Below are 115,343 nucleotides of genomic sequence, written 5' to 3'. Positions count from 1 at the left end.
TAATAAATTCACGGACAGTACGGCCTTTAGAAACACGTGCGATAAACATACCTACGAATGGGGACCATGAGATCCACCAAGCCCAGTAGAATACAGTCCAACCGTGCATCCAAGCTTCGTCTTCGCGACCGTGTGGGTTACTTAATGGAATGATGTTCTTTAGGTAAGCAAACAGGGTGTCTGGAATAGAGGCGAATGTCACCGCATAGCCAATGAGCGCCACCAAAATCAGCAGCAAGAACGCCACGATCATATTGATGTTACTGATAACTTTCACGCCACCGTCAATGCCACGAAGCACCGATACAACTGCCAGCAGTGTCACAACCGCAATAACGATGACCTGTAGCGTCATGCCCGCTTCAATACCGAATACGTGCTGAATACCACTCGCCGCTTGCTGTGCGCCCAAACCCAGTGACGTTGCAAGGCCGAAGAGTGTTGCAAGTACCGCTAGGATATCAACTACGTGCCCTGCCCAGCCCCAAGCTCTATCACCTAAAATTGGATAGAAGATTGAACGCATCGAAAGAGGCAAGCCTTTGTTGTACGCAAAAAACGCCAGTGATAGCGCTACCACGCCGTAAATCGCCCAAGGGTGTAGACCCCAGTGGAACATCACTGCTCCCAGCGCAAGCTCTTTCGCTTGCTCTGTATTCGCCTCTACGCCAAGCGGAGTCTCGTACCATCCTGTGAAGTAAGCGACTGGCTCAGCCACACTCCAAAACATCAGGCCAATACCCATACCTGCGGCAAACAGCATCGCAAGCCAGGACATGAATGAATAATCGGCGACAGCATCAGTACCGCCTAGGCGGATTTTTCCGAAAGGCGTCACAATCAACACTAAACAGAAAACGACGAAAATATTGCCAGACCACATGAATAGCCAGTCAAATTTGTTGATGATGCTCCACTTAATTCCATCAAGTGCGCTCTTTGCCGTCTCAGCATCAACAATCACGGTCATTACTAGGAGAAGCGCAATAAAACCTGCACTGATCCCAAATACTGGGTTGTGAACATCAAACCCCCACTTTTGGACATTATCCTGTCCTATTGTGTAGTCAGTACTATCAATACTGTACTTATCAATACCCTTTGTCATGAATCCTCTCTATGACCAAATTGCTTTCAACTCAAAGCATTTAACGTTCTATATAACGGCGACATTGGCATACAAAAATCGCTGAGAACATGCATTAATCTACTTTTCAGCGCAGTACTCTACCAAATTATAAGTGTAATTTCACAATATGTGATTTTTATGGCGATATTTTAAGCAAACAGCTTGGAGATAAAAAAGATTAGTACTCAAAAGAGTATGGCGTTTCTAAATACAGAGTAGAGAAATAAAAAACGATATGACGGTGTGAGGAATGAGAAAGCCGGGCTTGATAAGCGAACAAAAAATCATCAGACCCGGATAGTATTTTAGTTTTTCGATATATTACTATCGAGCTGCAGAACGGGGGCTGCATCAAGATCGTCAGCGTTCATCATCAATGAAATACGCTGGATAGACGAGAGAAGCAGCGTCTGCTCCCAGCTCTCCAACGCTTGAAACTTGTTCACGAAATTATCTTGCAGTGGCGGCGGCGAATTTTTCAGCACTTCTTGGCCTTTTTCAGTCAATACCGCGTGGACTTTGCGTTTGTCTTGTTGGCTACGCACACGCTGGACGTATTCCTGCGCTTCTAGACGATCAATAATCGTCGTCGCGGTAGCTTGGCTAATATTAGTGGAATTCGACAACTCACGAATGGTCACATCCCCCATATCTCGAATGGTATTCATGAGGATCAATTGCGGGCCAGTCAAACCACACTCTTTCTTGAGCTTCTTCGAATGTAGATCGATAGCTCGAATGATCTGACGTAACGCTACTAAGACTTCTTCGTGTTTTTCCAAAACTAATTCCAAACGTTCACTGATATTGCGGGCACTTTATAACAGAACTTTGCTGTTGATGTGCGGGAAATTTGATAAAAATTATGTGAGATCACATTAGGGGGATTGGTTGTTGTGATTGCGTCGCATTATACCCCTTTCCTAATCTCCCCTTATCAGAGAAGAACTACTGGCTCGCTTGCGCATCGCTCAATCAAAAGGCGATGCGACGATAGAAGCTAGCCTGTGGTTCTCCCCCTTTATAACGGGGCGCGTAGCCGGGGGAGCTAGAGGGGGTGCTCTTAAGGTCTTTTCTCTTGCATATTAATAAGTTGAAAAACAAAGAGCACCCCTCCCAGCCTCCCCTTATAAAGGGGAGGAGCTACTGGCTCGCTACGCCTCGCTGATATTTTATCTGGCGATGCGACGTTAGTAGCTGCCTATTTTAAAAACAGTGTTCCTGACACTAGGACAAACCATTCTCCAACGCATACTTCGCCAACTCTGCCGTAGAATGCAAGTCCAACTTATGCTTAATATTCTGGCGATGCGTCTCGACCGTTCGATAAGAAATATTCAACAGTTGAGCGATCTTCTTGCTACTGCAACCCTGCGCAACCAAAGTCAAAACCGATTCTTCACGGCGGCTCAGCGGGTTGGACTTTACCGCTGTTGGAGTGATGTCTTGAGAGAATAAGGTTTGGGTTACCGACTCGCAAAAATACGTCGACCCTTGATGAACCGTCTTAATGGCTTGAACCATTTTCTCGGCAGAAATTTCTTTAAGCATGTAGCCGACCGCCCCAGCCTGCATCACCTTCATAATATACTCACGGTTGTCGTGCATGGTCAGCATTAACACGCGAACGTTCGGCAGCTCAGCTTTCAATACTTCCGTTGCCTCAATGCCGTTCATTATTGGCATGCTGACGTCCATCAATACGACGTCTGGCATCGATTGTTTGATAACTTCAACCGCTTCCACACCATTACTGGCTGTTGCCACCACGTCAATATCGGGTTCGCGTTCTAAACGCGCCATAAATCCTTCAAGCACTACTTGATGATCATCGACAATCACTACACTAATTCGGTCGTCCATCACACCGCTCCTTCTACCGTCAACAATACGGTTATTTCTGTTCCTTTGCCATACTCACTAATCAGTTCAAACTCACCACCGATAAATTCGACTCGCTCGCGCATATTACGCAGCCCTATTCCGCGGCTATTCATTGCGCTACTAACATCAAAACCCACACCATTGTCAGACACAATAAGTTGCAGAACTTCACCAAACTGCTTGAGAAACACCGTCACTTCAGTCGCACTGGCATGCTTTTCGATGTTGTTTAACGACTCCTGCACTACTCGATACAGTGTAGTCGCTACTTCAGACTTCAGTTTGGGTGTATTGGCGTCAAGTACCAGATTTGTTTCCGCCATCGAGTAATTTTTAAAGTCTTGCAGCAAGGTGGTAATGGCGGCTTCAAGTCCAATATCATCCAACGCACTTGGTCTTAGATGATGAGATATACGTCTTACTTCCATAATCGCTTCTGACAGCGAGGTTTGTGATTGTTTGAGATGATCCATAGAGCGGTCATCCACACTGCCCGTGTCCATCAGCTCTAAATGACACTTACTCGACACCAGCAACTGATTCACGCCATCGTGAAGTTCCCTCGCCAAATGCTTGCGCTCATCTTCTTGAAACATCACCGTCTTATGTGCCAGCTCTTTAAGGTTCTTATCAGCAAGCTTATGTTCGTGCCAATTGATCGCCAGCGTTAATACAATGATCACCGCAACTGTAACGGCAAAAATGGTGACAATAGAAAACATGGTGGTTTCGATATTATTATCGATGGCCGCGCGCAGCACCGCCACTTCTTGCGCCACATCTTCAATGTACAAACCTGTGCCAATCATCCACTCCCATTTATCAAGCCACGCAGCGTAACTCAACTTGGTGACCGTTTCCCCAGTCGAGGGCTTTTGCCACAAGTACTGATGAAAACCGCCGCCCGCTTGCGCTTGAAACAGCAGAGCTTCTATCAGGTAATCGCCATCTTGGTCTTGAAGTTTAAGTAGATTTCGTCCCACCAACTCGGGAATGATGGGATGGACTAAGTTGGTGCCAATCTTATCGTAAGCAAAGAAATAGCCGTCTGTTCCATAGCGAAGACGGTTCAAAATCGCTTTCACTTCGACCTTCGCTTCTCGCTCCGACAAAGTAGGATCTAGATACGCTTGCTCGATAGCATCAAAAGCGAGCTCAACACTGTCTTTCAATGCGGCTTCTTTAGTGCGGATCAGACTCTCGCGAAAGATGCTGATTTCCTTTTCGCCCAATGCCTTAGCTTGGTAGAGAGTAATCCAACTGACGCTCGCGGTTACAATGACCAGCGGGATCAACGTCAGTAGAATCAGTTTGGCTTTTAACGGCATAGAAATCCTTTCCTAAATTCGCCTTTTGCTATATTCGCCCCTTAACTGCATTCACCTTTGCACTTACGAGTAAAGCTGCACTAAGTGCAGCTTTACTAACCTTACCAACGAGTGGCGGTGAAATGAAACGCTATGCTGAGCTTACGCCAAGGCGATCACATTCCATAGAATTCTGGGAAGATGAGGAGAGAAGCTAGCACCACTATCTGTATCGCGATGAATGGCATCACGCCTCGATAGATATCACGTGTCGTGACTCCATTTGGCGCCACTCCCTTAAGATAAAACAGGCTAAATCCAAATGGTGGTGTTAAGAACGAGGTCTGTAGGTTCATCGCAATCAAGATTGCAAACCACGTCATGTTGATACCCATCAGCTCGGCGACTGGCGCAATCATAGGTACGATGATGAAGCAGATTTCAACGAAGTCGATGAAGAAACCAAGGATCAAGATAACCAGCATAGTGATGATCAAGAAGCCCCATTTTTCACCTGGAATTTCTAGCATCCACTCTTCCACCAGCATATCGCCGCCAGTGTAGGTAAACGCCATTGAGAAAGCGGTCGCACCAAGCAAGATTGCGAACACCATCGCCGTCACTTTTACCGTTTCTTTGGACGCATCGTAAAGCATGCTCCAGCTAAATTGACGATAAAGCACAGCCAACACAATCGCACCAGCGCCGCCCAGTGCTGCAGACTCTGTTGGCGTCGCAATACCGGCGAATATCGAGCCCAGTACGACTACGATCAGCGCCAAAGGTGGAATTATAGCTTTAAGTGCCGTTTTCACCTCTTCTGAGCGTGAAATAGACTCATCACGTGGGATTGGCTGCGCGCTCTCTGGGTTCAGCTTGGCATAGATAAGAATATAGAGTACGTAGGCGCCAACTAGAACAAACCCCGGCCACAGCGCCGCTTGGAATAGATCGCCAACCGGCACACCCAACACATCACCAAGCAAGATGAGTACGATAGAAGGCGGAATGATTTGTCCAAGGGTACCCGATGCGCAAATCGTACCGCAGGCAAGCCCTTTGTCGTAATTGTACTTAAGCATGACAGGCAGAGAGATAAGACCCATTGCTACAACAGAAGCACCAACCACACCCGTTGATGCGGCCAGCAATGCACCCACCAGCACCGTAGAGATAGCAATTCCGCCTCGCACACCACCAAATAAGCGCCCCATTGACTCTAAAAGCTGCTCTGCTAAGCGCGTCTTTTGAAGCACCAACCCCATGAAGACAAACAGAGGCACCGCCATGAGTACCGTATTCTCCATGATGGATTGAATTCGATATGGCATAAAGGCAAACATCTCCATGCCTTCAGCCCAAACACCAAAAATTAATGCAATGCCACCAAAGGTGAAGGCGACAGGGAAACCAAGTAGTAGCGCGAACAAGGCTACAAAAAACATCACAATACCGATCATGAGAACGTCCTTATTCTTTAGCGTCGGAAGACTTTGCGTACATCAAATGCGGATTAAACAACTTGTTCAATGAGTGAAGCACCAATCCGCAGCCAGCAATCGCCATAAATGAGAAGGACAATGGGATCATCGCTTTAATCACCCAACGATAAGGTAAGCCACCTGGGTCACCGGAAGTTTCACCAAGCTCAAAACTTTCTTTCGCAAAGTCGATACCGTACCAAGCGACCAATAGGCAAAATGGGAACAAAAAGATAAAGGTGCCGAGTAAGTCGATAATGGCCTGCGCCTTCATAGATAAGCGCTCATAGAACACATCCACACGAACGTGACCGCCCGCTTTTATGGCATAAGGCACACCTAATAAGAACACCGCTGAAAACAGGTGCCACTCCATTTCTTGGAAGGCAATCGACACATCATTAAAGACGTAGCGCATGACAACGTCATAAACCACGTTTGCTAACAGAAGAAGAAAAAGAATACTGGATAGCCACCCGAGCACATCGGCTATCTTGTTAAACAGTCTTTCGATATAAATTAAACTACGCATACAACTTTCCGCCTATCCGCCGTGATTCGTTAATAGTTATGATTAGGGCGTATGACAATGGGTGTAAAAAGAAAGTGGCGCAGGAGCTACGCCACTTGAGTTGGGGGGTTAGTCGTCGAACTTGTTTAGGTAAGCTTTCGACGCGATATCAGTCCAAGAACGCACTTGCTCTAGGTAAGCTGCTTGTGATGCTTGGATCTCTTTCGCCATCTCATCTTTGTCGGCGTGTTGCTTAAGCAGTTTGTCGTTGGCATCACGAAGCGCATCCATAACTTCTTTCGGGAAGTCTTTCACTTTCACGTCAGGGTAATCAGTTTGGATAGTCGCCCAGTTCTTACCACTTTCGTGAGTCGATTGGATGTACATGTCGTACGCGGCTGTCTTCATTGCGATTTGTAGAATCGCTTTCAGGTCATCCGGAAGCTTATTCCAAGTACGTTTGTTAACTAGGAACTGAAGCTCTGTTGCTGGCTCATGCCAACCTGTGTAGTAGTACGGAGCAATTTTGTGAAAGCCCATACGAAGGTCAAGTGAAGGGCCTACCCACTCAAGCGCGTCAATCGTGCGACGCTCTAGAGATGTGTACAATTCACCCGATGCGATGTTCGTTGGTTTAGCGCCAACTTCAGCTAGGATTTCACCCGCGAAGCCTGGGATACGCATTTTCAGACCTTGCAAGTCCTCTACGCTGTTGATCTCTTTCTGGAACCAACCGCCCATCTGTACATCAGTGTTACCACCAGGGAAAGACAGCAAGTTATGTGGGTCATACACTTTTTCCATCAACTGCATACCACCGCCGTGGTAGAACCACGCATACTGCTCAGGTGCCGTCATACCAAAAGGCATCGTTGTAAAGTAGAGGGTATTTGGCACCTTGCCTTTCCAGTAGTATGACGCAGAGTGGCCCATGTCGTACTGACCAGATTTCACCATATCAAACACACCGAACGGCGCTTTGTGTTTGTTAGACGAATCGATGCGAATTTGCAGACGACCGTTCGACATTTCTTCGGCCATTTTCGCCATGTTCTTCGTTGCATCACCGAAAATTGGGAAGTTTGGCCCCCAAGTTTCTGCAAGTTTTAGGCGATAGACTTTATCGTCAGCGCTGGCATTTCCAGCAACAAACGCTAGGCAGGTTGCAGCTACGATAGCCGTGCTCTTCATGACACGTGATACTGATTTCTTGATTAGACTCATTATTCAGTTCCTTGAGTAGGTTCCTTTTTGAAGTCAGTAACTGACTCCAAGTTTCACATTCCAGATAACTATGGATGGAAAACCCAGCAAGGTGTATTAGTGCGAGCACGCAGTAATAAGATTATCAACAGATCGACTTCGACCTTGGTATTACGTATTACTACGTAGGTGATAAACGAGGTAGTTACTCAAGACAAATAAAAATCAACAGGTTAGAGTGTTCAGAAAGAAATCTAGAACGAGACAAACACGTACGCATTTATTATCAGCAAGATATTACAGGATGGCTACTTTTGTGACATCTGTCGCTAACATCTCCCAATTTTCCAAACGACAGGATCAAAAAAACCCCTCGAAAGGGGTCTTTTTGAAATTGGGTAAAGTGAACGCTTATAGCGCTTTGTAGATCACTTTGTTGCCCGCTAGCTGCTCTTTAGCCACCAAACCTTCTTCAAGAAGTTTCTTTAGAGCGCCAGTTGCCCAAGAGGCTGCTTTCGCATCTTCTTGGCCAGCCGCAAGGCCGATACCTTTCGGGTTGATGCCTTCAGCGTTGTTAGCAACGATGTCTAGCACTTGTTGCTGTTTAGGAGTTAGGGCTACATCAACTTTTTTTGTCGCAGTTGCGGTTTCAACTACAGGTGCTTTTGCTACAACAGGCTTTGCTGTTTTTGTTGCAGCGGCTGTGTTGGCAACTACCGCTTTAATGCGCTTTTGCAATTTTGCTTGCACTTTGCGCTTATGAGCAAGTCTCATCGAGTTTTCTCTCCAATTCACTGCATCAAGGCAGTGGTCAAAATTTGAAGCGCGTTTTATACCAAAATTTTGAATGCTTTTGTAGGGTCTTGACACAAACTCGAGACAAAAATGCCGTCCCGAGCCAACAATGACTATTATTTAAACAATAAACTTTGTGGTTGTTTCACCAGTATAAAGTGAGATTAGTATTCATTGATGGCACCGATTATGGACACATTACATCTTAGCAATCACCACTATACTTGGGACTCTCCTACTGTCAGGCTGTTGGCTGGCGTGGGCGCGTTGGTGTGTTTCTGCTTTTTGTTACTCTCACCTTCTTGGGAGCACGCCTGGCTGTTCATTGCCATTTTCGCAAGTGTGTCGGGATTTGCTTACCTTATGCTACAAAAAAGTCGCGTCACGTTTACCCTAACCAACTCTCATCTTCAACAGCATTTGTTTAAGGGTGGCTGGGTTCTTCGTTGGGCGAATGTCGAGAGAATTGGGATCTGTACTCAACATCAAGAGGGCTGGCATAAGCCCCTTCCCTGGATTGGGCTTCGAGTGAAAGAATATGGTCCCTACTTGGATGCCATCTGTCCGCGTATTGCCACCGATATTCTACTTAGCCAACGTGCACTACTTTATATCGGCGTACAGCAAACCTCACCGGCCAAGAGCTTTGAAGACATTGTTCTCGACGCTGAACCCTTTGTCGATGAGCGCGGCATCGAATACAAAGGACTTCTGGCCATGCTTGCCAATCGTATGAAACATCAAAGAGAGTTTTACGGATACGACGTATTTATTGCCGAAGCGGATTTAGATAGAGCAGGAGAAGATTTTGTGGGATTGGCTCGCCGCTATCAAGCAGCGGCAAGCCGGAGTGAGGTTTAGTAAAGAGGCATCTCATCAGCAACGTAGGGATTAGAGACACGCTCACGACCAAACGTAGACTCTGGGCCGTGTCCTGGTACAAATTTCACATCATTACCCAGTGGCCACAACTTGGTTTTTATCGAGTTTATCAGTGTTGCATGATCGCCTTGAGGGAAGTCAGTACGACCGATGCTGCCATTGAACAGAACATCACCGACAAACGCGACCTTAGCGTCTTCATTAAACAAGCACACGTGACCTGGTGTGTGACCCGGCGTGTGGTAAACACTTAGAGATTCATTACCAAAAGTAACCACATCGCCTTCGTCTAGCCACTCAGTTGGCTCAAACGCTTCCGTTAATGGCCAGCCAAACATTTGACTTTGACCTTCCAAACCTTGAAGCCAGAAGTTGTCCGCTTTATGCGGGCCGATAATGTCCACTTTAAGAGACTCGGACATCTCTACCGTACCACCAACATGATCAAGGTGACCGTGAGTCAAAACTAGCTTCTCAATCGTTACGCCAAGCTGTTCAACCAAGGCTAGCAACTGTTTTACGTCACCACCTGGATCAACCACAATACCTTTCATAGTTTCGTCACACCATACAATAGAGCAGTTTTGCGCGAAGGTAGTGACCGGTACGATTTGATACTTAAGACTCATGATAAACCCTATATTTTGTAAACTGAGGCGACTATGACACTGTCATAGAAGAATAACAAGTCTGTGCCGCTGGCCAAACAGTGAAAATCAAGACAGTGATTAGACGATGCCCTACTCGTTACCATTATATTTCAGAGACAACAAAGCCACCGTGGCAAAACTGGCACGATGGCTCTTTATCAAAGTGAGGTTTGTTTGATTATCGATTACTCGATAAGGCAGCCTCTTCTACTGGGTTGCGCTTGTCATCGTAACGGTAGACGTCACCGCGGAAGTGTGCCTTACCGTCTACGAGCCAAGCTGTTTGATAGATAATGTGCACCGGAATTCGCTCCTTAAAGGCAATGGCTTTATTGGGACGCGAGGACGCGACATCTTCTAAACTCTTACCCTGCACCTCTAGCAACACTTCAGCAAATTGGTCTGCATGTTCGACCCGGACACAACCCGAGCTAAACGCACGTAAACTTTCATCAAACAAATGCTTACTTGGCGTGTCGTGCAAGAAAATGGCTTGCGCATTCGGTGTGTTGAACTTGTATTGGCCGAGCGCATTGAGCTCACCGGCTTTCTGGCGCATTCGATATGGAAATCGCCTAGCGTTGACCTCGCTCCAATTGATCATAGTTGGATCAATCCTGTTCTGGTTATTCCAGCCTTCCAAAATTTCGAAGCGCTGAGAAAATAAATAGGTCGGATCACGCTTTACTTTAGGAATAATGTCTTTCACCATGATCTTCCATGGTACATTCCAGGTAGGATTCAAGATCAATGAATCCATTTTGGTTTCAAAGATGGGAGTTTGACGACTGGTTCTACCGACAATGACTCTCGACTCGAATCGCGTTTCACCTTCATCCCAATATTTGAGCTGAAAGCTCGGCACGTTAACCAAAATGATGTTTTGACGCTGCTCTGGCCATAGACGGGAGCGCTCTGAGTTCAACGCTAAGATCCTAAGTTTGTCATCGGAAGACTTATTCAACCATTCGACAGTATTTGGCCCAATAATTCCGTCGTCATTAAGTCCATAGAGACGCTGAAACTCGCGCACTGCAAAATCTAGCGACTCATCAAACATATAATCATCGCGAATCAACACCTCGACGTCCGACGCTTGTAAACGTTCGACCAGCAACTCATATTGTTGCGGCATCAGCACGTCCCCCATGCGCAATAATCCCGTTTGTTCGTACAATGGCGTATCCAGTTGAGACTTAACAACCAGGTCAATATAGGCGTTTTCAAACCCTGGCTGTTTAAGCATTGGTGAGGCGAGACTTAAAACATATTCCGATTCCGTACCAGCCTCAAAGGCAGAGACCAACAAATCTACTTCCGTCGCAGAAGGCCTTGGCATCACCTCATTCAAATCGGTAGTGAAATACCACTCTTTGCCTTTATCCGCCGCAGCAGCGACATAGCTCATGTAAAGCAGAAACGTGTCGGTGGTCAGTCTGTCATATAAAGCAGCATCCTGCTGCTGATAGGCAGCTTGCATTAAAGCGACACGATGTTCGAACACCGGACTAAAACCAGCCAACCGTACGACATCAAGTTGAAGGTTAACTTGAGCATTCAGCTCAACATCCGCCCAAAGCGTTGCTCGTTCTAGGCGAGAATAGACATATTCCACCAGTTGTGGATAAAGGAACTCGCTGTCGATGCTAGGCATCGATTCAATCTTTTCAGAGGCTTCTGCTGAGCTCGATTTCAGAATCGGTTCAATATGTTTAACAGAATAAGAGGTAAGTTCACTAGAATCAGACACGAGCTGGTCTGGCGCCGCTGTAACGGCGACTGAACTTGACAATGCCGAGATCAATATACTCGGCAAAATTAACCAGTTTCGCATCTACCCACCTCCTTAGACAGAGTCTTAAGTATGGCAGAAATCACACTTTGGAAAGTGCTAATTTATTTTAAACCAGTTAGCGTCTCATTTATGTGATAGCACTCCAATGGTTATCCCATTGAATCCCCGAGACAAAGGCATTCTTGGTGAGATCCGCATTTATTTTTACGACCTTTCCAACGCCAGAACTTACATAAAACTGGTCATTTTTAACCACCACGCCAGAGGCATCCGGCAACACATTGATCTCTAAAAGATCGAGAGAGGATTTGTCCCAAATACCATAACAATTGCCCCGTGGCGATGTCGCTAAGATATGAGAATCTGTTGCCGCGATGCTCGCCACATAATGGTTGAAGCGCGCCCACTGCTCTGGTTCACCACCGAGCTCAACCAGAGACTCACCAGTTCGATGCATGGCAACTAATGGAACATAATCATCTGGCTCGCCTCGATACTGCTGACCACACAGCACGGTTTGCTCGCCATCATGAGCCAAATGCCGAATACTCTTATGGTGATCTGGCAGCATCACTTGATCAAGCAACTCCCCATTGCCTGACAAATAGCTAAGGCTTGGCTTCATTGTTGCTAAATTAATCGGTGTTCTCCCTTGAGTATGAACCCCGCCGACACCAACTACCAACCGGCCATCAGACATAATAATGATTTCATGCGGACCGACCCCAAACCCAGAAAACTCGGCAACTTTTTTGTAGCTATTCTCGGCATCGTATACACCAATAATGCCTCGGCTTGTCGCACGCTCTCCTTGAGTAGCGTATAACCAACGACCATCGTTTGAATACACCCCATGACCGTAAAAGTGACGATTGTTTTCCGCAGGAATGAGTGCCTTTTCTTCTCCATCTCGATAGTCAAAAACCATCGCATAACTGCCGGGACGACGAGCAAACATCACAGCGTGATGCTTTGATGGTGCTATCGCTACCCCATGTCCTCTCGCTGGCAAAGGGATATGATGTTGAAACTGCCCCAGTTGAGAGTAAACCACGGCCTCAAATTGACCTTGGCGACGAATCGCTCCACCAATCAATACTTGGTTTGTATTCATGCAGCCTAGTTCAACGTTGCTCTTAGCCGCAGTGCTATTCGTTACACAGCCCGCTAGCAATGAGGGCGAAAGCGTCCCCATTGCCAATGCTTTAGCTAGATTACGCTTAGCTCTATCAATCGCCATCTGTTGCATTGAACCCTATAACAACACCCAGATTTATAGCCGCTTCTTCACCAATCAAATATTTGAGCTGCTCCAGCTTGTTGAACTGCGCCAAAGCGGTTCGGTAACCCGATTTAGTTTGCAACATATCAAATAGACTCGATTCTTGTGGCCATGTTTCTAGCGTATCTTGGAACTGCTGAGCAATATCGTCAGCGAGTGCTTCATCGCCTTTATCTCTCAGAATGGAGTCAAGACCACTTCCTTCGGCCAAATACAAAGCCTGCATTGCCACTAGGTTTTCTTTTAGATTCGACAGCGAAGTTTTAGCGCGCCAAGATTCTGAAAAATACGGACGTGGTGCGCCAATTTTCGCAAGCGGACGAGACAGCTTCTTCATGCTGTAATCAAGCTGATTGGTGAGTAACGCTAAATATTCCGCATGCCATGCTTTGGTATCTAACTCGGCCCATGGGTTTGTGATCCAAGCCTGCAAAACAGTGTTTGAACGATCGACCAGAGAGTCAGTAACCGCTTTAAGCAAGCTACAATCTTCCTTACCACCTTCACTCATGCTTGAGGCACCGTCATATAACAGCCATTCCACAGAGCCAAGCCCTTGAACTGTCACGCTCTGAGATTGAATCGACGTCATATCCCAACTCTTGGTTTTGATCGCCGTAGCCATCTTGCGGCCTGTGGTATTTTTTTTATCGGGCCAAAACTGAATGTTCCAGTTTTGTTCAAGCGCTTCTGAGGGACCTCGCTCCTGCCCTTGAAGATGCATCCAGCTCTCCATCCCCTGCTGCCAAGCAATTTTCACATCTTTTAGGCTGCTTTGAGACTCGCAATAACGCGCAGATTGGTTGCGAAGTTTGAGCATAGAATCATTAAAGCGCAGAGCAGATTCAAACTGGATCTCATACACACCTTGGCTTTGGTGATTGCTCGATTGAGGACGCAGTTTGTCTGTACTGGTTGATGATTGACACCCTGCCAGTAGAACTAAAGCCGCAATGGTCACTGATTTTTGATAATACATCACTGTTCCCTATAGCGAATTTAAGAAAGCAAGCAGCGCTTCACGCTCTTTCTTGCTCATTGCTAGCACCTGATTTCTTGAAGTTTGAGCTTCACCGCCGTGCCATAAAATGGCCTCGGTTAAGTTACGAGCACGGCCATCATGAAGAAAATACGTGTGACCATTCACTTCTTCGGTATACCCAATACCCCATAGTGGTGGCGTTCGCCAATGCGAGCCAGATGCAGCGTATTCCGGACGACCATCAGCAAGCCCCTCCCCCATATCGTGTAATAACATGTCTGTATAAGGATGAATTGTCTGATTCGACAAAGCAGGTAAGCCTTCGCGTTTCGCCGTTTGGATACTGGTTCGATGACAGTTGTCACAACCCACTCTTTTAAACAGTGCTTCTCCAGCTAGCACCTCTGAGTTATCAATATTACGACGCTGTGGAACGGCAAGGTGCTGTGTATAGAACTCAACAAAATCAAGAATGTTGTCGCTTACCTCAGGATCGCCGCCACTTAGGCTCTCGGTGCACAAATCTTGTTTATCAGTGCAGTTTTCTTCTGTAAACAATGCACTTGTTAAGCCAACATCACCGTTGAATGCCGCCGCATTTTGCTGCATTAGGTTCGGCTGTCCCGCTTTCCAGCCAAATCGTCCTAGGCTCATCTCTTTAGTTCGTACATCAAGCACATAGTTAGGAATACCAGCAACAGACGTTGTGTCCTGTTGTTGCTGCTTAGAAAACTCTAGGATGGTCGATTCAGGAATGGATTCAAGCAACCCAAGGCCGATCATAGGTGGAGCGACGCGAGCTGACATCATTACATCTGGATGCATATCTCCATAAGCAAGTTCAACGATCTTTAAGTTTGGCTTACGAAGCATCACCGTGGTGCCATCTTCAAATCGCATCGCGACGTCGTCATAAGTAATGTGTATTTGGCCTTCAGGCGCCATATCAGGAAGAGCAAAGTCTTGAAGCTGACCACCATAAGTTGGCTCAGGAATCACACCTGACATTTTTACTGCTTGTTTTTGTGCTTCCGTCGTTGCAGGAATACTCAGGCGAACTAACATTGACACCGCATGCTGGTCGTTCTGCTCTGGTGGGTGTCCACGACCATCTTTTATGTGGCAGTTTTGACATCCATTAGTATTGAATAAAGGCCCTAGACCATCACGAGCATCCGTCGATGCGGGCGCTTGAACCCAAGGGTTTCGAAAGAAACTGTTTCCGACACTAAAATCGAGACGTTTGCTCATCGGCAAGTTAGCCGCTGGCATTGAAAAGGCGTTGGCACCGTTTTTTTTAACCGTAGTTTTGCCACCAGAAAGACGGCTAGGAGTCGACTCTGCAAAAACGGACGTGGAGATTAGCGCAAAAAGCGCAACCCAGATGATGTTTGATCTAGACATACAGCACTCACAAATAGAACAACAAAGGGGGCAAGCGCCCCCATTTCATAGATTTTTATTATGATTAGAACTCGTGGTCAGCTGTATCTGGGCTAAGGCTATCAATACCTACAATACCCGCAGCACGTTCTATTGAACCTGTTTGAGCAACAAGTGCAATAATCGTCTCATTCACAAGTTGGTTGCCTTGTGGGTTGCTTGAGGCGATCAGTTGGTCAAAGTACTGGTTGTCTTTTTCTGCAGAAGTGACAAGTTTGCCTACTTGAGCGCGAGCCAAATCCAACTGCTTTTGAATCTCTTTCGCTGCGCTCTTATCTTTTTGCTCTACAAGGTTAGCAATGCTTGGACCATCAACTAACGTGCCGTCAGCACGCACATAGGTACCGGTGTAGACGTTGTAGATCCCCTGCTCGTTATAGTAGTGAGAGTTGTGAGTGTTATCAGAGAAACAATCATGCTCATCTTCTGTTGAGTTTGCCTCTAGTGCCACTTTCATACGCTCACCTGCCAGTTCACCCAGCGATAGCGAGCCCATACCAAACAGCATTTTACGTAGACCATTGTCGGCTTTGTCAGCAAGAAGCTCTGTACGGTAGTTCTCTTTCTCTGATGCAGACCATTGCTTTTCCATCCACTGAAGATCTTGAATCAAAAGAACAGAAGCCGCTTTTAGGTACTCAGCACGACGCTCACAATTACCATTTGTACAACCTTCACCTACAACGTAATCCGTGTAAGGACGCTCTCCGGCACCTGCATTAGTGCCGTTCAGGTCTTGACCCCACAAAAGAAACTCAATGGCGTGGTAGCCAGACGCCACGTTAGCCTCTGAGCCACCGACTTCGTTTAGATCTGCAATAGCTTGAGGAGTAATACTCGCAACATCTAATGTAGTTGCACCAATCTTAAGAGTTTTGTTAGCAACAATGTTCGCCTGTGCGCCTTCATTGCCAAGTTCGTACTGATAGTCACTACTTACGTAGTCGATAAGTCCCTCATCAAGAGGCCAAGCATTGAGTTGACCTTCCCAATCATCAACAATCGAGTTTCCAAAGCGGAACACTTCTGTTTGCTGATACGGAACGCGTGAAGCAAGCCAAGCTTGTTTCACATCAGCAAGGCCTTTTTCCGATGGAGAAGCTAAAAATGTGTTAATTGATGTGTCTAACTCTTGCGCTGTAATACGCGCATCAGTAAACACAGCATGAGCAAGATCGGCGTAATGCTCGACAACTTGATCTTTAGTGACTGCTGAAAAAGCAGAGGTAGACGTGATAAGAAACGAGGCGGCAATTGCGCCCTTCACTGCGGTTGTTACATTCATGAAAGCATCCTTGTTGAGCTTAATTCTTATTATTTAGTGCGAATAGTTATCATTAACACTATCAACCGCGATAATACCTAGTTACAATTTATTTTCAACAGTGAATACAAAAAAACCTCACATGTGTGAGGTTTTTATTCAAAATGTTAACAAGCTACCCTAGAGCTCGAGATGATGCTTACCGTGTGAGACTTTGGCCTTTAGGTAGCTTTCATTACCATCTTTCACGTGAGCACTGGTGTTAACGACATCTTCGATATTAATACCATGCTCGCGCAGCTCGCGGATTTTCTTGGGATTATTGGTAACTAAGCGAATTGAGTAAATGTCTAATGCTTTGAGCATTTGAGCCGCTTCGGTGAAATCACGTAAATCATCACCAAATCCAAGATGGTTGTTCGCTTCGTATGTGTTCATGCCTTCAGACTGAAGCTTGTAGGCATCTAGCTTGTTGTACAAACCAATACCACGCCCCTCTTGGCGCAAGTATAAGATGATGCCACCTTCACGCCCCATCTTTTGGATGGTCTCTTCGAGCTGTTCACCACAGTCACAACGAGACGAGTGGAATACATCCCCCGTCAAACACTCAGAGTGCATTCGCACTAAAGGTAGCGCTTGGTCTTTGTCTGCTGCTTTAAAGATAATAGCAACGTGTTCTTTGTCGGTCTCTAAGCCGCGAAAAGAGAGCATTTCCGCGTCGATGTCGCTTTTTGCACCGACTTTTAATTCTATTCTGGCACGTACTTCCGCCATCGTATTTCCTACTAGATTTTCTGAGGCTATCAGTGAGCTTATCTCAGCCATAGTCTGTTTCTCCAATATGGGAACTATGGGGGCTAATACCGCACTTTTCAACAATAAGATCACCAAGGAAAATGTTATATTATAACAATTGGTGCTTTTGTAAAATGAAAAAAGCCCCGAGTGAATCACTCAGGGCTTAGAATTTGTTGGAGTTAATACGCTGATTAAGCTTGCTTTTGCTTCCATACTGCTAGCTGAACCCAAACGTTTTCCAGCTCTGCCAATTCTTCTTTCGTTAGCAAAGACATAGTTTTCGAGGTACTCGATGCGCTAGCACCATTTGAAGATTGAAGGTGCGCGTAAAAGTCTTTTTTTAATTGGCTGATCACTGCTTCCACTGCTGTTCCACCTTACGTTTAAGACACTCCGATGCTTAGGCATCATACCATTCTGATCAGATCGTACAGCTTTTTTACCAATCTCTGGAACTGCAATCACATTTTGCCTACGTTTTTCATAGTTTTTTCTAAAATTTAACCTTGCCCGGACGATAGCGCTATTTTTGTGCTGAACTTTTTTGATGCCACTGTACAATAACGGCACACCAACTAATAAAGTAAAAGCAATGTTGAAAATCATCAGTAACCAAGACTTCGACACGTTTTCTGAAAACGCGAAACAAGCACCGCGCAAGCGCAGCCATCACAACCTACACGAACAATTGGACGCGGGTGTGCAGCGCCTGTTCATTTCAACTGAGCCAGAAACTTACATGCGCCCTCACCGCCACCGTGAAGAGCACAAATGGGAGCTGTTTTTGGTACTTAAAGGTCAACTTGATCTACTTATTTTCGATGACGAAGGCAACGTAGTTCAGCGTCACAGCCTATCACCAGAAACCAACCGCGCTATCGAAATTCCACCAGGTACATGGCACGGTTATGCATGCATGGAGTCTGGTACTGTCGGTCTAGAAATCAAAGAAGGGGCTTACATCCCAACGCCTCAAGAAGATTTCGCGCCTTGGTCTCCTGCAGAAGGTGAAGACGGCGCTAATGAGTACCGCGACTGGATGAGAACAGCGCTACCAGCGTAACCTTCACAGGTAACCTGATCACTTCGCTGGTTAAATGTCCTCCGTCAGCCATGTTTTTGCTGGTAACATCGACCATAATGTTGATAATACTCGCTCCCTAACGCTGACTGAGGATACCTCGTGACCACTCCGGCATTTTCCACACTAAATCTACCTACTGAATTACTGAGCACTTTGGATAGCCTTGGCTACGCTAAAATGACACCGATTCAAGCAGACTCACTACCAAAAATCCTCGATGGTAAAGACATCATCGGTCAAGGAAAAACCGGTTCAGGTAAAACGGCGGCATTCTCACTTGGCCTACTTGCCAACCTCAACGTAAAGCGTTTTCGTGTGCAATCATTGGTGCTTTGCCCAACGCGTGAACTTGCTGACCAGGTTGCAAAAGAAATCCGTACCCTAGCTCGTGGTATCCACAACATCAAAGTGCTAACGCTATGTGGCGGAATGCCAATGGGGCCGCAAATTGGCTCTCTGGAGCACGGCGCTCATATTCTCGTCGGTACACCAGGTCGTATCCTTGATCACCTTGAAAAAGGTCGTATCAACCTTGAAGAGCTCAATACATTGGTGTTGGATGAAGCCGATCGCATGCTGGAAATGGGCTTTAAAGACGCACTCGATGCCATCATCGGTGAAGCGCCAAGCAATCGTCAAACGCTACTATTCAGTGCAACCTTCCCAGAGCAGATTCAAACCATTGCATCAACGGTAATGAAGCAGCCTGAGGTTGTGAAGGTAGAGAGCAAACACGATCATTCAAGCATCAAGCAGTTCTTCTATCAAACTGATACCACAGAAGAGCGTGACAACGCGTTAGAAACTCTATTACTAACACACCAACCAGAGTCTGCGGTTGTGTTCTGTAACACTAAGAAAGAAGTGCAGAATGTGGCGGATGAGCTTCACCATCGCGGCTTTAGCGTCATTGATATTCATGGTGACCTAGAACAACGTGACCGCGACCAAGCACTGGTTCAGTTTGCTAACAAGAGTGTTTCTATCCTTGTCGCAACCGATGTTGCTGCACGTGGCCTTGATGTCGACAACCTTGACGCTGTATTCAACTACGAGCTATCACGTGACCCTGAAGTGCATGTGCACCGTATCGGTCGTACTGGTCGTGCGGGAAACAAAGGCTTGGCATTTAGCTTCTACAGTGAGAAAGAGTTTTATCGTGTAGCACGCATCGATGAGTACTTAGATTTGCCTATTGAGCCAAGCACGCTACCACCAGCATCATCAAACCGCCCTTATCAGGCAACGATGACCACAATTCAGATTCTAGGTGGCAAAAAGCAGAAGCTACGTCCTGGGGATATTCTAGGTGCGTTGACGGGCGACAAGACTCTATCAGGCAACCAGATCGGTAAGATCAATATGTTCCCTATGAACGCTTACGTTGCGGTAGAAACATCCATTGCGAAGAAAGCGCTGGGTAAAATCACTAACGGCAAGATGAAGGGGCGTAACTTCCGCGCTCGTATCATTAAAGCGTGACGTTAATAGAGGCCGAGCTCTATAGCGTCAATACTTTATAGAGGCTCGGCTTTATAGAGACCCAGCTTTATAGAGATAGAGCGATGGATGAAAATGGACAGCCTTGCTTGCAACGTCCGCATCCATCGCACTTGCTTTCACTTACGGTGGGTAAACTCAAGTCTTCCAGTTCTATGGCGTCTTGAGGACATGCTTCCTGACACAAATAACAATCGCCAAACAGTGCGTTTTGACAGCTTTCTAAAAAGCTTGGTCGCAAGCCGTTATCCATTACACTTCCGTGCAATGCGCCTGTTGGACAGCTTTTACCGCACTCTTCACACTGACTGCAATACCCATAGTCCAGCGTTAGCTGCGCCAACCCACCTTGGATAGAAATAACCTGTTCAGGGCAAACCTTTTGACATTCACCACAGCCGTCGCAGATTTGCTGAAACAGTACCTCGTCAATCGCTTTTGGCGGTCTTGGTAGCACTCTAACTACCTTTTCAGCATTCAACTTTGACGCAAGAGAGTCATCAGTCTCCGTCGGATTACGAGTCGCGCCATTTGTCAGAGCGCGAAACAAACCACGGCGGCTTATCGTCTTGTGCTCCATATAGGCTTTTACGTATTGCTCATCACGACTCATAATATTCTCACCATAGATGGGTGTATTTTTTAACGATACAGCTTCACAGCATTAGGCGTAATGTCGAGCACATCCTGTACCACTTCACACCATAGAGAAACCAAGCCTGCCAACTGTTTGTAGCTTTGGGTTTGGGCATGCTGTTGTACCAATTCAAAGTAGCGGTAACACCACGTTAGCAAGTGCTCGGTCAGTAACGTTTTAACCGTTTCGACATCTTGTTGTTGCTCAATAAGTTGGCTAACCGCAAACAACATCAAACCAATCTGGTCTTCTGGCTCGCGCATGCCTGTATCAAGCTCAATGCCGTACTCACGCAAGAACTGGCGATAGGCAACGGTACTGTCACCAAAAATCACTTCTTCTTTGTCGGTATACACAGAGCCCCAAGGCGGTGCCAACATCACCTCTCCGCCTTCAAACAGCAAGAAGAAGTCTTGATTTAGTGCTTCTGGCAATTCTGTTAGCGCTGTTTTACACCAGGCTTGAATATCGCTGTTCTCCAGCGCTTCATCTTCCGAAAGAGCTTTAATCAAAGTTTGGTTGTTGCTATCAGTAAGCGGGAAGTACAAAAGTGAGCCAAACACCTTGGCCATGGTCTGAAGGCTTTGAAGATCAATAACGTCTGATTGTGACATGAACTGAGATTACCAAGTTATTCTAAACAATAAAGTTGAGTGTAATAGAGGGTAGGCACAAGCGCCTACCCTCTTCACTCATTACATGCCAGCGGTCATGTGAAGACCGAAGAACACGCTGCGACCAATGAGCTCTGCAACCATAACCATTGCAAAACCCACCACCGCGATTGGCATTGAGCGCGATTCAGAGCGCATTGCCCAAACCCAAGCAGCAATACCAGCAAATACCAACACAAAACGTAGGTTCTGAATTTCTGCCATGTTTGGCACAAGCTCAGCGGCTGATACGATTGCTGAATGGATACTAGGTAGTGAACCCATCATAGATATCGTCGTCATCACAAGCGCTAGGCCTGCAACAGATGCAACAATCGCCGTGATCTTACCAAGCTTAGGACACTCTAGTTTCGCGCCACGCATCAGAATAAGTGACAGCATCACGCCGCACACCACTGCCGTTAGTGCGAAGGATTGACCGGTAAACGGCGTATCCCAAGTTGGTACAGTATCAATGATGTATACGTTGGTCATTGCGTACATAAACACAACACCAATCAACATTGCCACGACCAACAAGCCTTTGCGAATCGCTTCGCTGCCCTTGTCGATAACAGACAACAACCAATAGATGCCTCCCAAGCCAAAGAACATTGAACCAAACAAAATCTCGCGCGAAAGCCACGAGGTACCCACTTGATTCAACGCGTTAATGGCACGCATTGGGCTACCCAAGTGCATAGTCGAAGCCATAAAGCCTAGCCCCATAAACACCCAGATAAAGAACATGTTACGAGTAATGCCCGTTTTCACGTGCGCATCTGCTTTGCCAAACAGTGTGATTAGACCCATCACGATAAATGCACCCACCGCGGTTTGTGCAAATACAGTGAAGAAAATCAAAGGCCATTCATGCCATCCCATCTTAGACCTCCTTAGGGTTTGCTAGGTGACCAGTCGTGTCATTAGTTGGACGCGCATGACGGTTTGGCTTGATCACAATATTAGGTTTCGTCAGTGACGAAGACGGAAGCGGTGCCACATCAGCATTAGTACCGTATTTGGCACGAAGCTCAGCAATCGGGCCAAACTCCAACGCTCGCAGCGGGCATGAACCGACACAGATCGGCTCGAAACCCTCTGCCACGCGCTCAAAACAGCCATCACATTTGGTCATGTGACCTTTTTCTTTGCTGTATTGTGGCGCACCGTAAGGGCACGCATTGGCACAGTGTTTACAGCCAATACATACCTTTTCATCTACGATGACAAAGCCATCTTCACGTTTGTGCATCGCACCAGACGGACACACTTTTGCACACGCTGGCTCATCACAATGGTTACATGCGATAGAGGTGTAGTAGGCGAACACATCCTGACGGTAGGTACCGTTCTCTTCTACCCAGTTACCACCAGCGTATTCATACACTCGGCGAAAACTGCGGTCGACACCCAAATCTTTAAAGTCTTTGCAAGACAACTGACAGGTTTTACAGCCAGTGCACTTACTCGAGTCGATATAAAAACCGTATTGTTTCATGAGTTAGTCCTTACGCCTTCTTAACCAGTTGAACTTCGACAAGGTTGGTGTGTTGCGGGTTGCCCTTCGCCAATGGACTTGGCTTTTGAGACGTCAACACGTTGATTGAACCATTGTGGTCCACCTTATTGCCATCTGGTGCGTACCAAGCGCCCTCGCCCAATGCCACAACACCAGGCATCATTCGAGGCGTCACTTTCGCATTGATGCAAACTTCACCACGGTCGTTATAGATCTTGATGCGATCGCCATTCTTGATTCCACGACGCTCTGCATCCATTGGGTTGATCCACATCTCTTGCTGAGCCGCTTGCTTAAGCACATCAACGTTGCCGTAAGTTGAGTGACAGCGAGCTTTAAAGTGGAAACCGGTCAATTGAAGCGGGTACTTGTTACGTAGAGGCGAGTCCCAGCCTTCAGAAGTACTCACATAAATCGGTAGCGGGTGAATCACATCACCTTCTGGCAGTTCCCACTCCGCTGCTAGTCTTGCTAGTTCTTCAGAATAAATCTCAACCTTGCCAGACGGAGTCGTCAGTGGATTGTTCTCTGGATCTTCACGGAATGCTTGGTAAGCCACATAGTGTCCATTCGGGTCACTGCGCTTAACGATGCCTTGCTTGCGAACCGTTTCAAAATCCGGAAGTGTTGAGTCTAGCTTCAAGGTTTCAGCATACAGATGACGCAGCCAACCTTCTTGATCGCGACCTTCGGTAAACTCTTTACCTACACCCATACGCTCAGCAAGATCCGAACAGATTTGGTAGATGCTGCGTGCTTCGAACTGAGGCTCAATCGCTTTGTCTGCAAAGATGAAGTAAGGCATGTTCGCCGCTTTACCATCCATACAGAAATCCGCCTGCTCTGACGTGGTCAGGTCTGGTAGGATGATGTCCGCATATTTAGCCGAAGACGTCATATGGTTGTCAATCACCACAATCATCTCACACGCTTTGTCATCTTGTAGGATGTCGTGGGTACGGTTGATATCAGAGTGCTGGTTGATGATGCAGTTACCTGCGTAGTTCCAGATGAACTTAATTGGCACATCAAGCTTATCTTTACCGCGCACCCCGTCGCGAGTTGCCGTCATTTCTGGGCCACGCACGATCGCATCTGTCCAAAGGAACATAGAGATAGACGTTTGAATAGGGTTTTCAAGGGTCGGGAAACGAACAAACGGAATGTTGTAATCCGACTCACGAGCGCCAGAGCCGCCACCATGAATACCTAAATTGCCCGTTAACAGCGCCAACATAGCGATAGCACGAGAGGCAATCTCACCGTTTTGAGTACGTTGCAGACCCCAACCTTGATAGATGGCACACGGTTTGGTTGAACCGATTTCGCGAGCCGTCTGAATAATGATATCGACAGGAATACCGGTAATCGGTGCAGCCCATTCAGGCGTCTTCTCGATGCCATCTTCACCAAGGCCAAGAATGTATGACTTGTAGTCACTGTTGGCTGGTGCCGACGCTGGCAGGGTCTTCTCGTCGTAGCCGACGCAGTATTTGTCTAGGAACGCTTGGTCAACCAAGTCTTCTTTGATCATCACGTGCGCCATCGCAGCAATAAATGCCGCATCCGTACCTGGTTTAATTGGGATCCACTGATCTTCGTGGCCAGCTGCTGTATCGTTGTAACGCGGATCAATCATGATCATGCGCGCGTTCGATTTCGCTTTGCTCTCAATTAAGTGGTGGATCAAACCGCCGCCAGACATGCGCGTTTCAGCCGGGTTATTACCAAACTGAACAATCAGCTTACTATTTTCTGTATCTGAGAAGGAGTTACCATTCGCCCAACCACCGTAGGTGTAGCTCAAACCTTTAGCAATCTGTGCTGTCGAATAGTCACCATAGTGGTTCAAATAACCGCCGGTTAGATTCATCAAACGAGCAATCAAAGACTTACCTGGAGGCCAAGACTTAGTAACCGTGCCGCCGAGCGTACCCGTACCATAGTTCAAGTAGATCGCTTCATTGCCGTATTCTTTTTTGATGTGATCTAGGCTATTGACGATCTCCGTGTATGCTTCATCCCAAGAGATGCGCTTAAACTTACCTTCACCGCGCTCACCAATGCGTTTCATTGGGTATTTCAGGCGATCCGGATTGTAGACACGGCGACGCATTGAACGACCACGTAAACACGCGCGCACTTGCACATCTTTGTTCACGTAATCATCGGTACCGGTGTTATCGGCGTCGACCCATTTGATCTCGCCATCGACTACGTGCATGCGCAGTGGGCATCGGCTACCACAGTTAACTGTACAAGCGCTCCAAACAACCTTTTCATCACTTGGTGCTGATTGGGTTTCTGCGTGTGCAGATTTGAAGGGGAGAGAGATGGCACTGGTCGCTGCCGCGAGACCACCGATGGCCGACGAGGATTTAATGAACCCTCGACGCGTCAACGACGGCGTCAGTAATTGCTTCAGTTTATTATTCATATAGACATGCTCAGTCATAGTTATGCATCATCACAAGCATGTTACAAACGAAAAAACTGGAAACAATTGACGAAAATCAACTCTACTACTTAATAGGTAATTTCYGACAAAAACTTTTCATTTGGTAGAATATTTTTAGAACAGACGTTTATAAAAACAAATAAATTATAACATTTACGTTTAACCACAGAATATATTGATAATTATTCTAGATATGTAATACGAACAAATCGTATTACATATCCATCTATCTCCCCTAAACAGAGCTAAATTTCAGCAATAAATAACTGTGTTATCAGAGGGTGCGCAGTGGCTCCTGTGAGCAGCACTATGTCGACATTAGGCAGTGGCGGCATATTATCTATAATGACCACATCCTTGTTGACGCTCAGTTGCCCCATCGCCCCGACGCCAAGCCCTGCAGAGACCAACGACCGTTGGGCGGATGCCGTATTGCAGCATGCGATGAGTTGATGGCTAACACTGCGTTTCGCCAAAATATCAATAGCAGCAGCATGGTATTTACAGTCGGTTTGAAACAGCACCAAAGGCAGCGGCCTTTGAGAGACATTAAAATCCTCAGCAGCAATCCACACTCCGCGATCGGACTCAAGCCAATAACCCTCTTCACTGTCTGGTGCTCTTGTCACTATCGCTGCGTCGATTTTCCCTTCATCGAGCCACTCTCTTAGAACGACACTGGGTTGAGAGTAAACTTGAACTGAACAAGTCGGCTCCGTTTGAGTGATGGCACTGATCACTTTTGGAAGAATGGTTTCATTGTAATCTTCGGGGCAGCCGAGCCTCAGTGAGGTTTTATTTTGATACTTCTGAACTTGATGCAACGCTTTATCATGCAGCGCCAAGATTTGCTCCGCATGTGCTTTTAGCGCTAGCCCTGCTTCTGTGAGCATCATATTACGCCCCTGACGCTCAAACAGTGGCGTCCCCGCTTCACTTTCTAACTTCTTCATCTGGGCGCTAAACGCAGACTGCGTTCGATTGATCTGTTTCGCCGCCCGAGTGAAACTGCCCGTTTCCGAAAACGTCAAATAGCTGCGTAGCGCTTCAATATCCATAACCCTCTCCACCCATCGATTCCATTGATGGCACTCATTAAAACTATGCGTTAGTCACCCATCAAACCATTGATTATGATGAAAATCAAACCAAGAAAGGAGGCGACATGAAACTGTATATTGCAAACCAAAACTACTCGAGTTGGTCACTACGAGCCTGGCTTATCTTTGCTCAAAACAATATAAACGTGGAAGTGGAAAAGCTCACTCTATTCACTCCCGAGTTTTATCAAACACTTGCCGAAGTAACACCAACAGCCAAAGTGCCTACCCTAGTCGACTCCGACATTACCACTTGGGATTCACTCGCCATCATGGAATATGTCAACGAGCGATATCTTGATGGTCGCTGCTGGCCAGGGTCTATCATAGAGCGCGCCAAAGCACGTGCCGTAGTCAGTGAAATGCACTCAGGTTTTATGGCGCTTCGTAATGAGCTACCAATGAACTGCCGCGCTCGTCGCAAGGTTGAATTAAGCCAAGCGGCCCGTGCGGATATCAAACGAATCGATGATTTATGGTCAGAGCAAATGAGCCAGTATCGAGAACAATGGCTATTTGGCGACTGGTCCATTGCTGACGCTATGTATGCTCCCGTCGCACTCAGATTTAGAACCTATGGTATTGAGCTATCTGAACCTGCAAAGCACTATCAAGAAAAAGTCCTCTCCAGTGGCGCCATTTTGCGATGGCTTGCAGAGGCAAGCTCTGAGACGGACATCGTGATAGAAGATGAAGCTGGCGAAGAAGTCTGCGCCTAGCGCTTAACATCAACTACAATAAAGCCATGGTAAAACAGGTAAATACTACTTAAAGGAACCTCTTCATGGCTGGCGCAAGTTTACTGACTCTGATTGACGATATTGCCGTACTGATGGACGATGTGGCGGTCATGTCCAAAGTTGCGGTTAAGAAGACCGCTGGTGTGCTCGGTGACGATCTAGCGGTGAACGCAGAGCAAGTCAGCGGCGTCTCTACCGAGCGAGAGCTGCCGGTAGTGTGGGCAGTAGCAAAGGGCTCCCTGCTTAATAAAGTCATTTTAGTCCCCGCTGCACTTTTGATTAGCTTGGTTGCCCCTTGGCTAATAACACCCCTTCTTACTCTTGGTGGCGCCTTTCTCTGCTATGAAGGCTTTGAAAAGGTGCACCATTGGTGGAGCCATCGCGGCGAAACGTCAACAGCAACCAGTAATCATCCAGCTCTAGCCATGAGCGAAGAAGAACTCGCCGATTACGAAAAACAAAAGGTGAAAGGCGCCGTTCGCACCGACTTTATTCTCTCTGCTGAAATTGTGGTCATTGCGCTGGGTACTATGATGGCGCAGTCCCTTACCATGCAAGCGATAGGCTTAAGTGTGGTAGCGGTATTAGTCACCGCAGGTGTTTACGGTTTGGTAGCGATCATCGTCAAACTTGATGATGCAGGGCTATGGCTTATCAATAACAACCCCAACAAGAGTTCGATAAAACAAAAGCTTGGCATGGGTCTGCTACAGTTTGCTCCGTGGTTAATGAAAGCGCTGGGTATTGTTGGCACTATCGCCATGTTCCTAGTTGGCGGTGGTATTATCGCCCACGCCCTGCCCTGGCTGGAACACTTAAGCGCCGCTCAAGCGGACACATTTAATCATATTCCTAGCCTAGATCTATTCTGGGAGAGCATCGGCGCGAGTATGATTCATCTCGCAAGCGGTGCCGTTCTCGGCGCAGTGTGCTTTGCCCTTCACCAAGGTTTTGTGGCATTCAAAAACAAATAAACGACACACTCTTTATGGGAATGTGCCGTTACTAAGTTGCCAGCCCAAAGTTGGACTATCAATATGGTGCTTGAATTAGCCTTTCAGCTCAGACAGCTGATCAGAGAACCAAATCTTGCGCTGGAAACGCGGGTTTTTAGAAGACATGTCGATCTTATATGGATTTTCTTCTTCCAAACGCTGCGGAATATCTAAGATTTTGCTTAGCTCCTGCGCCAAGTACTTCTCAATCTTCAGTACCACCATCTTCTTACGCAGGCGACCTTGTTCGTCACGGTTAAGAATGGTCGGCATGGTATTCAGCGTCAGAATCTCGCCCAATGCAGGGTGCGACATACGCTCACGACCTTCGGTGCTCGCGTAGAAGTGAGAGACGGTAAACACCATGTTCTCAGGTTTAAGCTGCTGCAGGAACTGGCACGATTTCACCACGGTTGACCCAGTACGAACCATGTCGTCGAAGAGTACGATGCTCGACTTTTCCAAACCTTCGAACGTGTCTTCACTCTCTTTGTGTAGAGTGATTTCAACTTTACGTTCAGCGGTGCGCTCTTTATCCAACATGATGAATTTGGCTTTGCTCAAACCAATTCGGTTGTACATCTCTTTAACGAAATCACGTGCCCCCTTGTCTGGCGCACAAAGTACCAAACCTTCGCCATCTGGGCCGTAGTTCAACATATTAGAATTGAGCAGGTAATGCGCGTAAATCTGATAAGGAATGAGATTATAGAAGCGGCCACCAAACACATCGCCAAACATCTTTTGCACTGAGTCTGAGTGATTGTGTACCGTCACTACATCATCAACGCCAGACAGCTTCAACAACTGCGCATAAAGCTGTGCGGTAAACGGCTGACCATCAAACTTCTTGATATCCGACACAGAACGTTCACCGCCCGTATCACCAAGCTCCGGACGCGCACCACGATCTTGCGCAGAAAAGAACAGGTCTGGCTCCACCAGCACCACACGACTCGCACCGTTTTCTTTGGCAGCACGCGCAATAATAAAGTTGTGCATCGCTAGCTCTTGACGACTGGTCACAAGATTCCCAGTGCTGACGATAACGACCGTCTTACCTTCTAAGCTATTGCCGATATTGTCCATGTCATCTTCATCGGAGATAAAGCGCGGGCAAAATTCGGTATTCATGAAGTGCTTCATACTGATGACATCAGAGATGTCCTCATGCTGCCCCATCGCATAAGCGACATCAATGGCAAACGGGTTATCGGAAGAGTTACTGACAATCACTATATCGCTAGATAGTGCGTTTTGGCTGCTCATGGCAATCCTTATTGATTCGGAAAGTGAGTGGGTTGTGATTAGGGTATTCTAGCGGGAAAGGGAGCAAAACGGCAGGGGGAAAGGGTAATTAATGGTAAGTGCGAGTTGGAATGCTAAGTGACCTTTGTACAAAGCACTCTTACTTCGATTGCTGTGAACTAACTTAAGCATCCGTCGCCCTTACTCACGTGCGGATCTTTCAAAGCGAATAATCGGTCTCTAAGTGAACCAATGACAGTCATACTACGAGAGACTCTTTCATTCATAGCTATACCTTTGCAACTACCGCTAAAGGCTTCGTCATTCCGCACTTGATGCGGAATCTGCTCAACGCGCACACCAGGTGTTTAAGGAGTTCTTTGTACGACAGAATCGCTTGGTGATCACACATGCCTTACAGGGTATCTAGCTCTTTTTTGGACAATTCTGAGTTACGCTCTTCGGAGCACTCTCTCTTTTCGGATTAGTTCGCGGTATGGAAAGGTGCTTAACTTGGTATCCAATCTATATGATGCAGATATATTGAATAGCGGTCATGCCTCCACTCATTAATAACAAGCTAGTGATATCAAAAATTGCAATTACCCAGCCAATGTGTTGTGAAATCGAAGCATTATCTTCATCCTTTGATATCAGTGTATTGATAACAAGTGTACCCGAACCAAAAGTCGTTATAGGCGGCGTTAATCTTGCGAGAACTAGAACAGTGATCAAGTTAACTATCAATTGAAAAGTCAGCTTGCTGTTCGGTATGTCATCCTAAGCATGAACGAGGTCGATAATATGTAAAGTTACTATGCTGGGTTAAATGAACAACATATCAATGACACTTAACCACTAATAATTACATACCTTTCATAACGTTACACATGTTTCACTCTCGAACTCTGTTGCTACATAACGAGCTGATTATACTAGCAATCCTTACTAACAACGGAAAGTAAAATGAAACTAACTAAACCAACGATCAGTCTATTCTTAGCGGCTTCCTTATACGGTTGTGGTGGGGGTAACAATGAAACACCACCTTCAACTAAAACAATTAAAGTCATCGATGGCTACTTACAGTCGGCTACAGTATGTATAGACACAAGTTTTGATGGCGAATGTAACAAAGTGCTGGGTAAAACTAATGCAAATGGCGAAATCAGCATTGCCCAAAATCATCTTGATTACCCATTAATCGCTACCGTGACTGCGGGTATGAGCCAAGATAAAGACCGCGTTGGTTATAGCACACACTCATACTCTATGACTGCACCAGCGGGGTCTGAATACATTACGCCTTTTACTACTTTAGCGCTTCAAAACAATATGGAGGTACCTGACGTTGCCCTTGCACTAAACCTTGAGCCTTCTGTAGTTGCAGGAGACTATATTGCCTTAAAAGAATCAGAGATGAATCAAGAGGCTTATCGCTCACACGCTGCTGCGCGTGGCGTTGCTTTAGAGCTAACAGAAGACCTTGGCTCTGTAGACTACACAACTCTTGAACTCGCACAACATCTAACAGCGGCAATAGACGAATTCCGTGATTCAATCCAAAAACCACAAGAATTGGATAAAGTAGACTTTGTTGTGCGTGGGGATATTATCGAACGAGAAACAGTAATTTCTGATTTACAAGATCATTTAATCGGTGAGCCAGGGTCAACATTTTGGTACGAGGGTTCGCTTCATAATCCACAACAAAATCAGACTGGTATTATGACATCGTATTTCAATGAGACCGAAGTTTGCGACATTACTTGGGGGGATGACGAATTCTGTGACCCTTATAAAGTAGAGCAAAACCGAATGGAGATTTTTAATGGCGACTTCGGTTCACACTCTGCAGAATACTTGTATTTGACGAACGAGTTAAGTCTATTAGTTTATCCCGATTTGAATTGGGGTGACTTAAGTGCACCCAAAATTATTAACTTTTACACCACAACTGATATTACGGATTATGACAACCGCCTCAGCTTTGATGCAGATGAGCTTACTGGACGCACGTTTACCCGTTTGCTCGATGTTGCTAGAGATGAAACAGACTCTGACGTTAGGCTGTCGCACTATACTTTCATTAACTTCAATAGAGAGGAGAACATCGGTTTGGTTGAAGTTGATGGTATATCACACTCTTGGAAACTCGAACAGACTTCCCCACAGCGTTTAACACTAGTCATTCTAAACGATGATAATGTGGTTTATCACTTCAGCAAAGTAGTCGACAATCCATCACTGTTTATAGTGGTAGACGATGAAGTTCGTGATACTAATTTCTCTGTTTTCATCCAAGATGAACAGTTAGCGCAAAACCTGCTGAAACATTGGGAACAAGCATAATTACCCAAACCTAACAGCCTTTAGGTCATATCTACCGTCCGCACTATGTGCGGACGGTAGAGTTTTCGACACTGGCGGATGAGAAAAAGTAGACCGTTTCACTCTTCCACTTATGCTATTGATAGATTTAACTAAAACATAAAGGGGCAGAGATGATTTACGAAACAACTTGTTTCGCAATTGTGCAAGACCCTCTTGCATAATTGAACACTAGAGTTTGTCCAACATCCTGTTGACCAAATTAGTCTTACGAAGACCTACTGCTATCTCAACATGTTTTTGGGAAGTACCTAAGGCTGATTTGTGCAACAAGCTGTTGCACAATTGGATCAGGCGGAAGTTGTTGCATAATCTGCAACAACTGAACGATTTCACAACTCAGGCAACTGTTGCAAATTTGGCAACTGTTCAACTGCGAGGAATACTTGTGGATTGGAAAGCAACTGAGAAGAGATCCTTCCTAGTTGCCAAAACGGAATGGGGCATAAATGCGTTACGGAAAAGCGAGCATTAGCAACAGATCAATACCTACTGGTGTAACAACGTCGGTCAACTCAGCTTTCAAGGTTAAAAGGCGAGTCAATACCCGCTGCGGTTAGATTCCTGCCTGCGCAGGAATGACGCTAACTAAACGTGGGGGATAGTATCTAGTCCGAAGGTAGATAAACACGCCCCTCACTTCCACCCCTGCAACCAACTCTCCCTATCCTTCAACTCACACCAATCCATCTCTATCACTCGCTTCGACATAATCGCCTCTAACTGACAACCAATCACAATGCCCTCTTCATCGCGCTCTACTTCAACCACAATGAAGTGCTTCTCTTTCTGTTTCGGTGTCACTGCTGTCCACTTGCTGTTCAGTAACTTGTTGGGATTAAACTTATTTATTGTCGAATTCATGCTTATCAATACCCATTGTGAATCTCTTCTCTTTCAACGTAGCCCCTGACAATTCGATCATTCTTTGAGAACCATTTATCTCCATCACTAACCGTTTATCTCCAAAAATCACCATTTGTCGCATCACGAAGCGATGCCCTGTCCGACTCAGTAAATTGAACACACACCAATCGAAAAGTATCGCAAGGAGTCGATATGATTACGTTCCATCAACTACATAAACGCTACATCATGGGTGCAAATCATGTAGAAGCGCTCAAACACATTTCTGGCACGATTCAGACTGGCGAGATCGTTGCCTTGTGTGGGCCGTCGGGGTCAGGGAAAAGTACTCTGCTCAATATCTTAGGGCTACTCGACACTGATTATGATGGTGAGATTTCTTTCGCAGGTAACACCATGAGCAAAGACGGCAAGGCATTAACCCGTTTCCGCCGTGAAAATATTGGCTTCGTGTTCCAGCGCTTTAACCTAATTCCAGTAATGACGGCTCTCGAAAATGTCGCCTATCCGCTCATGCTCAACAAAACCTCTTATCAAGAGCGTATGCAAATTGCCGAGCAATGGCTGGAGCGTGTGGGACTTGGAGAGGTCAAACACCATCGTCCCGACCACCTTTCCGGCGGCCAGCAGCAACGTGTTGCCATCGCTAGAGCTTTGATTCACAGCCCGCAATTGGTCATAGCCGATGAGCCAACCGCCAGCTTAGACAGCAAATCTGCAGGGCAAATCGTTGAGTTAATGAAACAGCTTAGTCATGAGCAAGGCACGACTTTCATCGTCGCCACGCATGACAGTCGTATGTCCAGCCGCTGTGACCGCACCATTGAACTGGTCGACGGCACGCTTTCTTCCATGCCACAACATCAGCCGATTGTGCTAAGTAAGGAGATCGCATGATTTCATCACAACTACAGGGCTTTAAAGCCGCGAGCCTATATCTGGTTAGAAACAAGCGCCGCACACTGTTGTCATTGATCATCGTTGCAATTGCCATCTTTGCGCTCACTGCCGCTGCCGGTTTTGGGTTGTTTACCTATCAATCACTCGAGCGCTCCACAGCGAATGATGTTGGCCACATCACCTTAAGCCAGCCTGGCTACTTTGAGCGTGAAGAAGAGATGCCACTGCAAAATGGTATCGCTCAGTATCAAACGCTTAACGGACTACTTAGCCAAACGCTCGAAACTAAGGGCATTCAACCTAGGATCTATTTCTCTGGTTTGATTTCCAATGGTCGAAAATCCTCTATTTTTGTCGGCAATGGTGTTGAGCCCAGTGAGTTTGTTCTGCGTGAAGATTTCATCGGTTTGCAAACCGGCAGCGCACTTACCGAGTCCAGCGAAGACGGCATTATGATTGCCAATGAACTGGCCAATAACCTGTCCGTTCGCGTTGGGGACTGGGTAACGTTGCTTGCCACGACAACCGATGGTGTGCTCAATGCGATGGATTTCCAAGTTGTGGGCACCTACAGCACTGGCGTTCCTGAACTTGATAAACGCCAGATTCATGTTCGCCTATCGAGTGCACAGTCACTACTCGCCAGTGACAAAGTCAGCGCCGTATCTATCTACCTAGACGACACCAAACTGACAGACTCCGCCTCAATGGCAGTGACAAAAGCACTCAACAGCGATCCTGCATTTTCAAACTTGCAACTCACCCCATGGTACGAGCGCGCGTTTTTCTACAACAAGGTTCGCGGCCTTTACAACGGCATCTTTGGTGTCCTCGGTATCGTGCTTGGTCTAGTGGTATTTGTGGCGCTGTTTAACACTATGTCGATGACCGTTTCTGAACGTACCCGCGAAATTGGCGCTTTGTCGGCGATGGGCAGTTACCCACGAGAAATCATCGCGATGTTTGTCCGTGAGTCGATACTCATCGGAATAATTGGCAGCGTTGCGGGCGCCCTGTTTGCCTGGTTCACAACCCTGTTCCTTCAAGTTGCCAACATTCAAATGCCACCTCCACCTGGACGAAGCGAAGGCTATCCACTGGAGCTGGTGTTCTCACTGAACGTTGCTACCTCCGCAGGCATCGCTGTCATCATCATCTGCGTGTTTGCCGCCTTTATTTCCGCACGCAAAGGCACCAAACGACCTATTACGGAGGCACTTGCTTATGTTTAATTGGATTCGAAAACAGCCGCTATTAATAGCATCACTAGTCACAATCTGCGCCAGCTGGCAAGCGCAAGCAATCACTATATCTAAAGATACCAGCGCTGCTGAGATACTTTCGATCGCCGATGACTACCGCCTAGAGGACGCCGCTTCTAAAGTTGTCACCCAAGTAGCGTTGTATCAAGATGGCGAGCTGGATAAGACTCGCCAGTATGAAGTGTATCTGAGGCCAGAACGCGAATCTTTGGTGCTGTTTAAGTCCAAAGTCGAGCAAGGTCAAAAGATGTTGATGCTTGGTGATAATTACTGGTTAGTCATGCCGAAAAGTCGCAGGCCAATCCGCATCACACCGATGCAAAAGCTGTTGGGTGATGCGTCGGTGGGCGATGTCTCCACCCTTACTTGGAGTCAAGATTACACGGGTGAAATCATCTCAGAGCAAAGTGACATTATCGGTGCTGATTCAGAGCCTACGCTGCAGCTATCTCTAAAGGCAAAAACAGCGGGTGCAAGTTATCAGTCCATTGACCTTTGGGTCGAAAAGCAAAGCGGTTTTCCAGTGCGTGCCGACCTCTACCTCACTTCTGGCAAACTGGCCAAAAAGGCGCTGTTTGAATCTGGAGAGCGGGAAGGCCAAAGACGCGTAGTCACTATGGTCTTACTCGACCAAATCCAAACCGACAAAAAGACGGTCATCGACTATCAACAGGTTACGCCGCACCAGCTCGCCGATAAGTACTACAACCCGGCGTACCTATCTAAAAACAAGCGAGTTGAGCTATGAAAACCCAAGTTAGCTCAGCTGCACCCAATCGTATTGCTTGGGTGCCTGCGGCGCTGGTTCTTCTTTTAAACGCAAACATAGCAAACGCAACAGAGTCTTCGTGGGATGAACTCGATATTGAAAGCGACTATCAAGTGAACTTACAGTCCATTGGTGGCGGCGACAGTGCATTCTTGCCAGATCAAAGCGATCGCAGCCACGAGCAAGTGAATGCCCTACTCGATATCAATGCGCAGTTTCATTCGGTTAGCGCCAATGTGGCTCTGCTTAGCACATCTCTTTATGACAATGCGCCCAACGGCCATAACCAACGCCAATTCGATGCGGTCATCTCTACGCTGACTTACGAGACCAGCGTAACGCTCGGTGAATCGGAATGGGACTTTCTCATAGGCAAGGCACGTATCGATTGGGGAGTTGGTTATGGCTACCGAGTGCTGGACATTTTTACCCCCTATCGCCGAAATCCAGTAGGAATACAGATAGAAGAAGGTGCGGGCACACTGGCGCTGTCTCACTATGGATTGGAGTCGGAATGGACGCTCATCGCTACCGACTCAAGCTGGAGCCAACTCGACACCTCAGAGTATGGCCGCGCTATCGAACAACAAGGACTGGGTGGCAAATACTACCGCTTACTTGGCGACCTTGAGCTGCAAATGATTGGCTATTACGACAATGTTCGTCAGGGACTGCTTGGGGGGAGTCTGGTTAATGTATTCAACCAAGCATGGTCAGCACACGCATCGGTTTCTTATTCGCGCCGTTATCAAGGCTATGACATCACACCCAATCAACCAGCGAGACTCACCGAGAAAAACAATGCCAACCAAGTATTAGTGGGAAGCACATGGTCGCACGAATCCGGCCTGAGTGTGATTGGTGAGTATTGGTATGACTCGCGAGCTTGGAGTCAATCTGAATGGGATAGCGCGTTTCAATATGCCAGCATCAATGACCCGAAACTTAACCCCATCTCTCAATCATATGCCCTTGGCTACAGCCAGCAAAACATCGTACAGCACAACGTCATGCTGCACGGCCGGCTTGACCCTATTTTCTGGCGTCAGTGGCAATGGAGTAAAGACAGCGACCTACTACGCAGCATGCACCCGCGACTGGATATCATGTTAGCGCCTGAGGATGGCGGCATTATCGCTACTCAGTGGCTCGATTTTGATGTGGTTGATACAGGAGACACCCGTTTTAACCTGGAACTTGCCGCTCGATTCGTGACCGGGGCAACGAATAGCGTGTATGCAAATTTACCTGATACCTATAACATACTAATTAATCTAAAAGGACGTTTCTAATGATGACTATTCCAATGGCAGAGAATGGCTGGGCTCGCTCATTATTGCTCACAACCCTGTTCTGCGCATTAATCGCGGTGATCACCGCTTCCATTTGGTCTGCACCTTATTACGAAAACCTGATGATAAGCTTAGGCTATGGTTACAGCGCCGTGTTCATGTCTTGGGCGCTTGCTCGTTTTGTGCCGACACTGAATCAGCAGCGCACTCTATCACTCGCCATTACTCTATCAGTAGCTGTCGCGCTCGGTACGGTAAATGCTTATTTTTGGGTGAGTAAATATCCGGGATTCGATGTTTGGAACGGCATAAAACCGATCTTTTTCCTTGGCATTATATTTACCTCAATCTGCTTCTACTTTTTTCATGCTCAAGAGCAGAAAATGAGACTGCAACAAGCTCTAGAGCAAAGCAAACGCAACCAAATTGAACAAGAAAAAGCCTTAGTCGAATCAGAGCTTAAGCAATTGCAAAGTCAAATCGAGCCACACTTTCTGTTCAATACCTTAGCTAATGTTGGTGTGCTCGTTGATGCCAATCCCGAGCAGGCCAAAGTAATGCTCGATAAGCTGACCACACTTCTTCGCGCCAGCATGACAGGCCACCGCAGTAGTCATGTCAGCATCACCTCGGAAATAAAACTATTGGAAGCCTATCTCGCTATCCAAGAAACGCGTTTAGGTGACAGACTAACGGCAACGTTTGATGTTTCAGATGAAGCCAGCCATCTGATGATCCCGCCATATCTACTGCAACCTCTAGTAGAGAATGCTATCAAGCATGGTATTGAGCCTAGTGTCAAAGGAGGCAATATTGCCATTGAGGCACAAAATAAAGGCAATCAATGCGTAATAAAGGTCGTTGATAACGGATTAGGCCTCTCAGCCAACAGCGACAATGCAGGCCACGGTATTGGGATCAAGAATGCTAAATCACGGCTCAATGCCATGTATCAAGGCCGCGCCACGCTGACCATCACGGAAAACGCACAGGGTGGTGTAACCGCCACTATTACTTTACCGCTCGACGTTCAATAATGTTGGATGAACTATGATAAAAGCACTGATTGCTGACGACGAACCGCTGCTCCGATTCCACCTAGACAAACTGCTCGCAGAGGCTTGGCCTGAGCTCGAAGTCGTTGCGAAATGTGAAAACGGCGAACAAGCGCTTTCCGCCATCGAAAAGGAATACATCGATGTCGCGTTTTTGGATATTCAAATGCCGGGAAAAACCGGACTGGATGTGGCGCGCGAGGTCGCTAAACGTTCTTCAAACAGCGATAAACCAGCGCCGCTGATCATCTTTATCACCGCGTTTGATCACTATGCTGTCAGTGCTTTTGAAGCCAATGCTATTGACTACTTACTCAAGCCCATTGATGAAACAAGGCTTATTGATGCATGTGAAAAAGCTAAGTCGCGCTTGTCTTCACATAGCGCAGCCCCAGAGCTTAGCTCGCTCATGGCCAATTTGGAAAAGCTGTCCCTGAATGCAACACCACAGTTCTCAAAGTGGCTTAAAGCCAGTAAGCAGGATGAGATTCATCTGGTGTCGGTCGACGATATCGCCTACTTAAAAGCCGAAGATAAGTACGTGACCTTAATCACCGATGACAAGCGGGAATATGTGCTGCGTAGCAGCATCAAAGAGCTATCAAACCAGCTTGACCCAGACTGTTTTTGGCAAATTCACCGCTCAACGATGATCAATCTTCATAAGCTCGAGAAGGTGAAAAAAGACCTCACCGGAAAAATGAACGCTTATGTGGCTGGAAGCAAACTTCCTGTCAGCCGTGCTTTGCAACACCTTTTCAAGTAGCTGCCTCATTCTTGCCAATCAGCGAAGTAATTCACTAAAAAATCAATCGCCATTCTTGCTCTTACGGGCAAAAATCGGCGATTCTGATAAACAATCCAGCTGCTCGAACCTTTGCCCCAATAGGGCTCTAGAACGGGCGTTAATTTGCCGGTAGATAATGCATCCCCAAAACTGCTTCGAGGCAAATAGGCGATACCCAGCCCCTCTTCACACGCTTGCAGTAATGCGTTTGAGTTGTTGCTTCTCCAACGACCGCTGACTCGAATAGCGCTCATGGGAGTACCTTCTTTCTCAAACTGCCAATGGTCATTATTGGCAATTATGCAGCTATGCTGGGCAAGTTGATTGGGGTGCGTTGGCTCACCGTATTGTGACAAGTACTGCGGACTTGCGGCGGCGGCCATCGGTCTGTCCACCAGCTTTCTTGCCACTAACCCAGAGTCATTCAAACGGCCGTAGCGAATCGCAAAATCAACGCCATCTTCGATGAAGTTCACCATACGGGTATTAAAGTCCATCTCAACCGTGAGTTCTGGATATTGCTTAGCAAACACCATAAGAGCAGGCGCGACATGATTTTCTGCAAATGCACCAGCGGCGCTAACGCGCAACGTGCCACTAAGCTCAATATGTTGAGAAGATAAACGCTCGTTTGCTTGCTGTAAGCCAATGACCAGCTCTTTACATTGCTGGTAATACACCTGTCCGGCATCGGTCAAACTGACCATTCGGGTCGAGCGCGCCAGCAAAGCCACTCCTACCCGCTGTTCCAATCTCGATACTTGGCGACTTACATGGCTAGTGCTGCAACCAAGCTGCTTGGCCGCAGCCGAGAAACCGTGACTTTCCGCAACAGCAACGAACTCATTGATCCCTTCAAAGCTCTCCATAATGACCTCGGCAATGCCTATCTTTGCTATTTAGCAATAATGTTTTTCCTAATTCGCCAATTATCACCCATCTGATTTGCAATTAATATTAATTCGTACAATAAAAAGCCCGTCTGCTCAAAAGGAATGAATCATGAAAAAAGTACTGATCCCAGTGACCAATCACGCAACGCTAGGTGAAACCGAACAAGCCAACGGTACCTACGCGCCAGAATTAACCCATGCGCTCAGTGAAATCCTAGCCGCGGGGTTCGAGTATGACATTGCCTCAATCAAAGGTGGTCAAGCGCCGCTATATGGCACAGATATCGAAGGTGATAGCGTCAATGCCGAACTGCTGGCAAACGATGACTTCCAAAACCGCATTAACAACACGATTCCAGTCTCGCAAGTCAACGTAGAAGACTACGACGCTATTTTCTATCCAGGTGGTTTTGGTTTGCTGTCTGATCTCGCTACAGACGAGTCTTTCGCAGCAATTGCAGCGAAACACTATGAAAGTGGTGGCATTGTGTCTGCGGTATGTCACGGTCCAGGTGCCCTACTGCCAATCACACTGAGCAATGGTGAAAAGCTGTTGGCCTCTAAGTCAGTGACAGGTTTTACTCGTGAAGAAGAAGTCGACTTTGGTACTATCGATGCTATTCCATTCTTGCTAGAAGAGTCTCTTGCACGTACTGCCAGTCGCTACACTAAAGTGCAGCCTTGGCAAGAATTGGTCATCGTTGATGATCGCGTGATCACTGGCCAAAACCCAACAAGCGCCCACGCCGTGGGTAAAGCACTAGTTGAAAACCTCAGCGAATAAGGTGCGCTACATAAAGCAATAAACAACCAGCCCCAAAAGTACCCATGCGTACTAGGGGCTTATTTTTAAGATGCACTAAAGACTTGGGTGTCAGGATAAAAGGCATACCAAGCGAACCAAAATAGCAAAGTTGAGGCTAAGGTCTGTCTGTCTTTGTCGGTTATCCAAGCTGACTGGTTATGACTATCCCAGTGAATGGTATAAGTGTGATTACTAAGCAAATACTCAAAACTCATCTTGTCTTGCTTTTCTAACTCGCTGAATGGAAAAGCAACGGCACTATCACCGAGCAGCACACCCAACACCATTTCTTTTTGGTGGTATTGACTTGGCGCTTGATTCGCCACGGGAAAATAGAGATTAGGATGCTCAGCATAACCGGCATAAGGATCGCGCTCGTAGTCACGCCGATATCCTGTTTCCGTCGACAGTACCTTAGTATCAGGGTAACGTTGCAGCCAACTTGACCAACGAGACAGAGACATTGGGATTTGTTTAAGTTTGCTGCCAACCAGCGCCCCTGCAACTGCTTCACCATGGATTTGTGACCAAAGCGACTCGGTTTCACGGTCATACATCAGCACGTCCGAGCTATACAACAGACCCGACACACCAAACTCTAGCTCAGGCTTTTCATTCCCTTGTGGCTTGCTACTAAACGCCATTCCACTGCCGCAAAGTGGGCAGTAGCTCACTAGAACTCGCTCTCCGCCCACAGTATCATTGACGATCTCATGCCAGTTCAGAATATTCAGCGGGTAGGCTTTCGCCTCGCCATTAATCATCAAACCCAGCACCACATCACGTGGCTTTACGCTTTTTGCGGTCTTGCCTAATTCAAACTTCGGATCAGTAAGCGCAGGAATACCATCCCGAGGCGGTCCTCCACTTTGAATCAAATTCAGAGGTACGGTGGCGTTGTTTAACTCAAAGCCATTAAGGGATTTCGCAAGTCCAAAGGAAGGGGCAAGCAGAAAGAAAACAAATGAAAGTACAGGAAGAATAGAACGCATGTGGCTCTCCTCACAGCAGCAGATAAATAATCAGACCGCCAGTGAGGAGAATCGCTTTCAGAAATCAGCCGTTAGTCTGCTGAAACGCTTTTACAAACTCATCATAGCGCGCACGGTTCACACCTGCATCGCTGTATCCGGTGCGAGACTGAGAGCGGTAGTGCATTACGCCGTTGTCAGCGTCAAAATACAGCTCTACATCATCATGAAAGCGCATCAAAGGCGTGGTAAACACTGCATGAACGTAGTCGCCATTGTCCGTAACAACTTCATTGCGACCCAAGGTTTTAAGCGCTGCCAATGCGCGAGATTTTGCTGTCGCTAAGTCGTCAAACGCGATAGGTGGCACCTGCTTTTCTGGAATCTTGGTCTGTGAAGAAACCGCATTTGGAGTAGAAGGCATTCTAGCTAGCTGACCATCATCCACACCTAGATATGACGGCATGCTATTATTTTTGTAAAACATGTAGCCGATAAGAACGAGTATCAGAGTGGTGAAAATTTTGCTGATCATGAAGAGTCCTTTTGCTGTTGGCGGAAAGAGTATCCTCGCGCCATTTTTCCAATTAATTGAATAAATTACCCATAATAGTCCATCCTGGTCAAACCAGATCACTTACTGCTTCAAAAACCTCGATTTACTCAAAAAAATCGATAACCAGTTTATTATTCTCCACTTTCACTTCAGGGCTTGAAGATTTAAGCAGTGATTGCTTCACCGTGGTTTCATCAAGCTGATACACCGGATAGCTCGACACGGCATTACCAATCAACGCGACAGCGGGCTTGATTAGCTGCCTGATCTCCGGGGTTAGCACAGAGCCATCTTCATCTAAGCGCTCTAGTCTAAGCGATTTGAGAAACACCTCACCCGTCTCTTTCTTGTAGCTCGGTATGGCACTAAACTCAATATCCAGATCTAAGTTAATCTCTGGTTGGCTCATCATGTGCAGTTCGGCTGTGGTATTGGCGAACACTGCAACTCTGTCTTTATCGCTGCGTCCAATATTCACTTTTAAGTCATCAACTGACACCTTTGCATACAGCATATCCTCAATTCCTACTGCCTGTTCAAGCTTGAGGTTTTGGTTAAGGTAATCGGTCATCTCTTGCTCAGTAATACTGTAGCTAACGCACCCAGACAGACTTAACAGCACTATGAGTAGCCCAAATAACTTGGCAGAGAATGGTTTCTTCATCAGAAAAGGTTCCTTGAGAAAAGTGAAGCGCATACCGCATATCTTGTTAAAAGATAGGGGCTTATAAAAAAACAGGCAAGCCCTAAGTGCTTGCCTGTGCCATTCAAATGTTCACTAAACGACTAGCTCACGGACCACTGAGACAGTGAACGCTTGAAGTCTTCATAGCCAAACTCGTTAAGTTTTTCGATGTTGCCTGAAGAGCGCTCACAGTAGATAGATGGCATCTTCAATCCATTAAACCAGTTCAGTTTCACCATGGTGTAGCCAGCACTATCCATAATGTGTAGCTGCTGACCTACTTTTAGCGGCTCATCAAAATTAGCCACACAGAACTGATCCCCAGCAAGGCAAGAACACGAACCAATCACATACTCATGCTCACCTTCCGGGTTTGCTTCCAAAATGGATGCCGGCTCATCGTAGATTAAGGTATCCAAACGGTGCGCTTCAGTTGCTGAGTTAACAATGGCGGTTTTCTTGTCATTCTCGACAATGTCCACCACAGTCACCACAAGATCGGTAGTCTTGGTGATGATGGCTTCACCCGGCTCCAGATACATCTGAACACCGTGTTTGTCAGAAAATGCTTTTAGCGTCGCGCCAAGCTTTGCAATATCATAGCCAGGCCAAGTAAAGAATACGCCGCCGCCCATACTCACCCAATCGAGTTTGTTGAGATGCTCACCAAACTGCTCTGAAATCGCATCAAGTAAAGCAATAAATGCATCCACATCTTTGTTTTCACAGTTCATGTGGAACATGACGCCATCGATACTTTCAAATACAGATGTATCAATATGGTCAGCTTGCACGCCAAGACGAGAATACTTACGCGCAGGATTTGCCAGATCTTGTCCCGCATAGCTAACGCCCGGATTAAGTCTTAACCCCAAAGACGCTTTGCCTTCCACAATATGACGGTAAGCCGCCAACTGAGACTGAGAGTTAAAGATCATCTTGTCACAGATATCCGCGACTTCACGAACATCGTCTTCGGTGTATCCCACACTGTAGGCGTGCGTTTCACCACCAAAGGTTTCGTGACCAAGTTTTACTTCGAACGGACCACTGCTGGTTGAGCCATCGAGATATGGTTTGATGATGTCGAAAACACCCCATGTTGAGAAACACTTCAGCGCGAGCACCAGTTTGACACCTGAGATCTCTTTGAGGTGTTTGGCTTTCTCTAGGTTTTCGATCAGCTTGGATTCGTTGATCATGAAGTATGGGGTTTTGAGTTGGGATTTGTTCATGGTTTGCGTTCCGGGTGATGGTTGGGGGATTTTAGCAGGTTTTTGGGTTGGTGGATTGACCCCTCCTAGCCTCCCCTTATAAAGGGGAGGAACAGACGGCTCGCTGACGCGTCGCCTAATATACTAGCGATGCGATAGCGAGCCAGTAGTTCTCCCCCTTTATAAGGGGGAGCTAGAGGGGGTGCTCTTAAACCCCTACTTCAAAACCTGAATATCCGGCGCACCTACTTCCAACTCTTGAACATGCCAATCCAAGCCAATCTCTGGCATTGTCTCCAAGAACGGATCTGGGTCTAGCTGTTCCATGTTAAACACGCCAGCCTCTGCCCACTTACCACGGAAATACTGAAGTGCCGCAGTAATAGCCGGAACACCCGTGGTGTAAGAAATTGCTTGGTGTTCAACGTCGTCATACGCCACTTCGTGGTCAGCGTTGTTATAGATAAAGACTGAACGCTCTTTACCGTCTTTCTTACCTTGAACCCAAGTACCAATACACGTTTTACCTGTGTAGCCCGGTGCTAGAGAGGTTGGGTCTGGCAGTAGTGCTTTAAGCACGTGCAATGGCTGTACGACTGTACCGTCGTGCAGTGTTAGCGGGTCTGGGCTTAGTAGGCCGATATCGCGCATGCAGTTGAAGTAGTTTAGGTAGCTGTCACCGAAACCCATCCAAAACTCAATACGTTTCGCTGGGATAAACTCTTGCATTGAACGCACTTCATCGTGCGCCATAGAGTAAACCTTGTGTTTACCGACTAGCGGGAAATCAAACTCAAGCATGCGAGAGTGACATTCGACTTGTTTCCACTCACCGTTTTCCCAGTAGAAAGAGTCACCTTGGATTTCAAGCATGTTGGTTTCTGGATCGAAGTTTGTCGCGAACTTCTTACCGTGATCACCTGCGTTGACGTCCATCACATCGATGGTATCGATCTCATCGAACAAGTGCTTAACAGCGTATGCCGCAAAAACACTTACTACACCTGGATCAAACCCCGCACCTAAGATGCCTGTGATACCTGCTTCTTTGAACTTGTCGCGGAAACCCCACTGCCAATCGTACGCTTGTGGTACTTGTTGGCCTTCAGAACAGAGGTCAACCGCAACGGATGTATCTAGGTAAGACACCTTCGCTTGTAGACACGCTTCCATGATGGTGATGTTCACCCAAGGAGGGCCAGCGTTGATCACGAGATCCGGTTTTACTTCATTGATCAAAGCAACAAGCGCTTCAACGTCGTCCGCATTAACGGCACGCGCTTCCAGCTTTTTACCTGGATCTTTAAGGTTATTTTTGCCCTTGATTGACTCGATGATTTTTTCGCATTTCGCTACAGTGCGTGAAGCGATAGTGATATCACCCAATACATCGTTGTTTTGAGCCGCTTTGTGTGCGACTACCCAACCAACACCACCAGCACCAATTTGTAGAATTGCCATTTGTTTTGTTTCCTTTTTCTCTTAGTGAGAGTTAGTTAGCTCAAGGGCTAATTGATGAATATTGTTTAGAAGCGCCTCAAAATCCGATAGCTTCAAGCAAGGGTTTAGAATTGTAAATTTCAGTGCCGAATGACCGTTTACGACGGTTTCCCCTAGTACCGCCACACCGCGAGTTAGCGCTTCGATACGAATCGTTTTATTGAGTTGCTCTAAGTCAGCGGCTTCTGTGTTTGTCGCCCTAAAGAGTACAGTCGATAGAGACGGCTTAGCCAACAGCTCAAACTGAGGGTGAGCTTCGACCAACTGGGCCACTTGCTGAGTTTGATCCATCAGATGATCGTACATCTCACCTAACGCATCTGGGCCGACGTTTTGCATCGTCATAAAGACTTTCAGAGCATCAAAACGCTTGGTTGTTGCGATAGATTTATCAACCAAGTTAGGCAGCTCGTCATGTTCGCGATTGAGGTAATCAGCATGATGAAGCAGGTATTTGAAGTTAGCTTTGTCTTTAACAAGCAGTGAGCCACAGCTGATGGTTTGATAGAACAGCTTATGGAAATCAACACTCACGGAATCGGCTTTTTCGATGCCTTGGAGCTTATCTTTATGACTGCTCAAAATCAGAGCGCCGCCATAAGCACTATCAACATGGAACCAAAGACCAAACTGAGCGGCGATATCGGCAAGGGCAGCTAGGTCATCAATCGCGCCGTGGTCTGTAGTGCCAGCGGTGCCAACCAATGCAAACGGGATGAGTCCTTCTTCCTTAAGTGCTGTGATATCAGCGAGCAAGGCATCTGTCTTAATCGTGCCATTGTCGTGAGTTGCTACGCAGTGCACCGCTTTTTCACCAAGACCAAGCAGTGACGCTGACTTTTGTACCGTGAAGTGTGACTTGTCTGAGCATACGATACGCAGTTTATCGGCGTAGCTTGGCAGACCCAGTTTCTGAATAGAGTGACCGTCAGTGATATCCGCAATACGGTCACGAGCGAGCAGTAAACCCATCAAGTTACTTTGCGTACCACCACTGGTGAAAATGCCATCCGCACTTTCGCCAAGCCCATAACGCTCACACAGCCAATCCAACACCTTTTGCTCAACATACGTTGCTGCAGATGCTTGATCCCAAGAATCCATTGACTGGTTTAGCGCCGCAATCATGGCTTCTGCTGCTACCGCAGGCATCAGCGGAGGCGTGTGCAAATGAGCAATACAGTCTGGGTGTTGAGTGAAGATTGAGTGCTCAGCAACAAGTCCTGCTGTTTCATCCACAACGCTTTGTAGGCTGTTGTTTTGACTATCAAGATTGACGTCATTGATAAGGTGTTCGAGCGTTTTCGGATCCAACCCAGAGTATGGTTTGCTGACCTTCTCAAACACTTTTTTCATCGCTTGAGTGGTGTGATTCATCACCTGGGCAAACTCAGTGGCACCTTGCTCACCAGTATGGATGAAGTGCTTTCGCCAGCTAGATTCCTTCGCCTCTTGCTCGGTTTTCTCGCCGCCGCCAGCAACAATGATCGCCTCTTCGATAGTGCGCAGCGCAAAGTCAATCTGCTCAAAGCTTATGATAAGTGGTGGCAGAAAACGAATGACTGAGCCGTCACGACCACCTTTTTCAACCATTAGACCGCGCTCGAGCGCAGCGCGTTGAATCGCGAGTGTCAGCCCGCCATCAGCAACAGGCTCACCAAACTTGTTGTGTTCGCCGCTTGGTTTAACGATTTCAACGCCTAGCATCAGGCCTTTGCCGCGAACTTCGGCAATGCAGTTCACGCGATCTTTGATTTTGTTTAGACCAAGGCGCAGATATTCGCCTGCAATACTGGCGTGCTCGACAAGGTTATCTCGCTCGATGATCTCAAGCGCTTTCGCACCCGACACCATCGCTAATTGGTTACCACGGAATGTCCCTGTGTGTTCACCAGCATTCCAGGTATCGACACTTTTGTTGAACACCAAGATCGACATTGGCAAACCGCCACCAATCGCTTTGGAAAGACAAAGGATATCTGGGCTGATTCCCGCTTCTTCGAAGGCAAATCGGTAACCCGTTTTACCCACACCGCACTGGATCTCATCCAGAATCAGTAGAATTTCATGTTCATCACAGATCCTGCGCAGCTCTTTGAGCCAAAACGCCGGAGCCGGGATCACGCCACCTTCACCTTGCACTGGCTCAACAATGATTGCCGCAGGTTTCATGATGCCTGCTTCGTCGTCATTGAGAAGACGCTCAATGTAGCGAATGCTTTGCTTAGCGCCCGCATCGCCACCGAGTCCAAACGGACAACGCAGACTGTACGGGAATGGCATAAAGTGCACATCGGACATCAGTCCGGTGCGACGCGCCTTAGTACCAAGATTACCCATCATGCCCATGGTGCCATTCGTCATGCCATGATACGCACCGCGGAAGGCAAACATGGTGTTGCGACCGGTAGTTTGCTTGGCAAGCTTGATGGCCGCCTCCACTGCGTCAGCCCCAGAAGGGCCGCAAAACTGAATCACTGAATCCACAGCAAACTGCTCTGGCAGGAAGCCTTTTACGCGTTTGATAAAGCGGTCTTTAGCTTCTGTAGTGATATCGAGCGTTTGGTATGGCAGACCAGAATCTAGCTGCTCTTTTAGAGCTTGGTTTATTTCAGGGTGGTTATACCCCATCGCCAAGGTGCCTGCACCGGCTAAACAGTCTAAGAAGATTTGACCACGAGTATCTTCCACTAAGGCACCATAAGCGCGCTTAATGGCAATCGGAAGACGTCGTGGATACGAACGTACTTCTGATTCATGCTCAGCTTGGTCTAGTAGAACTTGATCTGGGGTCAGATCGTAGGTGCCTTCGACATGCGGAACTTGCACGGAAATCGAAGACGCGAATTCTTTGGAATCAAATTCGAATGCTGTACTCATTTACTTGTAACCTGATTTTACGCGCACAGAATTAGCTGTTACGCGAACAACAAAACGAGCCCCACCTGAATAACAGATGTGACGAAGCCCAACGCAAACGCGCTAGGAAAATAGATCGATGTTGAGAATCAAGGCTCTGTGATACTACGATTTACGCGTAATACACAGTTTGGAAGTACAAAGCTGATTTTTGAGTGAGAGTTAATGTGTTTCAATGTTGGGTTTCCCATAAATATGCCTGTCCAGGCATCAGTATCCCGTCTACTGATTATTGGCATAACCAGTACCTACCCTACGTCGTATCACAATCAGCTTGAATGGTTACGACGCGTATCCCCCAGATTCATTCCGAGATTGGGCGGGAAAGTAACATAAAACTCATTATCATCGCAACCGTTTTATCAGTGGAAGTATTGCTCAATTTATAAAGCATTTGTTAACGATATCAAACCTATACCATAAAAAAAGCCACCTCGTTGGAGGCGGCTTTTTTTAACATGTTTACTGATCTTTCTTATCGCTCAAGCTCTTAGTAGTCGCATGGCCAATCGCGTCTACATCCACACCATTCTGCTCTAAGAACTTTTCAAACATAGGTAGAAGCGGCCCTAATGTTTCTGCGATAGTGTCTCGCACCGTATCGACGACAACTTGCGTACCCCGTTCAATTTCGATATTAACGTCATCGCCCACACCCTTGCCTTCAAAAGTCGTCATGCGGCGAGTCTCTGGGATAAGCCAAACATCGAACCAGCCCTCTTGTTTATCGACCTCAGACACAGTCAAACTCGCGCCATTGATTGCGATATAACCCTTAGGGAATACATAAGGTTTCCACTCTTTGGGCAGTTGGAATTTGATGCGATAGTTGTCTTCTTGCTGTTCTACGGCCACTAGAGGCGTTTTAAAGTCCACATGCCCCGATAGCGGGTGACCACCAATTTCCGCACCATCTTTAGCCGCACGTTCAACATTGATTACTTGCCCTTGTTCAAATGAACTCAGTGTGGTGATGTTGAGACTCTGCAGCATGACATCGAACGATAAACGCTTGTCGGTTTGGATCTCGGTTACCGTTAGGCAGACACCATCCACAGCAATACTAGCGCCAATTTCGACATCGACACAAAAGCCTTCTTCAAAGTCAATTTCAAAAGTACGGATACCATTAAGATCTGTAATTTTATCAATGGTGGCGACGGATTGAATAATACCGGTAAACATAGAGGCCTCGATTAACGATTAGAGTGCTTTTAGTACGGACATCATTGCAAAAAGAATCAGTAAGATAAAGGCTAAAACAAGAAAGCCTCAGCATTTTTGCTGAGGCTTTAGTGTTTGGAGCGACTCGACCGGATGCGGGCACGAGGTTCACCTCATTCCCAATACAACTGCCTCGATTAAGCGGCAGCTATGACAAATGGCTAAAACGAGAAAACCCCAGCATTTCTGCTGGGGTTTTAGTGTTTGGAGCGACTCGACCGGATGCGGGCACGAGGTTCACCTCATTCCCAAACCGGGACCTCAGGCGAGACTAATGCACATCGCTAGAAACAAGAAAACCCCAGCATTTCTGCTGGGGTTTTAGTGTTTGGAGCGACACACGAGGTTCGAACTCGTGACCTCAACCTTGGCAAGGTTGCGCTCTACCAACTGAGCTAGTGTCGCATTTGTCTTTTCAGACTAAATTGAGATGGTGCCCCGGGCCGGACTTGAACCGGCACAACGCGAACGTCGAGGGATTTTAAATCCCTTGTGTCTACCAATTCCACCACCAGGGCACGCAAAATCCTTTGCGATGGAGACACCATCTTGATACCGCCTTCAAGGCCATATCACTATATATTTGGAGCGACACACGAGGTTCGAACTCGTGACCTCAACCTTGGCAAGGTTGCGCTCTACCAACTGAGCTAGTGTCGCATATTCTCTAAGAGAGAATGGAGGCGCCTCCCGGAGTCGAACCGAGGTCCACGGATTTGCAATCCGCTGCATAGCCACTCTGCCAAGGCGCCTTTTTGTTACTCTTGAAGTTTTGCTCTTCACTTTCGTTTTAAGCAGTTCCTCTTGAGTACGGGAGGCATTTTACGCAATCAGGAAAATGAGTCAACACGTTTTTTGATATTTTGAATCGTTTGACCAAGAAATACCCAAAAACCGCTAATTTGCTCAATTTTCTAGCAAAAACATGCACATTTAGGTCTAGTAAACTTCTCAACTTACCAAAAGACACCTAGCCGAGACGTTTGATTTGAGTCGACTTTTAGTCCTTCTGGCACCTACTCCTGCAAATTTCATACTGAGCTAAAAAGCACAAAGGCGAGCTTAATGCTCGCCTTTGTACTAAATACTGTTGAAGTAATCCGCTAACTACTCATCTGCATTAAGCAAATCGTCTTTTGCTGCCGCTAGGTATTGCATCATTGACCAGTAAGTCAAAACAGTCGCGACATACAGCGCCACATAACCTACCCAAATCATCCAATCGTCATAACGCCAAATAAGAACCCAGAGCGCAAACATTTGAGAAACAGTCTTGACCTTGCCCACCCAAGACACTGCCACACTTGCTCGTTTGCCAATCTCGGCCATCCACTCACGCAGTGCTGAAATAATGATTTCTCGGGCAATCATGGTCACAGCAGGAATGGTGACCCAAATGGAATGGTAATGTTCAGTGATGAGAATGAGTGCGGTGGCCACTAGGACTTTATCCGCGACCGGATCAATGAAAGCACCAAAACGGGACGTTTGCCCAAGCTTTCTCGCTAACATCCCATCGAGCCAGTCAGTGAAGCCTGCCACCCAGAAAATCATAGCGGCGGCAAACGGCGCCCAACTATACGGAAGATAGAAAGCAACGACGAACACGGGGATGAGAAATAATCTCAACAAAGACAAAATGTTAGGGATGTTTAAACGCATATTATTATCGGCTCTATTTTACTGCCTGTTTATGTTGCGGGATTTTCATCACTGTTTCAATGCTTGATAGATGTTTTCTGCCAAAGATTTGCTAATTCCTGGTATTTTGGCGATTTCTTCTACACTTGCACGTTTCAGCTCTTGTAAGCCACCCATGTATTTCAGCAATGACTGGCGACGTTTCGGGCCGATACCTTCAATTCCCTCTAACGGACTGGTACGACGAGCTTTCGCACGTTTTGCTCTATGTCCCGCAATCGCATGATTGTGGCTCTCATCACGAATATGCTGTATAAGATGCAGCGCTGGCGCGTCACTCGGTAAATTAAACTCTCGCCCTTCAGGAGTAATTAAAGTCTCCAGACCCGGTTTACGAGTTACACCTTTAGCAATACCCATCATTAGTGGGCGCTTCGGCCAATCGTCCCAGTATTCAGACACAATATCAACAGCGCGATTGAGCTGCCCTTTACCACCATCTATAAAGATAATATCGGGGATTTTGTCGACATCGATTTGCTTCGAATAGCGACGCTCAAGGACTTGCCCCATTGCGGCGTAGTCATCGCCACCGGTTATACCTGTGATGTTGTATCGGCGATACTCTTGTTTCACCGGCCCCTCTTGATTGAATACAACACAAGAGGCAATGGTGTTCTCACCCATGGTATGACTGATATCGAAACATTCCATGCGAGTGATGTTCTCAATGCTCAATGCCTCTTGAAGGGCCTTGAAGCGCTGATTGATCGTCATTTTATGGTTGATCTTAGTGGTGATCGCTGTAAGTGCATTGGTGTTCGATAGCTTAAGGTATCGACCTCGTGCGCCAGTTGGGTTGATATGGAATAAAACCTTGCGACCGGCAATTTCAGTCAGGGCCTTCGACATGTCATTGACGTCTTCAACCAAACCGTCATTCAGAATGATCCGCGTTGGAATCGTTCGTGATTCAGAATGATTAAGGTAATACTGACTCAAGAAGCTGTAAAAGACTTCAGCTTGCTCTGTATTATTTGGGATCTTAGGAAAATGGCTACGGCTGCCTAAGATTTTACCTTGGCGAATCATCAAGATATGGACACAAGCCACACCATTTTCCTGATCAAAACCCAGTACATCCATGTCATCGTCACTGTCTTCAGAGACAAATTGCTGCTCTTGAACACGTCGGATGGCTTGGATCTGATCACGGTACTTAGCGGCTTGTTCAAAGGCTAGATTGCGACTCGCCTCATCCATCTTCTCCACCAGCATCTGCACTACGTTTTTGTCTTTGCCTTGCAAGAATAAACGCAGTAAACCAACCAATTCATCGTACTCATCATCGGAAATGATAGTGCTGACACAAGGCCCCGCACAGCGACCAATTTGGTACATTAAGCACGGTCGACTTCGATTGGCATAGACAGAGTCTTCACACTGACGAACAGGGAAAATCCTTTGTAGCAAGTGTAGGGTTTGTCTCACGGCTCCAGAGTCTGGATAAGGGCCAAAGTACTCGCCTTTTTTCCGTCTTGCCCCCCGATGCATGGAAAGCCTTGGATGTTTATGGCCTGACAGAAAAATATAAGGATACGACTTATCATCTCGAAGCAATACATTGTATTTGGGAAGGTACTGCTTGATGTAGTTGTGTTCGAGGATCAACGCTTCGGTTTCGGTATGTGTAACCGTGACATCGATTTTGTGGATGTTGCTGACCAGCGCGCGGGTTTTTTCGCTATCTACTCGCTTGCGGAAGTAGCTAGAAAGGCGCTTTTTGAGGTCTTTGGCTTTACCAACGTAGATAACGACCGACTCGGCGTCATACATACGGTAGACGCCGGGTTGGTTAGTTACGGTTTTGAGGAATGATGTTGAGTCAAAAATGGGTTCCGACACGATACTGTCTCAACTATAAGGTCTCAGTATCTAGCATTCCATGTCGAATCGCTAAGTGGGTCAGTTCAACATCACCGTTGATATCAAGCTTACTGAACAGTCGATATCTATAGCTATTCACGGTTTTAGGACTCAAGCTCAATTGCTCTGAGATATCCGTTACCTTTTGGCCTTTGGTAATCATCATCATGATCTGAAGTTCACGTTCAGAGAGATCTTTGAACGGGTTTTCTGATGCTGATGAAAATTGGCTAAGCGCCATCTGCTGAGCAATCTCAGGAGAGATATAGCGCTGGCCGCTGTTAACAAGACGAATGGCATTCACCATTTCATCTGGCGCAGCGCCCTTGGTCAGGTAGCCTGCGGCACCTGCCTGCATAACTTTTGTCGGAAATGGGTTTTCCGTATGCACAGTTAACACGATGATCTTAATGTCTGGATTATGGCGAAGGATCTTTTTCGTCGCTTCGAGTCCACCAATACCAGGCATATTCATATCCATTAAAATGACGTCAACATGGTTGCTACGACACCATTTTACGGCTTCTTCACCACTGTCAGCTTCCCCTGCCACATTCATTCCACGGACGTCTTCAATAATACGTCGTATCCCTGTGCGAACCAGTTCGTGATCATCTACAAGGAAAACATTAATCAAACTTGTATCTCCACACTTATCTATTGGCTCTGCGACCACTTGAGGTTAGTGGATAGCAGCATGGCTGACTATCATACCTCATCTTACGTTTAAAAGCTCCCATACAAATCGTGCACGGGCGCATAGTTTGCGAAACACATTACGACGAAGATTCGACGTCGTCAATCATAAAAACTTTAAAATCATTAGGTTACAAATCATACAACCATTAGTTATCTCTAACGTAACCCCCCGATTTATGGGCATAAATCCACTTTAACCCACTATGAAACACCTATCACATTATCCGCTACATAATTGCAAAATATCGATATAAATCACTATTCTAGAAATCTAGTATTGCTACTAAAGTTTAGCCCAATTTGAGAAACTTTGGCTCTAGTGGGACCTTTGTTACACTTGACTATCACTCAGGGCTATCATTGTGTAAGAATTTGCACAAAATTTACTCAAGCTCAGCGCATCATGTAGGAATTTGCTTCATTTGGACATTCATCAAGGTTTTTTATTAACCCGCCAAGCCAGAGATACTCGCTTTGGCCCGCAAATAGAATTGTGGCTATCCACACCTCAAGGGCCCGCGCAGATTCTCATCGAAGGACAAAAACCCGTCTTTTTCGTACCAAATGATGACAGAGGCCATGTTCAAAACGTAGCGCACGATGCAAGGCTCACCGTCAATTTCAAGCAAATAGAGATGTCGAGCTTTGACGGCAAAGACCTGATAGCGGTATACAGCGATTCTATCGCCGCCGCTCGCCAGTTGAATGAAAAACTGATAGCGGCAGATATTCTCGTACTGGAAGCCGACATTAAACTGGCAGACCGCTTTTTGATGGAACGCTATATTCAGGGCAGCTTAGCGGTATCAGGACGTGCAGAAACCATCAATCCAGGTCGGCCGAACCAATTCCTACGTATAACAGAAGCTAAATGTAAGGCTCACGATTACCAACCAGAGCTCAAAGTCGTGTCACTCGACATTGAATGCTCGGAAAAGGGCGTGCTCTATTCCATCGGTCTTGATAGTCCAAGCGACAGCCGCGTTATTATGATTGGCGAACCACAAGCGTGTGAAACGCCTACCCTATGGGTTAATGACGAGAAATCGCTGCTGCTTGCGCTCAATGATTGGTTTCAAACGTTTGACCCCGATGTGGTTGTCGGTTGGAGCGTTATCGATTTCGACTTCAAATTGCTCAACAAGCGAGCTGAGTTCAATAACGTTGTACTCTCACTTGGACGCAATACACAAAAAATCTACTTCCGCACTCTGCCCTCTAGCCAGCAAAGCTTTATCACTATGCCAGGTAGGGTGGTGTTAGATGGGATAGATACCCTTAAAACCGCGACCTATAACTTTCGTTCTTGGTCGCTTGAGTCTGTGTCTCAAGAACTGCTCGGAGAAGGTAAAGCCATCCACAACGTGCATGATCGCATGGATGAAATCAACGCCATGTTCCGCAAAGACAAGCCCTCACTTGCCAAGTACAACTTACAAGACTGCGTGCTGGTGAACCGTATTTTTGAGCACACCCACCTGCTACAGTTTGTCATTGAACGTACCAAGTTGACGGGAGTGGAACTCGACCGCGTCGGGGGCTCAGTGGCAGCTTTTACCAATCTTTACTTACCTAGATTGCACCGCGCTCACTACGCAGCTCCTAATTTGCATCCTGAGAACTGGGTGGCAAGCCCTGGCGGCTATGTGATGGATTCTATTCCCGGCCTGTATGATTCTGTCTTGGTTCTCGACTTTAAGAGCCTATACCCTTCGATTATCCGCTCATTTTTGATTGATCCAATGGGCTTAATAGAAGGCCTGAAGCTTGAAATCGGCAAAGATGACGACCAAGCCGTCGCAGGATTTAGAGGAGGTCAGTTCCATAGAATGCAGCATTTTCTTCCAAATTTAATTCAAGAATTGTGGAAGGCGCGTGATGTCGCAAAAATCAACAATGAAAAGGCGTTTTCCCAGGCCATTAAAATCATCATGAACTCATTCTATGGCGTGCTTGGCTCATCGGGTTGTCGTTTTTTCGATACAAGGCTAGCCTCTTCCATCACGATGCGTGGACACGAAATCATGAAGACCACCAAAAAACTGATTGAAGAGAAAGGCTATCAGGTAATTTATGGTGATACGGACTCTACTTTCGTGTCATTAAACGCTGCCTTTTCACCAGAAGAAGCAGATAAAGTCGGCAACGAACTGGTTGAGGCGATCAACCATTGGTGGACTGAGCATCTCGAGCAAGAGTACAACCTAACTTCGATCTTAGAGCTAGAGTACGAAACACATTATCAACGATTTTTAATGCCAACCATACGCGGCTCAGAAACTGGCTCTAAAAAACGCTACGCAGGCCTAATCGGTGAAGGTGATAATGCACGCCTCATCTTTAAAGGATTGGAAAGTGCGCGTACCGATTGGACGGCGCTGTCACAGGCGTTTCAGCAAACACTTTATATGATGGTGTTTAACCATCAAGATCCTGCTGACTATGTTCGAGAGTTTGTTGAGTCGACGCTACGGGGTGAATATGATACGCAACTGGTGTATAAGAAAAGACTACGTAGAAAGCTGCACGAGTATCAAAAGAATGTTCCGCCACAAGTACGAGCAGCTAGAATGGCGGATGATATCAACCAACAATTAGGACGCTCGTTACAATATCAAAATCGCGGGCGCATCGAGTACGTGATAACTGTTAATGGGCCTGAACCAAAAGAGTATCAACGCTCACCCATCGACTATCAACACTACATTGATAAGCAGTTAAGGCCAGTTGCGGAGGCTATCTTGCCGTTTATTGGCATGAACTTCGATGATTTGAGTGCACCACAAATGGGGCTGTTCTAACTGCTAGGTTTTGTTCAAACAATAGCATTTTGTCGGAGGACAACAAACTTTGATCGGAAACGCGCCTTTTCAAGCAATTATTGGGCTATAAAAAGCTAGAATTTGACCACTTTCTGAAACAGTTTTGGACAAAAATTTGTTTGGGATATCGAAATAAATCTGACATATCCTCTTGTTATGCATTTTTAATTACGCGCCTTACTATTAAAATCTTCATGATATTGCTCCGCCCTTAACCGAGCATTCTCTCTGACATCCATATGAAAAAGAGAGTAATCGTAATTGTGATAGTCATTATCACTAAATACTTTATAACTTTCAGGATTAGGTATATGGACTCGAAGTACTCCTTGATCACAATCTGCATCCGTATACTTTGATATTGGAGGTGATAGTTGAGTAAAGGTATAGTCGGGAACTCGATCATCACCCATGACCTTAAAACTAACTTGGCCAACCTCAGTAACCATACCTAGATGTTCTTCTTTTTCTGCACTACCATCAATAATCCAAGAAATAGGGTTAACACAAACGAACGGATCCCTTAATTCGTCATCATTTGGCTTATAGTCAGCCCCATAAGTTGACCATGCAACGTAGCAGCTGGTTTCTGTACTTTTAGAGCAAAGGGGAGTAATCAACTCTGTGACCATCGATGCTTGTATGCCACCAGGAAAATAGGCTGCAACTAGTCGAGAAGAATAGGAACTTTTTTCAATTTCTTTTAATAATCTAATGCCGTGCGCTGATCCCTGACTGTGCCCTGCGATAATAAATGGCCTACCGTTAGTTTTCTCAAGAAAAGCATAAAAGGCAGCTTTTACATCACTATATGCAAGGTTTAGGGCAGATTGGCCATTCTGGCCTTCCACATCAAAAAAAGCGTAAATTGATGCTTCTCTATATTTTGGTGCATATACAGAAAAGTCACTAAAAACAACAGCCATATTAGCCATCATCCAACTTCTATTATGACTAGCAGCACTCATTTCTAGTAAAGGGCTATTCCAATGCTCACTTCTAAAATATCCTGTTGGGTGAATAAAAAACACATCGACCCCTAAATCTTGAGTAGGCTCTTGTCCATATAACTCCCAATCACTTTCAAGTGCGTAATTTGGTGCATCAGCTATTTTTTTATCGCCAAAATCGTGCATTGGGTAATTTAAAAGCAACAGTATTGTTTTTGGCCCTATTAAAAACACAATGAAAGAAACTAATAAAACACTTACTAATAGAATGATTTTTTTCATGATAACTCCACTCAGGTGGATAGACATAACAGCAGACACCGTAACATACATTGCAAATATAGCAGAGAGCTTATGGATAGTACTGATTAGGTTAACGTTTCTACAGGTCAGGTGTTCCGTTCGGAAGTTCTGAGAAAGTTTGGGGCAAAGGCGTGTTTGCTATAGCCGGTTCACATAAATCTCTGCCAAGTGAACTGACAGAGCAGAAGTGACAAACTTTATTGTCTTCCGATACATTTATCCAAATGATAGTGCTCATTCAACCAATCTTAAACTCGGTCTTCTGATACTCTTTGACAAGCCAGGGAGCGAAGTCATCCGCAAGGCCAACAACTGAGCGTTTTGGTATTACCCGTCCGCCAAGCAAAATACCGAGGCGCTCAACGGTTTGCTCGCGCTGTGGGTAGAACTCGAGAAATGCCCTACCACTTTCTAGAGGATCATCTAACCAGCGCTTGGTTCTATGAAGCACCAAACCGTAGGCTGCTCTGAGTAGCTTTTTCGCTAACCTGCGCTGAGCATCGGCTTGCGACTGCGCATCTTCAGCCAAAGCAACTTCTTTTCTAAGCAATGCAGCGCTTTGCTCAATATCCATATTCCACTGCTTGGCAATTTCCCAGCTCGGCACGTAATCACCAAAGCACTCTGACAAATCCTCACCATAGACATTGGTGCAGCACTGCTTGAGTAAAAAGCCCCAAGTAAACAACGCAGAAAGTGACGCCACTTCACTCACTAGAGCGGTACGAATGGCCAGCCCTTTTACAAAAGGAAAGTCTTTTTGAAATCGCCAGTTAATCGAGTTAAACAATGACTTTTGGCTCGCCGAGAAAGGCGCATGAGTGACCAACACCACATCAAGATTCGATACGTTTGGTATCGCGGTGCCATTCGCCACTGACCCATAGACATAAACGCTATGCAGGCTCTCTTTCAGTCCCGATTTTAAGCACGCTATCAGATCTTCGATGACCGGTACATAGCTTGGCTGAGGAATCGAATGGTGTATTGGCGATTGGGTTGATACTTGGGTTTGCACGTCGTTACTTGGCCTATTTGATTGTTCCCCTATTCTACGATTGCCGATTTTGGGATTCAACGTTGAATTGTCGTGCTTGAGACGTCATTCCCTTCTTGAGCAAACCTAGATTTCGAACGTATAATTGACTGTCTAAACAAAAAAACGAAGGAAATATTCCATGCCTAAGGCAAGTGAGCTTAAAAAAGGTTTTGCGATTGAGTCAAATGGCAAAACGTTGCTAATCAAAGATATCGAAGTCACCACTCCTGGTGGCCGTGGCGGCGCAAAGATCTACAAGCTACGTTGTACGGATTTGGCAACAGGCTCTAGAGTTGATGAGCGTTTCAAATCAGATGACACGCTTGAAACGGTAGAAATGAACAAGCGCAACGTGACTTTCTCTTACGTTGATGGTGATGAGTACATCTTCATGGATAACGAAGACTACAGCCAGTTCACGTTCAAGCACGATGACATCGAAGATGACCTGCTGTTCATCAACGAAGACACACAAGGTGTTCAAGTTATCCTAGTGAACGGCAGTGCGGTTGGCCTTGAGCTACCATCGTCTGTTGAGCTAGTGATCGAAGAAACTGACCCTTCAATCAAAGGGGCTTCAGCGTCTGCTCGAACTAAGCCAGCTCGTCTATCAACAGGCCTGACAGTGCAAGTACCTGAGTACATCGCACAGGGTGACCGCGTAGTGATCAACACTGCAGAACGCAAATACATGAACCGAGCGTAAGTTATGTCAGAACTGATTTCATACGATGACGTGATTGAAGCGGCATACGAKATCTTCCTAGAGATGGCACCAGATAATCTGGAAGCAGCCGACGTTATCCTTTTCACTGCGCAATTCGATGACCGCGGTGCAGCGGAGATTGTTGAAACTGGCGCAGATTGGGTGGAGCACGTTGGCTTTGACGTTGATGAGAGCTATGCAGAAGTCCGCATTGGTCTTGTGAACGAAGAAAACGATGTCTTAGATGATGTGTTTGCGCGCTTGCTCGTAAGCCGTGATCCTGACAATAAGTTCTGCCATATTCTTTGGAAGCGTGACTAACGCTACCACACATCGCTTAAAGCCCAGCAATGCTGGGCTTTTTATTGGCTGCTATCACAGTGCAGTGTTACCAAACGTACGTCAATGACACTCCTGCCGAACGCGAGCTTGCATAAGGAATCACCTGAAGGTTTTCATCTAACTTGTCGGTGAATACCCAGCCCGTCAAAACGCCAAGGGCAGCACCCGCCGCTACGTCTCGCCAATAGTGTTTGTCTGCTTGCACGCGTCCTACCCCTACCATGGCTGCCATACCATAGGCAGGCAGACCGACTTGCCATCCTTGACGGATATAAAGGGTTGTTGCGGATGCGAAGGCGTTCGCGGTGTGATTCGAAGGGAAGCTTTTGTTGTCGCTGCCGTCTGGACGCGGCGCGTCAATGGTATGTTTGCCAATCAGACCAATCGCAGAAGCGGAACCGATACTCAGGCCAGCTTGCCAAACCCCTTCCCAATCTTTTTGATAGGCGGGCATTGCTGCGGCCAGTCCCACAAGGCCATAAGCCCCAATGTCGCTGAACGTGTCCCACGCTTCTTTGTTGGAAGCATGACTAAAGGAAGTAAATACTAAACTAGAGATAAGTAAAAAAAGTCGCGACATAACAAACAGTAAGCAGAAGTAAAGGGATGATAAGTCTACCTTATGTTTGTTTTTCTGCCTACTGTGTGAAGTGCCTGATTACGCTTTATTGGTGCCAGTTTTCAGCGCGTTTTACTCGCCTGTTTTTTTAACTCAAAGTCAAACTCGTCTGGGAATAGCACCACGCCTTCCTCGTTTTGATTCGGAAATACAACCACGGCAAGCTCATCGTCTTCTAAGCCATACGTCCAGCGACTGTGCCACTTGTTCAGTGAAATCGCTTCGGCTTTGCAGTTATCCCATTCGCCCGTCGCCCATTGCTCCGCAAACTCTTGATTCGGCCATACAGGCACGCAATCTTCATCTTCTGTGTTGAGCATCACGCAGCCGTGTTCGTCAGTCAGGATCCAGATTTGACGTTCTTGCACCATGGTTTTTACACTGTACTTCAGTCTCTTCTCTTCATCGTAACGAGAAATCTCATCAATTTGATGTTGTTCTAATGCCATTGCAGCGCACCTTTTTGATTATTTGTAGCTCTAAAGGTTAAGTTTAACTTTAGAATAGCGGAATTAAAAAGCCCCAGCACCTATGACGTTTAGTCACGGTAACTAGGGCTTTGTAAGACTTAGTGAAAAGTTACACTAGCTCGTTTTGCAGCCAAGGCCAGCCTTGCTTCTTACGGCTTAGTGTATTTTCCATCATAAGCATGCCGTCTTTCTCATGCTTAATCAGTTTCTCAGCCCATTCACCTTTGGAGATTAGACGAGTTTGAGCGGTTGTGATGTCAGTTAGCATCACTGCAGCGAAAGCCAGACCTTCTTCTTCGCAGCGGCGAGCTAGGTCAGCTTCTAGTGCTTCGATCATGCCATCAACTTGCTCAAGTGTCGCAAGCTCAACCTGACCAACAACCACATCACGACCATTGAATGGGTACGCTTTAAGGTCTTTTTCTACTAGTTCAGCAGCAGATAGACCTTCAATGTTTGTTTTAGCGATCAGTAGATCTTTGATGAACGCGTCTAGATCTTCAACACCAGCGATTTGTGCTAGCTCTAGAACCGCATCTTTGTCTTTTTGAGTACAAGTTGGAGATGCGAAGCCTACTGTGTCAGATAGGATTGCAGACATCATTAGAACCGCTAGTGGGCGAGTGATTTCTGCTTGCTCCATCTTGAATAGGTTAAATAGGATGGTACAAGTACAACCTACAGGCCAGATCCAAGCTTCAAGAGGGTTTACTGTCATCACATCACCTAGACGGTGGTGGTCAACAATACCTAGGATTTCTGCTTCGTTGATATCGTCTGGTGCTTGCGCTAGATCTGTGTAGTCTACTAGCCAAACTTTTTCACCAGCAACGCTTGTGCGTAGTTCTGGTTGGTCAACGCCTGCTGTTGCAAGAATGTGTTGCGTCTCACGGTTAATCTCGCCTTGACGAACTGGCGTCGCTTCAAGACCACGAGCCTTTAGAAGTTCTGCGGCAACAAGTGCACCACAAATGCTATCACTATCTGGGTTTTTATGACCGACAACTAAAATCATTTTGCTTCCTAACTAATTCTGATCATTCAGGCGAGTTCGCCTGTATTACTCTCACAGGGGCGATACTTTACCTGATTTTCTCGATTTGTCATCGGTTGATGTGCGATTAGCGGGATTCTTTCCCCTTCATAGAAGGTAAATAAAATACACAAATGCCATTGAGAATTACTATCATCAGTATACAATTGAGAATAATTCGCATTTACTATCGGTGAAAGTTATGCTTCACATGACAAACTCTACTGTCGTCAATGTCCTCAGCGTTGACCAATTCAAGCCTAAGTATAAACGCTTGATTCTCCCGATCGCTCTGACACTGTTGCTCATCACAAGCGCAACGCGTGACGTTACGATGAATGCCCTCGCGGATGCATTTTGGGCAGTATCGACGTATGTTGCTTTCACCTTAGTCATCTACCGCCAAGTCGCCCGCATGATGTCAAGTCAGCACCGAATGGTGGCGCTTTACCATCAATCACCCACCTACCAGGTATTGATATCTTCAATGCTCGGCGTCCTTCCAGGCTGTGGAGGCGCCATCATCGTCACCACCCAGTTTGTTGCTGGCCGCGTGGGGTTTGGCTCTGTTGTTGCCGTACTGACTGCCACTATGGGTGATGCCGCGTTCTTATTGATAGCCAGTCAGCCAAGTGTTGGACTTGGAATGATGGCGCTTGGCGTTGTTGTCGGAGCCATCACAGGTTTAATCGTCAATCGCATTCACGCCGACGACTTCCTAAGACCTAATCCAGACAGCAAAATGAGTAATATAGTCAATAGTCTGGCAGCAAGCGCTGATTGTTGCTCGCAAAACGCAGCGAACCCTTTGCAGCACAGAGCAATCAATCTACAAGGGCTATTTTGGACTTGGCTCATCGTCCCAACCGTTGCGATTGCCTTCGCTATGTCATTTCAAGTTGACGTCAATGCGGTTTTCAGTCTCCCAGAGGGCACGATTGAATGGATCGGTGCGGTGCTCGCCGTCGTGATGATGTTTCTGTGGGCATTTACCAAAGAGATTAAGGATTATCAAAGTGCTGTAGCTGAAGATGACAAACGCCCTGCCTCACACCCAATGCAAAAAGCAGCGCAAGATACGCACTTTGTCAGCGCTTGGGTGATCGTAGCATTTCTCGCTTTCGAATTATCGATTCACTTCGCCAAGATCGATATGGCGAGTTCACTATCAGGATACGGCGTTTACATGCCGCTGATCGGTATGCTCGTGGGCTTGCTTCCAGGTTGTGGTCCACAAATACTGGTGACCAGCTTATATCTTGGCGGTGTTGTGCCAATGTCTGCACAGATATCGAATGCACTTTCTAATGATGGAGATGCTTTGTTCCCAGCAATTGCGCTGGCGCCTAAAGCAGCACTGGTAGCGACCTTTTACTCTGCGCTACCAGCGCTCATCGTAGGATATGGGTACTATTGGCTGTTTGAAGTCTAACCGCGCCCTTTACGCCACCGGCAAGTGAACGATTGATACGACCGCTCGACTACTGAGTCCTTGGTTTATAGGGACGATCTGTATCTGAGCAGGCTCTTGGTTGAGCTTCTCACCAGTCCAAAAATCGTACCAATCACTTGGAAACTCGGTAGTTAGGGTGTACTCACTGACCACATCATTGTAATGAAATAGGCTATGCAAGCGTCTTTCTTCGGACAACTTAAGCGTGGCATGATTAAGGGTCAACGAGCTAAAGACTGAGGCGCGACTGGTTTGATGCTGACGAGCGATCAGCCGTGCCAACGTTTCCTCGGCAAAAGGCGTTAGCTCAGGCAGAGGATCACCAGAGAGCAGCAAACCACCCGCCGCTAAAAGCACGTTACGATGAAACTCATACGCGCTGCGGTCTGCTCCTTGATTCGGCAGTGACGTGAACGTAGCGCAATCTGGGTCAATGAGCCACAAGCGCTGATGTTGCCAACTGCGATAGAACGTCTCTTTCGCGATTTGCTCAAAACGCTCTACATGTCGCTCAACATCATCGGACACTCGCATCGCATCGACTAGCCCAAGAGAAGGCCACATTGGCGCGTTACAGCCGAGTACAAGCGCATCGCCAGCCCCTTCGTTGATCGCTGCCATCCCAAGACGATAAGCTTCAATACCCGTCGCCCCTCTTTGATGACGCACGCCTTTTAGAGTGCCCCAGTAGTTTGCATCAAGTTTGAAAAGCTCTACGCCCCATTCTTCGCGCATCACTTTAACAACACGAGTTAAATGTGCTTGCACCTCTGGATGTGTCGCATCCAAAATATACCAAGGTGTGCAGCGCCAACCGCCATAGGTGATGTCTTCCGCTTTCAAAAGCTCACCAGATGGGTGTTTCAAAAACCACTCTGGATGCTGCTGGAAAATCTCTGATTCCGCTTGAGCAATAAACGGCGCTAGCCAAATGGCAGGCTTTCTGCCTTGAGCTCGGATCTCCGCAATGAGCGATTTCACTCCACCCTCGAACTTATCAGAAGGCGTTAGCCAATCTCCCATAAAAGCTTGATAGCCATCATCGAGCAATACCCACTGTAAGTCATTAAGCTGCTCTGTCATGATTTGCGTGTTGTCGATGACATTTTGTTTAGTGACTTCGGCATAGTAGGCATACCACGAACACCATCCGATTGGGCTCGACTGCGTGACACCACTTCGAGCCGGGTGATGGTTGGCAATGTGCTGAGCATACCGCTCATAGACACTTTCTAAACTGCTCCCATGGATCACAACAAGCGATTCTAGTTGATTGGTCTCCCAAAACTGTGGTTCGCTCTCTTCGCCGTCGATGTAAGCCACCACATCAATGCCGTGATGTGTCTGATCAAGCTCAAAGTAGCCGGCAAAGCGATGGCAGGATGTGAAACCGTACAATTGAAAGCCGGTTGACTGCTCCACAACTAGGTAGTTGTAAAAGCGTTTAGGTGCATCCTGCGGATAGAGCCGATAACTGGCGTTATTGTCAGGACAGCGGCCGACATCCACTAAAGCTGTCGGTGAGCCAGCCGTCTGGCAGAGCATCTGAAACCCATCACCAAGCAGTTGAGCGCCTGTTTCTACTTGGTTTTCAAAACGCAGTAACGCCGTTTGAGAAGGCAAGGCGCGCGGAAAAACGCTGCGATAGTGACACGTTAACTCAGAGCCTTCTAACTTGATCTCAATGTCGGGATTGATCGCCAAAGCATCGAGCTCTGGTAAAACAGAAATATACTCAGTCATTGTTACTCAACAATTAAATAGGTTACCTAATGAGTATATTGTCAGGTATAAAAAAACCCATCGTTTCCGATGGGTTTTGTGTACTAGTTAGCACTTACCTGCATTATACCACTTCGATCGGGCCGCCGAACGAGGTCACTGGTGGAAGTTTGCCTACAAACTTCTCAAAGTCCACCAAACAAGTGTTCGCTGACGTTGCCTGCGCAAGCTCCGACGATGGGATATCTTGCGTCAGGGTGTTTGGATCGCCATAGGTATCCAATGCGCCAATTTTCTCGTTAAGTGGACCATACCATGCGCCCTCTTCAATACGAACCACGCCTGAAGCAAAGCTGTCTGTTACAACCGCACCTGCCAGTAGTTGACCGCGGTCGTTAAATACGCGAACCACATCGCCATCTTTGATGCCTTTGGCTTTAGCATCTGTTGGGTTGATGTAAATCGGCTCGCGACCTTGTACAGTGTAAGTCGCACGGAACTCTTCTGATTCACACATCTGTGAGTGCAGACGCTTGTCCGGGTGGCAAGATTGTAGCCAGTACGGGTGTTTTTCAGAGCCAGGACCGCCATGCGAACGTTCTGACTTTTCAAACCACATTGGGTGCTCTTGGCAGTGTTCGTAGTTCATGTTGCCGATAGTACGGCTCGTGATCTCGATAAAGCCAGATGGTGTACCCAATGCATTGATCTCTGGATCTTCACGGAAATCTGCGTGACGAACCCAAGGTTTACCTGTACCGAAGTCTAGGAAGCCTTTTTCCCAGAACTCAGCAAACTCTGGAAGTTCAAACTTACCTTTGTTGGCTTCTTTACAGTTGTCGTAAAGTGATTTCACCCACTCCATTTCTGTCATGCCACGCGTGTAGTCTTCAGAGCGCCCCCAACGACGAGTAAGTTCCGTCATGATTTGGAAGTCAGTCTTAGACTGGAATAGCGGGTCGACAAGCTTATGCATCGCAATCAGACCACGGCCTGAGTACGCACCGTAACCGTCAATATCGTTACGTTCCCACTGAGTACATGCTGGTAGCACGATGTCAGAGTGGCGGCACGTTGCAGTCCAAGCAAAATCAATCGCCACAACAGTATGAAGGCTGCGGAACGCTTTCTTCATGCGGTTGCGATCTTGGTGGTGATGCCAAGGGTTATTACCACTAAATACCATCATCTTGATGTCAGGCAGGGTCACAACCGAACCATTTGAGTTGATCTTCTTACCTGGCTCTAAAAGGCTGTCCACCCAACGAGCAACTGGGATTACGCGGCTGTAGCCTTTGTAATCTTGGTTGGTGTACTTAGGTGTTTGGCCTTGATCGATGTTCAACGGGAACGAGCCTGGAGCCGCAAACCCTGTTGAAGGAACACCAATACCTGAATAGTGGTGGCCATAAGACACACCGCCACCTGGCAGACCGATTTGACCAATCATTGAAGCCAGTACTGCACCCATCCAGTATGGTTGCTCACCGTGTTCTTGACGCTGAACACACCAGCCGAACAGGATTTGCGTACGACCGTTAACCAGCATACGAGCAAACTCGCGGATCTTGTCAGCGGGTACACCACAAATCTCAGCAGCCCATTCAGGCGTCTTCTCCACGCGATCTTTGGTTTCACCTTGAACATACTTAATGAAATCATCAAAACCTAGGCAATACGTTTCGATGAATTTCTTATCGTATAGATCTTCGTTGTACAGCACGTGAGCCAGACCTAGCATAAAGGCTACGTCAGTTTGTGGGTTTACATACATGTGGTCGTTTTCTAGGTAACGCTGCGTTTTATTTTTAACAGGGTCAACCGAGATAACGTTGATTTCTTTTTTAGCGACTTTCTCTTTAAGCTGCTCTAGGTATGCAAACGACTCATGCGTTTCACATGTCCAACCAACTTGAAGGTTTTTCACTGGGTCGTTTGCCCAAAGAATGATGTTGTCACTGTTCTTTAGGATAAGCTCCCAAGATGTACCTTGAGCGTAAACTTCCGTCGAGCCTAACACGTATGGCAGGATGGTTTGACCCGCACCTGTTGAGTAGTCACCTACTTTCTTAACTGAGTAACCGTGTAGACCCATTGCACGCATCATATGGTTAGTACAGCTGTGCATTTGGCCGGTTTGACGCCAACCTGTTTGACCTGTGTGCAGAGCATAAGGACCGTAGTCTTTTTGCACGCGCTCAAGTTCACGGTAGAACAAATCTAGCGCTTCATCCCAAGTCACACGCACAAAACGGTTGTTACCGCGCGTCTCAGGTGCGTACTTGTGCTTCTTCAGCCAATCAAGGCGAACCATTGGGTAACGAACACGAGATGGGCTGTAAATAATGCCTTTAATACCGTTCAACATGTCTGTTGGGTATTTATCCACTTCTAGCGGTTTGATCTCTTGAACTTTGCCGCCCCACACTCGGGCGCGAAACGCGCCCCAGTGTGAACCAGATACTTTCCAAGTGCCGTCTGTTTCTGCAGCGCTTGCAGTCGCTGACGCCAGTAGGCTCGGACCTATCAGTGTTGCTGCACTCGAACCCGCCACGCCTTTAAGGAAGCTTCTTCTTGTAATTGCCATTTTTTAACTCCAATTGACGTTTATTAGTGGTGGCCTTCAGAGTAATCTGAAGAGTGCTTCTGTAGATACTTCAGAACAAGTGCTTCTGTATCAGTGTCGAAGTTCACAAACGCGATCATACCGTCTAGCATGCCTACCCAGCCGTTTGCACTGAAGTGCGCAACGTCAGGTTGTGTATGACAAGTAGAACAGTTGGTTTGATACGCTTCACCAGCTGCGTTCCAAATTGGAGTGAAGTCAGTCACCATAGACTCTTGTTTCATCCATAAGTCAACGGCAACTTCTTCCCAAGGAAGACCCGTTAGCTCGTCTTCTTTCTTCTCGCCCACATTCACGTCAGCGCCTTGTGACACTTCACGAGAAAGAATGGCTGTTGAGATGTTCTTACCAAAGTCTTCTTGAATCACGCGGCCAAAGCCTTTCGCTTTACGCCAGCCATCGATTTCAACTTTGATCATGTCACCTTTAACATCCAAGATTTCAACTTTACTTGCAGGGCTAAGTAGACCCGCTTCCGTTGAACCTGTTTCATCGGTGTAAAGTGGTAGGTGACGAATAGACACTACGCTCTGACCTTTCGAGTAAGACGTGCTGCTTGCTACTTGCTCTAGGTCACCAACAATACCACTTGCCGCTGCCATATCTTTAGGCAGGTTGTGTGCAATACCTTTATGGCAGTCTACACAGCTTTGATCACGCTCAGCCGCTGACTTCATTTGAATGCGAGCAGTCGGAGACATTTGCTCAAAGTCCATAGACTCATAGTTGTGACAGTTTTTACACTCTAGAGATTTGTTGGCAGAGAAACGGTCCCATTCATGGCGCGCTAGCTCTAGACGACGCGCTTCGAATTTTTCTGGGGTATCTAAATCGCCAAAAACCTGTGCAAATACTTCTTTTGAAGCCTGCATTTTACGTGCAATTTTATCTGTCCAGTTATGTGGAACGTGGCAATCAGGACAAGTGGCACGAACACCTGAGTGGTTTTTCCAGTGAACGGTTTCTTGAAGCTCGACGTATACATTATCACGCATGGTGTGACAGCTGATACAGAACTCTTCTGTGTTAGTTGCTTCAAGCGCGGTGTTAAAACCACCCCAGAAAACCACACCAGCAACGAAACCACCCGCGGTTAGCACACCAAGGCTGATGTGAACTGCAGGGCGGCTGATGGTGCGCCAAAGTTTAATTAAAAAGGATTTCATGACTAACTCTCTTGAAACTTGTTGAACGGGTTTGGCTACAAATTAGCCATGCACGCCTGGAGGGCCGAAAACGAACATTTGGAGCATCCAAACGATAAATCCGTAGCCACCAACGATAGCCACACTCAACAGAGGGAAAAATACGGCACAGATAAAGAAAAACGACTTCCACTCCATCCCGTGCTTTTCCGCACTTTCTACTTTGTTAACATCACTCATACATTTGCCTATCTTGTATGTTGTCCAGTCCACGAGTATTCCACGAAGGACACTCAATTATTTAAAACATCTATGGGAAAATGCTAAACCATACTAGGAGTAAGGTTCAATCAATTCCGTCCTCTCATCCCTTGTTAATCAACAGTTTTTTGAGTTCATCCCGAGTTGTATTTAATTAAAGATTGATGTGTAAAGTTATGAACAGATATGACAGATTAATACTGTTACCCACATGTAAATATAGCTACATAACCACAACATTTACACATTCTTACCAATAACTCCACCAACTTTTTTAGCCTGTCCCCCTCCCCAACAGCACGTCGTTTGTTGTTTTTTTGTTACTCCAGGCGTATTTAAACCACGTGAATGATGAGGCCAATTTGGGTACACTTTTGACACTAACTTCCCCAGATACAGAGCATGACATGCAGCAAGTTATTGATATCAGTTGGTGGCAGATCGCGCTATTCGCTACCACCTTGCTCATCCCCTACACCATCAACAACTACTACAAGCTAGAAATAGGAAAAGATGCCACTGTTGGGCTTATTCGAATGGCAATCCAGTTAGCTCTGGTGGGGCTCTATCTTGAATATTTGTTTTACTTAGATAGCTTTGCCGTCAACTTGGTGTGGTTGCTGGTGATGATTATCGTCGGTGCTAACGCGATAGCCGCAAAGTCAAAACTACCAAAACGGCCGGTTGTCAGCTTTTTGGTATTTGCACTGTGTATTGGGCTGTTCCCAATTCTGGCATTGCTTTGCCTTGTCACTGTACAACCAGACCCATTCTATAGCGCGCAATACGCGATACCTTTATCCGGCATGCTGCTTGGTAATAGCTTAGGAGGGAACATTGTTGCGCTTCAGAACTTCTACAGCGCGTTAGAAAACCGTTGGAGCGAGTATCAAGCCTCCATCGCACTTGGGGCGCCGATTTCTATCGCCACATTGCCTTTTGTCCGAGTTTCGCTTCAGAAATCCCTAGCGCCTATTCTGGCTACAATGGCCACAACTGGACTGGTCTCACTGCCAGGGATGATGACTGGTCAAATTTTAGGCGGTGCGAGTCCGGTCGTAGCTGTGAAGTATCAGCTGGTCATTATGATGGCTATTTGGGTCATGATGAGTATTTCTATCGTCGTCTGCTTAAACCTTGTGGTCTATCGAGGATTCGATGCCTCTGGGAAGCCAAAAATTCGTCCTCAAACAAGTGGCTAATTCAGCACTTTTCGCGGTTACTCACTAAGTTTGAACCAGGTTATCCACAGGATATGTGGATAACCAAGTCTCTGAAGTTACGCTATTTATCAATATACATGCCTGTAAACGGCCAAAAGATCCCCAGCGTCATGTTCTTGTCATCAATTATGGTTAGTTTATCAGCAAAACAAGGGGCAAATAGCAAAGTTGCCTCGTCGCACAGGATTCTGAAAGCTAAGCAACTCAAGGATGAAGAAGATGTTGGATGAATTATGTACAAGGCCGAGTCAAGACGATGTCGCTCGCAATTGGCTTATCGACACACCCGACGCACTCAATGATGCCGATGATCATGGCTATGGCCTCTCTTCACCTTTCAACCTCTCAAAAGGTTGGCTTGCACAGGATGGCTCACTAATAACTGACAGGCATTAAAAAAGGGCGTAGACGCCCTTTTTGCTCTGTATCCAACTGCTTTTTGCATACAACTACTTTCTACATAGAACTAGGCATCTGTTGGATCGTAGTGGATCTAATCGCAGTGGATTTAGTCGCGTAAGTAGATCAACCAATACAACATGCCAACAAACACGCCACCGCCGATGATGTTACCTAACGTCACTGGGATTAGGTTATTCACAACAAACGTCATTAGGTTTAGATCCGCAAACTCTGCCGGTGTCGCACCTATAGCTTGCCAAAACTCAGGTGATGCGAGATTTTTGATGCCAATCGCCATCGGTACTTGAAACATGTTCGCTATGCAGTGTTCAAAACCTGCTGAGACAAACATCGCCACCGGCAATACCATCACGATGATCTTATCAGTCAAAGTACGACCACTAAACGTCATCCATACCGCAACACAGACCAATACGTTACACATGATGCCAAGTGCTACCGCTTGCCAAAAATCGTGATGAAGCTTGTGCTGGGCAATATGCATGGTGTTAAGGCCTACCTGACCGCCATCAAACATGTATTGCTTTGCCGTCAACATAATACCTACAAGGAACAATGCACCTAGCATGTTGCCAACGTAAACCACCATCCAGTTTTTAAACAGGGCACGCCAGGTAATTTTGCCACTCGCTCTTGCCACAAGGGTCAACACGGAGCTGGTAAACAGTTCACCACCGGTAATAATGACCAGAACCAAACCCAAACTGAACGCCAGGCCACCAAGAAAACGAGTCAGTCCCCAGGGTAGGTCTCCGGCTCCTGTCGTGATGGTGGTGTAAAAAATAAACGCAATACCAATGTGCAGACCTGCCGTGATTGCTAACAGGAAAGACTTCATCGGATCTTTTGTCGCTTTACCTACGCCAGCTTCTGCTGCACGCTCTGCCATTTGTGGTGGCAACAGCGCATCAAATTGATTGATTTCCATTTTTCTCTTACATATTTTGTGACAATTAAAACGGGCGCGGATAATCACTCCAATCCATCAATAAAGCAAGATTTATTTGGCGGTAAAATGTTATTTACCAAATATGGTGGTTACGACAAATAAGCGCGTAGGAAAAAGCGGCGCTCAATCATTGAGTCAATGAAGCGAGCGCTTGGAGATAAGATTGGGAGTCAGTTCAAATCGCGGCGTTTTGGAAAGCTTACTCAGCTTGTTCCTGAAGGGCGCTGACCAGCTTTTTCAACGTCTCTATTTCAGCTCTATTTTGCGCGGCAACATCTTGGGCTACCTGCGCCTCATCAGGAGAGACAACACTGTCACTGCGCTTCTGAAGCAATGTAATTTGCTGTTTCAGCAATGCATTTTCCTTCTTGAGCGCTCGGGTGTTGTCAGCCGCCTTCAAGCGCTCCACATCATGAGCAATGCGACTCGACTGCGCTGATAACGACTGATCACGATAGTCATTGCCTTTCGCGGCAGAGGAAATGTGGTGCATTCGAGATTCTGCCTCAAGCACAAACGGCTCAAACTGAGACTTCTCTACATTGATAAGTTTCGTCACTTCTTGCACAACAGACTCTAAACGTCGAAATTGAAAGTCGATTCGTTCCACTTGTTCATCAATCTCGACAAACGCGCGTGGTGATTGTGTGACAAACTCAGACAGTTCCTGAATGCCCTGCTCCACATAACCAAAACTCACCGGCGCCAAAACGTTGTAACGAGCACTCGCTAATGTCGCAAGCTTTTGCTCTAGTGGTTTCACGTACTTCGCATCAATCACGCGTATCTCAAGGGCTTTGGCATGATTAAGAAAACGCTCTTGATAGCTCGTCGCGAGATCCACTTCCGATACCACCAAGTGCTCAAACAGGCGCTGATAGTCACGGCTTAACGTATTCATCGCATGCTTAAAGTAACGACCTGTCTCTATTTTTTGGAGGTAAGCCATTTCTGTCATAGCCGGCGCTAAAAGTTCATCTGCTTGCTTCTTCAAGCCTTGAATCGCTCGGTAGTTATACTCAACGGTATTAATGCGATCTCGAAACCCGACGGCGTATGTTTCACTGGAAAATACCGAGTGCTTGTTGTCAATTTGATTGGGATCTTTGCGGATCTCAATAAAAAGGTCATGAGCGCTCTTCCAAGACGACATCATTTCTCGGTAATTCTCTGGGGCATAGATGCGCAGCGACTCTGCACCTTCCAACGCTTTCGACCAGTACGTATAAGTTGCCGTCAGCTGTTCAAATTCTTTATTCCGCGTCAACTCCAGCTCTTTGGGGCTTAAATTCGCCCTAGCATCGTTAACTGGCGGCGTACTCGCACAAGAGGCCACGCCCAAAACACACAGCAATACCACAATTAATTTGCGCGTAGACATCTACTCTCCTAATCTGGGACAACGCATCCCGTAAGCCTGCTCCCAAGCGTGCAGCAAGCAAAAACAACTCACTATATTCAAATTCAACACTAAATACATCTCGGCGCATTCTAATCGGTTATAATTCATCCACTTAGTGCGAAATTTTTACCAATTCTTACTAGAAGGCGGTGCAAGCTAACACTTTCCTCACTCGGCGATTGTCAATGTGCTGTTTCCCCACTATGTTGATGGAAGAAACGCAACCAAGAGGCAAATCTATGAAATTCACGCCTGAGCATCTCGCAGAGATGAACCTACTGCTTAAATTTGATATCAGCAGTTCGGCAACCGGTATAAAAGTGCACCATGATGCTAATGAAGATATGCAAAAAGCAGTCCAACGACTGTATGAAAAAGGGCTTTGTACTCTACCGGACGGTGGATACCTGACAGATGAAGGGATTGAGACCGCTGAGCACGCGGATAAAATCCTACGCGTATTGAGCTCATAAATGTTGGCTCACTGAAACTTCAAGTGGCAACGGTAATCCGTTGCCACTTCCTATTTATACTAACTACCTTAGAAACAACTCCACTCACTCAGAGTTTTTATTCTCGTTCTAACGTATTTGATAATCGGTACCAGCGTTCCACCAAGATACTAGCCGCTGATAAGGCGCCCACTTGTCATACGCCCAATTAAATGCAGCGGTAAAGAAGAAAAAGAACACTAAGAAACCAGCTTCAATCATAAGTGCTGTCCAAAGCGTCACACCCAATGCCCATGCGATAGCGGGAATCGTGAAGAAAATCAGCCCACCTTCAAAGCCCAGTGCATGCCCAACTCTTACTGCCAACGTTCTTTGCGTTCGACACCCTGGAACTAACTTGTCAAAAAGTACGTTATAGAAATAATTCCAAATAACGGTAAACACGCTCATTCCAATACCCACGGCCATCATTGACGTTGACTTAACACCCGCCAGCATCGAAGCAGCAGAAATAATGATGGTTAAAGCCGTAACTTCAAATAGCATCGCGTGAAAAATTCTTTCTTTTACATTCATATAATTACACCCTAACTTTGCTATCAGCACTAGCAATAGATGTATTATCAATTATGCTTAGTGTCATAGACAGTTAGGTAACATCAGGATAACTGATATGTTGAGTGTGGAACAAATCGAAGCCTTCATCACTACAGTGGAAACTGGGTCGTTCTCGAGTGCAGCGCGAAAATTAGGCAAGGTACAATCTGCCGTGAGTCAAAATATTATGAACCTGGAAATTGACTGTGGGGTTGAGTTGTTTGATAGAAGAGGTCGCTACCCGGTTCTTACTGAAGAGGGAGAAAAGCTGCTACCCTACGCGAGAGCCGCCATGGTCCAGCATGGTCGACTTGCCGAACGCGTCGATAGTTTGACGCAAAAGGAGATCCAACCTATCGTTCTGACCATTGACGAGGGCATTTCTTTTGGCTGGGTTACGCCTATCATTCGAGCGCTATCAGATGAGTTTCCAAGACTCGAGTTAGAGCTATTGTTTGCTTCAAGCTGTGATGCGGTCGAAATGGTACAAACCGGAAGAGCCACTTCCGCTATCATTCATGAAGATCTTTCCGTGCCCTTTTCGCTCGATTTCGAGAGTATCGGGTCACTTCAGTTCGACGTTTATGTCTCAGCGTCTCATCCGCTAGCGCAAACCGTCGCCCCTCATCTTGAGATTTTGAGCTTGCATCGCCAATTGTCGATCAGCTCTCGCAATAACAAAACAAGTAGCTTACATCATGCGTTGAGTCCAGATATTTGGTATTCGGACAGCTACCAAATGCTACTCGAGTGGTGTATTGCTGGGTTTGGCTGGACATACATACCCACTTACCTTGCAAAGTCGGCGCTTGAGCAAGGAGTCATCGTCCCTGTTCCGGTAGAGTTTGAGAAAATCTCTGCCATGATTAACGTCAGTATTATTCAGCATTCAAGCAAAAGTAATGATCTTGGCCATCGCCGTTTAAGGGAATTGCTGAAACAGAACTTCAAAGAGGGTTAACATGAACCAGAATAATGTCGTCATCGTTGGTGCTGGTTGGCTTGGTTTGCCCCTAGCAAAAGCGCTCAATAACAAAAACTATCGGGTCACCGCAACACGTACCACAGAGCAAGGAGTCAGCGAGCTCGCTCACCATGGTATTGACGGCTTTGTGCTCGATTTGGCCAAGCTTACCAATGACGATAAAAAGCTCGCCACCTTAGACCACTTAAGAGGGTTGAATGCCGATACGCTGATTGGCTGCTTCCCGCCGGGCTTTCGAACAGGTGGCGGCGCACTTTACGCTTCACAATGGGATACGTTATGCCAACTTGCTAAAGATGCCGACATCAGCAAGATTATTATGGTGAGCTCAACATCTGTTTACCCTGACCGAGCAGAGTTAATGACTGAAGACATGGCTCGCCTACCGATTGCCAAAGGCCGCGACGATTTTAGCGCTAAAGCTATAATCATGTTAACGGCCGAAGAGTACGTTCGTAACTCGACACTCGACTACGCCATCGTGCGCTGCAGCGGATTATTTGGCCCAAACCGCCACCCGTCGCGCTTCGCTTCCAAGCTCAAAAGCGTCAGCGATCAAGCGACCGCCAATATGCTCCATCTTGATGATGCCATCGGCTCGATCATTTTCGCGCTTGAAAACATCAGCTCGAGTGTCGTAAATGCCACCACACCTGCATCCTGTGACAAGGTGACGTTTTACCGAGCGGCATTAAGAGCTGCGGGGTTGGACACATCGCTTAATTTAGTGAACTCAACGCCGGATAAAACCATCTCCAGCGAGAAGCTGCAAAACCTTGGTTATCATTTCAAATATCAAAGTACACTAGACGCATTGTAATCACTAGAAGCATTGTAATTACTCAGTCCAAAAAAAGAGAGCCACATAAAGTGGCTCTCTTTCATACAATAAAGCAATAACTTACATTACTTCCCAAGCGCTTCTTTGTAGTGCTGACGGCAAACAGACACATACTTATCGTTGCCACCAATAGAAACCTGGTCACCTTCTGCAATCGCGTTACCGTGCTCATCCGTTCGGATCACCATGTTCGCTTTACGGCCACAGTGACAAATCGTTTTTAGCTCAACGAGCTTGTCCGCCCATGCCAGAAGGTGTTTACTGCCTTCAAAAAGCTCACCCAAGAAGTCGGTGCGCAAACCATAGCAAAGCACAGGAATATTCAGTTTATCCACTACTTCGGTAAGTTGGTACACCTGCTGCTTGGATAAGAACTGGCACTCATCGATCAAAATACAGTGTCTTGGGGTTTCAGCATTGATCGCCGCAATCTCATCAAAAAGATTCGTCTCAGCGCGAAACAGCTGAGCTTCCGACTGCAGACCAATACGAGAGCTGACTTTACCGGCACCATAGCGATCATCCAACGCTGCGGTATAGATAAGTGGCGTCATACCACGTTCTTGATAGTTAAAAGAAGATTGAAGAAGAGTCGTCGATTTACCCGCATTCATTGCTGAGTAATAGAAGTACATCTGAGCCAAAACGTATCACCAAAATTAGAAACTAAAAAGAAGCCCTAGCAAGCTAGGGCTATCAAAACGGTTATTTACGACGCCACGTCGTGCCTTCTGAGCCATCTTCTAGGATGATACCCAGTTCGTTCAGCTTATCGCGAGCCAGATCGGCATTCGCCCAATCTTTCGATGCACGAGAGTCGTTACGAAGTTTGATCAGCGCTTCAATTTCCGCCACTTCGTCATCATCGCCCGCATCGCCTTTAAGGAAAGCTTCTGGATCTTGATGCAAAATACCAATGATATCAGCCAGTTCGCGCATTAGCGCACCAAGCTGGCTCGCTTCTGCCATATCAACTGTTTTCAGACGGTTAATCTCACGCGCCATATCAAACAGCACTGAGTACGCTTCTGGAGTATTGAAGTCATCGTTCATCGCTGTCGTAAAGCGAGTCACATAGTCTTCACCGCCTGTAGGCTCTGCATTAACATCCAAACCACGTAGTGACGTGTATAGACGCTCAAGTGCTGAACGTGCTTGGTTTAGGTTATCTTCACTGTAGTTAAGTTGGCTTCGGTAGTGACCAGACATTAGGAAGTAACGAACCGTTTCTGCATCGTAGTGACCAAGAACGTCTCGGATCGTAAAGAAGTTACCTAGTGACTTAGACATTTTTTCTTTATCTACCATCACCATGCCACTGTGCATCCAAGTGTTCACGTACTGGGTATCGTGAGCACAGCAAGACTGAGCAATTTCATTCTCGTGGTGTGGGAACTGAAGATCCGAACCGCCACCGTGGATATCAAAGTGGTCACCGAGAATCGATGAGTTCATTGCCGAACACTCGATGTGCCAACCAGGACGACCTGCGCCCCATGGTGATTCCCATGTAGGTTCACCTGGTTTAGACATTTTCCAAAGTACAAAATCAAGCGGACTGCGTTTTGCGCTTTCTACATCTACGCGCGCTCCTGCTTGGAGTTGATCAAGATCTTGCTTAGACAGCTTGCCGTATTCGTCAAACTTACCGACTTCGAACATCACGTCGCCATTATCAGCGACGTAGGCAAAACCGCGCTCAATTAGCTTTTCAACCAGCGCAATGATCTCTGCGATGAATTCAGTCGCGCGAGGCTCAATGTCTGGGCGCTTCATGTTCAATGCATCGAAGTCTGCGTGCATTTCGCCAATTAAGCGCTCTGTTAGCGACTCACAAGACTCACCATTTTCGTTAGCACGCTTGATGATTTTGTCATCGATATCCGTGATGTTACGTACAAATGTTAGGTCATAACCGACGTAACGAAGATAACGGGATACCACATCGAATGAAACAAAAGTACGACCGTGACCAATGTGACAGAGATCGTAAATAGTGACCCCACAGACATACATGCCGACTTTGCCTGCATGAATAGGTTTAAATTCCTCTTTTTGTCGTGTCAGTGTGTTGTATATTTTTAACATGATCTCTATCTGAACTATTACGTTTGAAATGTATCGGCGATTATAACCATAAAGCTACGTAGAATGGAGTCAATTAGCGAAGAAATCTCGGCTTTTTGCGGCAGTTTTTGCAGCTAACACTATCCATTGTATAAAAAGCGTTCCTTTTATTGCAGATATCCCGCTTTCTGCTATTGCTTGTGCAGGGAGTTAAGCTAGAATCATGGCTTCAAAATAGAAAAATGGAATAGGTATTCATCATGATCACCCTTCACACTAATTTCGGCGACATCAAAATTCAATTGAACGAAGAGAAAGCACCAGAAACAAGTGCAAACTTCCTACAATACTGCCGCGATGGTTTCTACGACAACACGCTTTTCCACCGTGTTATCGACGGTTTCATGATCCAAGGTGGTGGCATGACGTCTGGTCTTAAAGAGAAGACGACTCGTGCTCCAATTAAAAACGAAGCAAACAACGGCCTTAGCAACAAAGTAGGTACTTTGGCTATGGCACGTACTATGGAACCGCATTCTGCGAGCTCTCAGTTCTTCATCAACGTAAACGACAACACGTTCCTAGACTTCCGCTCTGAGAGCCTAGACGGTTGGGGTTACTGTGTATTCGCAGAAGTTGTTGAAGGCATGGACATCGTTAACAAGATCAAAGGTGTGAGCACTGGCTCTATGGGTATGCACCAAGACGTACCTCTAGAAGAAGTGATCATCACTGGTTCTACGATTCAAGAGTAATCGTTAAAAGGGAGGGCTTGCCCTCCCTTGCTGTATATTATGACAACATTATTCATTTCTGACTTACACCTTTCCCCTCAGTTACCCCAAACCACGGATTGCTTTGTTAAGTTTATGCGCGAAGAAGCCATTCACGCAGATGCATTGTATGTACTCGGTGATCTGTTCGAATTTTGGATTGGCGACGATGACCCTTCTCCTTTTGCCGCTATGATTAAGCAAGAGTTTCTTACTCTGACTCAGCACGGCGTCGATACCTACTTTATTCAAGGTAATCGCGACTTTTTGTTGGGAAAGCGTTTTTGCAAAGCAACCGGTATTACCCTTCTCGATGAACACAGTGTCATCGACCTATACGGTAAGAAAGCGGTGATATTACATGGGGATACGCTATGTACTGATGATGTGCGATATCAGAAGTTTCGCGCCAAAGTACATATGCCTTGGCTGCAATGGCTATTTAATCGCCTTCCGTTCTTTACAAGACGCCGTATTGCAAATAAAATCCAGGGCGATATCAAAGAGGTCAAGTCCAGTAAGTCACTCGACATTATGGACGTTAACCAAAACGAAGTAGAAGCGCTGCTTCGTGAGACTGGCACTGATCTTATGATCCATGGGCACACGCACAGGCCAGGAACACATGAGTTCACCGTCCAAGGCCACCCCGCAACACGAATCGTGCTCGGCGATTGGTATCAACAAGGCTCGGTATTAGTGTGTGAGCCAGAATCGCAGTGTCTTGAGCGCCGTTTTTTTAACAAACCATGAACTACCCCTCGAAATTCCAATAGTTTCATAGTCAAAGAAAGTAATAAAACGTTACTATGAGTCAACGTTTTTGAGATAACCATGCAGAATTTGAAATACTCGTACATCGCTAGACAACCTATCTTGGATAGCGAACAAAAAACTGTTGGCTATGAGCTGCTATTTCGGGACGGTCCTAACAATACCTTTCCAGATATTGACCCAGAACTGGCCACCAACCGACTTCTCTCCGAGCATTTCTTGGCAACACATTACAGTACGATAGGCGATAAACTGGGTTTCGTGAACTTCCCTTACCAAAGCTTGGTGAACTTAGTCCCGACCCTATTCCCTAAAGAAAATCTGGTTATCGAAATCTTAGAAAGTTGTGAGCCGACTGCTGAGCTGCTTGCTGCGATTAAGAAAATGTCCCAAGCGGGTTACACCATCGCCCTTGATGATTTTGTTCCACGCAAAGAGTGGCTACCTTTCTTGCCGTATACATCGATTATCAAAATTGATATTCGCCAGTACTCGTTGAAAAAGGCTCAAGCACTTATCGAAAGACTGCGACCTCACAATATTACTTTCCTGGCTGAGAAAGTGGAAACCTACGAAGAGTTTGAGCTTGCCAAGCAAGTCGGCTTTGATCAGTTTCAAGGCTATTTCTTTAGTCGTCCGCAGTTGATTCGCCGTAAGCAAATCAAACCTTCTTTCCTGACGGTCGTTCAGCTTTGTAAAGAGATAGCTAACCAAGACATCAACTACGATGAGCTAGAACGACTCATTTCTCTTGATGTCACCTTGTCGTACAAGCTACTAACGTTTGTGAATGCCTCGTATCTGATCCGCTCAGAAATCAAATCGTTCAAGCAAGCCTTAGTTTACCTAGGTGAAGAGCGTCTTAGAAAATTCATCTCCTTGGTGGCGATTACGTCAACCCAAGACGACAAGCCAGATAGCCTGTATAGCCTATCAATTCAACGCGCTCGTTTCTGTGAGCTGCTGCTTAGCGACATGAATACTAATCTCGACGAAGGCCTTGGCTTTCTCACTGGTATGTTCTCATTGTTAGACTCGCTGTTTGACCAGCCTTTAGAAGAGTTGGTAGAAAAAATGCCTATCGACCATATGGTTAAATCAGCGTTGGTGACGAAACAAGGCACACTTGGCAACATTCTGTCCTTGGTCAAAGCGTACGAGAATGCCGATTGGATGACGGTGATAGCTTATCGCGACAAACTAGAAGTCAGTGACGAAAAGCTCGCGAAGCATTATGATGACGCTATTAAATGGACTGAAGACCTACTGGCAATTGAGTCCGAGTACCACGTTCACGTTTGAACGTTAAACACCAAATCAAAGATTAATCATGAAACCATGCTACTGCGGCAGTAATCAAAGCTACGAAACATGCTGCCACCCCATCCACCAAGATGTCACCCTAGCGAAACAGCCTGAGCAGCTGATGCGCGCGCGCTATAGCGCCCACTTAACCAAGGATGTTGACTTTGTTGTCGCGACCTATCATCCAAGTTGTCATGCAGAGAATGAGCGAGAAGCAATCGCTGACTCTATAAACAGTGATTGGCTCAAGCTTGAAGTCATTGGCAGCGAGAGTGGCAACCATGAAAACGAAGGCTATGTAAGCTTTCGCGCTTTTCTTAAAGACAACGGTTATGAGTACTGCTTGGCAGAGCGTTCGCGCTTTCTATTCGAACAAGGCCAGTGGTTTTACGTCGATGGTGAAATCGATGACAGCATTCCACCTAAACCGCTAACCGTTGAATCGGTGAAAGTAGGTCGCAATGACCCTTGCCCGTGTGGCAGCGGTAAAAAGCACAAAAAATGCTGCGGCTAATGAGCCCGAATAGATAAAGAGTTCTATAATAAACAGGCTCTATAAAAACGAAAAGGTCGCATTATGCGACCTTTTTCTATGGTTAGCGATTTAGCGATGGTACGCTTTGAACTGATTGGTCAAAGGGTCATACTGGTAACCGAGCATATCCAATTTACCTACCACGCCTTCTACGTCCATTTCATACATGCTCACCAACTCATCAAACGAGTCGCACTCTAAGCGCAATTTTTCGTTGACGATACCAAGCAAGATAATACTGTCAAAACCGCTCACATTACTTAGATCCATAACCGCACTCCATAAAAAAGCTTGCCCTTAAAGACTAGCTGTTTATTACGGAATAGAAAGTGACTTGGTTTACAGATCAAGCAAGCCAATAAAGCTGCAACAGCCCAATGTTGGTCACCAAAAGGCTCAAAAACGCGACGGCAAGCTGACCTTTCGCTGGTGCTCGGTGACGAATAATGTGCCAGCTCCAAATCACGATGCCAGCCATTAGCATAAGCAAAGAGATAATCACCGCTGGAGTATAGTTAGCAACAACCTCAGGCTCCCACTGATAAGCATTAAACACAAAACTCAATGCCAATAGCATCGCAAACACAACGCCTGACACCGGTAAGATGCGATGAAAGGCCTGAAGTCGTGTCTTAGCCATTGTCAGCAGTAAATGGGCAAACGCCGCACCTAGCAATAATCCTGCACTGGCAAGCGACATAGATTGAGCGAGATTTGGCTGCTGAGCGATCAAAATCACTGAGAAGGTCATCCCCATACCGTTAGCAAGATGCAGAGCCCAGAAAGGCCCTTTCTCTCGGGTTTTACCTGTTTGAACTTTGGAATAGAAATAGAACAGCGCAAACACCACTAAAAAAGCTTCAATCTTCAAAGAAGCGATGGCAAGCCAAAGTATGCCTATAGCTGGCAATAACTTGTGAATACGGCCTCTTTGTCCGGGGCAAATGTCGCCCTTTGCTAAAATAAGAGTTAGTACGAGCATCGCAACGGAAAGTGCCGGCGCAAGTAATGTCAAAACAGCAGTAATCATGGGTATGAGTTCAAAGCAAAAATCATTGGCGCTGATGATATATCAGCTTGAGGACGAATACCATTGACTCGTCATACAGCAAAATAACCACACTTTGTTTGGGCTTTGAAGTCACTGGGATTGAAGTATATAATGCCCGCCTTCAAAACTAGAGGTTAAAATATGCACAACGACATCACCCCAATCCATGAGCACAAAAAATACTGGGCGGAATGCTTTGGTATTGCTCCTTTTTTGCCCACCAGCAGAAAAGAGATGAACGCCCTTGGATGGGACAGCTGTGACATCATTATTGTCACGGGGGATGCGTATGTTGATCATCCTAGTTTTGGTATGGCTATCATTGGTCGCCTGCTTGAAGCACAAGGCTTCCGCGTTGGTATTATTGCTCAGCCAGATTGGAGCAATAAGAATGACTTCATGAGCCTAGGTAAGCCGAATCTCTTCTTCGGTATCACTGCTGGCAACATGGACTCAATGATCAACCGTTACACCGCGGATAAAAAACTGCGCCACGACGATGCTTACACACCAAACAACGAAGGTGGTAAACGACCAGACCGCGCAACACTGGTGTATTCTCAGCGCTGCCGAGAAGCCTACAAAGAAACTCCTATCGTACTGGGTGGTATTGAAGCCAGCTTGCGCCGTATTGCTCACTACGACTATTGGTCAGATAAAGTTCGTCGCTCAGTGCTATTTGACGCCAAAGCCGACATTCTACTGTTTGGTAACGCAGAACGTGCACTGGTAGAAGTTGCGCACCGACTAGCTGATGGTGAAAGCGTGGCTGACATGACCAATATTCGCGGCACAGCAGTGAATTTGGCGGTTGAACCAGAGCAATACACCATCATTGACTCATCGCGTATTGAAAAGCCGGGTAAAGCATTCGTGCCACAAAACCCATATCAGGTGGAATCAAACTGCGACACCAACAAATCAGAGACTGAAGCTGAAGCTGAAGCGAAACCGATTACCATTCGCCCATCTCGTCATGATGCAGTCTCGACGGCTGTGCGCTTGCCACCCTTCGAGAAGCTCAACAATGACCGTATCCTTTACGCTCATGCCAGCCGTGTGATGCACCTTGAGACCAACCCATATTCGGGTCGTGCGCTGATTCAGCGCCATGGCAACCGCGAGCTCTGGGTAAACCAAGCACCGATTCCGCTCACCACAGAGGAGATGGACTACGTGTTTGGCCTGCCATATGCGCGTGTACCTCACCCTAAATACGGTAAAGCCAAGATCCCTGCCTACGACATGATCAAAACCTCGGTTAATATTATGCGTGGCTGTTTTGGAGGTTGCTCGTTCTGCTCGATCACTGAACACGAAGGACGAATTATTCAAAACCGCTCTCAAGAATCAATCATTGGGGAACTAGAAGAGATCCGCGACAAAGTACCGGGTTTTACTGGTACCATCTCTGATTTGGGCGGCCCAACAGCCAACATGTATCGCTTAGGCTGCTCTGATCCAAAAGCGGAAGCAAACTGTCGACGTCCTTCTTGCGTGTTCCCAGGCATCTGTAACAAGCTCAACACGGATCATAAACACACTATCGACCTATACCGCGCAGCGCGTAAAGTTGATGGAGTGAAAAAGGTCATGATCGCCTCTGGTGTTCGTTATGACTTGGCCATTGAATCCCCAGAGTACGTTCGTGAACTCGTGACACACCACGTAGGTGGCTACCTAAAGATCGCACCAGAGCATACGGAAAAAGGCCCGTTGGATCTGATGATGAAACCAGGTATGGGTACCTATGACCGCTTCAAAGAGATGTTTGAAAAATACAGCGCTGAAGCAGGTAAGAAACAGTACTTGATCCCATACTTCATCTCGGCACACCCAGGCACAGAAGACGAAGACATGCTTAACCTGGCACTGTGGCTGAAAAAGAACAACTTTGAATGTGACCAAGTTCAGAACTTCTATCCGTCGCCAATGTGTAATGCAACATCCATGTATTACTCAGAAACGAACCCGCTGAAACGCGTCAAATACAAAAAACGTGAAGACTTGCCAGTGGCGAAGGGCGAACGTCAGCGTCGCTTGCACAAAGCCTTGCTACGTTATCACGATCCAGACAACTGGCCGCAGATCCGTGAAGCCTTAGTCAGCATGGGTAAGCAATATCTAATTGGCGACAAACCAAGCTGCCTAGTACCTGCTGAAGATATCGACTCACGTACGCCAGCACAGCGCCGTAAATCCGGCCGTCATGGTGCCAATCGATTTGCTACCAAGCACACGAAGGGACAACCGGACATCCGAACGGATGGTCAGCGACGTAAGAAGCCGGGTCAACGCCCAGCAGCTGGTCAGAATCAAGGTCATGGCACTCAAGGTAATGGTGCTCAAGGCCCTGGTAAGCAAGGCAACGGTAAACCAAACAGCAAACCAAATGGTCAACAAAGATCAGGTGGCAAGCCTGCAGGTAAACCAAACGGTAAAGGCGCTCCTAAACGCCGAGCTCGCGCTTAACGCCATCGATTCCAACATTTAGCGAATCGTAGCTTCATGAAAGAGAGTCACTTGTGGCTCTCTTTTTGTTTACCCGCTCTTAACCCCATCTCAGTGCAAATTCTCAATCTGATTTTGATTGTCAAAATGAAAAAACACCATTACCACTTCAAGATCAAAACGTAACCAACTGTATTTATTATATTTAAATTTGGGCACGGCTGTTGCAATACAGAGGTATCAATAGAACTTCTGAGGCAGGGTTATGGCACATTATCTAATTACAATTCCTAAAGCGACCAACAAAGCAGTCGAAATTACTAACACGGCCAATGATGGCGAACTGGATAGCGCGACCATTTGGGAGCTTGGCCATAAAACCGTGATTTGTTGGGGTGACCCTGCCAGCGCTGCCAGCGATGCTGATATTATCGCCGATGTGAGCTTAAACCGCAGTCAGTCTTATTGGGGTCGAAGTTGGATTGTAGTCGATAGCAATGAGCAAACCGTACAAGCATGCACAGATCGTCTTGGCATCTTCCCTGTTTGGATTGGCGAACATCAACACAACACCGCGGTTTATACCAGTCGTCAAGCGCTGAGCACCTTTACACATCACCAACCGAAAACGTCTAGCGCTCAACGCACTTTGGTAGCGTTCGGCCAGTTGTTTGATGAGCAGACATTGTGGAATGAGATCCGCTGCCTCAATGGGCGTACAACAGTCACTATCGATTCTGAGCGCACTAACATCCAATCTCATCAAGACATCCCGATTTTAGATAACGACATCACCCGTTTTGACGATGCGTTGGAGGCTTTTGTCGAAGCCGTTCGCGAAGCGTTTAACTACGGCAGTGAGCCAATGGTGTCATTAAGTGGCGGGCTTGACTCTCGCTTGATTCTTTCCGCAGCCACAGCGCTTGGCAAAAAACCAACCACGCTAACCTACGGCTCACCTCTCTCTAGTGACCATCAAATTGCCAAAAACCTTGCCGAGTGCGCAGGGCTTCGTTTGATTACTGGAAACGAGTTCGCGACGCCAACTGACCCTAGCAACATTCAACGTGTCGCGGATCTAGGAAATGGAGAAGTCCCTCTCCATCATGCTCATTCGATTCTTGATTCCTCACTTTTAGCACAAACCTCTGGACGCATGCTTCTCACCGGCACCGGTGCTGAAGTGGCAAGAGCGTTTTACTACGACCGGGGTTTTCCAGGTTTCAGTATCTTTGGTCAAGGCATGGTAGGTCACACGTCGCTGATGGAGCGAGCGAAGCGTTACATTCGAGAAGAGTATTCGAAATCAGCCACACCGTTCTTCAACTATGCACCACAATACAAAGAAACCATGCTCAATGACCTAAATAGAATCATTGAACGCCACGCCCATGATTTCGATACGGCAGCACGTTTTTTGGACAATTTCTATCTACAAAATCGAGTGGTTCGCTTTGTCGCCTGCGGCCAGCAAATGTTAGATTCGCACTACCTTCGCAGCCATCCATTTCTCAACAAAGATGCTCTGTATCAAATTGCTCACTTGCCAGTGCGCTATAAGCTCGCGAGTCGGTTCCATCGAAAAGCGATACAGAAACTATCTCCAAAACTTGCCAATATTCGCTGGGACAAAACAGATCAGCCGCTTAGCCACGGATTACCACTCAGCTACCGCTACCCTGCATTGACGAGCCGACTAGGCATTGAAAACTGGGGCAAAAACAGCACGCCGATGTACAACTATAGCGAGCTAGCAAAGCACTTGTCTCGCGGTACCATCGAGCGCAGCTTGCGACAGATGAACTGCCTGAGCAACATCAATGATGATCAGTCATGGCAATGCGTTCAGCAGCATTTACCGACTCTAGGCTTTAGCGCGGTTTGGTCGCAATCGAAGCCGCTAACTGCTATTCAGTCCATCACTGGCGCATAGGAGAGAGCAATGAAAACCTTAGGTTACGTACTCAGTGATTTCCCTGTTCTATCAGAAACCTTCGTCGGCACAGAGATACGTGCGATGGAAGCTCTGGGATATCAGGTGAAGCCCTTTGCCTTCAATATCCATCAAGATGGTGGTCAGCCTGTTGATAGGCCGCTGCTTGATAAGGCTATTGCTCTTTCTAGCGTTAGCAATTTTTCGGCACTCGCCATTTGGCTTCGCAACCCACTTAGAAGCGTCAAAGCACTGTCCTTCATTCTTCGTCAAAACGGCCTTCCAAAGAAGTCATTGATCCGCAGTGCAGGACAGCTAGCACGAGTGGCACTGGACAATGAATGTAACCACCTGCACGCGCATTTTGCTCTGCATACCGCAGCGACGGCGATTGCGGCCAGTCAGCTTTCAGGTTGCCAGGTCTCTTTTGTCGGTCACGGTTACGATGTTTATGCGCGCCCGACCGATTTGGCTCTCAAGCTCGAGTCTTCCAGCTTTTCAGTCTGCGTTTGTGAAGATATGTGTGACCAGTTTCTAAAGCTTGCACCTAACCACCCAGTTCATTTGGTTGAATGTGGGATCGAACTTAGCCGCTATCCATTTCATCCTCGTCAACATCACAATGGGCGTTTACTTTTTGTCGGCCGCCTAACCGAGAAAAAAGGGCTGATTGATCTTCTTCAAGCCATGTCGCTACTTCCGGATGATGAACGTCCGATGTTGGATCTTGTGGGGGATGGTGAACAGAAGTCCCTGCTTGTCGCGCTAGCCCATCAGTTGGGCATTGCTGAGCAAGTACACTTTCTTGGTAGCCGTCCTTCCGAATGGATTATTGATAACGCCGCACACTACTTAGCACTTTGCACCCCTTTTTGTGAAGCTCGTGACGGCGATAGAGACACAGGACCAGTCGTGGTAAAAGAAGCGATGGCACTCGGACTGCCGGTGATTTGCAGTAACTTCATGGGCTGCAAAGAGATGATCGTTGAAGGTACCGGACTCTTAGTACCACCAAAAGACCCACAAAGTTTGGCAGCCGCCATCGTCAAAACGTATTCACTGACCACTTCGCAGCGAATGAGCCAACTAGACAAGGCGCGAACTCGTGTGACTCGACTTTATAGTGCTCGCAACTCAGCGAAAAAACTGGCCACCGCTATTGAAAGCAACTACCAGTTACAAGGAGCCACGCTATGAGCCACGCTATGAGCCGCGCTATCCAACAGTCGCTCTACTACGCCGCAGGGCTAGTTTTGATGAAAGGCGTATCGTTTATCATGCTGCCGATTGTTGCAGGTGCGCTGTCTACCACGGACTACGGTCAGCTTGATCTATGGCTGTCCATATTAAACGTTGGTGGCATTATTCTTGGTTTTGGTTTGATAGAAGCGCTGTACAAGCAAGCAGGAGAGGCAAAAGGCAACGCGTTTGACACGTTAAACAGCACCGCCACGATTCAACAGCTCATTATCGCAGTCATGGCGCTCATCGCTGCCGTACCAATTGGTCTTTTTGTGCTGTCCACATGGACACAAATCAGCAGCACAGATTTTATTTTGGTCACGTTGACCCTCATTATCAGCAGTGCCATCAACATGCCGCTAACATGGCTAAGATTAGTCGACAATGCTCGCTTGTTCTTTTTGCTAACAAGTAGCAAAGCTATGATTCAAGCCGTTTTAACCTTTGCTTTCTTACATTACGGTTTAGGATTGACTGGCGTGTTGCTCTCCGGTCTACTCTCGTCTCTGTACTTAGCAACCCTTCTATTAGTCAAACAATGGTGTTCACTTTCATTTAGCTGGGACGCTCACGTCGCAAAGCAAATGAGGCACTATGGGCTACCTCTTATCTTCTCTGGATCGCTATTATTTGTCGCAGCAGGTGCTGAACGCTGGATCTTAGCAGCGACGGTGGGGTTAGAATCATTGGCTCAATACGCTATCGCGATGCAATTTGCCCTTATTGTTGCCTTTCTGTGCGAACCCCTAACCCTATGGTGGTTTCCAAAACGCTTTCAAATACTTAATGAAGATAACGGCAAAGTCAAAACAGTCCAAATCGCTGAAACCCTTTGCCACACCACCATTTGGTTCGCGATGAGTATTGCTCTGTTCGCACCGGTTATTATTGAAAACTGGTTTCCAGCACGCTATCACGAAGCATCACAATGGATCCCGTGGCTAGCGCTAGGCATCGCATTTAAGCAAATTTCCCATACCTTGACCACAGGTTGCTACATTGATAAACAGCCGAAAATTGTTCTAAAAATCAACACTATTATGGCAGTAGCAGCACTCACTGTGTTTACCTTGTCAAGTTGGCTATTTGGAATACAAGGCGTTGTGTTTGCCTTTGTCGTGCTCTATGCGCTTCGTGCCTATCTCTTTGACCGCGCCAGCCAAAAGCGCCTGGTGCTGAATCATCACTACATACAACTTGCTACTCACTTAGCTTGGGCAACAGGTTTTATCGCTCTCAACCAATTCTCACCAATCTATCTGGTAGCAGGCTGGCTAGTACAAACGGCTCTATTCAGCTTTTGGCTGATGCAGAACTGGCGACCTAAAGCAAAACCAGCCGACAACTCAATCCGCACTGATACGTTCGCTAAACGTTTATAAGGAATTCCAACATGACTTCACATTCAACTCCTATCGTCAGTATTGTCATTCCAAACTTCAACTGTTTGGCGTACCTTCCTCAGTGTTTACAAAGCATTGAGCAGCAGACTTATACCCATTACGAAATCCTGTTCGTTGACGATGGTTCCACGGACGGTTCGCGTGAGTACTTAACTGAGTTAAGTAAGACCCATCCACATATCTCACTCATTCTAAGTGAGCGTGGAGGGCCTGGCGCCGCTCGCAATCTTGGCGTAGCGCAAGCCAAAGGTGAGTGGATAGCATTTTTAGATGCTGATGATTTGTGGACACACAGTAAACTCGCCGAACAGGTGGCTTTTATGAGTGAGCACCCAAATTGCGTACTCAGCTTTACCAATTACGAGCATATCAATGAAGCTAACGAGTTTATCATTCCGTGCTTTCAATACTGGCCCGAGTTTCAACGCCACATTGAATCGCAATCTGCCACTACCGGCTATCAAATGCTAAACCATGCAACCGCGATGCTTTTTAAAGAGAATATTGTCGGCACTTCTTCGGTCATGTGTCGACGTGATGCTTACCTTCAAGTACAAGGGTTTGACTGTGAATTGCCAAGTGCCAGTGATTGGGATCTGTGGTTAAAGCTCAGTGAAGCTGGCGACGTGTCGTTTACCAACGAAATTCGTATGCACTACCTGATGCGCCAAGGCAGCGTCTCTTCCAATGTGCCAAAACGCATTGAGGCGATGAAGACGATTGCTCAGCGTCACGTCAGCTTTGCTCAAGCTCAGTGCTCTAAAGCAAAGCGCTTTGTTGATGAGCGTTTGATGGACGCCTATTGTGAGTATGCTTCGCAGCACAAAGGTTATTTCCATCGCACAGCAAAACATGTGCAAACTTTCATCACCTACCCTAGCGTTCGCCGCTTCAAGGCTATGGTGAAAACGGCCATCATCTATTAAATGAATCTTGCTCTGCCGCTTAGCCTGCCCTGCCAACGGCCTGAGTGGTAGAGCAAGCTAAACATACTTGTGGCTGTAATCAACTCACTTCTTTAACGCATTCCGCTAAATTTCTCTCACTTCTCACCCTGCAATTTCGATTTTCAATTTGAGAATCACGAGTTCAATTTGATAAACACACACCAGAACACACCTAAGCCATTGAATGTAAACAGCTAAATAATTGGCACACTCCATGCAATCTAATCAGTGTAGAAACAATTTGGCCATTCAGGACGAGGACAAGACCATGGAACTACTAAAAGCAGAAACCAACACTCAAACCCTTCAAGTAAAAGTTTTAGGCGATTTTGATGCTCGAGGCAGCCGATCGGCTCAAGCTCAAATTGATGACATCATTCACAATGATGGACACCAAGAAGTGGAAATCGACCTAGAACAAGTGCGCTTTATGGATTCTTCTGGCATCGGTGCTATTGTTTATTTGTATAAGCGACTCGTTGAACGTGAACGAAAAATGCGTCTGGAAAATGTCACAGGACAGCCCCTGCAAATCATAAAGTTACTTCGAATTGGTCAGGCGATTCCAGTCAATACTCACGCCAGCAACGAGTACTTATAGCCTCAAAATATTAGACTAAAAAGTTGGCAAAATAGGTGGTCACTACATGGAAGTAAACACGGGTATTAAACAAGCATTAACCTGTATTTTGGCAAGTCTTCTGGTTGCATGTACCAGTTATCCCGATGATGGAACCGGAGGCATTGCTGAACAATATGTAGGATCCGACTTTTCACCTGTCATGCCTGATGAACCACTCGGTCCGGAGCATGGGCTACGCTTCGATTGGAAACTGACCAAACTCCACTTAGATTCTCTCATCCAAGAAGGCGCTCAATGGTGCTTTCCTGCCGCAGTATTGCAAGCTCAGGAGAAGCAAAACCGTATCGCACGAGAGCTTGAGGGCGGTCTATGGATTGACGCCGCCAACGACATCGTTATTCAGCGAAAAAAATTGAACGACCTAGAGCTACGACTAGACTACGTATTAAGTCAAGCAACCTGCGCACCACCAGCGAAAGGAGCGGCATTTGATGACCAAATGTCGGTGGTAAGACGCATATACAACCTTTTAAACGTCGACAACCAGTTTGCCTATGACTCGATTGAAGTTAACCCTAAATATATGGGTCACTTAGCAGAGGCAGCTAACATTTTAAAACAGTATCCGAACATTCGACTGTCGGTCACAGGCCACGCCGATGCGACCGGGACTAAAGAATACAACGAGCGAATCGCCAAAGGACGTGCGCAACAAGTAAAACGTTACCTTACTATCTTTGGATTAGCGCCTAATCGAATCGATACACATTCTTTAGGTGAAGAGCTGCCCTTGTATCAAGGAAACACACCGGGCGTCATGCTCACCAACCGACGCGTAAGCGTTGATGTCATTGCTGATAACTATAACGCTACAGAAAGTTATAGCACAACAGAAAGTAGCCGTACTGGAAATGGAGCTGCTAACAAAGGAGCACAATGATGAAGCTTCTCAATACCCTAGCAACACTGCTATTGGCAATGATCGTCGTTGTGCTCAGCCCTGCTGCACTCGCCGACGAAAAAAATGTTCAAGTTGGCGACCTTATCCAAGTTGATCTACCCGGAGAGTCGAGCCTTAACCGAGCATTTCAAGTCGACAAACGCGGTCGTATCAATCTTCCTGAAGTCGGGCGAGTCTTCGTCGCCGGATTTGATGAAACCCAGCTTGAGTCTGTCGTAGTTGATGCCCTTGGCACGATCTTTCGCGATACCAGCAACGTCAAAGTGTTCATCGCCCAGCGTCAGATCCTGATTTCCGTACAGGGTTATGTTGAGGCGCCCGGGGAGTACACCATCCCTTACAACTCAAACGTACAAATGGCTCTGCAAGCCGCTGGCGGCCTGAGAGCCGGGGCGCAGCTCAATAAAATGATTCACCGCCGCGGCGCAGATCGCATTGAGTTTGATTACAAACAGTTCCTTGATACTGGTGATGACAGCGACCTACCCGCACTGGAGTCCTTAGATATCCTTTTTGTCCCTGCTTCACCGCTTGTTGGTAATGTTGAGCAAGAGTTTGACGCAGCAAAGCTCGCCGACTCTGGAGACAGTGCAGACTCACGTCAAGCGATCAAGGTGTTTGGTGAGGTCAACGCACCGGGCTCTTTTTCTTACAAAGCCAATACCGATCTTGTCGATGTACTCATGCGTGCAGGCGGTGTCACACGTTATGCCAGCGTCGAGCAAATTCGAGTTATCAGCAATAACTCCCCTATTCTTTTCAACTTAAAACGCTACTTAGACAGTGGTGACACCTCACTACTCCCGCCATTGCAGCCAGGCGCAACCATCTTTGTACCTAAGCAGGAAGAGGAAATTAAATCCGGCTCGAACACCGTTTATGTCATGGGTGAAGTTGCAGCACCAGGTGCGTTCGAGGGTAAGCCCGGCGCGACATTTATGGATATTCTGGCCAATGCCGGCGGCCCAACGCGTTTTGCAGAATCTCGTCAAATGCGTGTGATTAAATCTGACGGTTCAATTATACCTTTTGATCTGACAGCTTACACCGAAGGTCTAAGCACTGCTCAAGCGCCCCTTATTGAAGCTGGTGATGCGATTTTTGTACCAGAGAAAACAGATATCAATGAAAAGTCATGGTTAAAAATCTCACCTGACCGCGCTGTTAATGTCATTGGCGAAGTAGTAAGACCCGGTCGCATCGAATGGTCAGATGAAATGGATCTGATGGATTTGTTGGCACACGTTGGAGGTCCGAAAGGGCGAGCAGACACCTCTAAAATCGAAGTGGCAAACGGCGGAAAAACCGTTGTGTTTAACCTCGATGAGTTTATTAAAAAAGGCGCTCCACAATCTGAGCTGCCTTTTATTGGCGCGGGCGCGGTAGTAAGGGTACACGATCTTCCGCAAGACCCTTCTGACAACAAAGCTCAGTGGGTAAGACAAAGCTCTGACGCCTCCATCTACGTATTTGGTCAAGTCAATGCGCCTGGCCGCTATCGCTTTACCAATGAGATGCATTTCCTCGATATTCTCTCAGCTGCAGATGGACCAACCAAAGACGCCGACATTCACAACATTCGTGTGACACATCGCGACAAGCCTTATGCAAAAGTAAGTAGGCTCAATTTGTCGACTTACTTTGAAACAGGTGATGAGTCCATTTTACCGCTAGTGAAACCGGGTGACACCATCTATGTCCCGGAGAAAAACAAGAACTGGCTTGATAAACCGAAAGAAAAAACGGTTCGAGTACTTGGTGCAGTGAAAAGCCCAGGCCGTTATGTGTTTAATGACAACATGACAATTTTAGATATCTTAGCCGAAGCTGGCGGGCCGGATGAGCGTGCTTATGTCAGTAAAATCAGCATCGTCAATATGTCGTGCTGCCAAGGGCAAGCTCGCTCATTTGATTTAGTTGAGTTTAGTAAAACAGCAGACATTCGAATGCTACCTGTACTTCGCGCTGGCGATACCGTTTATGTACCCGATCGCCGCAACAGCTTTGCTGAGCAAGCACGCCTAGGTCTCACCGATATTTTCCGAATCGTTTCGACAATTGCTATTATCGGAGCCCTGTGATGACGATACCTGCCACTCATGCTGAGATTGAAGAGCTGTATCTAAATGCCGAGTTAAAGCAGTGCCGCTCTATTTGCCTGACCGCTTGTAATAGTGGAGAAGGTACGACAACACTAGCAAAAGCGCTAACCGAACGTTATCTGCTGGCTGGCTACAAAACACTGCTCGTCGATTTAAATGTGTTTCGACCTAGTTTAGTACCACTCGATTTTAATATACCTTCGGAAAACAGTGATACCTCTAGTCAATTACTTCAGGAGCAAAACAGTGACTCCTCGTCTCCCAAAGTATTTTTGGGTGTCAGTGTACCAAGCGACCCGAAAACACGTTTGCAGTTTAAAGACCCAATTCAGCTTCGCAAGCAAACAGAGCGTTGGTTGGAAGAATATGACCGCGTCGTGTTTGATACTTCCCCCATTCTCAACGTTAATCAAAACAATATACCGGCTCAAGTCGTAGCCAATGCCTGCGACGGCACCTATTTAGTGGTACTAAGCGGCGTCACTATGACCAATCAGGTGACTGAAGCGACACAAATATTAAATGACGCCACGTCAGTTCAACTGCTGGGTTCCGTGCTCAACTATCGAGATCAACCTTCTCTTGCCAGTGAGATTTGTAGAGAAATCGATCGCTTGAGCTGGCTACCCAATCGTGTAACCAACTGGATGAAAACCAAAGTTCGTAATAACCGCTTCCTATCTCAATCGATTTGAGCACTCATTTTGAGAAACTCCTGGTCAAATTGTTATTATTCAGTACCTTAACAGACGATACTTTGTTGCAATTTGACAATATGTACTATCATTAAAAGAACAGCGCCTAATCAAACAAAGGATTGTAAGTATGACACCCAAGGTACTCTTGGTAGAGGACTCGTCTTCTCTCGCCGTTCTCTACAAACAATACTTAAAGAATGAACCTTTTGACTTACTTCATGCCGCAACAGGCGGTGAAGCAAAGCGCATACTTGAACGTACGATCCCTTCTCTTATCATCCTCGATCTTCAGCTACCCGATATGCAAGGGGACGAGATTTTGGAGTGGCTTGAAGAGAAGAATATTAGCATTCCCGTTGTGGTCGTTACCGCGCACGGTAGCGTAGACACGGCAGTGAAGTTAATTCAAAAAGGCGCGAAAGATTTCCTAGAGAAACCCATCCGCGCTGACAGACTCAAAACCTCGATCCAGATCCACCTTAAGCAAGCTGAGCTTGAAACCATGCTGGATGATATTCAGCAAAAAATGGATCGCGAACGCTTCCACGATTTTATTGGTGCCAGTATCCCAATGCAGGGGGTATATAAAATCATTGATGCGGTCTCCGACACTAACGCCAGTGTATTTATCATTGGTGAAAGTGGCACAGGTAAGGAGGTTTGCGCCAATGCCATTCACAATGAAAGTAACCGCAAAGACAAGGCATTTGTTGCTATCAACTGCGGTGCTATTCCCAAAGATCTGATGGAAAGCGAAGTGTTTGGTCATGTTAAAGGCGCCTTTACTGGTGCAGCAACTGACCGTAAAGGCGCCGCCTCGCTCGCTGACGGTGGCACTTTATTCTTGGATGAGCTTTGTGAAATGGATTTAGAAATGCAGAAAAAACTGCTGCGCTTTCTACAAACAGGCACTTTCACACCTCTGGGAGCGACCAAAGAGCACAAAGTAGATGTCCGCATTATCTGCGCGACCAATCGTGACCCACTTTTAGAGGTTCAAGAAGGCCGCTTTAGAGAAGATCTTTACTATCGCGTCCACGTTGTTCCCATCCATATGCCGCCACTTCGAGAGCGTGACCGTGACATCGTCACGCTAGCCGAACATTTCCTACGTATCTATTCTAAGCAAGATGGACGCAAGTTTGAAACCATAGCGAAGGAAGCACAGCGCTATCTGAAACGCTATACTTGGCCGGGCAACGTGCGTCAGCTGCAAAATATTATCCGTAATATTGTGGTGCTTAATGATGAAAAGTCTCTCGGAGTATCACATCTACCACCCGAAGTCATGGCTTCAACTGCAACTAAACCATCGGCCTCGCACGCACCCAATAGCCGACTTTCTGTCGTACAGCAGACCAGCCCAGCGCCTAGCCCGATAGTAGAAGCAGCTCCTGAAATGGCCTCTACTTCTATGTCAATGGAGAGCGCAGTTAGTAACACCCCGCCAAATGCAGAACTAAGCAACGCTCAGGGGGTGACCATTCGTCCGATGTGGCAAATAGAGCGTGAGACCATTCAGCAAGCCATTGACTACTGCGATGGTAATGTACTCAATGCAGCGGTGTTACTAGAACTCAGCCCTTCCACCGTATATCGTAAAAAACAAGCATGGGAAGCCGAAGACAGTGCCTCTTAATCCGGTGATTTGGTTACTGCTCGATAGCCGCTCATTTGGCGGCATAGAGACTCATGTCTTGGAGCTCGCCAAGGGACTGCTCGCCCATAACTACCAGGTAAAAGTGGTATTTTCCAACGAATACCACCCAGTTCCTCCGCTAGAAACGGCGCTAAACCAGAGTTCAATTCCTACCATGACCCTGAGCCGTGAGTATCCCAACACTCACCCTCTGTTGCGTCTGAAAGAGGCCATTTCTAGCGCTGAGCAGCACAATCAACGCCCAGCGGTCATTCATACGCATGGTTATAAAGGCAGCCTTTTAGCGAGAGTCACTCGCCTTATTGGCTATACCAACTCAATTCGTATTGTTTCAAGCTTTCACGCTGGAGAAACCCCAAAAGGTCGCGTCAAACTTTATGATGCTCTCGATAGATTCAGTGCTTTCCTCAGCGAACAACGTATCTGCGTTAGTCGTACTATTCAATCGAAGCTTCCTTACAGAAGCATACTAGTAAAAAACTTTGTTCCCAAAGCGCCGCTTGTGTCACTTGCGTCGCGCAGTGTCGCATTTGTCGGCAGGCTAAGTGAAGAAAAAGGTCCGGATACCTTTATTGAAATGGCCACACACTTTCCAAGCCAGGATTTTCATATCTATGGTTCAGGACCGATGGAAACGCTATTAAAAGAGATTGCTCCGCCAAACGTGCAGTTTCACGGGCACCAATCCAATATGAATGAGGTTTGGCAAAGCGTCGACCTTCTTCTGATCACGTCTCGCTATGAAGGGTTACCGATGGCAGCACTAGAAGCCATGTCTAGAGGAATACCAGTGATAAGTTTCGAGCTTGGTGAGCTCCCTAGTGTTATTGATACTGGTAGCAATGGCTGGATTACCTCATCTCCCGAAGATATGAGAGCCACACTAAACACTTGGTTTTCACTTTCAGACGCAAAACGCTCGCAAATCAAGTATCACGCCCAGCAAACCATTGAACTCAATTACTCTACCGATGTAGTAATACCGACGATGCTCGGGGTGTATGGGCTCAAAGCGTAAATCTCACCACTCAATTTGATTCCCAAAATGAGAAACACTCTGTTTCTTTAATTAGAACTTATTCCACTCCCTCCAGAAATCCCACTACACAAGGCCTGCGGTGCATTCCGATGTTTGGCACTCTATTTGCCTAGTTAGTAGCTAACAACTGACACAATGCTAGGTAACTATGACTCAATCAACCGCCACACCTTCAACCGACCATGCTAAACACAGCAAACACATTGTGCTGAGTTTGGTTTTGTGTGGTTTGGTTGGGGCAGCGTGGGTGTTGGCACCACATCCTGTGATTGGCCTAGTGGTCGCGCTGTTACCGATTGGAATCTTGGTGGTACTTAGTCAAACATTTTGGCTAGTGACTTTGTTTATCGTGTTTTCGTTTTTCCGCATTCATGAAGTATTCCCAGTACTATACCCTCTTAAGATTCCATTGATGTTGTCTGCTGGAGCACTAGCCGCACTCATCTGGCATACAGTATTTAGCCAAAAACTAAGACTCTATTGGCATCCCACCTACTTTTGGTTGCTGGTATTTTGGGGGCTCGTGATCATAGGAATCCCTTTTGCGTCAAACAAAGGCGTGGCCATCTCAATGTTCACCGGCAACTATGTAAAAATCATCATTATGACGCTTGCGGTATCTTGGCTAATCACGTCATCAAAAGAACTGTCGCGATTCTCTTTCGCCATTGTTATTGCAGGGCTCATTGTCGGCTGTAAAGCGCTATCCAACTCGATAAACGGTATAGGTCTGGTTGAAGGCTCACGAGTCACAATCGGACGCAGCTTTGGCTCTATGCTTGGCGACCCGAATGATTTAGCACTCGTGTTAATGTTCCCATTGGCCTTTACCGTTGCCACCGCCACTACCCGAGGCGTCGGCATACCGATGAGATTGCTCGCAGCCACCACTTCCATCGTTCTATTTTTCGCAGTTCTTGCCACCCAAAGTCGAGGCGGCCTGCTTGGCTCGCTCGCTGTATTCGGCGTGTTCGGTTGGCGATTTATCCAATCGAAAGTGCTGTTCTGTTCGCTGGGCTTTTTTGGCGCGGTGATACTCTATGCTGTTGCCGGTATTTCAAGCCGCTCCTCAGGGGGCGCTGCCGAGTCGGGTATCGACGAGTCAGCTATGGGGCGCGTCTATGCTTGGGAAGCGGCATTTAAAATGGCCGTCGATAATCCCCTTCTCGGGGTTGGCTTAGACAACTTCTACTACAACTACTTCTTTTATAGTCCTCATTGGGATGGACTCAACCACGCCGTGCACAGTACCTGGTTCGGCGTACTCGCAGAGTCTGGCTTTCTCGGCCTAACGGTCTTTTTACTGTTTATTACCAGTTTGATTAAGTGCGCTAGGCAAACTCTTAGAAACCTTGATAGTGGTGAAAATATCCCTCCTTACCTTCATTCAATGGCCATGGCCGTTTACAGCGGGCTTGTTGGCACTTTTGTATCCGGAACCTTCTTAACACAAGGGTTCGTATGGCCGATTTATATTCTCGCTGCACTCACCATAGCCGTCTCACAAATCGCTTCTCAATTTGAGAAAAGCCAAACCTCTGACTCAGAACAAAAGTAATCATCTGTTTTTATTACAAAAAATTATTGGCTCAGTTCTTGAATTGAACAAAGGACACAGTTGGAAATGACTACATCTCGCTAGTTCATGGAAAGTACAAGGAACATGATTATGGCTACAGCAACTTCATTTGATTTCAAAACTTGGCTTCGCAGCCACCCAAATCCTAAAATGCGTCGCCTGTTTACCATGTTGAAACGAGCGCGCGCAGCAGGGATCCCAACCCCAAGTGTTTACAACAAAGTCATGTACCGTCTCATCACGATGTTAAAAGGCGGCTTCGATACGATAACTCGCCTTTTTATTTACACGCCAGCATTTAAAGGACGCCTTGCTCGCTGCGGTCATTCACTCTATCTCTACAGCGGTCTTCCTTTGGTGACCGGCCCACTAAAAATTGAGCTTGGCAATGAGTGCCGTGTATCCGGTCACACCACATTGAGTGGCCGCACCACCCCTCATCCAGACCCATCAGTCATTCCAACCCTCAAAGTTGGCAGTAATGTCGATATCGGCTGGCAAGTGTCCATTGCCGTAGCAGGAAAAGTGGAAATTCAAGACAACGTGCGTATTGCTGGCCGTTGTCAGCTGTTTGGCTATTCAGGGCACCCTTTAAATGCCGAGCAGCGTGCTTTGGGAGCTCCAGATGAAGACCATAGGCTGGGTGACATTGTTTTAGAACAAGATGTATGGCTAGCAACAGGGGTCACCGTTCAGCCTGGCGTGACGATTGGTAGAGGGACTATCGTCGCTGCGGGGAGCGTGGTAACTCACGATTTACCGGCTAATGTGATCGCCGCTGGCTCACCGGCCAAAGCAGTCAAACAAATCACCCAATAAGAGGATAGAGCAATGCGAGATCTGATTGTTTTCGGTGAAGATTACGGAGCGCTACCTTCCAGTACGCAGCATTTGATAAAGCGCTTAGCGAGCAAAAGAAAAGTATTATGGGTCAATTCGATTGGCCTTAGGCAGCCGCGCTTAACGACAAATGATATGAAACGCGCACTTGGCAAAGTACTTGGTAAGGGTAAAGCTAGCCAGTTTCAGCCCACGCGCTTAAATAAGCCCGCTAGCATGACTATCGCTAATATTCACACCTTGCCAGCACCGCGAGCGGCTTGGAGCCGTAAGCTAGCAGCAAAAGCGATGGCGCACCAACTCAAGCCGATGATCGATGAGCTGCAGCTTAACGATCCTATTGTTTGGACATCACTACCCACCGCATCCGATGTATGTGCGCTCCTTGGCCAGCGTTCAATTGTTTATTACTGCGGTGATGACTTTGGCGCTCTGGCCGGCGTGGATCACGAAACCGTTCTCGAACATGAAAACGGACTAGTCGAACAGGCAGATTTAGTGATCACCGCCAGCGAAAAGCTATGCACAAAGTTCCCGAGCCATAAAACCCGTTTACTCAGCCATGGCGTAGATAGCGAACAGTTTTCTAAACCAGCCCAGCGCGCGCTAGATTTACCCAATAGAGGCAGACCGATTGCAGGGTTTTACGGCAGTCTATCAAATTGGCTCGACTATGAACTGCTCAACCAAACCATTGCTGCTTTGCCAGAGTGGGACTTCGTCTTTATCGGCCAAATTGAGCTTAGTAAGCTGCCTATTGCCGCAGCAGATAACGTGTTTTATCTCGGAGCAAAGCCTCATCATGAGCTGCCAAGCTACAGTCAGCATTGGACCGTTAGCCTGCTGCCATTTGTACTCAATGAGCAAATCAAGGCGTGCAATCCGTTAAAACTAAAAGAGTACCTAGCGGCAAGAAGGCCTGTAGTCAGTACCGACTTTCCAGCTCTTACAGGCTACCGCGAACACGTGAATGTGGTTAACAATGTCGAAGACATGGTGGTTACACTAAATCGAATCGCCAACGAGAGTTACTCCCTACCCAAAGGGTTAGTCGACTGCGACAGCTGGGACAATAGAGCAAGCACACTCGAGCTGTATTTGGAGGCACTATGAGCGAGCTTAAAATACGTCTATTGGTAATGCTTACGGCGGCTTGGCGTCGCCGTTACGCGATTGTCATCCCTATTCTAGTGATGCCTATCATTGCTTATGCAATTGGCGCGATGACGCCACCTAAATACAAATCCCACACCAGCATGTTGATTCAAGAAACTGCGAAAATGAACCCTTTTCTTGAAGATATTGCGGTATCTACCATGCTCAAAGAACGTCTATCGGCACTAAAAACCCTGCTCAACAGTCGTCATGTGTTGCTCTCGGTCGCAAGCGACTTGAATCTTATTAACGACACCATGAGTCCCTACGAGCAAGATCAAATCATTGCTAATATCTCGTCCAACTTAACGGTCAACCAGCTGGGTAAAGACTTTATCAAAATTGAGCACTCTGCCTCTTCACCCGATGGCATGAAAGCTTTGCTTGAGTCAGTTAGTGTGCATTTTATTGAAGAGCTGCTTGCCCCTGAGCGGTCATCTATACGCGATTCGAGCGAATTCCTAACCATTCATATTGAGAAGCGCAAACAAGCCTTAGAAAAGGCGGAGCAAGCATTGGCGGAGTATTATAATGCGCACTCAGCTGCCACGCCTGAGATGCAAAGTGAGAATTTAAGCCGCCTGGCTAAACTCAAACAAAAGCTTGCAGAGAAACAGGCTGAGCTTGCGGGTATTGAGAAAAGTCTCGGAACCCTAGATCAGCAGCTTTCAAAAACCAATCCAATCGTTGGCCGTTTAGAAGAACAAATCATTGAAATACGTAGCGAATTGACTCTGCTCAAAGCCAAGTACACCGCCTCTCATAGCGCCGTACAGGCCAAGATCCGTGAATTGCAAAGGCTAGAGCAAGAGCGCTCTATATTGCTAAGCAGTGAACAAACTGGATTAGACTCCGACCAGCTATGGGACATTGCCAGCGCTGTAGGTACCGGCAGTAGCCGCGAGTTTCAACCCTTGTTGATTACCCAGCTTCAAAACCTTCAAATGGTGCGCGGACGATACGAGTCGTTGAAACAAGAGACCTCAAGCCTAGAGTCGATGATTGCCGAGCTTACCGAAAATGCGAAAAACTATGGTAGCAACGCCAAGCAGTTGCTGCGCCTGCAACGTGACGTCACGCTAAAGCGCGAACTGTATGATGAACTGGTCGAGCGCTACGAAATGGCTGAGCTTACCGGCTCATTGGGTATATTCGAGCAGAATAAACGCGTAAAAGTGATTGACTTACCCTACACACCCAGCAGCTCCACCAATTTGCCAGCTATCGTTTTCGCAATATTAGGGGTTATTGCAGGGATCGCACTTGGGATTGGCACCGCGATCTTCCTCGAGCTATTTGATACGACCATTCGCCGTCGCCAGCAACTCGAAGACGCCAAGCTGTTGGTCATCACAGCTATTCCCAAAATCAGTTTCTAGTTTTGCTAAATTGCATGTCATTTCGAGAAATGACATGCAACCTTCCATAACCCTATGTTTTAGCTGTTATTAAATTCTTGGCACACTAAGTGCAATTCTTCTAGCAACCAGCGCTGCCATCGTTAATTTGCAACACAACGAGAACGGCGAATTATACAAGTAAGGAGACGAGAATGATGGCAACTCAGCACAATCAATCCACAAGGATTCAAGGCAGAAAAGCAACACTGACCACAGTGCATATTGTTCAGCATTTAGCACCAGGCGGCCTTGAAACCATGGTCATTGAGCTCCTAAAACAAACCCCCGCTCACGAGCGCTGCTACATCATTAGCTTGGAAGGTACTCAGCAACAAGCGATTCAACACTGGCCTATATTGAGACATTTCCAGTCGCAGTTAGTGTTCTTAGACAAAGCAGAAGGCCTTCAGCTATCACTCATCAAACAGCTTAGCTCCGAGTTCAAAAGGCTAAATGCCGACGTAGTTCACACTCATCATATAGGCCCACTTCTTTACGGCGGCATCGCCGCGAGAATGGCGCGCATCACAACTTGTATTCATACTGAACACGACATGTGGCACCTGCAAAACACCAAACGTCGCCACGTTGAAACGATAGCGTTAAAATTAGTGAACCCTATATTAGTGGCAGACGCGGACGAAGTTAGCAAACAGTTGAATGAGCTGTTTCCATTTACAGAGTCAAAGGTGATTAAAAATGGAATCGACTGCAATCGCTTTGTTCCTGCTAACCAAGCTGCCGCGAGACGCATTCTAGGGCTACCAGCAAACACTCTACTTATTGGTACTGCTGGCCGATTGGTTCCGGTTAAGTCCCACACTACGCTCATTAAAGCAGTATCACGACTACCTGAGAACACGCACTTAGCGATTGCCGGCGCCGGGCCTTTAGAGCAAGAGTTAAAGCAGCTTTGCGAGCATCTAAACATCAGCCATCGCGTTCACTTCTTGGGATTAGTGAGCGATATGCCAAGTTTTTATCAGTCACTGGACTTATTCTGCTTACCATCAAGCTGTGAAGGATTTCCACTGTCTCCACTTGAAGCTCAGGCGTGCAATATCCCTGTTGTGGTAACCGATGTCGGTGCAGCGCGAGAAACTTTGTGTCCTCTTTCCGGTCTCACGACGAAATCGAAACGCGTCTTTTCACTATTGGCCACACTCGAGAAAGCTATTGCGACTCGCCACTTATTTACACCGAGAGATTTTGTGGTCGAGCACAACGATGTTCGCACCATGAGCCAAGCTTACCGCGCACTGGCGGTTAAGGCATAACTGATGACTGACGCTACTCAAGGAATAGATATGCAAACACTACTTATCAGCTTATTTTGGACAAGTGCTTTTTTTATTGTCTACCACCATGCTATATACCCTTTGTTACTGAAATGGTGGGCATCACGTCATCCGCTACCTAAAGCAAAGCGGGTGCCGCTTTATAAAGTAGACAAAAATGCGGCGTTACCATCGATCACTATCGTCATCCCTGCTTACAACGAGGATAAATGGATAGCCGATAAGATCCGCAACTGCGCAGTACTCGATTATCCACGCGATAAACTAGAAGTCATCATTATCAACGACGGCAGTACTGACAACACCATCACTGTTGCGGAAGAAACCATACAAGAGGCCATCTGCTGCGATACTCTGTTTAGGATCATCGACAATGCGGATAACCAAGGAAAGGTGTTCCGACTTAATCAACAGTTGTCAGCGATTGAAACTGACATCACATGTATCTCCGATGTGTCGGCATTGATTTCAATCGATGCTCTAAAGCTCGCCGCCCATCACTTTCAGGACAGCAGTGTTGGTGTGGTTAACTCAACTTATCAGCTACTAGAGCAAGATGAGCGCAGTGAGTCCCTTTACTGGCGCTACCAGAATCAGGTGAAATACAGCGAGTCTACTCTGGGCTCTACGATTGGTGCTCATGGTGCGCTCTACTTCATTAGAGCAAACTTATTTGAAGCACTGCCTTACAACACCATCAATGATGATTTCATTATTCCGATGAACATCGTTCGTCGTGGCTATCGTGCTGTGTACGAGCCGCATATGAACGCCATTGAGATGGAAAGTAGTAGCACTAGCCAAGACTTTAAACGTCGATTACGAATCTCTGCTGGTAACATGCAGCAAATTATCGCCTTACTGCCACTGTTTGCACCGCACCACAAGGGCACGGCCCTCACCTTCTTTTCTGGAAAAGGACTAAGAGTGCTAACCCCTTACTTGATGATCATCTGCCTGATTACCTCAGCCATATTGGCACCGAGCAGTGCACTATTTACCAGCTTTCTATTACTACAAGTGGCGCTCTATGGCTCAGTAGCCATCAGCGTACTTATCCCAAAACTACAGTCCGTTAAGCTAGTACGTGCATTTACGTACCTAGTCGTTGGACATACTGCAAACTTAATTGGTGGTCTTCGCTATCTGATCGGCTTAGAGAACGGTGCATGGAAACGTCTACCACAACAGGAGAGTGAACATGAAAAAGGTTAATATGGAAAAAACTCTGATTCGTACCTCAAAGCGTATCTTTGACTTGGTCGGCGCGAGTGTAGGCATGCTCATTCTCGGTATCTGCTTTATCCCAGTTGCATTAGCGATCAAGCTGACGTCAAAAGGTCCAATTTTTTATCAGCAGCTTCGCGTTGGTAAATGGAGCCCAACAAAAATGGACTTTATCCACGTGCTGAAGTTCAGAACCATGTACATCGATGCAGAATCACGGACAGGGGCGACTTGGGCAACAGAAAACGACCCTCGTATTACACCCGTTGGCCGCTTCTTGCGTAAAACGCGTCTCGATGAACTGCCACAGTTTATTAACGTACTTCGTGGAGATATGTCGCTCATTGGTCCACGTCCAGAGCGCCCGGACTTCTATCAAAGACTAGAAAACGATATTCCATTCTTTGTTGAACGCACTTATGACGTACTCCCAGGCATCACCGGACTTGCTCAAGTTAACCAAGGTTATGACACATGCATTGAGGATGTGCGCAGCAAAGTAGGATTCGACCACAGTTATGCGCTGTCCCTATCATCGTATAAATCGTGGCTAATGACGGATGTGCATATTGTGTTTAAGACGCTGAAAATCATGGTTGATGGACGCGGTCGTTAACACGTAACCTCAGACCAATATCTAAAAAACCCAGCTCAAGAGCTGGATTTTTTTGCAGTAAAGATGAGAATGAGGCCAAGGAGAATACAGCCGATGCCAGAAAGCTTCACCCAGCTAAATGGCTCATCAAGCCAAGGAAGTGTAACCGCTAAAGCGTAAACTATGACATAGCTAAGACTGAGCAACGGGTAAGCAACACCAAGTGGTAAGTGCTTCAATGCCATAACCCAGCATCCCATAGACAGCGCGTAACAACCAAGACCGAAAGCGACGCAAAGTAACGCAGGCCAAAACTCAGCCACAACCGTTATCACATCGATTGCCATCAGAGCTGGTTGTAGAGTTGACCACCCTGCGGACAATCCACCCATTCCCCATTTCATTGCTAGTTGTGCGACCGAAATAAGCAGCACACTAACCAGCGCAATAGGAAGCCCAGTTTTGAGATCTTTCAATACCATCAGTGCGCGCCCCCAATGATACCGATACCAATCATGATCATCATGACACCAAGCCACTGTCTTGGCACAATCACTTCACCAAAAGCAAATTTAGACACCAATAACATGATGACAAAGTTGACACTGAGCAGAGGGTAAGCGACTGACACGTCCCACTGGCTCAACACGCCAAGCCAAGTAATCGCACTGGTACCCAAAAAGCCGATGCCCAAGATCATTGGAAAACTAAATAGCTTACCCATCATCGTCAGCTGTGGGTTCTCTTCAAAATACATAGCAGCTCGCTTTTGCCAATATTGACTGAGCGAGCTAGCCAGAACGGAAATGATGTACAGCAGTACCGTCATTACTCAGCCGGTACTTTATTGAAGATCAGAGCATGGTAGCGACCACGATCAACGTGATCATCTGCGACAGGGAAGTCAGCTGGCAATGCAGGCAAGTTCCTAAAGTGAAGTAGCACTGGTGCCGTCTTTTGCTTCTCTTTAATAAAGTCACCAAGATCTGCAAATGGTACCCAACGATGATTCGCATCATCGTAAGCCAAACCATAATCAACTTCACCCATACCTTTCGTTAGGTAGACATCGGTGCGCTTTAGATACCAGTTCAGTGCAGACATGGTATCTGGATAATCAGCAATCAGCACCATTTCATCGGTAACTTTCGGTGCTAACTCTTCCATAAAGCGACCTGGCATTTTTGAGTCAATGGTCGTGTTTGGTACCACGGTTGAGAACAACGCAAACAGCGCCAATGGAGAGAGCATATAAGCTGCAAACTTGTGCTCAAATGCCTTAGCTTTAGCGGCATAAAATGCACACGCTGCCCAGAAACCTAGAATAAACAGAGCAATCCATGGACGGTACGACTCGCTCTCATCTAGTGGCAGTTTACCCATAAAGAACATAACCATCAGAGCGATTGCCACAATCGCGAAGAACGCACCATTAACTAGCGAGCCAATCGTTAAGCCTTTCGCTTTCTTGCTATACGCTTTAAGAATGCCGTGCGTCAGCAGAATCGCAAGAGGTGCCATACACGGCAGAATATAGGTTGCTAACTTACCACTCGCGTAAGAGAACAGCAGAAATGGCATCAACGCCCACAAAATTGAGTAACGGATCAGTGGCTTGCTAAGCTCGCCTTTCAACTGAATTGTGGCTGATGGCGCCCAAAATACCCAAGGAAGCGTACCCAAGAATAAGAAAGGAACGTAATACCAAATCGGTGCTGCGTGTTGTGCGTCTTCTGCAGAGAAGCGGTGAATGTGTTCTTCCCAGAAGAAGTAATTCCAGTAGTCAGGTTCGGCAGCATGTACTGCAAGTGACCAAGGCAGGCAGGTAATAAATGCCACTAGCATCACCCACCAGCCCCAACGAAGGATCTCAAGGAACTGCTTTTGCAAAATCATATATGGCACAACCACAATCACGGGTAGTGCGAGAGCAAGGAAACCCTTGGTAAGAACGGCACAACCACAGAAGAAACCTGCGAGGCCATAGTGCAGCCAACGCTGCTTGGTACTCGTTGCTTCTGTCGCAAAATAGAACGACGCGTAACAAGCCGTTAGCCAAAATGCGAGCATGCCATCGAGCACGCTGTAGGTACCAATTGCGGCAACCATAAACATGCTCAAGAACACGCCTGCAGTTAACCAACCTTGACGACGATCAGCCATACGGCTTACCAGCGACACTAGGAATAGTGCACCACCTAAGGTTGCCAATGCTGACGCAATACGCACTGCGAAATTGGTATCACCAAACACAACTTGAGCAATAGCATTGAACCAGTAGCCCATGATCGGCTTTTCAAAATAGCGCAAGTCGTTGAAGGTAGGAACAATCCAGTTTCCTGACGCGACCATCTCACGAGAGATCTCACCATAACGAAGTTCATCCGGAGACCACAGTGGACGTAAGTCGAGCGGTAATATGTAAAGCGCGATAAAAAACAGCGGTACCCAGACCGCCCAGTTAATTCGTGATTGTTGCATTCTTCATCCAATTGAATAAAAGCCCATGAAATCATGGGCTCTGATTGATGGCACTTGATAATGTTGTTGTGTTGTTTATTTACGCGCTGTTTACCCCTCCCAGCCTCCCCTTATTAAGGGGAGGAGCAAAAGCTACAGGCTTTGCCTGTCCGGTTCTCCCCCTTGATAAGGGGGAGTTAGAGGGGGTAAAAACAGCGCACACGAAACTAAAACCCAACTCGCCGTAACTAAAGCCCCATGCGCTCAACAAAAGACGCTTGGTGCGTTAGCCACCCTTCTCGCCCTTCCATCTCGATGTTTTTTATCGAATCTTTTGGAAGTGGCATCTCTGCTTCTTGAAGCAGATCTATCATGGGCACGAATTCTATATTCTGTTGCTTAGCTCTGACAATCAATTCTTCAAACATGTCAGCGCAAACTATCCCTTCAACTTCCGCATGAATGGTGTAAACATTTAGAGCATCACGCTTGATGAGCTTAAGAATAGCGTCGTTATAGTTGCTATTGTCGACGCCGTCTTGGCCGACTAACTCATCATAAGTAGGAAGTGTAACAGGAATTTGCGGCGCCATACCCTCACCTGGAGAGAAGATAGAATCACCACGACAGTCACTGTTATATTGGAAAGGAAATGCGTTTTTTTCGACCAAAGTTTGATCTGTACAGCGCCAACCGGCAACCGCACTGCAAGGCAGGTCACGACCAGTGATTGCCTTTAGTATATCGTAGCCCTTGGTGATCTCACTGCGCAGTTGCTCTGCTGACATAGTGTCAGTTTTCATCTGCCATTTGTGGTGATCCCAAGCATGTAGGCCAATCTCGTGACCCGCAGTATCGGTCGCTTCAATGATGTGACGGAGCTTCTTACCAATGACAGGTCCTGGCCAAATAGTGCCACGGATCAGAATGTCGTAGCCGTATAAGCTCGCAGCTTTTGAGCGAAGCATCTTCTTCAAAAATGCAGGACGCAAAAGGCGCCATATATGGCGCCCCATGTTATCAGGTCCAACAGTAAAGAAGAATGAAGCCTTCACTCCGTGCTTCTCGAATATTTCGAGTAGCTTAGGTACACCAAGTTTGGTGCCTCTAAAAGTGTCTACATCGATACGAAGACCGACTTTAGTGACTTCATTCTGTTCCATTACTTCTCTTCTGCTACTGCACCTTTAAGGAAGAAATCTAGCGTCTCTTCGATTGTGTCGTTCATGTGAACTTTTGGTTCCCAATCAAGCAGCTTCTTCGCGTTTGCGATGCTTGGTTTACGGTGTTGAACGTCTTGGTAGCCGTCACCGTAGAACGCTTTGCTTTCTACTAGGTTGTAGCCAGCAAATGGAGGGAATTGATCACGCAGTGGGTGGTTCTCAAACTTCTCAACCAATGTCTCAGCAAGCTCTTTGATGCTCGCTTCGTTTTCTGGTGCACCGATGTTGATGATTTGACCGTCACACAGACCTTCTTTGTTCTCGATGATGCGGAATAGCGCTTCAATCGCTTCAGAGATGTCAGTGAAGCAACGCTTCTGTTCACCACCGTCGATCAGTTTGATCGGCGTACCTTCAACTAGGTTCAGGATAAGCTGAGTGATCGCACGGCTAGAACCGATACGTGCAGAGTTCAAGCTATCTAGACGTGGACCCATCCAGTTAAACGGACGGAATAGTGTGAACTTAAGGCCATCTTTCTTACCGTAAGCCCAGATAACACGGTCAAGTAGCTGTTTAGATACTGAGTAGATCCAACGCTGACGGTTGATAGGACCAACGATCAGTGGTGATGTATCTTCGTTGAACTCAGGATCCGTCGACATGCCGTACACTTCTGACGTCGATGGGAAGATGATGCGCTTGTTGTATTTCACACACGCACGAACGATCTTCAGGTTCTCTTCGAAGTCGAGTTCGAATACGCGAAGCGGGTTACGCGTGTATTCGATTGGTGTTGCGATAGCCACTAGTGGAAGAATAATGTCACACTTCTTGACGTGGTATTCGATCCATTCGTTGTGAATAGTGATATCACCTTCAACGAAGTGGAAATCTGGGTGGCTTAGGTGCTCTTCGATTTGGTTCGAATTCATGTCCATTGCATAAACTTCGTAACCACCGTCGTCTAGTAGACGCTTAGTTAGGTGAGTACCGATGAAGCCGTTTGCACCAAGGATAAGTACCTTTTGACGCTTCTTAGCGTTAATAAGAGCACTTGCTTGAGGACCAAAGCGCATGCCTTCAACAAGGTGAAGCTCAGCAGCTAGCTGCTCGCCACCTAGGTAAAGACCGTTTTCCGCTTCACCAGACTTAACAATCAATGAACCTTGAGCACAAGCGATAGTCAGTGGTGATGTAGCTACGATAGTACCTGGAGTCACGTCGTAAGTTTTGTCGCTTGCTTCTGCGTTCCAGATAATAAGCTTACGCTCACCTAGGAAAGTGAATGCACCTGGGAATGGTTCAGTCACAGCTCGTACTAGGTTAAATACGGTGCGAGAATCGTTTGACCACTTAATCTCACCGTCAGCAGGAGTGCGACGACCAAAGTAAGTTGCTTTGCTTTCGTCTTGAGCAGTTGCTTTGAAAGAACCATCAACGATTGTTGGTAATACTTTGCTTAGCAGGTCGCTAGATGCAACGTTCATGCGCTTATGAAGCGTTTCAGCAGTATCTTCGTCAGTGATCGCGATCTTCTCTTGACCTACGATATCACCAGCGTCCGCTTTCTGAACCATTTTGTGTAGCGTTACACCTGTCTCTGTCTCACCGTTTACTAGTGCCCAGTTGATTGGGGCACGGCCGCGATAAGTAGGAAGCAGAGAACCGTGTAGGTTAAAGCCACCTTTTGGTGCAATATCCAGCACTTCTTGGCTGATCATGTTGCGATAGTAGAATGAGAACAATGCATCTGGCTTCATTGCACGGATCTTTTCAACCCATAGTGGGTGGTTCACGTCTTCTGGTGCGTAAACTGGAATACCGTTTTTGGCTGCAAGTTTTGCTACAGATTCAAAAAATACATTCTCGTTGCTGTCATCAACATGGGTGAATACCGCTTCGATTTCTACACCTGCTTCAAGCAAGCTACGAACACCAGTACAACCGATATTGTGGTAGGCAAACACGACTACTTTCATGGAATATTCCTCTGGATATAAATCTTATTCTTTATTCTTTAATTCATCAGTTTCACGCGCTTGCTTAGTGGCTTCACCCACCAGCACGTCTTGCACGTAGAAACGAGGGCGCGCTCTAACATCAGAGTATATGCGGCCTATGTACTCACCGAGTAAACCAAGACCGATAAACTGCGCACCCACAAACACAAATAGGATAGCAAATAACGTAAACAGACCATCGCCTGCCCACTCAGAACCAAACATAATGCGCATCAGCATCAAGATAATGCCAAATGCGATACCCGCCGCAGCGATACCACCACCAACAATGCTTAGCAAACGCAATGGCGCGGTTGTCATACTGGTGATCAAGTCAAACATTAGGCTAATAAGCTTCATAAAGCTATATTTTGACTCGCCATCTGCACGCTCATCGTGGTGAACGTCGATTTCTGTCGTGTGACGAGAAAAGCCGTTTGCTAGAACTGGAATGAAGGTGCTGCGTTCATGACACTCAAGCATCGCATCAACAACGTGACGACGGTATGCACGAAGCATACAGCCATAGTCATTCATCTCAACGCCAGTAGAGCGTTTCACCAACTTGTTGATAAGCTTCGATGGGTAACGACGAAGCGCGCTGTCTTGACGGTTTTTACGTACCGTACCGACAGAATCAAAACCTTCTTCAGCCTTAGCAACTAGGTTTGGGATCTCTTCTGGTGGGTTTTGAAGATCTGCGTCGAGAGTAATAATCAAATCACCACGAACCTGCTCGAAACCCGCCATGATCGCGTTGTGCTGACCATAGTTGCGGTTAAGGATAACGCCAACAACGTGGCTCCCCTCTTGTTCCGATGCTTGCTCAATGATTTCTGCGCTGCGGTCACGACTGCCGTCATCGACTAGGATCAGCTCATAGTCTTTACCTAGGCTATCACTGGCTTTCGTTGTGCGTTCTATCAGTTCTTGTAGACAGTTTTCTTCGTTGTATACCGGTATAACGATAGACACGAAGTTAATGGCTTCAGTGTGTTTCATGGTTTATCCAATTATCTCTGACACGGCGCTCACTACACGCTCTACATCATCCTGAGTCATATCAGGGAAAAGCGGCAACGAGCAGATTTGATTACTGTTACGTTCGGTATTATGAAGATTTGGGTTAATGTCCCCAAACAGCTCCGCGTAATTCTCGCGGTAGTATTTTTGAGTATGGCAAGCTTTAAAGTGAATTCCGGCACCAATGCCTTTCTCTTTTAATGCTGCAATAAGATCGTCACGAGTCAAACCAGCAACCGCAGGATCCACTCTGACAATCATTAGGTGCCAGCAGTGCTTGTGATCGTGGGAAGCCAAACCAAGAGGGGTAACACCTTTGATTGACTCAAGCTTACCGCGGTAAGAGAGTGCAAGCTCGGTGCGTTTGGCGGTGATTTCAGCGATACGGTCCATCTGACCAAGGGCAAGCACGGCACAGATGTCTGGCATGTTGTACTTAAAACCAGGTTCAACCACTTCAGCTTGCGGTGCACGACCTTGTGTTTCGCGGTCAAAGGCATCTACGCCTAAACCATGGAATTTAAGGCGGCGTACTTTATCAGCCAACTCAGCATCGTGAGTAGTAAAAATGCCGCCTTCTGCTGTCGTCACATTCTTAATAGCATGCGTTGAGAACAAGCAAGAACCGCGGTGACCAATTGGCTGCCCTTTATATTCCGTGCCGAGTGCATGCGCTGCATCTTCAATCACTGGAATATTGTACTTCTCACCAAGAGCATAAATAGGGTCAAGATCCAGCGCAGCACCTGCATAGTGAACAGGAATGATCAGCTTCGTCTTATCAGTAATAAGTGGCTCGATCTTCGCTGCGTCTGTCATTAAGGTATCAGCATCCACATCAACAAAGACAGGTTTGGCACCTACCAAGGTAATCATGTTGACCGTTGAAACCCAAGTTAGTGAAGGCGTGATAACCTCATCGCCTGGTCCAATACCCATAGCAAGAAGAACAAGATGCATGCCTGCCGTCGCACTACTTAGCGCTACGCTGTGTGATGCGCCGGTATGCTGAGAGATCTTGGATTCTAATTCTGCGTTTTTAGGACCGGTGGTGATCCAACCTGAACGAAGGACATCCACAACAGACTGAATGTCTTGCTCGTCGACAGCAGGTCGACATAATGGAAGAAAGGACTGGCTCATTTTTTAAACTCACAGTTAGTTCGTGACGCTGTGCACGAAAATTTGACACTAAAGTTTACTAGGGCGTTCAAAGAATTAAAAGGCTTGATATCGACTTACCACACAAAATATTGACATTCTGTACATATAGTCGACAACCATTAGCAAAACAAATCGTTGTTCACCCATTTTCATTAGCAAAATAGCGCTAATTACGCGTTTCGTCCAAGAAAGCCTCACAACTGAACGTTTGCCCCGCAATTTTTCACTAAAAAACCGGCAAAATGGCGCAACGTCAAGTTTGTGTCAATTTAGCGAGCAGACAAGCTATCCCTATACTGGCTATTCTGGCACAGCAACTGGTTTAACTATGTAACGATTTGTCGTCTCTTCGTTTGTAACTATCAACATCAAAGAGTACACTTCGCTGCCCATATACTGCCCAGTGTCACATAAAGGTAGCGCTCATGAAACTCAATGGCAGCCCAGTCACCGAACACCACTTTCAGGGGCATCATTTTTTCCTCAAAAGAGATGATTTGCTTCACGGACACTTTAATGGCAACAAAGCTCGAAAATTTATGGCTACGCTTGAGCAGCCACTGAAAGGAAAAACTCGACTCATTGGTTGGGGTTCCGCTCAAGCAAACTCGCTCACGTCGCTCGCTGCCTTAGCCAAAATAAAAGGGCTCAAACTGACCTATTATGTGGCTCATAAACCAGCTTGGTTGGACGAAAAACCAATGGGAAATTATCGCACCGCCTTAGAGCTGGGAGCTGAAGTGATTTCGCTTCGAGACATGTTTGGTGAAAAAGCGCCACATCCTTCTGCGTTTATCGCGCAGCAGCATGAAAATGACCCAGAGTGCTTAATCATTCCCGAAGGGGGGCATTTTCAAGATGCTAAGCTAGGAATCAGCAAACTCGCCGATGAGATTTTGTCTTGGTCAAGATTTGAAAAGGGTCGCAACATCAAAGTTGCGCTGCCATCTGGAACGGGCACCACTGCACTCTACCTTAGCCAGCAGTTAAAACCACAAGGTATAGAGGTGCTAACCTGCCCTTGCGTATCAGGAAAAGACTATCTACTGTCCCAGTTTCTAGAACTTGGCGAGACTGAGTACTACCCGACAATACTCGGACTGCCATCTAAACATCACTTTGGAAAACTATACCAAGAAGACTATGAACTTTGGCAAGCATTGCAGGAAGAGACACATATCGAGTTCGATCTACTTTATGACCCAATGATGTGGCGCTGTTTACTTCCTTGGCTAGAAGAGAGTATCGACACCACCATCCTCTATGTCCACCAAGGAGGCCTGCTTGGCAATGAAACCATGTTAGCTCGCTATCGACGCAAATACGGCGACCATCAAGCCGGCTGGTAAATCATCTTTCGACTACTCAGTCATAAAACCACTCAACTGAAAGTAAAAAGGAAGCACTTGGCCTGTCTCTTATACACAAATCCTCGAACTTAGTTCGGGGATTTTTTTTGAACTCTTTTCCAAGGCTGCGATCTGATCACTTAAGCAATATTGATTAGGTAGCTAATATGGAAAACTTAACACCAATGAAGTGGGCACAAGTACAGTTTGGTCTGGCAAAGCTTAACGACCCTAGACGAACTCAACGATTGATATCAATGGCTGCTTCACTTGCTAATCAACCAGGCGTTGCCGTGTCTAAGCTTGCTATTTCACCCGCAGATATGGAAGGCGCTTACCGCTTTATCCGTAATGACCAAATCCAACCGAACGATATCGCTGAATCAGGCTTTCAAGTCACCGCTCAGCATGCGCAAGACCACTCGTTACTATTGGCACTAGAAGATACGACCTCACTTACTTACCAACACAAAAGTGTACGAGATACTCTTGGACATA

At 46.7% G+C, this 115,343-nt stretch carries 105 protein-coding genes and 4 tRNA genes (1 of these 109 running past the window's edge); 46 read left to right on the top strand and 63 right to left on the bottom strand.

The features are described 5' to 3' along the window. The 8 genes from L4C42_RS01260 to L4C42_RS01225 form a co-directional block, all read right to left on the bottom strand. On the bottom strand, nt 1-1,108 hold the 5' portion of the coding sequence (locus tag L4C42_RS01260; protein WP_353498440.1) for a BCCT family transporter. Its footprint begins 464 nt before the window's first position; 1,108 of the gene's 1,572 nt are visible here — the first part of the coding sequence; it begins with the start codon at nt 1,106-1,108; its stop codon lies beyond the left edge, outside the window. A 326-nt stretch (nt 1,109-1,434) separates the two neighbouring features. Further along, a complete protein-coding gene (locus L4C42_RS01255; protein WP_112461507.1) occupies nt 1,435-1,911 on the bottom strand; it encodes a MarR family winged helix-turn-helix transcriptional regulator in 477 nt (158 codons plus the stop codon). A gap of 445 nt (nt 1,912-2,356) precedes the next feature. Further along, entirely contained in the window at nt 2,357-2,992 is a 636-nt protein-coding gene (locus L4C42_RS01250) for a response regulator transcription factor (RefSeq protein WP_042498079.1), read from the bottom strand. After that, complete coding sequence (locus L4C42_RS01245; protein WP_353498439.1) at nt 2,992-4,341, bottom strand: cache domain-containing protein; 1,350 nt, start codon at nt 4,339-4,341, stop codon at nt 2,992-2,994. Before L4C42_RS01245 ends, L4C42_RS01250 begins: the two co-directional genes overlap by 1 nt. Nucleotides 4,342-4,496: 155 nt before the next feature. Beyond that, the gene (locus tag L4C42_RS01240; RefSeq protein ID WP_353498438.1) at nt 4,497-5,780 is read right to left on the bottom strand and encodes a TRAP transporter large permease; all 1,284 of its coding nucleotides are present in this window, start codon (nt 5,778-5,780) and stop codon (nt 4,497-4,499) included. 10 nt (nt 5,781-5,790) lie between these two features. Next, nucleotides 5,791-6,333 (bottom strand): TRAP transporter small permease subunit, encoded by a 543-nt coding sequence (locus tag L4C42_RS01235; protein WP_353498437.1) that lies wholly within the window; start codon nt 6,331-6,333, stop codon nt 5,791-5,793. Nucleotides 6,334-6,441: 108 nt separating this feature from the next. Next, nucleotides 6,442-7,536 carry a TRAP transporter substrate-binding protein gene (locus L4C42_RS01230; protein ID WP_418641551.1) on the bottom strand — a complete coding sequence of 365 codons (1,095 nt, stop codon included), beginning with the start codon at nt 7,534-7,536 and terminating at the stop codon, nt 6,442-6,444. A gap of 390 nt (nt 7,537-7,926) precedes the next feature. Next, entirely contained in the window at nt 7,927-8,289 is a 363-nt protein-coding gene (locus L4C42_RS01225; RefSeq protein ID WP_112461504.1) for a MarR family transcriptional regulator, read from the bottom strand. Nucleotides 8,290-8,499: 210 nt separating this feature from the next. On the opposite strand from L4C42_RS01225, the gene L4C42_RS01220 reads away from it, so the two are divergent. Beyond that, complete coding sequence (locus tag L4C42_RS01220; protein WP_353498435.1) at nt 8,500-9,171, top strand: DUF2982 domain-containing protein; 672 nt, start codon at nt 8,500-8,502, stop codon at nt 9,169-9,171. Here L4C42_RS01220 and L4C42_RS01215 read toward each other — a convergent pair. The 8 genes from L4C42_RS01215 to L4C42_RS01180 form a co-directional block, all read right to left on the bottom strand. After that, nucleotides 9,168-9,821 carry an MBL fold metallo-hydrolase gene (locus L4C42_RS01215; protein ID WP_353498434.1) on the bottom strand — a complete coding sequence of 218 codons (654 nt, stop codon included), beginning with the start codon at nt 9,819-9,821 and terminating at the stop codon, nt 9,168-9,170. The genes L4C42_RS01220 and L4C42_RS01215 overlap by 4 nt on opposite strands. Before the next feature lie 199 nt (nt 9,822-10,020). Further along, on the bottom strand, nt 10,021-11,676 hold the full coding sequence (locus L4C42_RS01210) for a L,D-transpeptidase family protein (protein ID WP_353498433.1): 1,656 nt from the start codon (nt 11,674-11,676) through the stop codon (nt 10,021-10,023). An 88-nt stretch (nt 11,677-11,764) separates the two neighbouring features. Beyond that, complete coding sequence (locus tag L4C42_RS01205) at nt 11,765-12,886, bottom strand: DUF1513 domain-containing protein (protein WP_418641555.1); 1,122 nt, start codon at nt 12,884-12,886, stop codon at nt 11,765-11,767. After that, nucleotides 12,867-13,898, bottom strand: coding sequence for an imelysin family protein (locus L4C42_RS01200; protein WP_353498431.1), 1,032 nt, complete (start codon nt 13,896-13,898; stop codon nt 12,867-12,869). Before L4C42_RS01200 ends, L4C42_RS01205 begins: the two co-directional genes overlap by 20 nt. 9 nt (nt 13,899-13,907) lie before the next feature. Beyond that, nucleotides 13,908-15,305 carry a di-heme oxidoreductase family protein gene (locus L4C42_RS01195; RefSeq protein ID WP_353498430.1) on the bottom strand — a complete coding sequence of 466 codons (1,398 nt, stop codon included), beginning with the start codon at nt 15,303-15,305 and terminating at the stop codon, nt 13,908-13,910. Between the two features lie 64 nt (nt 15,306-15,369). Next, entirely contained in the window at nt 15,370-16,629 is a 1,260-nt protein-coding gene (locus L4C42_RS01190) for an imelysin family protein (protein WP_353498429.1), read from the bottom strand. Between the two features lie 159 nt (nt 16,630-16,788). After that, the gene (locus L4C42_RS01185) at nt 16,789-17,385 is read right to left on the bottom strand and encodes a GTP cyclohydrolase II (protein ID WP_353498676.1); all 597 of its coding nucleotides are present in this window, start codon (nt 17,383-17,385) and stop codon (nt 16,789-16,791) included. A gap of 215 nt (nt 17,386-17,600) precedes the next feature. Continuing rightward, the gene (locus tag L4C42_RS01180; protein WP_042498055.1) at nt 17,601-17,774 is read right to left on the bottom strand and encodes a hypothetical protein; all 174 of its coding nucleotides are present in this window, start codon (nt 17,772-17,774) and stop codon (nt 17,601-17,603) included. Between the two features lie 182 nt (nt 17,775-17,956). Between L4C42_RS01180 and L4C42_RS01175 the strand changes: the two genes are divergently transcribed. Further along, entirely contained in the window at nt 17,957-18,472 is a 516-nt protein-coding gene (locus L4C42_RS01175) for a WbuC family cupin fold metalloprotein (protein ID WP_353498428.1), read from the top strand. A 120-nt stretch (nt 18,473-18,592) separates the two neighbouring features. Further along, nucleotides 18,593-19,975, top strand: coding sequence for an ATP-dependent RNA helicase DbpA (dbpA, locus tag L4C42_RS01170; protein WP_353498427.1), 1,383 nt, complete (start codon nt 18,593-18,595; stop codon nt 19,973-19,975). A gap of 67 nt (nt 19,976-20,042) precedes the next feature. On the opposite strand, the gene L4C42_RS01165 is transcribed toward dbpA, so the two are convergent. From L4C42_RS01165 to L4C42_RS01140, 6 genes are all read right to left on the bottom strand, one after another. Next, entirely contained in the window at nt 20,043-20,606 is a 564-nt protein-coding gene (locus tag L4C42_RS01165) for a 4Fe-4S binding protein (protein ID WP_353498426.1), read from the bottom strand. A 29-nt stretch (nt 20,607-20,635) separates the two neighbouring features. Beyond that, nucleotides 20,636-21,244 carry a TorD/DmsD family molecular chaperone gene (locus L4C42_RS01160; RefSeq protein WP_353498425.1) on the bottom strand — a complete coding sequence of 203 codons (609 nt, stop codon included), beginning with the start codon at nt 21,242-21,244 and terminating at the stop codon, nt 20,636-20,638. An 81-nt stretch (nt 21,245-21,325) separates the two neighbouring features. Beyond that, nucleotides 21,326-22,168 (bottom strand): DmsC/YnfH family molybdoenzyme membrane anchor subunit, encoded by an 843-nt coding sequence (locus L4C42_RS01155; protein ID WP_353498424.1) that lies wholly within the window; start codon nt 22,166-22,168, stop codon nt 21,326-21,328. Nucleotide 22,169: 1 nt separating this feature from the next. Next, complete coding sequence (locus L4C42_RS01150; RefSeq protein WP_042477459.1) at nt 22,170-22,784, bottom strand: DMSO/selenate family reductase complex B subunit; 615 nt, start codon at nt 22,782-22,784, stop codon at nt 22,170-22,172. Between the two features lie 10 nt (nt 22,785-22,794). Then, complete coding sequence (locus L4C42_RS01145) at nt 22,795-25,242, bottom strand: DmsA/YnfE/YnfF family dimethyl sulfoxide reductase (RefSeq protein WP_353498423.1); 2,448 nt, start codon at nt 25,240-25,242, stop codon at nt 22,795-22,797. 266 nt (nt 25,243-25,508) lie between these two features. Continuing rightward, nucleotides 25,509-26,321 carry a LysR family transcriptional regulator gene (locus tag L4C42_RS01140; protein WP_353498422.1) on the bottom strand — a complete coding sequence of 271 codons (813 nt, stop codon included), beginning with the start codon at nt 26,319-26,321 and terminating at the stop codon, nt 25,509-25,511. A 107-nt stretch (nt 26,322-26,428) separates the two neighbouring features. Between L4C42_RS01140 and L4C42_RS01135 the strand changes: the two genes are divergently transcribed. Together L4C42_RS01135 and L4C42_RS01130 are read left to right on the top strand one after the other, a co-directional pair. Then, on the top strand, nt 26,429-27,082 hold the full coding sequence (locus L4C42_RS01135; protein WP_353498421.1) for a glutathione S-transferase family protein: 654 nt from the start codon (nt 26,429-26,431) through the stop codon (nt 27,080-27,082). Nucleotides 27,083-27,147: 65 nt separating this feature from the next. Continuing rightward, nucleotides 27,148-28,077 carry a DUF808 domain-containing protein gene (locus L4C42_RS01130; protein ID WP_353498420.1) on the top strand — a complete coding sequence of 310 codons (930 nt, stop codon included), beginning with the start codon at nt 27,148-27,150 and terminating at the stop codon, nt 28,075-28,077. 75 nt (nt 28,078-28,152) lie between these two features. Here the strand turns inward: L4C42_RS01130 and L4C42_RS01125 are convergent, their stop codons facing one another. Further along, complete coding sequence (locus L4C42_RS01125) at nt 28,153-29,367, bottom strand: phosphoribosyltransferase family protein (RefSeq protein WP_353498419.1); 1,215 nt, start codon at nt 29,365-29,367, stop codon at nt 28,153-28,155. 504 nt (nt 29,368-29,871) lie between these two features. Then, on the bottom strand, nt 29,872-30,093 hold the full coding sequence (locus L4C42_RS01120) for a BCCT family transporter (protein ID WP_353498418.1): 222 nt from the start codon (nt 30,091-30,093) through the stop codon (nt 29,872-29,874). A 219-nt stretch (nt 30,094-30,312) separates the two neighbouring features. On the opposite strand from L4C42_RS01120, the gene L4C42_RS01115 reads away from it, so the two are divergent. After that, on the top strand, nt 30,313-31,698 hold the full coding sequence (locus L4C42_RS01115) for a hypothetical protein (protein WP_429758982.1): 1,386 nt from the start codon (nt 30,313-30,315) through the stop codon (nt 31,696-31,698). A 675-nt stretch (nt 31,699-32,373) separates the two neighbouring features. On the opposite strand, the gene L4C42_RS01110 is transcribed toward L4C42_RS01115, so the two are convergent. Continuing rightward, nucleotides 32,374-32,601, bottom strand: coding sequence for a TIGR02450 family Trp-rich protein (locus tag L4C42_RS01110; protein ID WP_418641559.1), 228 nt, complete (start codon nt 32,599-32,601; stop codon nt 32,374-32,376). Between the two features lie 195 nt (nt 32,602-32,796). Between L4C42_RS01110 and L4C42_RS01105 the strand changes: the two genes are divergently transcribed. From L4C42_RS01105 to L4C42_RS01080, 6 genes are read left to right on the top strand one after another with little or no spacing between them, the layout of a single operon-like run. Next, nucleotides 32,797-33,501 carry an ABC transporter ATP-binding protein gene (locus L4C42_RS01105; protein WP_353498416.1) on the top strand — a complete coding sequence of 235 codons (705 nt, stop codon included), beginning with the start codon at nt 32,797-32,799 and terminating at the stop codon, nt 33,499-33,501. Next, the gene (locus L4C42_RS01100) at nt 33,498-34,736 is read left to right on the top strand and encodes an ABC transporter permease (RefSeq protein WP_353498415.1); all 1,239 of its coding nucleotides are present in this window, start codon (nt 33,498-33,500) and stop codon (nt 34,734-34,736) included. Before L4C42_RS01105 ends, L4C42_RS01100 begins: the two co-directional genes overlap by 4 nt. Continuing rightward, on the top strand, nt 34,729-35,514 hold the full coding sequence (locus L4C42_RS01095; protein ID WP_353498414.1) for an outer membrane lipoprotein-sorting protein: 786 nt from the start codon (nt 34,729-34,731) through the stop codon (nt 35,512-35,514). The genes L4C42_RS01100 and L4C42_RS01095 overlap by 8 nt, the downstream gene beginning before the upstream one ends. Next, the gene (locus L4C42_RS01090; protein ID WP_429758979.1) at nt 35,511-36,827 is read left to right on the top strand and encodes a hypothetical protein; all 1,317 of its coding nucleotides are present in this window, start codon (nt 35,511-35,513) and stop codon (nt 36,825-36,827) included. The genes L4C42_RS01095 and L4C42_RS01090 overlap by 4 nt, the downstream gene beginning before the upstream one ends. Continuing rightward, nucleotides 36,827-37,864, top strand: a complete 1,038-nt coding sequence (locus L4C42_RS01085) for a sensor histidine kinase (RefSeq protein WP_429758977.1) — start codon at nt 36,827-36,829, stop codon at nt 37,862-37,864. The genes L4C42_RS01090 and L4C42_RS01085 overlap by 1 nt, the downstream gene beginning before the upstream one ends. Before the next feature lie 13 nt (nt 37,865-37,877). Continuing rightward, nucleotides 37,878-38,648: a LytR/AlgR family response regulator transcription factor gene (locus L4C42_RS01080; RefSeq protein WP_353498411.1), complete on the top strand. Its 771-nt coding sequence runs from the start codon at nt 37,878-37,880 to the stop codon at nt 38,646-38,648. Nucleotides 38,649-38,653: 5 nt separating this feature from the next. Here L4C42_RS01080 and L4C42_RS01075 read toward each other — a convergent pair whose 3' ends face one another. Continuing rightward, complete coding sequence (locus L4C42_RS01075) at nt 38,654-39,538, bottom strand: LysR family transcriptional regulator (protein WP_353498410.1); 885 nt, start codon at nt 39,536-39,538, stop codon at nt 38,654-38,656. Between the two features lie 133 nt (nt 39,539-39,671). Here L4C42_RS01075 and L4C42_RS01070 point away from each other — a divergent pair, with 133 nt between their 5' ends. Further along, on the top strand, nt 39,672-40,346 hold the full coding sequence (locus L4C42_RS01070) for a type 1 glutamine amidotransferase domain-containing protein (protein ID WP_353498409.1): 675 nt from the start codon (nt 39,672-39,674) through the stop codon (nt 40,344-40,346). Between the two features lie 65 nt (nt 40,347-40,411). On the opposite strand, the gene L4C42_RS01065 is transcribed toward L4C42_RS01070, so the two are convergent. The 14 genes from L4C42_RS01065 to uvrY all read right to left on the bottom strand — a co-directional run bounded on the left by L4C42_RS01065 (nt 40,412) and on the right by uvrY (nt 53,640). Beyond that, a complete protein-coding gene (locus L4C42_RS01065) occupies nt 40,412-41,359 on the bottom strand; it encodes a DUF3179 domain-containing protein (protein ID WP_429758974.1) in 948 nt (315 codons plus the stop codon). Between the two features lie 64 nt (nt 41,360-41,423). Beyond that, nucleotides 41,424-41,873 carry a DUF1499 domain-containing protein gene (locus tag L4C42_RS01060; RefSeq protein ID WP_353498407.1) on the bottom strand — a complete coding sequence of 150 codons (450 nt, stop codon included), beginning with the start codon at nt 41,871-41,873 and terminating at the stop codon, nt 41,424-41,426. A 124-nt stretch (nt 41,874-41,997) separates the two neighbouring features. Beyond that, entirely contained in the window at nt 41,998-42,558 is a 561-nt protein-coding gene (locus L4C42_RS01055) for a YceB family lipoprotein (protein ID WP_353498406.1), read from the bottom strand. 122 nt (nt 42,559-42,680) lie between these two features. Next, a complete protein-coding gene (gene nspC, locus L4C42_RS01050; RefSeq protein WP_429758971.1) occupies nt 42,681-43,814 on the bottom strand; it encodes a carboxynorspermidine decarboxylase in 1,134 nt (377 codons plus the stop codon). Nucleotides 43,815-44,009: 195 nt separating this feature from the next. Further along, on the bottom strand, nt 44,010-45,254 hold the full coding sequence (locus tag L4C42_RS01045) for a carboxynorspermidine synthase (protein ID WP_353498404.1): 1,245 nt from the start codon (nt 45,252-45,254) through the stop codon (nt 44,010-44,012). A 21-nt stretch (nt 45,255-45,275) separates the two neighbouring features. Further along, the gene (locus L4C42_RS01040) at nt 45,276-48,173 is read right to left on the bottom strand and encodes a pyridoxal phosphate-dependent class III aminotransferase (RefSeq protein WP_429758969.1); all 2,898 of its coding nucleotides are present in this window, start codon (nt 48,171-48,173) and stop codon (nt 45,276-45,278) included. A 501-nt stretch (nt 48,174-48,674) separates the two neighbouring features. After that, nucleotides 48,675-49,397 (bottom strand): riboflavin synthase subunit alpha, encoded by a 723-nt coding sequence (locus tag L4C42_RS01035; RefSeq protein WP_353498402.1) that lies wholly within the window; start codon nt 49,395-49,397, stop codon nt 48,675-48,677. 368 nt (nt 49,398-49,765) lie between these two features. After that, nucleotides 49,766-49,841 (bottom strand) — tRNA-Gly (locus L4C42_RS01030). Nucleotides 49,842-49,867: 26 nt separating this feature from the next. Continuing rightward, nucleotides 49,868-49,954 (bottom strand) — tRNA-Leu (locus tag L4C42_RS01025). 66 nt (nt 49,955-50,020) lie between these two features. Beyond that, a tRNA-Gly gene (locus L4C42_RS01020) sits at nt 50,021-50,096 on the bottom strand. Nucleotides 50,097-50,114: 18 nt separating this feature from the next. Then, nucleotides 50,115-50,188, bottom strand: a tRNA-Cys gene (locus L4C42_RS01015). A gap of 355 nt (nt 50,189-50,543) precedes the next feature. After that, nucleotides 50,544-51,098 carry a CDP-diacylglycerol--glycerol-3-phosphate 3-phosphatidyltransferase gene (gene pgsA / locus L4C42_RS01010; RefSeq protein ID WP_353498401.1) on the bottom strand — a complete coding sequence of 185 codons (555 nt, stop codon included), beginning with the start codon at nt 51,096-51,098 and terminating at the stop codon, nt 50,544-50,546. Nucleotides 51,099-51,146: 48 nt separating this feature from the next. Further along, the gene (uvrC, locus tag L4C42_RS01005) at nt 51,147-52,982 is read right to left on the bottom strand and encodes an excinuclease ABC subunit UvrC (protein ID WP_429758966.1); all 1,836 of its coding nucleotides are present in this window, start codon (nt 52,980-52,982) and stop codon (nt 51,147-51,149) included. A gap of 13 nt (nt 52,983-52,995) precedes the next feature. After that, nucleotides 52,996-53,640, bottom strand: a complete 645-nt coding sequence (gene uvrY / locus L4C42_RS01000; protein WP_006075673.1) for a UvrY/SirA/GacA family response regulator transcription factor — start codon at nt 53,638-53,640, stop codon at nt 52,996-52,998. Nucleotides 53,641-54,124: 484 nt separating this feature from the next. On the opposite strand from uvrY, the gene L4C42_RS00995 reads away from it, so the two are divergent. Then, complete coding sequence (locus L4C42_RS00995) at nt 54,125-56,503, top strand: DNA polymerase II (RefSeq protein ID WP_418641570.1); 2,379 nt, start codon at nt 54,125-54,127, stop codon at nt 56,501-56,503. A gap of 185 nt (nt 56,504-56,688) precedes the next feature. Here L4C42_RS00995 and L4C42_RS00990 read toward each other — a convergent pair whose 3' ends face one another. Beyond that, nucleotides 56,689-57,756, bottom strand: coding sequence for a DUF3089 domain-containing protein (locus L4C42_RS00990; protein ID WP_418641571.1), 1,068 nt, complete (start codon nt 57,754-57,756; stop codon nt 56,689-56,691). A gap of 259 nt (nt 57,757-58,015) precedes the next feature. Next, on the bottom strand, nt 58,016-58,795 hold the full coding sequence (locus L4C42_RS00985; protein ID WP_429758963.1) for a nucleotidyltransferase domain-containing protein: 780 nt from the start codon (nt 58,793-58,795) through the stop codon (nt 58,016-58,018). 160 nt (nt 58,796-58,955) lie between these two features. On the opposite strand from L4C42_RS00985, the gene efpL reads away from it, so the two are divergent. Together efpL and L4C42_RS00975 are read left to right on the top strand one after the other, a co-directional pair. Then, nucleotides 58,956-59,522: an elongation factor P-like protein EfpL gene (gene efpL, locus L4C42_RS00980; RefSeq protein WP_042499378.1), complete on the top strand. Its 567-nt coding sequence runs from the start codon at nt 58,956-58,958 to the stop codon at nt 59,520-59,522. Between the two features lie 3 nt (nt 59,523-59,525). Then, nucleotides 59,526-59,843 (top strand): HI1450 family dsDNA-mimic protein, encoded by a 318-nt coding sequence (locus L4C42_RS00975; RefSeq protein WP_429758961.1) that lies wholly within the window; start codon nt 59,526-59,528, stop codon nt 59,841-59,843. A gap of 67 nt (nt 59,844-59,910) precedes the next feature. Here the strand turns inward: L4C42_RS00975 and L4C42_RS00970 are convergent, their stop codons facing one another. The 3 genes from L4C42_RS00970 to L4C42_RS00960 form a co-directional block, all read right to left on the bottom strand. Continuing rightward, nucleotides 59,911-60,444, bottom strand: a complete 534-nt coding sequence (locus L4C42_RS00970) for a phosphatase PAP2 family protein (protein ID WP_353498397.1) — start codon at nt 60,442-60,444, stop codon at nt 59,911-59,913. Between the two features lie 101 nt (nt 60,445-60,545). Beyond that, nucleotides 60,546-60,932, bottom strand: coding sequence for a DUF2750 domain-containing protein (locus tag L4C42_RS00965; protein ID WP_042499372.1), 387 nt, complete (start codon nt 60,930-60,932; stop codon nt 60,546-60,548). A gap of 130 nt (nt 60,933-61,062) precedes the next feature. Continuing rightward, on the bottom strand, nt 61,063-61,968 hold the full coding sequence (locus L4C42_RS00960; RefSeq protein WP_353498396.1) for a manganese-dependent inorganic pyrophosphatase: 906 nt from the start codon (nt 61,966-61,968) through the stop codon (nt 61,063-61,065). A gap of 220 nt (nt 61,969-62,188) precedes the next feature. On the opposite strand from L4C42_RS00960, the gene L4C42_RS00955 reads away from it, so the two are divergent. After that, nucleotides 62,189-63,418 (top strand): putative manganese transporter, encoded by a 1,230-nt coding sequence (locus tag L4C42_RS00955; protein WP_418641573.1) that lies wholly within the window; start codon nt 62,189-62,191, stop codon nt 63,416-63,418. A gap of 9 nt (nt 63,419-63,427) precedes the next feature. On the opposite strand, the gene L4C42_RS00950 is transcribed toward L4C42_RS00955, so the two are convergent. The 4 genes from L4C42_RS00950 to torE form a co-directional block, all read right to left on the bottom strand. Further along, nucleotides 63,428-65,182, bottom strand: coding sequence for a glycoside hydrolase family 36 protein (locus tag L4C42_RS00950; protein ID WP_353498394.1), 1,755 nt, complete (start codon nt 65,180-65,182; stop codon nt 63,428-63,430). A 103-nt stretch (nt 65,183-65,285) separates the two neighbouring features. Continuing rightward, nucleotides 65,286-67,748: a trimethylamine-N-oxide reductase TorA gene (gene torA, locus L4C42_RS00945; protein ID WP_353498393.1), complete on the bottom strand. Its 2,463-nt coding sequence runs from the start codon at nt 67,746-67,748 to the stop codon at nt 65,286-65,288. A gap of 23 nt (nt 67,749-67,771) precedes the next feature. Then, nucleotides 67,772-68,953, bottom strand: coding sequence for a pentaheme c-type cytochrome TorC (torC, locus tag L4C42_RS00940; protein ID WP_353498392.1), 1,182 nt, complete (start codon nt 68,951-68,953; stop codon nt 67,772-67,774). Between the two features lie 42 nt (nt 68,954-68,995). Further along, entirely contained in the window at nt 68,996-69,172 is a 177-nt protein-coding gene (torE, locus tag L4C42_RS00935) for a trimethylamine N-oxide reductase system protein TorE (protein WP_042499363.1), read from the bottom strand. Nucleotides 69,173-69,600: 428 nt separating this feature from the next. Between torE and L4C42_RS00930 the strand changes: the two genes are divergently transcribed. Together L4C42_RS00930 and L4C42_RS00925 are read left to right on the top strand one after the other, a co-directional pair. Continuing rightward, entirely contained in the window at nt 69,601-70,395 is a 795-nt protein-coding gene (locus tag L4C42_RS00930; RefSeq protein WP_429759283.1) for an ABC transporter permease, read from the top strand. A 240-nt stretch (nt 70,396-70,635) separates the two neighbouring features. Beyond that, nucleotides 70,636-70,812 carry a hypothetical protein gene (locus tag L4C42_RS00925; RefSeq protein WP_353498391.1) on the top strand — a complete coding sequence of 59 codons (177 nt, stop codon included), beginning with the start codon at nt 70,636-70,638 and terminating at the stop codon, nt 70,810-70,812. Between the two features lie 112 nt (nt 70,813-70,924). On the opposite strand, the gene focA is transcribed toward L4C42_RS00925, so the two are convergent. Together focA and L4C42_RS00915 are read right to left on the bottom strand one after the other, a co-directional pair. Beyond that, nucleotides 70,925-71,767, bottom strand: coding sequence for a formate transporter FocA (gene focA / locus L4C42_RS00920; protein WP_353498390.1), 843 nt, complete (start codon nt 71,765-71,767; stop codon nt 70,925-70,927). 220 nt (nt 71,768-71,987) lie between these two features. Next, nucleotides 71,988-73,169, bottom strand: a complete 1,182-nt coding sequence (locus tag L4C42_RS00915) for a hypothetical protein (RefSeq protein ID WP_353498389.1) — start codon at nt 73,167-73,169, stop codon at nt 71,988-71,990. A 260-nt stretch (nt 73,170-73,429) separates the two neighbouring features. Here L4C42_RS00915 and L4C42_RS00910 point away from each other — a divergent pair, with 260 nt between their 5' ends. Then, a complete protein-coding gene (locus L4C42_RS00910) occupies nt 73,430-73,663 on the top strand; it encodes a TIGR02647 family protein (RefSeq protein ID WP_353498388.1) in 234 nt (77 codons plus the stop codon). Between the two features lie 108 nt (nt 73,664-73,771). Here L4C42_RS00910 and L4C42_RS00905 read toward each other — a convergent pair whose 3' ends face one another. Continuing rightward, complete coding sequence (locus tag L4C42_RS00905) at nt 73,772-74,218, bottom strand: PACE efflux transporter (RefSeq protein WP_353498387.1); 447 nt, start codon at nt 74,216-74,218, stop codon at nt 73,772-73,774. Nucleotides 74,219-74,315: 97 nt separating this feature from the next. Here L4C42_RS00905 and L4C42_RS00900 point away from each other — a divergent pair, with 97 nt between their 5' ends. Continuing rightward, the gene (locus L4C42_RS00900; protein WP_353498386.1) at nt 74,316-75,200 is read left to right on the top strand and encodes a LysR family transcriptional regulator; all 885 of its coding nucleotides are present in this window, start codon (nt 74,316-74,318) and stop codon (nt 75,198-75,200) included. Between the two features lies 1 nt (nt 75,201). Beyond that, nucleotides 75,202-76,044 (top strand): NAD-dependent epimerase/dehydratase family protein, encoded by an 843-nt coding sequence (locus tag L4C42_RS00895; RefSeq protein ID WP_353498385.1) that lies wholly within the window; start codon nt 75,202-75,204, stop codon nt 76,042-76,044. Nucleotides 76,045-76,130: 86 nt separating this feature from the next. Here the strand turns inward: L4C42_RS00895 and L4C42_RS00890 are convergent, their stop codons facing one another. Together L4C42_RS00890 and cysS are read right to left on the bottom strand one after the other, a co-directional pair. Then, nucleotides 76,131-76,709 carry a thymidine kinase gene (locus L4C42_RS00890; protein ID WP_353498384.1) on the bottom strand — a complete coding sequence of 193 codons (579 nt, stop codon included), beginning with the start codon at nt 76,707-76,709 and terminating at the stop codon, nt 76,131-76,133. 61 nt (nt 76,710-76,770) lie between these two features. After that, nucleotides 76,771-78,153, bottom strand: a complete 1,383-nt coding sequence (cysS, locus tag L4C42_RS00885) for a cysteine--tRNA ligase (RefSeq protein WP_353498383.1) — start codon at nt 78,151-78,153, stop codon at nt 76,771-76,773. A 239-nt stretch (nt 78,154-78,392) separates the two neighbouring features. Between cysS and L4C42_RS00880 the strand changes: the two genes are divergently transcribed. From L4C42_RS00880 to L4C42_RS00865, 4 genes are all read left to right on the top strand, one after another. Then, nucleotides 78,393-78,887 (top strand): peptidylprolyl isomerase, encoded by a 495-nt coding sequence (locus tag L4C42_RS00880; RefSeq protein WP_353498382.1) that lies wholly within the window; start codon nt 78,393-78,395, stop codon nt 78,885-78,887. A 39-nt stretch (nt 78,888-78,926) separates the two neighbouring features. After that, the gene (gene lpxH / locus L4C42_RS00875; RefSeq protein WP_353498381.1) at nt 78,927-79,658 is read left to right on the top strand and encodes a UDP-2,3-diacylglucosamine diphosphatase; all 732 of its coding nucleotides are present in this window, start codon (nt 78,927-78,929) and stop codon (nt 79,656-79,658) included. Between the two features lie 90 nt (nt 79,659-79,748). After that, on the top strand, nt 79,749-80,981 hold the full coding sequence (locus tag L4C42_RS00870) for an EAL and HDOD domain-containing protein (protein WP_353498673.1): 1,233 nt from the start codon (nt 79,749-79,751) through the stop codon (nt 80,979-80,981). A gap of 28 nt (nt 80,982-81,009) precedes the next feature. Beyond that, the gene (locus L4C42_RS00865; RefSeq protein WP_353498380.1) at nt 81,010-81,498 is read left to right on the top strand and encodes a YchJ family metal-binding protein; all 489 of its coding nucleotides are present in this window, start codon (nt 81,010-81,012) and stop codon (nt 81,496-81,498) included. Nucleotides 81,499-81,588: 90 nt separating this feature from the next. Here the strand turns inward: L4C42_RS00865 and L4C42_RS00860 are convergent, their stop codons facing one another. Next, nucleotides 81,589-81,789: a DUF4250 domain-containing protein gene (locus tag L4C42_RS00860; RefSeq protein ID WP_353498379.1), complete on the bottom strand. Its 201-nt coding sequence runs from the start codon at nt 81,787-81,789 to the stop codon at nt 81,589-81,591. Nucleotides 81,790-81,865: 76 nt separating this feature from the next. After that, nucleotides 81,866-82,549 carry a hypothetical protein gene (locus L4C42_RS00855; RefSeq protein WP_353498378.1) on the bottom strand — a complete coding sequence of 228 codons (684 nt, stop codon included), beginning with the start codon at nt 82,547-82,549 and terminating at the stop codon, nt 81,866-81,868. A gap of 162 nt (nt 82,550-82,711) precedes the next feature. Between L4C42_RS00855 and L4C42_RS00850 the strand changes: the two genes are divergently transcribed. From L4C42_RS00850 to L4C42_RS00765, 18 genes are all read left to right on the top strand, one after another. Then, nucleotides 82,712-85,042, top strand: a complete 2,331-nt coding sequence (locus tag L4C42_RS00850) for a YgiQ family radical SAM protein (RefSeq protein ID WP_353498377.1) — start codon at nt 82,712-82,714, stop codon at nt 85,040-85,042. Nucleotides 85,043-85,286: 244 nt separating this feature from the next. Then, entirely contained in the window at nt 85,287-86,954 is a 1,668-nt protein-coding gene (locus L4C42_RS00845) for an asparagine synthase-related protein (protein WP_353498376.1), read from the top strand. Between the two features lie 9 nt (nt 86,955-86,963). Beyond that, nucleotides 86,964-88,151, top strand: a complete 1,188-nt coding sequence (locus tag L4C42_RS00840; protein WP_353498375.1) for a glycosyltransferase — start codon at nt 86,964-86,966, stop codon at nt 88,149-88,151. After that, nucleotides 88,148-89,578: a lipopolysaccharide biosynthesis protein gene (locus L4C42_RS00835; RefSeq protein WP_429758951.1), complete on the top strand. Its 1,431-nt coding sequence runs from the start codon at nt 88,148-88,150 to the stop codon at nt 89,576-89,578. The genes L4C42_RS00840 and L4C42_RS00835 overlap by 4 nt, the downstream gene beginning before the upstream one ends. An 11-nt stretch (nt 89,579-89,589) precedes the next feature. Beyond that, on the top strand, nt 89,590-90,525 hold the full coding sequence (locus L4C42_RS00830) for a glycosyltransferase family 2 protein (protein WP_353498373.1): 936 nt from the start codon (nt 89,590-89,592) through the stop codon (nt 90,523-90,525). A gap of 289 nt (nt 90,526-90,814) precedes the next feature. After that, on the top strand, nt 90,815-91,147 hold the full coding sequence (locus L4C42_RS00825) for an STAS domain-containing protein (protein ID WP_353498372.1): 333 nt from the start codon (nt 90,815-90,817) through the stop codon (nt 91,145-91,147). A gap of 46 nt (nt 91,148-91,193) precedes the next feature. Next, nucleotides 91,194-92,069 (top strand): OmpA family protein, encoded by an 876-nt coding sequence (locus L4C42_RS00820; protein ID WP_353498371.1) that lies wholly within the window; start codon nt 91,194-91,196, stop codon nt 92,067-92,069. A gap of 38 nt (nt 92,070-92,107) precedes the next feature. Next, on the top strand, nt 92,108-94,171 hold the full coding sequence (locus tag L4C42_RS00815; RefSeq protein WP_418642289.1) for an SLBB domain-containing protein: 2,064 nt from the start codon (nt 92,108-92,110) through the stop codon (nt 94,169-94,171). Beyond that, nucleotides 94,171-94,887: a P-loop NTPase family protein gene (locus L4C42_RS00810; protein WP_353498369.1), complete on the top strand. Its 717-nt coding sequence runs from the start codon at nt 94,171-94,173 to the stop codon at nt 94,885-94,887. Before L4C42_RS00815 ends, L4C42_RS00810 begins: the two co-directional genes overlap by 1 nt. Nucleotides 94,888-95,017: 130 nt before the next feature. Then, the gene (locus L4C42_RS00805; RefSeq protein WP_353498368.1) at nt 95,018-96,529 is read left to right on the top strand and encodes a sigma-54-dependent transcriptional regulator; all 1,512 of its coding nucleotides are present in this window, start codon (nt 95,018-95,020) and stop codon (nt 96,527-96,529) included. Further along, entirely contained in the window at nt 96,519-97,568 is a 1,050-nt protein-coding gene (locus tag L4C42_RS00800) for a glycosyltransferase family 4 protein (RefSeq protein WP_353498367.1), read from the top strand. The genes L4C42_RS00805 and L4C42_RS00800 overlap by 11 nt, the downstream gene beginning before the upstream one ends. A gap of 169 nt (nt 97,569-97,737) precedes the next feature. Beyond that, entirely contained in the window at nt 97,738-99,147 is a 1,410-nt protein-coding gene (locus tag L4C42_RS00795) for an O-antigen ligase family protein (protein WP_353498366.1), read from the top strand. A gap of 111 nt (nt 99,148-99,258) precedes the next feature. After that, nucleotides 99,259-99,987: an acyltransferase gene (locus L4C42_RS00790; protein WP_418641578.1), complete on the top strand. Its 729-nt coding sequence runs from the start codon at nt 99,259-99,261 to the stop codon at nt 99,985-99,987. A gap of 12 nt (nt 99,988-99,999) precedes the next feature. After that, nucleotides 100,000-101,121, top strand: a complete 1,122-nt coding sequence (locus tag L4C42_RS00785) for a glycosyltransferase (RefSeq protein WP_353498364.1) — start codon at nt 100,000-100,002, stop codon at nt 101,119-101,121. Then, nucleotides 101,118-102,542 (top strand): GumC family protein, encoded by a 1,425-nt coding sequence (locus L4C42_RS00780; RefSeq protein WP_353498363.1) that lies wholly within the window; start codon nt 101,118-101,120, stop codon nt 102,540-102,542. Before L4C42_RS00785 ends, L4C42_RS00780 begins: the two co-directional genes overlap by 4 nt. Nucleotides 102,543-102,715: 173 nt before the next feature. Then, nucleotides 102,716-103,840 (top strand): glycosyltransferase, encoded by a 1,125-nt coding sequence (locus L4C42_RS00775; RefSeq protein ID WP_418641580.1) that lies wholly within the window; start codon nt 102,716-102,718, stop codon nt 103,838-103,840. A 30-nt stretch (nt 103,841-103,870) separates the two neighbouring features. Beyond that, on the top strand, nt 103,871-105,076 hold the full coding sequence (locus L4C42_RS00770; RefSeq protein ID WP_353498361.1) for a glycosyltransferase family 2 protein: 1,206 nt from the start codon (nt 103,871-103,873) through the stop codon (nt 105,074-105,076). After that, entirely contained in the window at nt 105,063-105,704 is a 642-nt protein-coding gene (locus L4C42_RS00765) for a sugar transferase (protein WP_353498360.1), read from the top strand. Before L4C42_RS00770 ends, L4C42_RS00765 begins: the two co-directional genes overlap by 14 nt. Nucleotides 105,705-105,739: 35 nt before the next feature. On the opposite strand, the gene arnF is transcribed toward L4C42_RS00765, so the two are convergent. The 7 genes from arnF to arnB form a co-directional block, all read right to left on the bottom strand. Next, nucleotides 105,740-106,165 (bottom strand): 4-amino-4-deoxy-L-arabinose-phosphoundecaprenol flippase subunit ArnF, encoded by a 426-nt coding sequence (gene arnF / locus L4C42_RS00760; RefSeq protein WP_353498359.1) that lies wholly within the window; start codon nt 106,163-106,165, stop codon nt 105,740-105,742. Continuing rightward, complete coding sequence (locus tag L4C42_RS00755; protein WP_353498358.1) at nt 106,165-106,512, bottom strand: DMT family transporter; 348 nt, start codon at nt 106,510-106,512, stop codon at nt 106,165-106,167. The genes arnF and L4C42_RS00755 overlap by 1 nt, the downstream gene beginning before the upstream one ends. Then, complete coding sequence (gene arnT, locus L4C42_RS00750; RefSeq protein ID WP_353498357.1) at nt 106,512-108,164, bottom strand: lipid IV(A) 4-amino-4-deoxy-L-arabinosyltransferase; 1,653 nt, start codon at nt 108,162-108,164, stop codon at nt 106,512-106,514. Before arnT ends, L4C42_RS00755 begins: the two co-directional genes overlap by 1 nt. A gap of 227 nt (nt 108,165-108,391) precedes the next feature. Further along, nucleotides 108,392-109,306 (bottom strand): 4-deoxy-4-formamido-L-arabinose-phosphoundecaprenol deformylase, encoded by a 915-nt coding sequence (gene arnD / locus L4C42_RS00745; RefSeq protein WP_353498356.1) that lies wholly within the window; start codon nt 109,304-109,306, stop codon nt 108,392-108,394. Further along, on the bottom strand, nt 109,306-111,288 hold the full coding sequence (arnA, locus tag L4C42_RS00740; RefSeq protein ID WP_418641581.1) for a bifunctional UDP-4-amino-4-deoxy-L-arabinose formyltransferase/UDP-glucuronic acid oxidase ArnA: 1,983 nt from the start codon (nt 111,286-111,288) through the stop codon (nt 109,306-109,308). Before arnA ends, arnD begins: the two co-directional genes overlap by 1 nt. A 24-nt stretch (nt 111,289-111,312) precedes the next feature. After that, nucleotides 111,313-112,311 carry an undecaprenyl-phosphate 4-deoxy-4-formamido-L-arabinose transferase gene (arnC, locus tag L4C42_RS00735; RefSeq protein ID WP_353498354.1) on the bottom strand — a complete coding sequence of 333 codons (999 nt, stop codon included), beginning with the start codon at nt 112,309-112,311 and terminating at the stop codon, nt 111,313-111,315. A 3-nt stretch (nt 112,312-112,314) separates the two neighbouring features. Then, the gene (gene arnB, locus L4C42_RS00730) at nt 112,315-113,475 is read right to left on the bottom strand and encodes a UDP-4-amino-4-deoxy-L-arabinose aminotransferase (protein WP_353498353.1); all 1,161 of its coding nucleotides are present in this window, start codon (nt 113,473-113,475) and stop codon (nt 112,315-112,317) included. 446 nt (nt 113,476-113,921) lie between these two features. On the opposite strand from arnB, the gene L4C42_RS00725 reads away from it, so the two are divergent. Beyond that, a complete protein-coding gene (locus L4C42_RS00725) occupies nt 113,922-114,845 on the top strand; it encodes a pyridoxal-phosphate dependent enzyme (RefSeq protein WP_353498352.1) in 924 nt (307 codons plus the stop codon). Between the two features lie 167 nt (nt 114,846-115,012). Beyond that, on the top strand, nt 115,013-115,343 hold a 331-nt coding region (locus L4C42_RS00720; RefSeq protein ID WP_429758942.1), incomplete at its 3' end, for an IS4/Tn5 family transposase DNA-binding protein.

Source organism: Vibrio wakamikoensis, assembly GCF_050337275.1.
GTDB classification, from domain to species: Bacteria; Pseudomonadota; Gammaproteobacteria; order Enterobacterales; family Vibrionaceae; genus Vibrio; species Vibrio chaetopteri.
The sequence above is the reverse complement of the archived record's forward strand: the minus strand, read 5'-3'. Positions and strand labels throughout refer to the sequence as shown.

Bases quoted from the DNA above. Each gene is read 5' to 3' on its own strand.
- L4C42_RS01250 (WP_042498079.1), bottom strand. From the start codon at position 2,992: ATGGACGACCGAATTAGTGTAGTGATTGTCGATGATCATCAAGTAGTG.
- L4C42_RS01245 (WP_353498439.1), bottom strand. From the start codon at position 4,341: ATGCCGTTAAAAGCCAAACTGATTCTACTGACGTTGATCCCGCTGGTC.
- L4C42_RS01240 (WP_353498438.1), bottom strand. From the start codon at position 5,780: ATGATCGGTATTGTGATGTTTTTTGTAGCCTTGTTCGCGCTACTACTT.
- L4C42_RS01235 (WP_353498437.1), bottom strand. From the start codon at position 6,333: ATGCGTAGTTTAATTTATATCGAAAGACTGTTTAACAAGATAGCCGAT.
- L4C42_RS01230 (WP_418641551.1), bottom strand. From the start codon at position 7,536: ATGAGTCTAATCAAGAAATCAGTATCACGTGTCATGAAGAGCACGGCT.
- L4C42_RS01225 (WP_112461504.1), bottom strand. From the start codon at position 8,289: ATGAGACTTGCTCATAAGCGCAAAGTGCAAGCAAAATTGCAAAAGCGC.
- L4C42_RS01220 (WP_353498435.1), top strand. From the start codon at position 8,500: ATGGACACATTACATCTTAGCAATCACCACTATACTTGGGACTCTCCT.
- L4C42_RS01215 (WP_353498434.1), bottom strand. From the start codon at position 9,821: ATGAGTCTTAAGTATCAAATCGTACCGGTCACTACCTTCGCGCAAAAC.
- L4C42_RS01210 (WP_353498433.1), bottom strand. From the start codon at position 11,676: ATGCGAAACTGGTTAATTTTGCCGAGTATATTGATCTCGGCATTGTCA.
- L4C42_RS01205 (WP_418641555.1), bottom strand. From the start codon at position 12,886: ATGCAACAGATGGCGATTGATAGAGCTAAGCGTAATCTAGCTAAAGCA.
- L4C42_RS01200 (WP_353498431.1), bottom strand. From the start codon at position 13,898: ATGTATTATCAAAAATCAGTGACCATTGCGGCTTTAGTTCTACTGGCA.
- L4C42_RS01195 (WP_353498430.1), bottom strand. From the start codon at position 15,305: ATGTCTAGATCAAACATCATCTGGGTTGCGCTTTTTGCGCTAATCTCC.
- L4C42_RS01190 (WP_353498429.1), bottom strand. From the start codon at position 16,629: ATGAATGTAACAACCGCAGTGAAGGGCGCAATTGCCGCCTCGTTTCTT.
- L4C42_RS01185 (WP_353498676.1), bottom strand. From the start codon at position 17,385: ATGGCGGAAGTACGTGCCAGAATAGAATTAAAAGTCGGTGCAAAAAGC.
- L4C42_RS01175 (WP_353498428.1), top strand. From the start codon at position 17,957: ATGCCACTGTACAATAACGGCACACCAACTAATAAAGTAAAAGCAATG.
- L4C42_RS01165 (WP_353498426.1), bottom strand. From the start codon at position 20,606: ATGAGTCGTGATGAGCAATACGTAAAAGCCTATATGGAGCACAAGACG.
- L4C42_RS01160 (WP_353498425.1), bottom strand. From the start codon at position 21,244: ATGTCACAATCAGACGTTATTGATCTTCAAAGCCTTCAGACCATGGCC.
- L4C42_RS01155 (WP_353498424.1), bottom strand. From the start codon at position 22,168: ATGGGATGGCATGAATGGCCTTTGATTTTCTTCACTGTATTTGCACAA.
- L4C42_RS01150 (WP_042477459.1), bottom strand. From the start codon at position 22,784: ATGAAACAATACGGTTTTTATATCGACTCGAGTAAGTGCACTGGCTGT.
- L4C42_RS01145 (WP_353498423.1), bottom strand. From the start codon at position 25,242: ATGAATAATAAACTGAAGCAATTACTGACGCCGTCGTTGACGCGTCGA.
- L4C42_RS01140 (WP_353498422.1), bottom strand. From the start codon at position 26,321: ATGGATATTGAAGCGCTACGCAGCTATTTGACGTTTTCGGAAACGGGC.
- L4C42_RS01135 (WP_353498421.1), top strand. From the start codon at position 26,429: ATGAAACTGTATATTGCAAACCAAAACTACTCGAGTTGGTCACTACGA.
- L4C42_RS01130 (WP_353498420.1), top strand. From the start codon at position 27,148: ATGGCTGGCGCAAGTTTACTGACTCTGATTGACGATATTGCCGTACTG.
- L4C42_RS01125 (WP_353498419.1), bottom strand. From the start codon at position 29,367: ATGAGCAGCCAAAACGCACTATCTAGCGATATAGTGATTGTCAGTAAC.
- L4C42_RS01115 (WP_429758982.1), top strand. From the start codon at position 30,313: ATGAAACTAACTAAACCAACGATCAGTCTATTCTTAGCGGCTTCCTTA.
- L4C42_RS01110 (WP_418641559.1), bottom strand. From the start codon at position 32,601: ATGAATTCGACAATAAATAAGTTTAATCCCAACAAGTTACTGAACAGC.
- L4C42_RS01105 (WP_353498416.1), top strand. From the start codon at position 32,797: ATGATTACGTTCCATCAACTACATAAACGCTACATCATGGGTGCAAAT.
- L4C42_RS01100 (WP_353498415.1), top strand. From the start codon at position 33,498: ATGATTTCATCACAACTACAGGGCTTTAAAGCCGCGAGCCTATATCTG.
- L4C42_RS01095 (WP_353498414.1), top strand. From the start codon at position 34,729: ATGTTTAATTGGATTCGAAAACAGCCGCTATTAATAGCATCACTAGTC.
- L4C42_RS01090 (WP_429758979.1), top strand. From the start codon at position 35,511: ATGAAAACCCAAGTTAGCTCAGCTGCACCCAATCGTATTGCTTGGGTG.
- L4C42_RS01085 (WP_429758977.1), top strand. From the start codon at position 36,827: ATGATGACTATTCCAATGGCAGAGAATGGCTGGGCTCGCTCATTATTG.
- L4C42_RS01080 (WP_353498411.1), top strand. From the start codon at position 37,878: ATGATAAAAGCACTGATTGCTGACGACGAACCGCTGCTCCGATTCCAC.
- L4C42_RS01075 (WP_353498410.1), bottom strand. From the start codon at position 39,538: ATGGAGAGCTTTGAAGGGATCAATGAGTTCGTTGCTGTTGCGGAAAGT.
- L4C42_RS01070 (WP_353498409.1), top strand. From the start codon at position 39,672: ATGAAAAAAGTACTGATCCCAGTGACCAATCACGCAACGCTAGGTGAA.
- L4C42_RS01065 (WP_429758974.1), bottom strand. From the start codon at position 41,359: ATGCGTTCTATTCTTCCTGTACTTTCATTTGTTTTCTTTCTGCTTGCC.
- L4C42_RS01060 (WP_353498407.1), bottom strand. From the start codon at position 41,873: ATGATCAGCAAAATTTTCACCACTCTGATACTCGTTCTTATCGGCTAC.
- L4C42_RS01055 (WP_353498406.1), bottom strand. From the start codon at position 42,558: ATGAAGAAACCATTCTCTGCCAAGTTATTTGGGCTACTCATAGTGCTG.
- nspC (WP_429758971.1), bottom strand. From the start codon at position 43,814: ATGAACAAATCCCAACTCAAAACCCCATACTTCATGATCAACGAATCC.
- L4C42_RS01045 (WP_353498404.1), bottom strand. From the start codon at position 45,254: ATGGCAATTCTACAAATTGGTGCTGGTGGTGTTGGTTGGGTAGTCGCA.
- L4C42_RS01040 (WP_429758969.1), bottom strand. From the start codon at position 48,173: ATGAGTACAGCATTCGAATTTGATTCCAAAGAATTCGCGTCTTCGATT.
- L4C42_RS01035 (WP_353498402.1), bottom strand. From the start codon at position 49,397: ATGTTTACCGGTATTATTCAATCCGTCGCCACCATTGATAAAATTACA.
- pgsA (WP_353498401.1), bottom strand. From the start codon at position 51,098: ATGCGTTTAAACATCCCTAACATTTTGTCTTTGTTGAGATTATTTCTC.
- L4C42_RS00990 (WP_418641571.1), bottom strand. From the start codon at position 57,756: ATGAAAAAAATCATTCTATTAGTAAGTGTTTTATTAGTTTCTTTCATT.
- efpL (WP_042499378.1), top strand. From the start codon at position 58,956: ATGCCTAAGGCAAGTGAGCTTAAAAAAGGTTTTGCGATTGAGTCAAAT.
- L4C42_RS00970 (WP_353498397.1), bottom strand. From the start codon at position 60,444: ATGTCGCGACTTTTTTTACTTATCTCTAGTTTAGTATTTACTTCCTTT.
- L4C42_RS00965 (WP_042499372.1), bottom strand. From the start codon at position 60,932: ATGGCATTAGAACAACATCAAATTGATGAGATTTCTCGTTACGATGAA.
- L4C42_RS00960 (WP_353498396.1), bottom strand. From the start codon at position 61,968: ATGATTTTAGTTGTCGGTCATAAAAACCCAGATAGTGATAGCATTTGT.
- L4C42_RS00955 (WP_418641573.1), top strand. From the start codon at position 62,189: ATGCTTCACATGACAAACTCTACTGTCGTCAATGTCCTCAGCGTTGAC.
- L4C42_RS00950 (WP_353498394.1), bottom strand. From the start codon at position 65,182: ATGACTGAGTATATTTCTGTTTTACCAGAGCTCGATGCTTTGGCGATC.
- torA (WP_353498393.1), bottom strand. From the start codon at position 67,748: ATGGCAATTACAAGAAGAAGCTTCCTTAAAGGCGTGGCGGGTTCGAGT.
- torC (WP_353498392.1), bottom strand. From the start codon at position 68,953: ATGAAATCCTTTTTAATTAAACTTTGGCGCACCATCAGCCGCCCTGCA.
- torE (WP_042499363.1), bottom strand. From the start codon at position 69,172: ATGAGTGATGTTAACAAAGTAGAAAGTGCGGAAAAGCACGGGATGGAG.
- L4C42_RS00930 (WP_429759283.1), top strand. From the start codon at position 69,601: ATGCAGCAAGTTATTGATATCAGTTGGTGGCAGATCGCGCTATTCGCT.
- L4C42_RS00925 (WP_353498391.1), top strand. From the start codon at position 70,636: ATGTTGGATGAATTATGTACAAGGCCGAGTCAAGACGATGTCGCTCGC.
- focA (WP_353498390.1), bottom strand. From the start codon at position 71,767: ATGGAAATCAATCAATTTGATGCGCTGTTGCCACCACAAATGGCAGAG.
- L4C42_RS00915 (WP_353498389.1), bottom strand. From the start codon at position 73,169: ATGTCTACGCGCAAATTAATTGTGGTATTGCTGTGTGTTTTGGGCGTG.
- L4C42_RS00910 (WP_353498388.1), top strand. From the start codon at position 73,430: ATGAAATTCACGCCTGAGCATCTCGCAGAGATGAACCTACTGCTTAAA.
- L4C42_RS00905 (WP_353498387.1), bottom strand. From the start codon at position 74,218: ATGAATGTAAAAGAAAGAATTTTTCACGCGATGCTATTTGAAGTTACG.
- L4C42_RS00900 (WP_353498386.1), top strand. From the start codon at position 74,316: ATGTTGAGTGTGGAACAAATCGAAGCCTTCATCACTACAGTGGAAACT.
- L4C42_RS00895 (WP_353498385.1), top strand. From the start codon at position 75,202: ATGAACCAGAATAATGTCGTCATCGTTGGTGCTGGTTGGCTTGGTTTG.
- cysS (WP_353498383.1), bottom strand. From the start codon at position 78,153: ATGTTAAAAATATACAACACACTGACACGACAAAAAGAGGAATTTAAA.
- L4C42_RS00880 (WP_353498382.1), top strand. From the start codon at position 78,393: ATGATCACCCTTCACACTAATTTCGGCGACATCAAAATTCAATTGAAC.
- lpxH (WP_353498381.1), top strand. From the start codon at position 78,927: ATGACAACATTATTCATTTCTGACTTACACCTTTCCCCTCAGTTACCC.
- L4C42_RS00865 (WP_353498380.1), top strand. From the start codon at position 81,010: ATGAAACCATGCTACTGCGGCAGTAATCAAAGCTACGAAACATGCTGC.
- L4C42_RS00860 (WP_353498379.1), bottom strand. From the start codon at position 81,789: ATGGATCTAAGTAATGTGAGCGGTTTTGACAGTATTATCTTGCTTGGT.
- L4C42_RS00855 (WP_353498378.1), bottom strand. From the start codon at position 82,549: ATGATTACTGCTGTTTTGACATTACTTGCGCCGGCACTTTCCGTTGCG.
- L4C42_RS00850 (WP_353498377.1), top strand. From the start codon at position 82,712: ATGCACAACGACATCACCCCAATCCATGAGCACAAAAAATACTGGGCG.
- L4C42_RS00845 (WP_353498376.1), top strand. From the start codon at position 85,287: ATGGCACATTATCTAATTACAATTCCTAAAGCGACCAACAAAGCAGTC.
- L4C42_RS00840 (WP_353498375.1), top strand. From the start codon at position 86,964: ATGAAAACCTTAGGTTACGTACTCAGTGATTTCCCTGTTCTATCAGAA.
- L4C42_RS00835 (WP_429758951.1), top strand. From the start codon at position 88,148: ATGAGCCACGCTATGAGCCGCGCTATCCAACAGTCGCTCTACTACGCC.
- L4C42_RS00830 (WP_353498373.1), top strand. From the start codon at position 89,590: ATGACTTCACATTCAACTCCTATCGTCAGTATTGTCATTCCAAACTTC.
- L4C42_RS00825 (WP_353498372.1), top strand. From the start codon at position 90,815: ATGGAACTACTAAAAGCAGAAACCAACACTCAAACCCTTCAAGTAAAA.
- L4C42_RS00820 (WP_353498371.1), top strand. From the start codon at position 91,194: ATGGAAGTAAACACGGGTATTAAACAAGCATTAACCTGTATTTTGGCA.
- L4C42_RS00815 (WP_418642289.1), top strand. From the start codon at position 92,108: ATGATCGTCGTTGTGCTCAGCCCTGCTGCACTCGCCGACGAAAAAAAT.
- L4C42_RS00810 (WP_353498369.1), top strand. From the start codon at position 94,171: ATGACGATACCTGCCACTCATGCTGAGATTGAAGAGCTGTATCTAAAT.
- L4C42_RS00805 (WP_353498368.1), top strand. From the start codon at position 95,018: ATGACACCCAAGGTACTCTTGGTAGAGGACTCGTCTTCTCTCGCCGTT.
- L4C42_RS00795 (WP_353498366.1), top strand. From the start codon at position 97,738: ATGACTCAATCAACCGCCACACCTTCAACCGACCATGCTAAACACAGC.
- L4C42_RS00790 (WP_418641578.1), top strand. From the start codon at position 99,259: ATGGCTACAGCAACTTCATTTGATTTCAAAACTTGGCTTCGCAGCCAC.
- L4C42_RS00785 (WP_353498364.1), top strand. From the start codon at position 100,000: ATGCGAGATCTGATTGTTTTCGGTGAAGATTACGGAGCGCTACCTTCC.
- L4C42_RS00780 (WP_353498363.1), top strand. From the start codon at position 101,118: ATGAGCGAGCTTAAAATACGTCTATTGGTAATGCTTACGGCGGCTTGG.
- L4C42_RS00775 (WP_418641580.1), top strand. From the start codon at position 102,716: ATGATGGCAACTCAGCACAATCAATCCACAAGGATTCAAGGCAGAAAA.
- L4C42_RS00770 (WP_353498361.1), top strand. From the start codon at position 103,871: ATGCAAACACTACTTATCAGCTTATTTTGGACAAGTGCTTTTTTTATT.
- L4C42_RS00765 (WP_353498360.1), top strand. From the start codon at position 105,063: ATGAAAAAGGTTAATATGGAAAAAACTCTGATTCGTACCTCAAAGCGT.
- arnF (WP_353498359.1), bottom strand. From the start codon at position 106,165: ATGGTATTGAAAGATCTCAAAACTGGGCTTCCTATTGCGCTGGTTAGT.
- L4C42_RS00755 (WP_353498358.1), bottom strand. From the start codon at position 106,512: ATGACGGTACTGCTGTACATCATTTCCGTTCTGGCTAGCTCGCTCAGT.
- arnT (WP_353498357.1), bottom strand. From the start codon at position 108,164: ATGCAACAATCACGAATTAACTGGGCGGTCTGGGTACCGCTGTTTTTT.
- arnD (WP_353498356.1), bottom strand. From the start codon at position 109,306: ATGGAACAGAATGAAGTCACTAAAGTCGGTCTTCGTATCGATGTAGAC.
- arnA (WP_418641581.1), bottom strand. From the start codon at position 111,288: ATGAAAGTAGTCGTGTTTGCCTACCACAATATCGGTTGTACTGGTGTT.
- arnC (WP_353498354.1), bottom strand. From the start codon at position 112,311: ATGAAACACACTGAAGCCATTAACTTCGTGTCTATCGTTATACCGGTA.
- arnB (WP_353498353.1), bottom strand. From the start codon at position 113,475: ATGAGCCAGTCCTTTCTTCCATTATGTCGACCTGCTGTCGACGAGCAA.
- L4C42_RS00725 (WP_353498352.1), top strand. From the start codon at position 113,922: ATGAAACTCAATGGCAGCCCAGTCACCGAACACCACTTTCAGGGGCAT.